General features: G+C 43.0%; 99 protein-coding genes and 4 pseudogenes. 63 read left to right on the plus strand and 40 right to left on the minus strand.

What is annotated here, in order from left to right; all coding sequences use genetic code 11:
• Positions 1-114: 114 nt before the first annotated feature.
• Positions 115-1,851 carry a BCCT family transporter gene (locus IQP38_RS02625; RefSeq protein ID WP_193837288.1) on the minus strand — a complete coding sequence of 579 codons (1,737 nt, stop codon included), beginning with the start codon at positions 1,849-1,851 and terminating at the stop codon, positions 115-117.
• A 319-nt stretch (positions 1,852-2,170) separates the two neighbouring features.
• Here IQP38_RS02625 and IQP38_RS02630 point away from each other — a divergent pair, with 319 nt between their 5' ends.
• The 6 genes and pseudogenes from IQP38_RS02630 (at position 2,171) to IQP38_RS02650 (ending at position 8,048) form a co-directional block, all read left to right on the plus strand.
• The gene (locus tag IQP38_RS02630; protein ID WP_054577059.1) at positions 2,171-3,358 is read left to right on the plus strand and encodes an aromatic ring-hydroxylating oxygenase subunit alpha; all 1,188 of its coding nucleotides are present in this window, start codon (positions 2,171-2,173) and stop codon (positions 3,356-3,358) included.
• A gap of 1 nt (position 3,359) precedes the next feature.
• Positions 3,360-4,781, plus strand: coding sequence for an aldehyde dehydrogenase family protein (locus IQP38_RS02635; RefSeq protein ID WP_169628845.1), 1,422 nt, complete (start codon positions 3,360-3,362; stop codon positions 4,779-4,781).
• Positions 4,782-4,938: 157 nt separating this feature from the next.
• A pseudogene (locus IQP38_RS26160) lies at positions 4,939-5,100 on the plus strand (rubredoxin); the annotation flags it as partial.
• Positions 5,089-6,372 carry an NAD(P)/FAD-dependent oxidoreductase gene (locus tag IQP38_RS02640; RefSeq protein WP_225491648.1) on the plus strand — a complete coding sequence of 428 codons (1,284 nt, stop codon included), beginning with the start codon at positions 5,089-5,091 and terminating at the stop codon, positions 6,370-6,372. The pseudogene IQP38_RS26160 and the gene IQP38_RS02640, both read left to right, overlap by 12 nt.
• A 12-nt stretch (positions 6,373-6,384) precedes the next feature.
• Positions 6,385-7,701, plus strand: a complete 1,317-nt coding sequence (locus IQP38_RS02645) for an NAD(P)/FAD-dependent oxidoreductase (RefSeq protein ID WP_193837289.1) — start codon at positions 6,385-6,387, stop codon at positions 7,699-7,701.
• A complete protein-coding gene (locus IQP38_RS02650) occupies positions 7,698-8,048 on the plus strand; it encodes an ethanolamine utilization protein EutQ (RefSeq protein ID WP_149191620.1) in 351 nt (116 codons plus the stop codon). Before IQP38_RS02645 ends, IQP38_RS02650 begins: the two co-directional genes overlap by 4 nt.
• Before the next feature lie 226 nt (positions 8,049-8,274).
• Here the strand turns inward: IQP38_RS02650 and azu are convergent, their stop codons facing one another.
• From azu to norR, 4 genes are all read right to left on the minus strand, one after another.
• On the minus strand, positions 8,275-8,727 hold the full coding sequence (gene azu, locus IQP38_RS02655) for an azurin (protein ID WP_005375211.1): 453 nt from the start codon (positions 8,725-8,727) through the stop codon (positions 8,275-8,277).
• Between the two features lie 335 nt (positions 8,728-9,062).
• Positions 9,063-9,713: an HAD family hydrolase gene (locus IQP38_RS02660; protein WP_064369655.1), complete on the minus strand. Its 651-nt coding sequence runs from the start codon at positions 9,711-9,713 to the stop codon at positions 9,063-9,065.
• Between the two features lie 268 nt (positions 9,714-9,981).
• Positions 9,982-10,500: a hypothetical protein gene (locus tag IQP38_RS02665; protein WP_005375218.1), complete on the minus strand. Its 519-nt coding sequence runs from the start codon at positions 10,498-10,500 to the stop codon at positions 9,982-9,984.
• Between the two features lie 399 nt (positions 10,501-10,899).
• Entirely contained in the window at positions 10,900-12,432 is a 1,533-nt protein-coding gene (norR, locus tag IQP38_RS02670) for a nitric oxide reductase transcriptional regulator NorR (RefSeq protein WP_025768529.1), read from the minus strand.
• Between the two features lie 190 nt (positions 12,433-12,622).
• Here norR and norV point away from each other — a divergent pair, with 190 nt between their 5' ends.
• From norV to IQP38_RS02690, 4 genes are all read left to right on the plus strand, one after another.
• Positions 12,623-14,125 carry an anaerobic nitric oxide reductase flavorubredoxin gene (gene norV / locus IQP38_RS02675; protein ID WP_193837290.1) on the plus strand — a complete coding sequence of 501 codons (1,503 nt, stop codon included), beginning with the start codon at positions 12,623-12,625 and terminating at the stop codon, positions 14,123-14,125.
• 10 nt (positions 14,126-14,135) lie between these two features.
• A complete protein-coding gene (gene norW, locus IQP38_RS02680) occupies positions 14,136-15,284 on the plus strand; it encodes an NADH:flavorubredoxin reductase NorW (protein WP_161441255.1) in 1,149 nt (382 codons plus the stop codon).
• A gap of 42 nt (positions 15,285-15,326) precedes the next feature.
• Complete coding sequence (locus tag IQP38_RS02685) at positions 15,327-15,662, plus strand: DUF1971 domain-containing protein (protein WP_193837291.1); 336 nt, start codon at positions 15,327-15,329, stop codon at positions 15,660-15,662.
• A gap of 184 nt (positions 15,663-15,846) precedes the next feature.
• The gene (locus IQP38_RS02690; protein ID WP_017821261.1) at positions 15,847-16,725 is read left to right on the plus strand and encodes an NAD(P)-dependent oxidoreductase; all 879 of its coding nucleotides are present in this window, start codon (positions 15,847-15,849) and stop codon (positions 16,723-16,725) included.
• Between the two features lie 193 nt (positions 16,726-16,918).
• Here the strand turns inward: IQP38_RS02690 and IQP38_RS02695 are convergent, their stop codons facing one another.
• The 17 genes from IQP38_RS02695 to malK all read right to left on the minus strand — a co-directional run bounded on the left by IQP38_RS02695 (position 16,919) and on the right by malK (position 35,056).
• Positions 16,919-18,358 (minus strand): catalase, encoded by a 1,440-nt coding sequence (locus tag IQP38_RS02695; RefSeq protein WP_017635295.1) that lies wholly within the window; start codon positions 18,356-18,358, stop codon positions 16,919-16,921.
• A 290-nt stretch (positions 18,359-18,648) separates the two neighbouring features.
• The gene (locus IQP38_RS02700) at positions 18,649-19,266 is read right to left on the minus strand and encodes a glutathione S-transferase family protein (RefSeq protein ID WP_005375238.1); all 618 of its coding nucleotides are present in this window, start codon (positions 19,264-19,266) and stop codon (positions 18,649-18,651) included.
• Positions 19,267-19,280: 14 nt separating this feature from the next.
• Positions 19,281-20,315 (minus strand): NADP-dependent oxidoreductase, encoded by a 1,035-nt coding sequence (locus IQP38_RS02705; protein ID WP_017635294.1) that lies wholly within the window; start codon positions 20,313-20,315, stop codon positions 19,281-19,283.
• A 151-nt stretch (positions 20,316-20,466) separates the two neighbouring features.
• Positions 20,467-21,066, minus strand: a complete 600-nt coding sequence (locus tag IQP38_RS02710; RefSeq protein ID WP_017635293.1) for a TetR/AcrR family transcriptional regulator — start codon at positions 21,064-21,066, stop codon at positions 20,467-20,469.
• A gap of 50 nt (positions 21,067-21,116) precedes the next feature.
• The gene (gene yqfB / locus IQP38_RS02715; protein WP_005385855.1) at positions 21,117-21,437 is read right to left on the minus strand and encodes a N(4)-acetylcytidine aminohydrolase; all 321 of its coding nucleotides are present in this window, start codon (positions 21,435-21,437) and stop codon (positions 21,117-21,119) included.
• A gap of 67 nt (positions 21,438-21,504) precedes the next feature.
• The gene (locus IQP38_RS02720; protein WP_017635292.1) at positions 21,505-21,900 is read right to left on the minus strand and encodes a VanZ family protein; all 396 of its coding nucleotides are present in this window, start codon (positions 21,898-21,900) and stop codon (positions 21,505-21,507) included.
• 2 nt (positions 21,901-21,902) lie between these two features.
• Complete coding sequence (locus tag IQP38_RS02725; RefSeq protein ID WP_017635291.1) at positions 21,903-23,210, minus strand: oligosaccharide flippase family protein; 1,308 nt, start codon at positions 23,208-23,210, stop codon at positions 21,903-21,905.
• A gap of 8 nt (positions 23,211-23,218) precedes the next feature.
• A complete protein-coding gene (locus IQP38_RS02730; protein ID WP_017635290.1) occupies positions 23,219-24,250 on the minus strand; it encodes a glycosyltransferase family 4 protein in 1,032 nt (343 codons plus the stop codon).
• Entirely contained in the window at positions 24,247-25,080 is an 834-nt protein-coding gene (locus IQP38_RS02735; RefSeq protein ID WP_005375258.1) for a putative capsular polysaccharide synthesis family protein, read from the minus strand. The genes IQP38_RS02730 and IQP38_RS02735 overlap by 4 nt, the downstream gene beginning before the upstream one ends.
• Before the next feature lie 20 nt (positions 25,081-25,100).
• Entirely contained in the window at positions 25,101-26,348 is a 1,248-nt protein-coding gene (locus tag IQP38_RS02740; RefSeq protein WP_017635288.1) for an O-antigen ligase family protein, read from the minus strand.
• Positions 26,314-27,366: a glycosyltransferase gene (locus tag IQP38_RS02745; RefSeq protein WP_005375260.1), complete on the minus strand. Its 1,053-nt coding sequence runs from the start codon at positions 27,364-27,366 to the stop codon at positions 26,314-26,316. Before IQP38_RS02745 ends, IQP38_RS02740 begins: the two co-directional genes overlap by 35 nt.
• Before the next feature lie 2 nt (positions 27,367-27,368).
• Complete coding sequence (locus IQP38_RS02750) at positions 27,369-28,178, minus strand: putative capsular polysaccharide synthesis family protein (protein WP_017635287.1); 810 nt, start codon at positions 28,176-28,178, stop codon at positions 27,369-27,371.
• Positions 28,156-30,336: a GumC family protein gene (locus IQP38_RS02755; RefSeq protein ID WP_193837292.1), complete on the minus strand. Its 2,181-nt coding sequence runs from the start codon at positions 30,334-30,336 to the stop codon at positions 28,156-28,158. The genes IQP38_RS02750 and IQP38_RS02755 overlap by 23 nt, the downstream gene beginning before the upstream one ends.
• A gap of 15 nt (positions 30,337-30,351) precedes the next feature.
• On the minus strand, positions 30,352-30,885 hold the full coding sequence (locus tag IQP38_RS02760; RefSeq protein WP_017635285.1) for a polysaccharide biosynthesis/export family protein: 534 nt from the start codon (positions 30,883-30,885) through the stop codon (positions 30,352-30,354).
• Between the two features lie 12 nt (positions 30,886-30,897).
• A complete protein-coding gene (locus tag IQP38_RS02765; protein ID WP_017635284.1) occupies positions 30,898-32,103 on the minus strand; it encodes an outer membrane beta-barrel protein in 1,206 nt (401 codons plus the stop codon).
• Positions 32,104-32,113: 10 nt separating this feature from the next.
• The gene (locus IQP38_RS02770; protein WP_042521578.1) at positions 32,114-33,514 is read right to left on the minus strand and encodes an undecaprenyl-phosphate glucose phosphotransferase; all 1,401 of its coding nucleotides are present in this window, start codon (positions 33,512-33,514) and stop codon (positions 32,114-32,116) included.
• Between the two features lie 423 nt (positions 33,515-33,937).
• Positions 33,938-35,056, minus strand: coding sequence for a maltose/maltodextrin ABC transporter ATP-binding protein MalK (gene malK, locus IQP38_RS02775; RefSeq protein ID WP_005375271.1), 1,119 nt, complete (start codon positions 35,054-35,056; stop codon positions 33,938-33,940).
• Between the two features lie 672 nt (positions 35,057-35,728).
• Here malK and malE point away from each other — a divergent pair.
• The 3 genes from malE (at position 35,729) to malG (ending at position 39,464) form a co-directional block, all read left to right on the plus strand.
• Positions 35,729-36,907, plus strand: coding sequence for a maltose/maltodextrin ABC transporter substrate-binding protein MalE (gene malE, locus IQP38_RS02780; RefSeq protein ID WP_005375272.1), 1,179 nt, complete (start codon positions 35,729-35,731; stop codon positions 36,905-36,907).
• A 79-nt stretch (positions 36,908-36,986) separates the two neighbouring features.
• Complete coding sequence (gene malF, locus IQP38_RS02785; protein ID WP_005375273.1) at positions 36,987-38,561, plus strand: maltose ABC transporter permease MalF; 1,575 nt, start codon at positions 36,987-36,989, stop codon at positions 38,559-38,561.
• 12 nt (positions 38,562-38,573) lie between these two features.
• On the plus strand, positions 38,574-39,464 hold the full coding sequence (gene malG, locus IQP38_RS02790; RefSeq protein ID WP_005375275.1) for a maltose ABC transporter permease MalG: 891 nt from the start codon (positions 38,574-38,576) through the stop codon (positions 39,462-39,464).
• Positions 39,465-39,831: 367 nt separating this feature from the next.
• On the opposite strand, the gene IQP38_RS02795 is transcribed toward malG, so the two are convergent.
• Positions 39,832-40,077 carry a hypothetical protein gene (locus IQP38_RS02795; RefSeq protein WP_005375277.1) on the minus strand — a complete coding sequence of 82 codons (246 nt, stop codon included), beginning with the start codon at positions 40,075-40,077 and terminating at the stop codon, positions 39,832-39,834.
• 171 nt (positions 40,078-40,248) lie between these two features.
• Positions 40,249-40,734 carry an acyl-CoA thioesterase gene (locus IQP38_RS02800; RefSeq protein WP_005375279.1) on the minus strand — a complete coding sequence of 162 codons (486 nt, stop codon included), beginning with the start codon at positions 40,732-40,734 and terminating at the stop codon, positions 40,249-40,251.
• A 147-nt stretch (positions 40,735-40,881) separates the two neighbouring features.
• Here IQP38_RS02800 and IQP38_RS02805 point away from each other — a divergent pair, with 147 nt between their 5' ends.
• The 4 genes and pseudogenes from IQP38_RS02805 (at position 40,882) to IQP38_RS02820 (ending at position 45,467) form a co-directional block, all read left to right on the plus strand.
• Positions 40,882-41,571, plus strand: coding sequence for a TnsA endonuclease N-terminal domain-containing protein (locus IQP38_RS02805; protein ID WP_005499663.1), 690 nt, complete (start codon positions 40,882-40,884; stop codon positions 41,569-41,571).
• Positions 41,564-43,390 carry an integrase catalytic domain-containing protein gene (locus tag IQP38_RS02810; RefSeq protein WP_064490426.1) on the plus strand — a complete coding sequence of 609 codons (1,827 nt, stop codon included), beginning with the start codon at positions 41,564-41,566 and terminating at the stop codon, positions 43,388-43,390. The genes IQP38_RS02805 and IQP38_RS02810 overlap by 8 nt, the downstream gene beginning before the upstream one ends.
• Positions 43,391-43,401: 11 nt before the next feature.
• Positions 43,402-44,397 carry a TniB family NTP-binding protein gene (locus IQP38_RS02815; protein WP_020841386.1) on the plus strand — a complete coding sequence of 332 codons (996 nt, stop codon included), beginning with the start codon at positions 43,402-43,404 and terminating at the stop codon, positions 44,395-44,397.
• Between the two features lie 131 nt (positions 44,398-44,528).
• A pseudogene (locus IQP38_RS02820) lies at positions 44,529-45,467 on the plus strand (IS481 family transposase).
• 9 nt (positions 45,468-45,476) lie between these two features.
• Here the strand turns inward: IQP38_RS02820 and IQP38_RS02825 are convergent.
• Complete coding sequence (locus tag IQP38_RS02825) at positions 45,477-46,850, minus strand: DEAD/DEAH box helicase (protein ID WP_047102589.1); 1,374 nt, start codon at positions 46,848-46,850, stop codon at positions 45,477-45,479.
• On the minus strand, positions 46,850-47,245 hold the full coding sequence (locus tag IQP38_RS02830) for a hypothetical protein (protein WP_047102590.1): 396 nt from the start codon (positions 47,243-47,245) through the stop codon (positions 46,850-46,852). Before IQP38_RS02830 ends, IQP38_RS02825 begins: the two co-directional genes overlap by 1 nt.
• A gap of 248 nt (positions 47,246-47,493) precedes the next feature.
• Here IQP38_RS02830 and IQP38_RS02835 point away from each other — a divergent pair, with 248 nt between their 5' ends.
• The gene (locus IQP38_RS02835; protein WP_005499654.1) at positions 47,494-47,700 is read left to right on the plus strand and encodes a helix-turn-helix domain-containing protein; all 207 of its coding nucleotides are present in this window, start codon (positions 47,494-47,496) and stop codon (positions 47,698-47,700) included.
• A 423-nt stretch (positions 47,701-48,123) separates the two neighbouring features.
• Here the strand turns inward: IQP38_RS02835 and cas6f are convergent, their stop codons facing one another.
• From cas6f to IQP38_RS02855, 4 genes are read right to left on the minus strand one after another with little or no spacing between them, the layout of a single operon-like run.
• Positions 48,124-48,720 carry a type I-F CRISPR-associated endoribonuclease Cas6/Csy4 gene (cas6f, locus tag IQP38_RS02840; protein WP_047102591.1) on the minus strand — a complete coding sequence of 199 codons (597 nt, stop codon included), beginning with the start codon at positions 48,718-48,720 and terminating at the stop codon, positions 48,124-48,126.
• A 3-nt stretch (positions 48,721-48,723) separates the two neighbouring features.
• Positions 48,724-49,767, minus strand: a complete 1,044-nt coding sequence (gene csy3, locus IQP38_RS02845) for a type I-F CRISPR-associated protein Csy3 (protein WP_047102592.1) — start codon at positions 49,765-49,767, stop codon at positions 48,724-48,726.
• Entirely contained in the window at positions 49,754-51,676 is a 1,923-nt protein-coding gene (locus IQP38_RS02850) for a type I-F CRISPR-associated protein Csy2 (RefSeq protein WP_193837293.1), read from the minus strand. The genes csy3 and IQP38_RS02850 overlap by 14 nt, the downstream gene beginning before the upstream one ends.
• Positions 51,677-52,864, minus strand: coding sequence for a TniQ family protein (locus IQP38_RS02855; RefSeq protein ID WP_047102594.1), 1,188 nt, complete (start codon positions 52,862-52,864; stop codon positions 51,677-51,679).
• Between the two features lie 285 nt (positions 52,865-53,149).
• Here IQP38_RS02855 and IQP38_RS02860 point away from each other — a divergent pair, with 285 nt between their 5' ends.
• The 5 genes and pseudogenes from IQP38_RS02860 to IQP38_RS02875 all read left to right on the plus strand — a co-directional run bounded on the left by IQP38_RS02860 (position 53,150) and on the right by IQP38_RS02875 (position 55,758).
• Positions 53,150-53,482: a membrane protein gene (locus IQP38_RS02860; protein WP_047102595.1), complete on the plus strand. Its 333-nt coding sequence runs from the start codon at positions 53,150-53,152 to the stop codon at positions 53,480-53,482.
• An 8-nt stretch (positions 53,483-53,490) separates the two neighbouring features.
• A complete protein-coding gene (locus IQP38_RS02865) occupies positions 53,491-53,814 on the plus strand; it encodes a hypothetical protein (RefSeq protein ID WP_228009966.1) in 324 nt (107 codons plus the stop codon).
• A 30-nt stretch (positions 53,815-53,844) separates the two neighbouring features.
• Positions 53,845-54,129, plus strand: coding sequence for a hypothetical protein (locus IQP38_RS26165; RefSeq protein WP_047102597.1), 285 nt, complete (start codon positions 53,845-53,847; stop codon positions 54,127-54,129).
• Between the two features lie 35 nt (positions 54,130-54,164).
• A complete protein-coding gene (locus IQP38_RS02870; RefSeq protein WP_301572421.1) occupies positions 54,165-54,599 on the plus strand; it encodes a potassium channel family protein in 435 nt (144 codons plus the stop codon).
• Positions 54,600-54,742: 143 nt separating this feature from the next.
• A pseudogene (locus IQP38_RS02875) lies at positions 54,743-55,758 on the plus strand (IS110 family transposase).
• 646 nt (positions 55,759-56,404) lie between these two features.
• Here IQP38_RS02875 and ushA read toward each other — a convergent pair.
• The 3 genes from ushA to IQP38_RS02890 are packed head-to-tail and all read right to left on the minus strand — an operon-like array spanning position 56,405 to position 59,888.
• Complete coding sequence (ushA, locus tag IQP38_RS02880) at positions 56,405-57,976, minus strand: bifunctional UDP-sugar hydrolase/5'-nucleotidase UshA (RefSeq protein WP_140184410.1); 1,572 nt, start codon at positions 57,974-57,976, stop codon at positions 56,405-56,407.
• A gap of 2 nt (positions 57,977-57,978) precedes the next feature.
• On the minus strand, positions 57,979-59,115 hold the full coding sequence (locus tag IQP38_RS02885) for an esterase-like activity of phytase family protein (protein WP_193837294.1): 1,137 nt from the start codon (positions 59,113-59,115) through the stop codon (positions 57,979-57,981).
• Positions 59,116-59,159: 44 nt separating this feature from the next.
• The gene (locus IQP38_RS02890; protein ID WP_140184408.1) at positions 59,160-59,888 is read right to left on the minus strand and encodes an oligogalacturonate-specific porin KdgM family protein; all 729 of its coding nucleotides are present in this window, start codon (positions 59,886-59,888) and stop codon (positions 59,160-59,162) included.
• A 283-nt stretch (positions 59,889-60,171) separates the two neighbouring features.
• On the opposite strand from IQP38_RS02890, the gene IQP38_RS02895 reads away from it, so the two are divergent.
• From IQP38_RS02895 to IQP38_RS02940, 10 genes are all read left to right on the plus strand, one after another.
• The gene (locus tag IQP38_RS02895; RefSeq protein ID WP_140184384.1) at positions 60,172-60,978 is read left to right on the plus strand and encodes an outer membrane protein OmpK; all 807 of its coding nucleotides are present in this window, start codon (positions 60,172-60,174) and stop codon (positions 60,976-60,978) included.
• A 135-nt stretch (positions 60,979-61,113) separates the two neighbouring features.
• Positions 61,114-62,127, plus strand: coding sequence for an IS110 family transposase (locus IQP38_RS02900; protein WP_193837295.1), 1,014 nt, complete (start codon positions 61,114-61,116; stop codon positions 62,125-62,127).
• Between the two features lie 411 nt (positions 62,128-62,538).
• A complete protein-coding gene (locus IQP38_RS02905; protein WP_140184386.1) occupies positions 62,539-63,282 on the plus strand; it encodes a GntR family transcriptional regulator in 744 nt (247 codons plus the stop codon).
• Positions 63,283-63,382: 100 nt separating this feature from the next.
• On the plus strand, positions 63,383-64,369 hold the full coding sequence (locus tag IQP38_RS02910) for a BMP family lipoprotein (RefSeq protein WP_193837296.1): 987 nt from the start codon (positions 63,383-63,385) through the stop codon (positions 64,367-64,369).
• Positions 64,370-64,437: 68 nt separating this feature from the next.
• A complete protein-coding gene (locus tag IQP38_RS02915; protein ID WP_193837297.1) occupies positions 64,438-65,970 on the plus strand; it encodes an ABC transporter ATP-binding protein in 1,533 nt (510 codons plus the stop codon).
• Positions 65,960-67,093, plus strand: coding sequence for an ABC transporter permease (locus tag IQP38_RS02920; protein ID WP_193837298.1), 1,134 nt, complete (start codon positions 65,960-65,962; stop codon positions 67,091-67,093). The genes IQP38_RS02915 and IQP38_RS02920 overlap by 11 nt, the downstream gene beginning before the upstream one ends.
• 1 nt (position 67,094) lies before the next feature.
• Entirely contained in the window at positions 67,095-68,090 is a 996-nt protein-coding gene (locus tag IQP38_RS02925; protein WP_140184390.1) for an ABC transporter permease, read from the plus strand.
• Positions 68,090-69,151: an ADP-ribosylglycohydrolase family protein gene (locus tag IQP38_RS02930; protein ID WP_193837299.1), complete on the plus strand. Its 1,062-nt coding sequence runs from the start codon at positions 68,090-68,092 to the stop codon at positions 69,149-69,151. Before IQP38_RS02925 ends, IQP38_RS02930 begins: the two co-directional genes overlap by 1 nt.
• A gap of 1 nt (position 69,152) precedes the next feature.
• The gene (locus tag IQP38_RS02935; protein ID WP_140184392.1) at positions 69,153-70,241 is read left to right on the plus strand and encodes an SIS domain-containing protein; all 1,089 of its coding nucleotides are present in this window, start codon (positions 69,153-69,155) and stop codon (positions 70,239-70,241) included.
• Between the two features lie 9 nt (positions 70,242-70,250).
• Positions 70,251-71,162 carry a carbohydrate kinase family protein gene (locus IQP38_RS02940; RefSeq protein ID WP_140184393.1) on the plus strand — a complete coding sequence of 304 codons (912 nt, stop codon included), beginning with the start codon at positions 70,251-70,253 and terminating at the stop codon, positions 71,160-71,162.
• Between the two features lie 421 nt (positions 71,163-71,583).
• On the opposite strand, the gene IQP38_RS02945 is transcribed toward IQP38_RS02940, so the two are convergent.
• Together IQP38_RS02945 and IQP38_RS02950 are read right to left on the minus strand one after the other, a co-directional pair.
• Entirely contained in the window at positions 71,584-72,495 is a 912-nt protein-coding gene (locus IQP38_RS02945) for an alpha/beta hydrolase (protein ID WP_054577219.1), read from the minus strand.
• Positions 72,496-72,866: 371 nt separating this feature from the next.
• On the minus strand, positions 72,867-73,214 hold the full coding sequence (locus IQP38_RS02950) for a winged helix-turn-helix transcriptional regulator (RefSeq protein ID WP_086587258.1): 348 nt from the start codon (positions 73,212-73,214) through the stop codon (positions 72,867-72,869).
• A gap of 193 nt (positions 73,215-73,407) precedes the next feature.
• On the opposite strand from IQP38_RS02950, the gene IQP38_RS02955 reads away from it, so the two are divergent.
• The 3 genes and pseudogenes from IQP38_RS02955 to IQP38_RS02965 all read left to right on the plus strand — a co-directional run.
• Complete coding sequence (locus IQP38_RS02955; protein ID WP_086587259.1) at positions 73,408-73,815, plus strand: YybH family protein; 408 nt, start codon at positions 73,408-73,410, stop codon at positions 73,813-73,815.
• A gap of 45 nt (positions 73,816-73,860) precedes the next feature.
• Positions 73,861-74,121, plus strand: a complete 261-nt coding sequence (locus IQP38_RS02960) for a hypothetical protein (RefSeq protein WP_086587260.1) — start codon at positions 73,861-73,863, stop codon at positions 74,119-74,121.
• Between the two features lie 9 nt (positions 74,122-74,130).
• Positions 74,131-74,715 (plus strand): annotated as a pseudogene (locus IQP38_RS02965) (IS5 family transposase); the annotation flags it as partial.
• 89 nt (positions 74,716-74,804) lie between these two features.
• Here the strand turns inward: IQP38_RS02965 and IQP38_RS02970 are convergent.
• From IQP38_RS02970 to IQP38_RS02980, 3 genes are read right to left on the minus strand one after another with little or no spacing between them, the layout of a single operon-like run.
• Entirely contained in the window at positions 74,805-75,101 is a 297-nt protein-coding gene (locus IQP38_RS02970; protein ID WP_010446907.1) for a PAAR domain-containing protein, read from the minus strand.
• 9 nt (positions 75,102-75,110) lie between these two features.
• Positions 75,111-75,674, minus strand: coding sequence for a DUF6931 family protein (locus IQP38_RS02975; protein ID WP_077282309.1), 564 nt, complete (start codon positions 75,672-75,674; stop codon positions 75,111-75,113).
• Entirely contained in the window at positions 75,674-77,665 is a 1,992-nt protein-coding gene (locus tag IQP38_RS02980; protein ID WP_180818148.1) for a type VI secretion system Vgr family protein, read from the minus strand. Before IQP38_RS02980 ends, IQP38_RS02975 begins: the two co-directional genes overlap by 1 nt.
• 597 nt (positions 77,666-78,262) lie before the next feature.
• Between IQP38_RS02980 and IQP38_RS02985 the strand changes: the two genes are divergently transcribed.
• The 25 genes from IQP38_RS02985 to IQP38_RS03105 all read left to right on the plus strand — a co-directional run bounded on the left by IQP38_RS02985 (position 78,263) and on the right by IQP38_RS03105 (position 109,140).
• Positions 78,263-79,654 (plus strand): ImpA family type VI secretion system protein, encoded by a 1,392-nt coding sequence (locus IQP38_RS02985; protein WP_140184292.1) that lies wholly within the window; start codon positions 78,263-78,265, stop codon positions 79,652-79,654.
• Between the two features lie 26 nt (positions 79,655-79,680).
• Complete coding sequence (locus IQP38_RS02990; protein WP_008219014.1) at positions 79,681-80,211, plus strand: Hcp family type VI secretion system effector; 531 nt, start codon at positions 79,681-79,683, stop codon at positions 80,209-80,211.
• Positions 80,212-80,280: 69 nt separating this feature from the next.
• On the plus strand, positions 80,281-80,790 hold the full coding sequence (gene tssB / locus IQP38_RS02995) for a type VI secretion system contractile sheath small subunit (RefSeq protein WP_008219012.1): 510 nt from the start codon (positions 80,281-80,283) through the stop codon (positions 80,788-80,790).
• Positions 80,790-82,268, plus strand: coding sequence for a type VI secretion system contractile sheath large subunit (gene tssC, locus IQP38_RS03000; RefSeq protein WP_140184291.1), 1,479 nt, complete (start codon positions 80,790-80,792; stop codon positions 82,266-82,268). Before tssB ends, tssC begins: the two co-directional genes overlap by 1 nt.
• 47 nt (positions 82,269-82,315) lie before the next feature.
• Positions 82,316-83,671: a type VI secretion system contractile sheath domain-containing protein gene (locus tag IQP38_RS03005; protein ID WP_038886657.1), complete on the plus strand. Its 1,356-nt coding sequence runs from the start codon at positions 82,316-82,318 to the stop codon at positions 83,669-83,671.
• Complete coding sequence (gene tssE, locus IQP38_RS03010) at positions 83,668-84,084, plus strand: type VI secretion system baseplate subunit TssE (protein ID WP_010446924.1); 417 nt, start codon at positions 83,668-83,670, stop codon at positions 84,082-84,084. The genes IQP38_RS03005 and tssE overlap by 4 nt, the downstream gene beginning before the upstream one ends.
• A complete protein-coding gene (gene tssF, locus IQP38_RS03015) occupies positions 84,077-85,858 on the plus strand; it encodes a type VI secretion system baseplate subunit TssF (RefSeq protein WP_140184290.1) in 1,782 nt (593 codons plus the stop codon). The genes tssE and tssF overlap by 8 nt, the downstream gene beginning before the upstream one ends.
• On the plus strand, positions 85,840-86,823 hold the full coding sequence (locus IQP38_RS03020) for a type VI secretion system baseplate subunit TssG (RefSeq protein ID WP_140184289.1): 984 nt from the start codon (positions 85,840-85,842) through the stop codon (positions 86,821-86,823). The genes tssF and IQP38_RS03020 overlap by 19 nt, the downstream gene beginning before the upstream one ends.
• A gap of 8 nt (positions 86,824-86,831) precedes the next feature.
• Positions 86,832-89,438 carry a type VI secretion system ATPase TssH gene (gene tssH / locus IQP38_RS03025; protein ID WP_193837300.1) on the plus strand — a complete coding sequence of 869 codons (2,607 nt, stop codon included), beginning with the start codon at positions 86,832-86,834 and terminating at the stop codon, positions 89,436-89,438.
• A 144-nt stretch (positions 89,439-89,582) separates the two neighbouring features.
• Positions 89,583-90,737 carry a D-alanine--D-alanine ligase family protein gene (locus IQP38_RS03030; protein ID WP_010446932.1) on the plus strand — a complete coding sequence of 385 codons (1,155 nt, stop codon included), beginning with the start codon at positions 89,583-89,585 and terminating at the stop codon, positions 90,735-90,737.
• A 9-nt stretch (positions 90,738-90,746) separates the two neighbouring features.
• Entirely contained in the window at positions 90,747-92,942 is a 2,196-nt protein-coding gene (locus IQP38_RS03035) for an MFS transporter (protein WP_140184287.1), read from the plus strand.
• Positions 92,939-94,072, plus strand: a complete 1,134-nt coding sequence (locus IQP38_RS03040; protein WP_140184286.1) for an ABC transporter substrate binding protein — start codon at positions 92,939-92,941, stop codon at positions 94,070-94,072. The genes IQP38_RS03035 and IQP38_RS03040 overlap by 4 nt, the downstream gene beginning before the upstream one ends.
• 2 nt (positions 94,073-94,074) lie before the next feature.
• On the plus strand, positions 94,075-94,770 hold the full coding sequence (locus IQP38_RS03045; protein ID WP_029843217.1) for a transporter substrate-binding domain-containing protein: 696 nt from the start codon (positions 94,075-94,077) through the stop codon (positions 94,768-94,770).
• Between the two features lie 33 nt (positions 94,771-94,803).
• Positions 94,804-95,751 (plus strand): type VI secretion system-associated FHA domain protein, encoded by a 948-nt coding sequence (locus IQP38_RS03050; RefSeq protein ID WP_140184285.1) that lies wholly within the window; start codon positions 94,804-94,806, stop codon positions 95,749-95,751.
• Complete coding sequence (gene tssJ / locus IQP38_RS03055; RefSeq protein ID WP_140184284.1) at positions 95,751-96,218, plus strand: type VI secretion system lipoprotein TssJ; 468 nt, start codon at positions 95,751-95,753, stop codon at positions 96,216-96,218. Before IQP38_RS03050 ends, tssJ begins: the two co-directional genes overlap by 1 nt.
• A gap of 2 nt (positions 96,219-96,220) precedes the next feature.
• The gene (tssK, locus tag IQP38_RS03060) at positions 96,221-97,537 is read left to right on the plus strand and encodes a type VI secretion system baseplate subunit TssK (RefSeq protein WP_140184283.1); all 1,317 of its coding nucleotides are present in this window, start codon (positions 96,221-96,223) and stop codon (positions 97,535-97,537) included.
• A gap of 7 nt (positions 97,538-97,544) precedes the next feature.
• Positions 97,545-98,687 carry a type IVB secretion system protein IcmH/DotU gene (gene icmH / locus IQP38_RS03065; RefSeq protein WP_086714914.1) on the plus strand — a complete coding sequence of 381 codons (1,143 nt, stop codon included), beginning with the start codon at positions 97,545-97,547 and terminating at the stop codon, positions 98,685-98,687.
• 1 nt (position 98,688) lies between these two features.
• Entirely contained in the window at positions 98,689-102,141 is a 3,453-nt protein-coding gene (gene tssM, locus IQP38_RS03070; protein ID WP_193837301.1) for a type VI secretion system membrane subunit TssM, read from the plus strand.
• Between the two features lie 8 nt (positions 102,142-102,149).
• Positions 102,150-102,782, plus strand: a complete 633-nt coding sequence (locus IQP38_RS03075) for a protein kinase domain-containing protein (protein ID WP_180818131.1) — start codon at positions 102,150-102,152, stop codon at positions 102,780-102,782.
• 15 nt (positions 102,783-102,797) lie between these two features.
• A complete protein-coding gene (locus IQP38_RS03080) occupies positions 102,798-104,687 on the plus strand; it encodes a hypothetical protein (protein ID WP_140184280.1) in 1,890 nt (629 codons plus the stop codon).
• A 584-nt stretch (positions 104,688-105,271) separates the two neighbouring features.
• Positions 105,272-106,084 carry a winged helix-turn-helix domain-containing protein gene (locus tag IQP38_RS03085; RefSeq protein ID WP_228009969.1) on the plus strand — a complete coding sequence of 271 codons (813 nt, stop codon included), beginning with the start codon at positions 105,272-105,274 and terminating at the stop codon, positions 106,082-106,084.
• Positions 106,059-106,559: a hypothetical protein gene (locus IQP38_RS03090; protein WP_086587039.1), complete on the plus strand. Its 501-nt coding sequence runs from the start codon at positions 106,059-106,061 to the stop codon at positions 106,557-106,559. The genes IQP38_RS03085 and IQP38_RS03090 overlap by 26 nt, the downstream gene beginning before the upstream one ends.
• 108 nt (positions 106,560-106,667) lie before the next feature.
• Positions 106,668-107,462, plus strand: coding sequence for a winged helix-turn-helix domain-containing protein (locus IQP38_RS03095; protein ID WP_140184557.1), 795 nt, complete (start codon positions 106,668-106,670; stop codon positions 107,460-107,462).
• Complete coding sequence (locus tag IQP38_RS03100; RefSeq protein ID WP_140184556.1) at positions 107,446-107,925, plus strand: hypothetical protein; 480 nt, start codon at positions 107,446-107,448, stop codon at positions 107,923-107,925. Before IQP38_RS03095 ends, IQP38_RS03100 begins: the two co-directional genes overlap by 17 nt.
• A gap of 210 nt (positions 107,926-108,135) precedes the next feature.
• Complete coding sequence (locus tag IQP38_RS03105) at positions 108,136-109,140, plus strand: GlxA family transcriptional regulator (RefSeq protein WP_193837302.1); 1,005 nt, start codon at positions 108,136-108,138, stop codon at positions 109,138-109,140.
• 28 nt (positions 109,141-109,168) lie between these two features.
• Here IQP38_RS03105 and IQP38_RS03110 read toward each other — a convergent pair whose 3' ends face one another.
• Both IQP38_RS03110 and IQP38_RS03115 read right to left on the minus strand, forming a co-directional pair.
• Entirely contained in the window at positions 109,169-109,450 is a 282-nt protein-coding gene (locus IQP38_RS03110; RefSeq protein WP_193837303.1) for a hypothetical protein, read from the minus strand.
• Positions 109,451-109,467: 17 nt separating this feature from the next.
• A complete protein-coding gene (locus tag IQP38_RS03115; RefSeq protein WP_086587044.1) occupies positions 109,468-110,043 on the minus strand; it encodes a nucleoside 2-deoxyribosyltransferase in 576 nt (191 codons plus the stop codon).
• 404 nt (positions 110,044-110,447) lie between these two features.
• Here IQP38_RS03115 and IQP38_RS03120 point away from each other — a divergent pair, with 404 nt between their 5' ends.
• Both IQP38_RS03120 and IQP38_RS03125 read left to right on the plus strand, forming a co-directional pair.
• Positions 110,448-111,953 carry an aldehyde dehydrogenase family protein gene (locus IQP38_RS03120; RefSeq protein WP_140184029.1) on the plus strand — a complete coding sequence of 502 codons (1,506 nt, stop codon included), beginning with the start codon at positions 110,448-110,450 and terminating at the stop codon, positions 111,951-111,953.
• Between the two features lie 201 nt (positions 111,954-112,154).
• Positions 112,155-112,535 carry a hypothetical protein gene (locus IQP38_RS03125; protein ID WP_086587143.1) on the plus strand — a complete coding sequence of 127 codons (381 nt, stop codon included), beginning with the start codon at positions 112,155-112,157 and terminating at the stop codon, positions 112,533-112,535.
• Positions 112,536-113,224: the final 689 nt, after the last annotated feature.

The raw sequence follows: 113,224 nt of genomic DNA on the forward strand, positions 1-113,224 counted from the left end.
CAAATGAGGCCTCATACGGCTTTAAAATACAAAACGCCCGATGAAGTACATCGAGCGTTTTAGTTAAAAAGTGTCAACCCATATCAGGACGGGTCAGATTGATGAAACGACGCACTAACTTAGTACTGGTCCCTGATTGAGTGTGGAATCACTTTTTTGTGAGGATCTTGAAGCGATAGGCTCGGAAGCCACTGTTTTGCTTTCAACAAGCGGTTCAACAGGACCATCAAGTTTCTCTTGCTCTGGGTGAACATGCTCAGGCAGCATTGCCCATGGCTTAGGTTCGCGTCGAATACTATGAAACAGCGTTAAGCTCATCACCGCGATAAAAATGGCGATAGGGAAACCGGCAATAATGGAGGCCGTTTGCATTGCTTTTAACCCTCCTGCGTATAGAAGTACTCCCGCAATGGCTGCGATCATGATCCCCCACAATACGCGTATAGAGGTGGGAGGCTCACTGTGCCCAGCGGCATCGAGGGTACATAGAACCAAGGTACCCGAGTCTGCGGAGGTAATGAAATAAGTACCGAGTAATAGACACGCAAGCACGCTAAGTAGTTTACCAAACATACCTGTATCTAGATTGTCGAATAGCGTAAACAAAGCGCGTGTCGTATCGGCTTTAGTCGCTTCAAGAATCGGGCCGCCAGAAAAATCCGCAGGTGGTGTTTGTTTGGCTTCTTGTGCCGCAGTGACTTGCTCTTGATGAGCAACACGAGCGTCTTGCTCTACCTTCAACGCTGCACCACCAAATACTGAAATCCATAAAAACGTGATCAGCGTGGGTACGATGAGAGCACCGCCGATAAGTTCACGTATTGTGCGTCCTTTAGAGATACGAGCCACAAACATGCCAACGAAAGGTGCCCAAGTCATCCACCAAGGCCAGTAATAAGCCGTCCACCAGTTTTGCCAGCCAGAGTCATTCTGTGCATCGCTCCATAAGCTCATACCGACAATGTTTTGTGCATAAAGCCCTGTGCTTTCAAGTAGCGTATTTAAGATATAGCGAGTTGGACCAATGTAAAGTACTACTAGCACGAGTGCGAGTGAAAGCAGCATGTTCCATTCTGATAAACGGCGAATACCTTTTCCTACACCAGATAGCACCGACGCAACCGCACAAGTACAAAGGGAAACGATAATAAAGAGTTGAATCCCCAAACTAATTTCTAGACCAAAGGCTTGATTCAAACCAGAGTTTATTTGGATAACTCCCATCCCCAAGGTTTGAGAGATACCGAAAGCAGTCACCGCGACTGTTAGGATATCAACCGTGTGTCCGATAGGCCCATAAATACGATCACCAATCAAAGGGTACAAGATAGAGCGTAGGGTAAAAGGCAGATCTTTACGGTAGGAAAAGTAAGCTAATGCGAGTGCAACAATGATAAAGACAGACCAAGGATGTAGACCCCAGTGAAAGAATGTCAGTTTCATTGATGTTGTTGCGGCTTCATTGGTCAGGCCTTGAGTAAATGGGTTGTCAGCGTAATGCCACATCGGTTCGGCGACCGACCAGAAAATCAAGCCTATCCCCATGCCTCCGGAAAAAAGCATGGATACCCAAGACAAATAACTAAACTCTGGTTTTTCGTCATCTTTACTCAAACGAATATGCCCATATCGACTAACCATAAGGTAAAGAAGAAAACCGACAACGAGTGAAACAAGTCCGATGTAAAACCACTTCATATTCTGTAGCAAAATGCCGGAAATCGTTTCGAAGTATTGGCCCGCTTGATTGGCGAGAATGGCGCAGAAAAGTACAAAACCGATAACGACGATCTTTGATGCGATTGTCACAGTCGGATTGAGTCCTTTCAATATCCCAGATGTTGCTCTCATAGGCATCCCTCACAGTGCGTTTGTTTTAACGTTATTGTTTGTTGCGTTATTGTTAATTTTTGAAAGAGAGTAGAGAGAGGGCTTTTGTGTTTCAACTGATTAATACTCATCGGTTAATGAGTATTAATCATGACAAGAAGATCATTGTTAATTAAAAGGTTATTTTTTTGTTCGAGATCAATGCATGAATGACAAAAACTCATCCAAGCCCGGCGAAAAAGTCGTTTGTTTGTTGCCGGGTTGTTAATCAAAATCTTCTCCACTAACACAACACGATGTTGTACGCACTGGATGCAACTCGACTCTCGGAGATAAGAATATGAGCAATGTCAACCAAACCATTATTCCTGTTGAACTTGTTGATAATGTACTGAACCCAATCAGTGAAGCAACAGGAATGCCGAATCAGGCCTACACCAGCGAAGAGTATTTTACTTTTGAGCGTGATCAGGTGTTTGGTAACACTTGGGTATGTATTGGTTTTGCATCAGACCTGCTTAAAAATGGTTATGTGATGCCACTTGATTTCATGAATCTTCCACTACTCATGATGAGAAATCGCCAAGGTGAAGTCCAAGTTTTCCACAACGTATGTAGTCATCGTGGTATGAAGCTGGTTCATGAGGCAGGCGAAGTTCAAGGCATGATTCGCTGTCCTTACCATTCATGGACGTACGATCTTGACGGTAATCTAAAAGGCACACCACACATTGGTGGTATCGCAAAACACAAAGATGACCGATTTAAGTGTGAAAAACATGGCCTTAAGCCACTTCGTTCAGCCGTTTGGATGGACATGGTGTTCGTCAACTTATCGGGCAATGCAGAAAGCTTTGAAGAGCATATCGCGCCGCTAGAGCAACGTTGGCAGCAATTCTTAGGTGAAGAAGGATTAGGGCTTCTTCGCCGCGTGAACATGGGTGGCAACTTAGAGATAGAAGTGAAAAGTAACTGGAAGCTTGCCGTAGAAAACTACTGTGAAGCTTACCACTTACCTTGGGTGCATCCGAGTTTGAACAGTTATTCTCGCCTAGAGGATCACTACAACATCATGTTTGCAGAGCGTTTTGCTGGCCAAGGTAGTCTCGCATACAACCTCTCTGATACTGCAGGAACACACTTACCTAAATTTCCAAACTGGCCAGAAGATAAACTGCGTCATGCAGAATATGTTGCACTCTTTCCAAACGTGTTGCTTGGTATTCAAGCCGATCATGCCTTTGCGATGATGATTGAACCAATCACTGCGAATAAGAGTGTTGAGCACCTACGTGTTTTCTATGTGGGTGATGAAGCAACGAAAGATGAGTTCGCTGCGTGCCGTACTGCTACCGTTGAGTCATGGCGAGTCGTATTCGGCGAAGATATTGGAGCGGTCGAGGGCATGCAGGAAGGTCGTTACTCACCTGGCTTTGGTGGTGGTGTGTTCTCACCAGAAATGGATGTTCCGACGCATTTCTTCCAAACCTGGTTGGCAAAGCAAGTGAAAGCGGCACTGGAGCAGTAATATGATGCATTACCTTAATTATATTGATGGTGAGTGGTGCGATTCAGAGCAAGCGCTGACCGTCATGAACCCTGGCACAGCCGAAGCGTATGCGACGATTGCAGAAGCCACTATCACCGATGCCGATCGCGCAATGGCAGCGGCACGTCGAGTGGTCTATCAAGGTCTTCTTTCGGACGTTCGTCCCGCCGTCAGAACCGAGTGGATGTTAAAAGCCGCCGCAGCTATTCGTGAAATGGTTGATGAAGGTGGGTTAGTTGCCTGTCGTGAAAATGGGAAATCTTTGCAAGATGCCAAAGATGAGTTTTTAGAGTCGGCACGTTACTTCGAATACTACGCTGGCATGGCCGACAAGCTGGAAGGCACGTCAATTCCGTTGGGTAAAGACTATGTCGACTTCACTCAATATGTGCCGTTTGGCGTGTCAGTGCAGATTGTGCCGTGGAATTTCCCTGTCTCTATTTGTGCACGCTCATTGGCACCTGCATTAGCCGCAGGTAACGCAGTGGTGATCAAATCGCCAGAGATTTCTCCACTTGCCATGACGTTGTTGATTAAAGCGATTGAAAAAGCGGGCTTCCCAAAAGGCACGATTAACTTGCTATGTGGCAAAGGCTCAGTCGTTGGCAGTCATTTGGTGCAGCATCAAGACGTTGATCAAATTGTCTTTACAGGTTCTGTGCCGACCGGCCAACGCATACTGAAAGATTCAGCGCAACGCGCCACACCATCTGTGATGGAGCTGGGTGGTAAATCGGCCGCTATCGCACTGAAAGATGTGAGTCTCGAAACGCTTTTACAAAGCGTTCAAGTCGGTATTTTCTTTAACGCTGGTCAAGTTTGTTCGGCAATGTCTCGTTTGCTAATTCAAAAAGAGCGTTATGAAGAAGTAAAAGCGGCGGTAGTGGAAATGGCAAAAAGCCTAACCATTGGCCAAGGCGAAAGCCAGCCGGACATCACACCGTTGGTATCGGCTGATCAACAAGCACGCGTGCTTGAAATGATAGAACAAGCAAAAGCCGACGGCGCGAACATCCTAACGGGTGGGTACGCCCCTGATTTGTCAGGTTACTTTGTGGCACCGACGGTGATTGAAGCCTCACCAGATATGCGTATTGCTCAAGAAGAAGTGTTTGGCCCTGTACTGGTAATTACACCGTTTGAAACCGAGCAAGAGGCCGTTGAAATCGCGAATGGCACCGATTTTGGCCTGGTCGCTGGTGTCTTTGGTGAAAGCCTAAACCAAACATTGCGTGTGGCACAGCAACTGCGTGGTGGACAAGTGTTCATCAATGAATGGTTTGCTGGTGGCATCGAAACACCATTTGGTGGCGTGGGCTTGTCCGGGTTTGGGCGAGAAAAAGGACAAGAAGCGATTTATAGCTACGTCCAGACACGCAATATTGCCATTCGTTTGCAGTAAGACAGCAACGTATAGCTACCGTGTAACTGTATTTTCATCACCTCGTACCGGCTTGGATTTCAGACCACAAGCTAGGGCGAGGTTGATGGAATCACAACAAATCTGACAGCGGTTTGTAAACACGGAAATTCTGAACAAGGTAGTTGGAGTATAAGTGATGAGAAAGTGGCTCTGTATTATTTGCGGCTTAATCTATGATGAAGCACAAGGTTGGCCATCCGATGGCATTGCACCAGGAACAGCATGGGAAGATGTACCGGATGACTGGTTATGTCCTGACTGTTTAGTGGGTAAGGCCGATTTTGAAATGATCGAAATCACCGACGATGCGCCACTAGAAGAGGTTGCAGCTGTGTCTTCGGTGTCGGTAGAAGCGTCTGTTCAGCGAAATACGGCTCAGCCTCTTCCATCTGAAGTTACTCAACCTGTATTCTCAAATGACCCTATCGTTATCATCGGTAGTGGCCACAGTGGTTACCAGTTGGCGGCGGCACTTAGAGCACAATCCGAGACGGTTGCTATCACCGTCTTTACCGCTGATGATGGCGCTTTGTACAGCAAACCAGCTTTGTCTAATGCGTTGGTCATGAACAAAGACGGCGACGCGCTGCAAAGTGAAAGCGCGTTGAAGTGGGAAAGCCGTCTCAATATCCGCGTTTACCCGCATACGCGTGTTGAACAGATCGATCGTGCCAATTCAACGCTACATACCTCCATCGGTAAATACGCCTACAGCCGCTTGGTACTGGCAACAGGTGCATCACCGATTGAAATCCCAATTGAGGGCGATCGCTCTTGGGTTATGAGTGTGAACGACTTAGTTGACTACCGCCGTTTCAGATCGGAGCTGCAAGACAAAAAGCGCATCGCGATCCTAGGTGATGGCTTAATTGGCTGTGAGTTCGCGAATGACCTGATCGAAAGCGGTTATGAAGTGACAGTTATCGGGTTGGGTCAATGGCCAATGGAGCGTTTGATCCCGCAACAGTTGGGTGAATCATTACAAAGTGCACTCGCCGAACGAGGCGTGCAATGGGCTCTACAAGACAGTATCGCCAGAATCGAGCCAAGGTCCGAATCCAGTGCGGTTTTACATCTGAACAGTGGCAAGCAGATTGAAGCAGACCTAGTGCTAAGCGCGGTTGGACTCAAGCCAAATGTTTCTCTGGCTGAGCAAGCAGGGCTCGAAGTGGGCCGTGGCATTAAAGTGAATCAATTCGGCCAGACGAGTGATGAGAATATTTACTCGCTAGGTGACTGTGTTGAAACTGAGCAAGGTTGGCAGCCCTATATTGCACCGATTAATCAAATGATCCCTTCTGTAGCGAAAAGCTTGCTAGGCGATGTCGCCCCTATCTCGTTAACACCAACTCCAGTGATTGTAAAAACGCCGATTCTTCCACTCACGATTTTCCCGGTAGCCGCTGAAGAACAGGGACAATGGTACATCGAGAACCAAGCAGATGAATTGACCGCTGCGTTTTATTCACCAGAAGGAGCAATGCTCGGTTTTGCGTTGCTAGGAAGAAAAGTACAGTCATTACGCGGCCCTTGGCTAGATCAATTGTCATTGAAACTGTCAGCAGCGTAGCGGAGAAAAAAGATGATTCATTTACCCAATGATGACGTGACGTGTGGTTGGTACCATGCGTTGCCAAGTATTCCAGAAAAATCGGCGTTAAAAGGTAAACAAAGTGCTGACTATGCCGTGTTAGGTGCCGGTTTCGCAGGCCTAGCTATGGCAAGACGTTTAGCTGAACTTATGCCTAATGCACGAATTATACTGATTGATGCGCAACGTATCGGCCAAGGGGCTTCAGGAAGAAATTCGGGCTTTGTTATCGATTTGCCTCATAAGTTTTCACTTGAGCATCCCGACCCTGAGCACAAGCAAAAGTTATTATCACTCAACCGTTCTGCGATTGCTCAGCTAAACACTTTAGTGTCGAAGCACAGTATTTCTTGTCAGTGGTCAGCAAAGGGCAAATATCAAGGAGCCGTAGGGGCGCGCGGTGAAGCGTATCTCGATCACTTTGAGCACCTAATGAAAGACCTTGGCGAACCATACTTCCATGTTAATGGCAGTGAGCTGGCGAGAGTCTTGGGAACAAACTACTACAGCCGCGCAATTTACACGCCAGGTGGTTATTTAATGCAACCTGCTGCTTTGGTGCGTGGGCTAGGGGAAAGCCTTCCAGAGAATGTCGAGGTGTTAGAGAACTCGCCAATCCGCAAGCTCAGTAAAGAAAACGGTTGCTGGGTATTACATGGAGATAGAGGCTCTGTTGAAGCCCCTGAACTGCTGCTTGGGACCAGCATTTTTACTCGGGAGTTTGGTTATCTTAAAAACAGACTACTTCCAGTGATGACGTTTGCAAGCTGGACGCGTCCATTAACCGACGCAGAAATGCAGCGATACGGAGGTGAGCTGAATTGGGGGTTAACTCCAGCTGATCATGCGGGAACGACGTTACGTATGACCGCCGATCGACGTATTTTGATCCGCAATACTTACAAACACGTGCCGAAATATGGCTCAAGCATGAACGATAAAGTCAGAGAACAAATTCGCGACGATCATCGTCAGGTCTTTCTGGCGCGTTATCCCGAGCTGGCCGACGTACCATTTACTCACACATGGGGTGGGGTGTATGCCATCTCTCGTAACTTTACTAACTTTTTCGGTCAATTAGATGAAGGTGTTTATGCCAGCGCTTGTGACAATGGTGTTGGTGCTGCGTGGGGAACCATTTCTGGAACACTGTTAGCTGACTATGTCGTTGGTGCGACATCTAAATCATTGGATGACATACAGCAAGTGACAGGAATGCCTTGTTTGAATCCGCCAGAGCCTTTTTTAGGTTTGGGAGTAAAAACGCGTATCCAATTAGCAAAATGGCAAAGCCGGAGTGAATTATGAAGCCAGTCAAACTTGTTGATAGTAAAAGTCTAGATTTCAATGTTCGTGGTGATACGCCAGGAATGGCGTATGTTGCCAGGGCGTTAAGCCCAGAAATTTCACCAAACATAGGCGTAGGCTTTGCTAAATGGGAAGGCGCTCAAGTGGCTTGGACAGTGCTTTATGATGAGGTTATTTTCGTGATTGAAGGCTGTTTCGAGCTGACCGCAAATGGTGAAACACATTTTGTGCACCCAGGTCAGATGCTGTGGATACCGGAAGGGACTGAATTGGTTTATGGTGGGCATGCTCTGTTCGGCTATGTGGTTCATCCAGGAAACTGGAAAGAGTTACATGGTATTGAATGACTTTTATCATTTAGTTGTGTTTCGGAAAGGCAAAATAAAAATCTGATTTTTAACCATAACTTTTCGCAAAAGAACTTAATCTCAATGGAGCAAGGGTTTCATACTTGCTATGTTTCTTGGTCACGTTTCCAGACGTGTTAGACCTTTCTCAATTGCTATTTTATCTATCAAAAAGGGAAGCCTTGGCTTCCCTATAATGAGTCTTCTTTTGGCTTGGCTAAAGCTTTTATTTTAGCTCAAATTTACCCTGCATGATTGCCCAGTGACCCGGGAACGAACAGAAGAATGAATAGTCACCGCCGGCTTTCATTTTCTCAGTACTGAACGTAATGCTGGTGCTTTCACCGCCACCAATTACTTTTGTGTGAGCGTAGACGCGATCATCATTTGGTTTTACGTAGTTATTTTCTGCTCCAGCTGCCATGCCATCAGTACCGACTGCTTGTAGGTTGGCTGTGTCAGAGATGACCACGTTGTGACCCATCGATTGCGCTGGCATCTTACCTGTGTGATTCAGCGTTAGTTTTACCTCTTTACAAGTGGCTGGTACGCTCAATGTTTTAGTAGAAAACTGCATCATATCGTTAGCATCTAATGACACTTCACACTCGGCACTGGCTTGGGCACCAAAGCTCATTCCTACTAATGCGAAGGTTGTTGCTAATAAACGTAAAGACATATAACACTCTCCATTTTGTATTTTAGGCTGACTTGGATTGATCTTATCCAATAGTTCTCATTATCAGCCAATTTTCACTCCAAAAACGTGCTTCAATCGGTATATTGACGTTTTGTTGCAAGCTTGTACTGGTCAGTTCCGCTATTTGATCACTCAAATGCCTTATTTCATGCGATTGCGTGAGTTAAATCAAAAGTCGTGATTAGCCAGAGTTAAGGTGAAAATAATCTCTCTAAACGGGTGGCAGAATTGTTTGGTTTTACGGTATTGGAGAGGTTTCGAGAAAGAAGCTCAGCTAAATTGCTGAGCTTCTAGAGAACAGACGACAAGTAGACCTAGCGAGTTTGCTTTAACGCATGCAACACATCATGCAGTGAAGGTGCGACAGTATGGCCTAATTGCTTTATTTCGTCACAAGGCTCAACCAAATCAGGGATTTGATAAGTGATCATGTTCGCTGCTACAGCAGCACGCACGCCATTATTTGAATCTTCAAAGGCGAGACATTTGGTTGGATCTACGCTTAGACGACTTGCTGCAAGCAGGTAGATCTCTGGATCAGGTTTGCCGTGTGACACTTCACAGCCCGTCGTTAAGTTGTCGAAATACTTGCTTAGGCCCGCTAACTCCAACTTCTTCTGTGCCACTTCTTTTGCTGTAGAAGTGGCGACTGCAATTGGCAACCCTTGGCTTTTCAACCACTCAAGCAGCTCAATCACCCCTTCTTTTACAGGTATCGCTTGGTGCTTAACCACAGCGTCGTAACGGTCGCGCCACTCTTCGTGTAAGCGGTCAAGATCATCCCCATAAGCTTTACGAAAAATCACTTCAATGCCCGCTGCATTGCGACCAATGATTGAAAGGTAAACATCTTTATAGAAGGGTAGGTTCTGGGCTTCACATGCTTTTTGGAAAATATGCATACAGACGCGCTCAGTATCAAGGAGCAAACCATCCATATCAAAAATAGCAGCTTGGTAGTTCATTACATTAAGACTTTTTGGTTGGGATGGCGCATTTTGACACAAGCAGATCGGTTTTTCTTCTAAAAATTAGAACTTGATTTTGATCCTATGAGTTCACATTGCCTCTGAACACACTATACACAGAGTCTATAAATTAGGTGTGAAATATAATATTTTTAAAATTATAAAAATTCAGTTAAATAGATAAAACTCTATCTTAATATAAGCTAGAGTTTTATTAATATTCTATTGTTATTTTAACTATTGGATAATTTATTAATAGTTAAAATTAATAATAAAATAATACCAAGTCACGATTGTTTACGACTGCATGAGTGTACCAGCTCTTGACTTCAGATATTTGTTGCTCTGATAAGCCTCCGAAGTCAACGTTATCTTGGTGAATATCTTGATTTTTTATCATAAAAACAACAGGGAAATCGTCAGGGAATGGGAATTTTATAGGATAATCGGTATTAGTGAATGGAATATCGCAGAAATCGTTTACATCGCAAGGATACCAAGAGTTATTGGATAAGTAATAACCAGTTATCTTACATATAGCTTCAAGCAAGTAAGCATAGGCGTAACCCAAGTGACTGTATTTTATCTCTTCAGACAACATTTGCATAAGAAGCTCTTCAGCTCGGATGCTTTCGCCACTACTTTCCAGCATTTCATTAATCACCTTAAAGGAGTCTTGACACCTTTCCATTATGGCTTTTTCTAGCTCTGGATTACGCTCATTCTTTAGTACGTTAAAAACCTTTTCAGTATCTAATGAATATACTGTCGCCCCATATCCCATATTTTATTCTCCTCACTTTTATACAGTTAAATTCATTTAAGTGTTTTTTATCGAAGGGATTATATTTTGATGTTTTTTGAAGGTAAAGTGTATATATAGAGGTTGTATTTATTATGATGAACTTTGAAAGTTTAGATTCTTAAAATAAATACTATATATTTAATTTTATTAGATCTAGCTCATAAAAATACCTTAACTATTATTGTGTTTATTGTTAAGGGTTATTAAATCTGTGAGGTGGTTCAAGACAATAAAATTTAGAAGAAAATACCGTCAAACTTAGGTAGCTATTCTATCTGAGCACTCAGCCCACTACTTATGGTGGGCTGAGTGCACGGTTGGGCATCAGGCACATTATTTGGCGATGAATATGCCATATTAGGTGATATTCGTTAGTGTCTATTTTATCCCTAGGCGTTTTGCTAAGCGGTGTAAATTACCGTTATCTAATTCAAGCTGACGTGCAGTTGCTGCCCAGTTACCTTGGTTCTCTTCCAGAGCTCGAACAATCATCGCTTTTTGGAAGGCATCTGTGGCAGGCTTCAATCCGCCTTCTGGTAGCTCAAGCCAAGAGTTTTGTTCCGCTTCTTCAATGTTCTTGATGTTCTGATTCGGCGTTCTAATATCAAAATCTTGCTCAACCAACTCAATGTCCAAGGCGTGAGTACGCGCTTTTGCCAAAACACCGGCACGTTTAATGACATGTTCAAGCTCTCGCACGTTGCCTGGCCATGAATAGTCTTTGAGTGCCTGCACCAAAGTGGGGGACAAACGAATGCTGTTCAATCCCAATTTGCTTCTTAAGCTCTCAGCGAAAAAGCCTGCGAGTAATACCACATCGTCTTCACGTTCACGAAGAGGTGGAACATGAAGCGGGAAGACGCTTAGACGATGATACAAGTCGGCTCGGAAGCGACCAGCAGTCACTTCTTCATGCAATATACGGTTAGTAGCGGCGACAATGCGTGTGTTGACTCGAATATGGCGGTCATCACCCACACGTTGAATGTCGCCGTATTGTAGGGCTCGAAGTAACTTGGCTTGCAGCTCTAACGACAGTTCGCCGACTTCATCCAAAAACAGTGTGCCGCCATCGGCTTGTTCGAACTTACCTTTACGATTGCTGATTGCGCCTGTAAATGCGCCTTTGATATGGCCGAACAACTCGCTTTCCGCGACTGATTCCGGCAGCGCTGCACAGTTGAGGTAAACCAAAGTATTGTTCGAGCGGCTAGAGCGATGGTGAATAGCGCTGGCAACCAACTCTTTACCTACGCCCGTTTCTCCCATGACCAACACAGACAATTCCGTATCGGCGACTGCATCAATCTGCTCTTGAAGATTCTTCATGCCCTGAGAGTTGCCAATGATTTCGTTACTTAAGGTGCGCTTCTCGGCGTAAGAGTCGCGTGGCAGGCTCGCTTGTGTCTCTAGTTGTTCTAGTAGGAGTGCAGTGTGAAGGCCACCTGCTGCCAACGCGCTGACAAAACGTAACTCTTGGTTGCGTAGCCCATCAAATTGGTTGGGGTCGAAGGCGTCAATCGTAATGGCACCAATCAGTTGATCGTCGATCAGCAGAGGTAAACCAATGCAGGAATGGACATGCAGTTTGTCATCGTGGTTTGGAATCAAGCCGTCGTATGGATCAGGTAAGTCGCTGTCGGAGGGAAAGCGCACGATATCGCCTGCTCGGGCAATGGCTTCTAACCTTGGGTGCTGCTCAATGGAGAAACGGCGTCCAAGGACCTCTTTCGCCAATCCATTGATCGCTAAAGGTTTAAAGTGCTGGTCTTCATACAAAAGAAGGGCAGAAGAGTCACACTTCAATACCTCTCGAATCGTGGTTAATAACGTGTCAAAGCGAGCTTGTTGAGTGAGCGCCGAGTTAAGGTCTTGCGTGATGTGTAGCCATTGCGCGATTAAAGAAGTCATAGCCAATACCGATTGTGTCAATATGACTATTGTAGTGTCTTAATGACAATTTTCAACTGTGTCTAAATGACACTTGTTAAAGTTGATTTTTAATTAAGGTGTTGAAATATATAGTAATTAAAAGTTGGCACGCCCGGTGCAATACAAGAAGAAATTATTTTTGTTTATCCCGTCATTCAAGGTAGTAATTATGACAATTCACGTAAAAAACAACATTCACTGGGTAGGTCAACGCGATTGGGAAGTTCAAGACTTCCACGGTACAGAATACAAAATGACAAAAGGTACCAGCTACAACAGTTATCTAATTCGTGAAGAGAAAACCGTATTGATTGATACGGTCGATCATCGATTCAGTCAACAATTCATCCAAAATTTAGAAATGGAAATCGACCTTAAGTCTATCGACTTTATTGTGGTAAACCATGCAGAAGAAGATCACTCAGGCGCATTGTCGGCATTGATGGAGAAAATTCCGAACACGCCAATTTACTGTACAGAAGCGGCGATTGATTCGATTGTGGGTCATCACCACCATCCTGAGTGGAACTTCAAAACCGTAAAAACGGGCGATAGCATCGATATTGGTAACGGTAAGCAATTGGTCTTCGTGGAAGCACCGATGCTGCATTGGCCAGACAGCATGATGACTTACCTAACGGGCGATGCAGTGTTATTCAGCAATGACGCATTTGGTCAGCACTATTGCGATGAACGTCTGTTCAATGATGAAGTGGATCAAAATGAGTTGATGGAACAGTGTTTGCGTTACTACTCAAATATCTTAACGCCATTCAGCAGCTTGGTAACCGCAAAAATCAAAGAAGTGCTGAGCTTCAATTTGCCTGTCGACATGATCGCCACGTCACACGGTATTGTATGGCGCGATAATCCGGTTCAAATCATCGAGCAATACTTAGCATGGGCAGACAATTATCAAGAAGATCGCATTACGATTTTCTACGATTCTATGTCAAATAACACCCGAATGATGGCCGATGCAATCGCGCAAGGCATTCACGATGTCGACCCTGGCGTGGCGGTCAAAGTCTTTAATGTCTCTAAGCATGATAAGAATGAAATTCTCGCCAACGTATTCCGCTCAAAAGGCATCTTGGTTGGTTCGTCTACCATGAACAACGTCATGATGCCGAAGATCGCAGGCATGCTAGAAGAAATTACCGGTCTGCGCTTTAAGGCGAAGAAAGCCGCTGCATTCGGTAGCTACGGGTGGAATGGTGGCGCGGTGGATCGTATCCATGCTCGGTTGACCGACGCAGGTTTTGAAACCGCAGTGAGCTTGAAAACCAAATGGCGACCAGATGGTAAAGCGATGCGTGAATGTCGCGAACATGGTCAAAACATCGCGAAATTGTGGGCAAAGCATGATCTGACAAGTCCTGTTCTTGCTCCGGCGATTGCTGCGTCTGCGCCACAAGTTCAATCACAACCCGCTGCGCCAGCGACAACACAGGCGGTAGTAGATGCTGCTCCTAGCAACCCTAGTACTGAGGCGCATCCTGCAGATTGTCAATGCATGGTTTGTACGGTTTGTAATTGGGTATACGACCCAGCTAAAGGCGAGCCTAATCAAGGCGTTGAACCGGGCACGGCATGGTCTGAAGTGCCAGATTACTTCTTGTGCCCAGAATGCCATTTGGGTAAAGACGTCTTTGTCGAATACAACGGGTAAGGGGGCGAATATGCAAGCACCTATTGTGATTATTGGTAGCGGCTTTGCGGCTTACCAATTGGTGAAAACAGTGCGTCGAATGGACGCACATATTCCGCTGCAAGTGTTTACTGCTGATGATGGCGCGGAATACAACAAGCCCGATTTGAGTCATGTATTCAGCAACAAGCAAACCGCCCGAGACTTGGTAGTTAAAAGTGGTGAGGCGTTTGCACAGGAACACAACATCGAACTGTTCGCCCATACCAAGGTTGAGCATGTCGACGTGCAAGCTCAGCAAGTGGTCGCCAAAGGCCAAACCTATCCTTATTCCAAACTGGTGTTTGCGACAGGCGCGAAAGCCTTTGTGCCACCAATATCTGGCGATGCAGCACCTGAGGTGATAACGCTAAACTCGCTACAAGAATATCAATTAGCGGAAGAGCAAATTAGCCGTGCGAAACGAATTCTAGTAATGGGTGGTGGTTTGATCGGCGTCGAGATCGCCATGGATCTCGCAACCAGTGGTAAAGCCGTTACGGTGGTTGAGCCAAATCCCCGTTTGCTCGCTAACTTGATTCCTGAATTTGTTGCATTACCGCTGGAGAATCAACTTAAGCAGCAAGGTATTCAACTTGCTTTGGAGACTGGAGTTGTCGCGATCAATCACTCGGAAGATTCGCTGGTGGCAAGCTTGAGCAAAGGTAAGGAAATCGAAGCCGATGTAGTGATTTCAGCGGCGGGTTTACGTGCAAACACTTGGTTAGCGAAGGCTTGTGGGGTGAGTGTCAATAAAGGCATCGAGGTAGATGCCCGATTACAGACATCAGCAGCCAATGTATTTGCATTAGGCGATTGTGCTGAGATCCAAGGTCGAATGATGCCGTACCTCCAACCGATCGTGCTAAGTGCCAATGCTTTGGGCAAACAACTACTGGGGCAAGAAGCAGAGTTGAAACTACCGCCTATGATGGTAAAGGTCAAAACGCCGAGCTACCCAATTCAATTGGCAGGCGATTTTAGTTCGGTGACGAACTGGAGCGTGCAGATTTCTCAAACTGGCATTGCCGCGAAAGCAGAAGATGAAAATAGCCGACTCATGGGCTTCGTCGTGACGGGAGAACAAGTTACGCAAGCATTTCCACTACTCCGAGAGTTGTCTCAAGCCGCTCAGGCTTAACCGATTTTAACGAAAAGAATTGTAATTAGAGAGGGTATCATTATGTCGCATCTAAGAATTCCTAAAGACTGGACTGTTCAACGTTCAACGCCTTTCTTCACTAAAGACAATGTGCCACCAGCGCTACTGACTCATCATAATACCGCTGAGGGAGTGTTTGGACAGCTGTGCGTCATGGAAGGGCAAGTGACTTACTACGGCTTTGCTGATGAAAATGCCACAGAAGCAGAAGTGGTGGTGATTAATGCAGGCCAGTTTGCTACAAGCCCACCGCAGTACTGGCACCGTATTGAGATGAGCGATGATGCTCAGTTCAACATCAATTTCTGGTCGAACAAAGATAAGAGTGGGCAAGCGATGTTCCACGCTAAGCAGTAGTAAACCTTTTTAAGTGCTTTGACTGTTATGCTAATCGTCAAGTAAAGGGGTGTAGAAGGCGCAATAAACGAACTGAAATACTGGATCATCGAGACCGTGGAAAGAGAAATCACGAGTAATGATTTCAATTCTTTAGTAGCATGTTACGAAACATTTCAGTCAGGTGAACTAAGGGAAGCGTGCAATGGAAAAACAACGAGTAGCATTTATTGGTCTGGGTGTGATGGGATACCCAATGGCTGGTTACCTAAGTAAAGCGGGCTTTGAAACCAAAGTATACAACCGCACAAAAGCGAAAGCCGACAAATGGGCTGAAGAATACCAAGGCGTAGCTTGTGAAACACCACGTGAAGCGGCGGAAGGCTGTGACATCGTTTTTACCTGTGTGGGTAATGATGATGACGTTCGTAGCGTTGTTTACGGTGAAGAGGGCATTCTGGTCGGCTTGAAAGCGGACGCAGTGCTAGTCGATCACACGACAACTTCTGCAGACCTAGCGGTTGAGCTGGCTGAAGCGTGTGTTAAGTACGGTAATCACTTTATTGATGCGCCAGTTTCTGGTGGTCAAGCGGGCGCAGAAAATGGTGTTCTAACCATCATGTGTGGTGGTGAACAAAGCATTTTTGACCGTGTGTCTCCGGCGATGGATGTGTACGCGAAGCAGATGACACTACTGGGTGAAAACGGTCAGGGTCAACGCTGTAAGATGGTAAACCAAATCTGTATTGGTGGCGTTTTACAAGGGCTGAGTGAAGCTTTGTTGCTGGCACAAAAATCAGGCTTGGACATCGCTCAAGTTGTAGAAACACTTAAGCATGGCGCTGCAGGTTCTTGGCAGATGGAAAACCGCGCAAATACGATGGCTGAAGACAAGTTCGATTTTGGCTTCGCTATTGATTGGATGCGCAAAGACTTAGGTTTCTGTCTGCAAGAAGCTGAGCGAGTGGGTCTAGAACTTCCACTGACTAAGAAAGTGGATGAGCAATACGCAGACCTTCAACGTGATGGTTTAGGTCGCATGGATACATCAGTACTGATCAAAGCGGTCGCTAAAAATCAGTAGTTGATGAATCAGTAATAGATAAACAGTTCTTTGGTATCAAAGAGCTTAAAGAAATCTAAGTTAATCATAATGAATCACCTTGAGCATGTTTTGTGACTTGTGATTAAGGATTAGTGATTTGAAATCAGGAGGTGCTGTAGAGTACCTCCTTTTTCGTCTTTAAATCACGCAGTGTAATGATTGCAGCGTTCGCTTACTTGTTTAAGCCTAGTGCAATTTCAAGACCTTTGCCGTACGCTTCGTCCGCTTGGTATGCGTGTTGAACGTGGCGCTGTTGGATGAACTCTGGCACACCGTCCATTGCGCGAGCTGTGTTATCGAACAGAGTTTGACGTTGCTCTTCGCTCATCAGACGGAATAGGTCACCCGCTTGGCTGAAGTAGTCTTCGTCTACACGATGATCGTAGTGATCAGCGTTGCCATTGATGCGTAGAGGTGGCTCAGAGTAATCTGGTTGCTCTGCCCATTCTTGTTTGTAGTTTGGCTCGTAACCCAGTGTTGAACCAAAGTTGCCATCAACGCGCATTGCGCCATCACGGTGGTAGCTGTGAACAGGGCAACGAGGTGCGTTCACTGGGATTTGATGATGGTTCACACCTAGACGGTAACGCTGAGCATCGCCGTAAGCGAACAGACGACCTTGTAGCATTTTATCTGGAGAGAAGCCGATACCAGGTACGACTGCAGCTGGGTTGAACGCTGATTGCTCAACTTCTGCGTAGAAGTTTTCTGGGTTACGGTTCAGTTCGAACTCACCAACTGGGATCAGTGGGTAATCTTTTTGAGACCATACACGTGTTAGGTCGAATGGGTTGAAGTTGACTTCATCCGCTTCTAGCTCAGGCATGATCTGTACGTACATCTTCCATTTAGGGAAGTCTTGGCGCTCAATCGCTTCGTAAAGGTCACGGTGATGGCTTTCGCGGTCTTTACCTACGATCGCTTCTGCTTCTTGGTCAGTCAGGTTCTTGATGCCTTGCTGAGTTTTGAAGTGGAATTTCACCCAGTAACGCTCGTTTTCTGAGTTGATGAAGCTGAATGTGTGGCTACCAAACCCATGCATATGACGGTAAGAAGCTGGGATACCACGGTCACTCATTACGATAGTCACTTGGTGGAATGCTTCTGGTAGTGATGTCCAGAAATCCCAGTTGTTGGTAGAGCTACGCATGTTAGTGCGAGGGTCGCGTTTTACTGCGTGGTTTAGGTCTGGGAATTTTAGTGGGTCACGTAGGAAGAATACTGGTGTGTTGTTACCAACCAAGTCCCAGTTACCTTCTTCAGTATAGAATTTTAGTGCGAAACCACGGATGTCACGTTCTGCGTCTGCTGCACCGCGCTCACCAGCTACAGTAGTGAAGCGAGCGAATAGTTCTGTTTTTTTGCCGATGTCAGAGAAGATCTTAGCGCGAGTGTATTTTGTGATGTCGTGCGTTACTGTGAACGTACCGTAAGCACCAGAACCTTTTGCGTGCATACGACGCTCAGGGATCACTTCGCGGTCAAAGTGTGCCAATTTTTCAAGGAACCAAACGTCTTGTAATAGTTGAGGGCCACGAGGACCTGCAGTCATAACGTTTTGGTTATGTGCGACAGGGCAGCCTGCTGCTGTAGTCAATTTCTTGTTTGTCATTTTTCTTCCCCCTCCAGGGTTCAATACCTTAGAAACTGTAGAGGAGGTTATTACGGAAAAGCTGGGGGAGAAAACTGATATTGCTTATCAATTCAATAGATGGTGACTATGGTCGAAACTATATTAGAATCAGAAATTTACTACATTAGCTTGATTGACATAACAATCGGCGTTCTCGAAAGCGATTGACTGGGGGGAGCGCTATCCAGTTAGCGTGTCTGCGATGCTAGTAATATCGCCCCTTAAATGAAGTTTTACGTGTCATCAAAGGGGCGAAAGGGGGGAAGTAATTAAGAGTACTTCACTTCAAGTTGTTCAGCTTTTGCAAATGCTGGGTGTGTCGCGAGCTGTTTCCCATAACGTTCAATATTAGGGAAGTGATTAACTAAACCAAACTTTTGAACCAATTCGACAATGAAAGACATCATGATGTCAGCGCCAGTCAGACGCTCTTCTACTAGGTAAGTTTTGCCTTCTAAGGATTGCTCGAAGTAGCCTAGTACATTCATTGCTTCCTTGTCGGCATAGCCTGATAAAAACTGAGTTTCATTTGGCTCTTTACTTACGAAGATTTTTAGCAGCATAGGTAAAATTGCAGAGCTTTCTGCAAAGTGCATCCATTGCAAATATTCTGTGTGTGCTTTTGTACCGCGCTCAGGAGCAAAGGCTCCGTCACTGTATTTCTCAATCAAATATTCGGTCATTGCACCTGACTCAATGATAATCTCGCCGTTATCTTCAAGAACAGGTGACTTTCCTAATGGGTGAACACTTTTTAGTTCTGGCGGTGCCATGAAGGTCACGGAATCACGGACATAGGGTACAATTTCGTAATTTACATCTAGCTCTTCAAGTAACCAAATGATGCGCTTTGAACGAGACTGATTGAGGTGGTGAAGTTTAATCATTTACATATCCCTTTTTATAATGGGTCGTTAATCTGTACTACAAGTTTGCCGAAATTCTTACCTTCCAACAGACCGATGAATGCTTCTGGCGCATTATCCAGTCCTTGTACTAGATGTTCGCGGTATTGGATCTTTCCTTCTGCCAACCATTGATTAATATCTTGCGCAAATTCACCGTAACGATGTCCGTAATCATCAAAAATGATGAAGCCTTGCACCTTGATTCGTTTGGTCAGGAGCTTACCCATTAGTAATGGAAGGTGGTCGGTACCTTCAGGCAGCTCTGTCGCGTTGTACTGAGAAATCAAACCACAAAGTGGGATACGCGCGTTTGTATTCAGAAGTGGCATTACAGCCTCGAATACTTTGCCACCTACGTTTTCGAAGTAAACATCGATACCTTTGTCACAGGCATTTCTCAGTTGTTCTGCAAAGTCTTCAGCTTTGTGATCAATACACTCATCGAAGCCAAGCACCTCTTTAGCGTAACGGCATTTTTCTTCTCCGCCTGCTATACCAACAACTCGGCAACCTTTGATTTTACCAATTTGACCAACTGTTGCGCCTACAGGCCCCGTAGCAGCTGCTACCACGATGGTTTCCCCTGGTTTTGGCTGACCAATGTCGAGTAAACCCATGTACGCGGTAAAGCCAGGCATTCCTGCAACACCTAGCGCGTAAGAAGGATTTTGCGGTTCTTTACCAAGTTTAATGACCATCTCACCAGTTGAGATAGCGTAGTCTTGCCAGCCAACAGTGTAGGCAAGAACCCATTCACCTGCTTCGTAATCTGGGTGGTTTGATGCTTCTACCTGACAAACTGTACCACCGACCATTACGTCATCAATTGCAACAGGGTCAGCGTATGATTCGGCATCACTCATGCGACCACGCATGTATGGATCTAGAGATAAATAAACCGTTCTCAATAGCATTTCACCCTCTTTCGGAGTCGGTTTCGTTACCTCTTCTAAACGAAAGTTTTCTTGTGTCGGTGCACCATGGGGACGTGACGCGAGTACGATTCTGCGATTTGTTGCGTTAGTCATATCTATCTCACTTGTTGATTAGACCGGTCGTCTAGTATTTGTTTCAAAATATCCCGCTTATGTAAAGCGGGAAGGTTTACTGTGTTAACACTGACGCTTTTTCTGACAGTGAAACGTGTGTAGGGTGTTCATTCTGCTTCCACGCCGCCCGTTATGGGCAAGTGCGCGTATTCTGCAGTAAGTGTTGAGTATAGGTCAGACTTTGCGTCAATGCTGCCTGATCTTGATAAAGTTTGTTCAGCAAGCTAGCGCCATTCCAAAGGTAGTATATCTGCCTTGCTAATAACGCACTGTCACCATTGGGGATTGAGCCATCTTTAATGCCGATGTCAATGCAATCCGCTATCGCTTGAATGGTTTTGTCTGCTCCTTGGCGTAATGCCAAGCGCATTGACTCAGAGAGATCGGAGACTTCTGCACTTAACTTAACCAATAAACATTTGTTCGCATTACACACGTCGTCTTCTACTTTGACCATTTCTTCGAAATAGCTCATTAGGCGTTGGTAGCCACTCAGTTCAGTATTGGTAAAGCGTGCGTTTAAACGCTCAAAATACTTAGTAAAGTAGTCTTGAATCATCGCTTCACCAAATTGTTCTTTGGACTTGAAGTAATGATAAAACGAGCCTTTTGGCACTGCGGCCTTTTTTAATAGCTCTGAAAGACCAACACTCGTGAACCCTCGGTTTACGATCAACTCGTATCCGACGTCGAGAATATGTTGGCGTGTGTCATTCGTCTTTGCGTTCATGAAGTGTACTATAGAATGAATTAGACCAGTCGTCTAGCCTTTGTTGTGGGTTATTTAATCAGCTCATACTCAATAACAAATAGCGTGTCGGTATTTGGGTAGATTTCTCGAATTAACTGCTTGAGTTTTGGTAGTTCGATGGCTTCTTGTTCTGCATGAAACTCATTAATATCTTCAAAGTGAAGTGGTTCTACAGAACGTATCTTGATATCGCAGACTTTACGATCCGTTTCTAAGGTAAAAACTTCGACTTCTGTATTGGGAACGTAATGGCTTTCTGATTCATCTCGAATCGTTATCGTCTTTTTGCCTGACGTGATCAACGGGGTTAAGAATTCAAAAAAAGTAATCTTGGTTGGATGAGATGGCATGATGTACTCGTTAGTCTGGTTGTTTGGCGTAATTATATACCCAAATCCCCCAGAGATTCCTGTATTACTAGAACGATCGAGTGCGGATGAAGCGAATTAACTTGGCACTAAAGTAACCTGAGATAACGCCTATCCAGTTGGTGCTGAGATCATCAAAACTAAATGATCGATTTGGAATGAAAAGTTGGCTTATTTCTTCCATTGAAACGATAGCTAACAGCAGTAGCAAAAGACGAATTCCAAAAACGTCGGTTTTATTCGAGCTCACCAGAGAAGGGAACGTGAAGACCGATAAAAAGCCGATCAATAAACTGAAAGTAAAGTGAAGCGTACTCGAACCGCCTAAGTAGGTTTCCATTTGCAGGTAAGCAGTATGGTGTAAGTCAGAGCTTTTCCACAGAGAGAGTGAAGCGGTTAGCGTCAGGACTAAAACAAAACTCGTGCGTGCCAGTATTAAAGCCATAATTAACCTATTGGAAAGAAGCCTAAGTAACGTTTTACAAAATACAGTGCTGCTAAATTCTGGATAGCCATGCCAATTGCCATTGCCCACGCTGCACCAATCACCCCAAACATTTGGCAAAGCGTAACAAGTAGGCAGATAGACACCATACCTGAGGAAATTGTAATGTATTTCATGGTTCTCTCATGACCGCTCATTAATAATAAAAAACCTACTGAACCAGTCGCAACATTGACTAACTGCCCCAGAGAAAGGACGACTAATAGTGGTGCCGCGGCGAGAAACTCCCCACCAAAAAGTTGCATTACAAACTCGGGGAAGAGGGTGCAAATAATTACGGGTACAATCGCTAAACCAACATTGGCTCGGCACGCCAAGCGGCTCAGATTCTGCAGTTTGCGCATTTGGCGCTCTTTGTAGAGAGACGCAAACATCGGGGCGACCACAAAGTTAATGGTAATCAGCACGAAGCCAATCAGTAGTGATGTGCGTTGGGCTGCGGCTAACAAACCGAGTTCCGCTGTTGAGATAAAAAAGCCCGCAATAACAAGGCTTCCCCACTGAAGAACATTCGTGAAGATACTGCCAACCCAGACTTGCTTGGCAGAAGCGACCATTTTTTTGTTTGGTACGAAAGCCGATGTTTGATATTGATCTGAGCCAAGCCAATTGGCACTAGATATGACCGCGACACCTATGCTCGCTAAAAGCAGTGCGGTCATTAGATTGTTGATATTTTGCTGACCGATATAGTCTAGGGCAAAGACAAAAATGACCATCAACATGCTTACCCCAAGCTGCAACGCAAACAGAGATGATACAACTTTTCTACATGCTTGAAGCACCCGACTGTTGGTTTGCGCAAGCACCAAGAAAGGTATGCAAAGCAAGCATAAAATAATCGCATACATTGGTGATTGAGTCTGGTTTAGCTGCTCTGGAAACAGATTAAATCCTGCCAACAAAACGCCAATGGCGAGCAGGCAAAATGCCATACTTCGATAAAGTGCGGTTTTATAGTTTTGGCTTTGTTCAAGCTTCTCTTTGTTATTAAAAGCGATCGCATTGTAACGAACTAACGAAACATCAAAACCTAGCTGAGAAACGATAGCGAGTAGCGAGACTAGGTTGAATAAAAAGAAAAATTGACCGGCCGTCGAAGCGTCACTGGTCTTCGATACAATCAGAGTCAGTAAAAAAGCAAATAGCGCACTCAACACACGCGTGATTGCGGTTTTTAATCCGGTAGATAACAAGCTTTTTTTACCGCTGGGCATCAACAGTAATTTTTGTTGAACAGTGTGAAACATAGGGGCATTTAACCGTAAAGTTTATTGAGTGCGAGGCGCTGCTTTTCTTCACTGAAGGCATCGTTTAATTCTGCTGTATACTGGCGAAAATCGATCTCTTCATAATGATTGACACAATGCGCGATCTGCTTGGCCATTTTTTCAGGTGTGAGCGCTAAAAACGGGTAGTTGAGATCTTTGGTTGCGCCGATGGTCCGAATAACCATAGGAAGATGTAACTTGGATGCTTCTAGAATGGTTAACGGCATCCCTTCCCATGCTGCAGTATGTAGATAAAGGTCTGAACCCTTGAGCTTTTCAACTACCTCATCGCGAGGCAGCATACCCGTTACATCCACATTTTCAGTACGTAATTTCTGTTCGAGTACTTGGTCACCGCCACCTATCCATGTGATCTCTATCGGGCGGTTAAGCGCATACCGATTAAGGAACTGCAATGTGCTGATAAGAAACTGAGGATCTTTTTGGGGCGCGACACGACCAAGTACAACGAGCTTCAGCGCTTCTTGCTTGTTTCGCTCTATACGATCTTCACTTTGATAAGACACGTAGTTATTGAGCAGTTCGGCACGTTTCGCACCAATGCTAATGGCTAGGTCACACTCTCGTTGGCTACAGCCTGCAACCACATCAATTTTGCTCAGTTTTACTTTCTCTAGTGCTTTATAGATCTGGCGTGCAAGCTCTGAGATATCTTCACGTTCGAAGGCATAACAGTGCGGTGTGTAAACCAAGCGTGCCTTGCCAAGCTTTAGAAATCGGCCGAGAAATCCTGCTTTACTCGAGTGCAAATGCACGACGTCGGGACCAAGTGATGCAATCATGTGGTTTGCATCGCGAATAAATTGAAGCAAGCCGCCTTCTACCCACTTTGTCTGTACGAAAATGTGGTGGTTGTTCTCATTGGTCAAGTCGTTTTCTCGGGCTCTGGCTAGCAAGAAATGCTGGTAAGGCTCGTCTCTGGATGAGTGAACATAACTATAGAGGGCGGTTTGAACGCCACCTCCAAACGCTTCTGTAACATGGAGTACTTTCTTCATGATGATTTTGTCCCTGGTGTTTGCATCCATTTGTGTTTAAAAGCATCACGCTCTTGCTCTGAATAAACGTGGCGATACAAGGGAAGATCGTACATATAGAACAGTTTTGAGAAGTCGTAGTGATTCTTAAAGTGTTGGTGGATATTGGAGTACCACTTGTTTTTCGCTTCGTTACTGTTTTTCAGCACGAAGTCTTGCAACTCAAGAAACTCACCGATTTCTTTATCAAGAGAACTGAGCTGTTCGCATTTGATTAGCATGACGTTGGCCTGATCGTTCTGGAATGTGAAGAAAGGTTGAGTGTTGTCCAGCTCTTGGCGCATCACATCGATATTGAAATTACGCTTTAACTCGTTGTCGAACCAGTCCGCAAAATAGTTGAGATTGATATAGTTATCAAAACAATGCTCGAGGTGCTGATACGTGACTTCCATATCTCGGTGAATTGCATCGTTCTTTTTGCCTTCGATAAATTGCAAATGGAGATCTTGAAAGAAGCGAGAAAAGACAGTTGCGATTGGATCGCGGACCAGAGTAACGATTTTAATCTGCTCGCGTTTTTGTAAGATACGTTTTCGCTGCTTGAGCACTAAGCGATAGAGTGCGCGGTTTCGGAAGTCGAAGAATTTACTCACGTCTTTTTTATTGTGATACATGTGAAATTCTTCGTGATCATCAAAGGTGTGGATGTGATAGCTCGGGATATTTTTCTCCCCTAGCGTGTGCTCAATTGATGAGGAGCCAACTTTGCCCATTTGGTAAACTAAAACAAAATTATCAGCTTGGAGTTCTCGGTTCTTTTCAAATTGTCGAGAGATTGAATACTTCATCTATCCTATCCTATCCTTGATTATTCATATTCGTGGAGATGGTTTACCGGAAAAGTATGAGCAATGGCCCTTGAGTCGTTGCTCATGCTGATCATGACGGGTAACAAGAGTATTAAAATTATGGTGGTGTTTACCGCAACGAAAAACACCATGATGAGGGCGTATATCGCAAGTAATAGGCTTTTTCTGTTTTCATTAAGACTACGGAAGCAAAAGCGAATAAAAAGAAAATAACCACCAAACAGCAGACCAATACCAAGCAATCCGTATTCAATTGCGGTATCTAACACAAAGTTGTGGGTGTAGATCGCCAGCTCATCATAGTTAAAGTAACTGATCATAAAGTTGGGTAACATTTTCGCGCCGACACCTAACACTGGGTGTTGAAGTAAAATATCTAGCCCATTGGCAAGTAAAAGTTTTCTATGAAGATTCGATACCCAGCGGGCTTCACTTTGGTTGGCAAATAAGACGTCTTCTTGGGTTATTTCCAATGTGTCTGCTAGAGTTTCAAACCCAACGTAGAGTGTGGTTGTGACGGCAGTAAACACAATGAAGCTCAAGGCTAATAAAATCGCCCACGTGTACGTTTCGCTGAGCGATTTTTTCATTAAGTTTTTTACGAGCAGTTGGTCAAAGAAGAAAAGCAGACAAAAACCAAGTAGCGCTTTTCTTTCTTGTGACAACACCAGTAATACTAAAGCTACGAGCGTCAAAAGGTGGAAAGCGCGAATTTTATCTCGATAAAGGTACAGTAGTGAGCACAGTACACCGAACCCGTATTTACTTACCCCGAGTAACTTAAACCCGCTTTGATAGCCCTGAGCAAAGTGCCATAAGGCAACGAGCGTACAGATGAAAAACAACAGATACGTGAAATATACCATTACCCGTTCGTCATCAAACACGCCATAGGCGTACATTAGGCTCAGTAGGCACAAAATCGCTAACCATTGCACAGTTTCTATAACTAGCGGCATTAAAGGGACGCGATTTAGCAGACCATTTATGAACACATACCCAGTGAACAATACGAGGAACCCCATACAGGGATGCATGAGTTTTTCAGCTTTTCCTTCCAATACCACTAATGCAGTAAAACCAATAGACAAAAGGCTTGCGATGTCAGATGGGGCTAGCGCTATTCCTCCAGCACGAAACTTCATTGGAATAAAGAACAATGCTAATAGGCATGCTGCAAGCAATGAGGCGCGATGGCTCGATGGCGCGGAACTATTTGTTGGCGCAAAGCTGCTGGTAGATTCCATAGTAACCTTCACGAAATTTATCGATGGTGTAGAGAGAGGCCCTATTGACTGAGTATTGACTTGCAGCGTCGTACCGCTCAACACTTTCACATAGCTGGAGCACTTTTTGGCTCAGTTCAGTGGCGTTACCAACTTGAAATAAATATTCGGCACGTCCGGTGACGTCATCCAAACCAGGTACGTCCGACGATAGTACGGGTAAGCCTGCTGCCATCGCCTCAACCGCCGCCAAACCAAAGCCTTCGACGTGCGACGATTGCACGTAAATATCCATGTCGTTCAAAAAGGCTGGAACGTCTGAAACTACGCCATGAAAGTGAACACGTTGCGCGACGTTGATTTTTGTTGCCAATGCTTGCAGTGACGATTTTTTTTCTCCATCTCCCGCAAGGTGGAGTTCGTATCGTCTTGGTAAATGGATAAGTGCTTGGATAAGCGTTTCATGGTCTTTATGTTGGTGAAGTCGGCCCACCATTCCAATCTTGATAACTGGTTTGTCGATTAGGTGGCTGGCGAATCTTGGCGTCATAGAAAACCTTTTTAAATCAACGCCATTGTGCACCACGTGATATTTATGTTGATAGCGAGGCATGAACTTCACCAGTTCATCTTGTACTTTTTCACTAATACTGACTGTCAAGTCGTGGCCCCAATATAAGACGTATTCCATGAACTTAAACAGCGGATAGTCACGTCGACGGTTATAAGAACAGTGCTCAGTCTGGATTCGTTTTTTACCTACCGCCAATAGCGCTAGGTAAATGGAAGGGTAGAGGTGCCCGTGAACGACATCCGGCCAACGCAGCAAAGAGAATTTCTCACTCAATGGCAATGTGCGCCAGTTAAAACACTCTATGCCTTGGGCGGATAGCATTGGTAAGTAATCATTTTCATCACACAAGACCAAAATTTTGATTTCGTATTCAGGCTTATGTTCTAAAACAAGGTCGACTAAGAACTTCTGAGCACCGCCGTTCTGAGAAAGATCATTGATAATATGTAGAATCTTGGTTTTCATGATTAATTGGTCAGATATTGCTGTTTAAGGTCGGTGATTTCTGCATTTGAGAAAAAGTGCTTCGTCAATTTAGAATTCAGCATTTCTTCAACGTACTCGGGTGTAGGTTGAAATTGCGTTTTGAATTCTTTCATTAGTGGCGAGTACCATTTGTTGTCTGATTGATTTTCATAAACAACATCCACGGGGTAACCTAAAAAGTCTTCAACTGCGGAGTTAGCCTGCGTTAGCTTGTCACTTCGAATGACCAACAGTGAGAAGTTATTGTTATGGTATGTTTGATAGCCTACTTCGTGATTAAAAGACTCGTTAAACACATCAATCCCTGTTAGTTGTTTGATCTCGTTGTCAAACCACTGCAGCGCATATTGATGATTCATGTGCTTATCAAATGCTTCTTGGAGTAATTGCGGTCGTTCGGTACGTATTGCGCTGTCATCCTTTAGATATTTGTCCGCCATCCAAAAAGGAAGTGCTTGAAAGAACATTGAGACATTTCGTCCGATCGGTTCACGCACCAGCGAGATGATTCGAACTTTTTTCTTGCGCTTTAACATTTGGCTCATTGTTATGCGCTTTAGTCGTCGCTTTAACGCATTGATCTGAGGCTTATGCAATTGCGCTCTAACAGGGGATATTTGTTTTTGCGCATCGACAGTCATAAGGTCGTGCAAGTGAATCGAGTTAGGAATGGAATGCTCTAATGCACTCGAACCTACTTTGCCCATTTGATAGATCAATACCGGTTGTTCTTGGCTTTTCAAGGTTTGGTACCAAGATAGGTTTACGTTAGTAGGCGTATTTCTGGACATAAAGCGTCTCTCCTTCCTTGGCCTTGGCTTGTGTGATTAAGACGCCAAGAGATGGAACTGAGTGTTGTATTTGTTTAGATAACGCAAGGTTAACCAGTGATGATTTTGTTGATTCTGAGCGAATGACGGTAATCAGACCATTGGCATACTGACCAAGAATAAGTGCGTCACTCACTGACAGTAGGGGCGGTGTATCGATAATGATCCGGTCATACTTATTTTGAAAATGTTCGAGCAACTTTTTAAAGCGATCAGAAGCCAGTAATTCCTGTGGGTTTGGCGGAATTAGGCCGGCCGGTAATACATCTAAGTTGGCTTCTTTTATATGTGTAATACAATCTTTGATTGGCGTATCCATCGTCAGGATATGCGTTAAGCCAGGGCTTGATTCAGCAATACCGAATCGCTTTGCGATGGAAGGTCGACGTAAATCGCAGTCGATGATCAACACCTTTTCCATTTTTGAAAACGACACCGCCATATTGATACTGGTCGATGTTTTTCCTTCTTCTGGAATAGCAGAGGTAAAGGGCAATATCTTTTGCTTCGTGTTGGTTAATCTGAGCAGAAGCGAGGTTCTGACGGAGCGGCAAGCTTCACTAAATAGCTTTTCTTCATCATCTAAATACGCGGTATAACTGACGCCGTTTTTACGCAAATTGCGTTTTTTGACCATAGGAATCACACCTAAACACGTAACACCAAGTTTTTCCTGCACATCGGCTGTGCTTCGGATAACTTCTCGCATCGTTTCTAAGATGATGACTAGAGCGCAAGCAATGGCAAAGCCAAAAAAGGTGGCAATCAGTACCAGTTTGATTCGTTGTGGTGCCACCGGGAATAGAGGAATGATGGCTTTATCAGTAAAGCGAGCCGTGACATTCTTGTAGTCGCTGGTGGCGTTGGTCTCTTTCTCACGATTTAAGAACGCTTCATAGAGTGCCTTATTGGATTCAACCTCGCGTTTTAACTGTTCGTAACGCGCTTTTTGTGACCCTAACGATTGGAAGTCTGACTTTTTGTTATCGAGTTCTGCTCGAAGCATGTCCTCTTGCGCTTTTGCAGCAAGAAGGTCTTGTTGCTTACTGAAGGAAATGTCACGGATGAGTTGCTGGGTTCTTGATTGAATTTCAGCAAGCTGTGCTTTCGCCTGAATCATTCGATCATGCTTAGGTCCGTAGCGCTGTGCCAGTTCAGAGAGATTTTTGGCTGCCTGTGCTTCCGACAATTTTAGATCGCGGATTTGCGCTTGATTAGCGAATTCATCAATTGACAACAAGCTGTCTAAACTTTGCGAAGATTTACGTCGTAACAGTTGGATTAACGTCTGCGCTTCAATACGCTTATTAATAGCGATATTCAGCTTGCGAGTGAGTTCTTCTAGCTCATTTGCGTAAATTTCATCAATACCATTTATATCGATCAACCCTTCTTTTAACAAGAATTCTTGCAGCGCTTGCTCCGAGTTACGTAATCGCTCCTCCAATTTTTGAGAGTTATTTGTCAACCAAGTAGCCGCATTTTGTGTAACGACCAATTTGGCTTCAAAATTTGCGTCAATGTAGGCTTGGCCGACCGCGTTGGCGATTGTCGTCGCAAGCTTAGGATCGGTAGAACGAAAGCGAATTCTGACTAATTGGGTGTTACGTACTGGCTCAATATCGAGTTTACTTCTGAAAGCTTGAAGTGCCTGATAATACGACTCTGAAAACTGGGCGGTTTCTTTTGGGCTTGGTGCCACATTCAGTAGGTCTTGAACAAAAGGAATCGACTTTATTTGGTCGATTTTTTTATTTAACCCCCCTGAGCTTGTGAACTCAGGTAATTGGGTGAGGTTCAGCTCTCTAATGACCTTATCTGCAATATGATTCGATTTTAAAATGGCGATTTGCGTTTGAAAGTACTCTTTTTTTGTCGTGTCGACGCCATATACTTCCTCGATTGAAAGGGCGCTTTTTTGCTCCTCTTGGATGAGTAGCGTAGCTGTAGCTTGGTATATCGATGCTTTGGAGTAGATATACCAAGTACAAGTTAATGAGAACAGAAGCGTGAATGCTGCGATGCTTAGCCAATTCTTTTTAATCGCTTTGAAGTGATGGCCAAAACGAATCAGTTCTACTTTGTTCATCTGGAGATTATTTGGATGAGTCCCGTTCATTTGATTCCCTGTCACTTAAAAGAAGCTCTGGTCAATAAATACAATGTCACCAGGTTCAACGTTGCGGTGCATACTGACCCCTTCCATCGTTTGACCTGTTTTATGCTTGGTGAGGTTAATGCCTTTGCGTGAGGCTCTGTCGGTCAAGCCGCCTGCTAGAGCGATGGCCTTCTCTATGGTTAACCCTGGACGGTACTCAAATCCACCTGGTTTCCGGACTTCGCCATTAACGTAAAACAGACGAAAATTATTGATGGTGACCATCACTTTTGGATTGATGAGATAATCGCCTTTTAAGCCCGTTTCTATTTCGTACTTGAGTTGTTTTGGTGTTTTTTTGATTGCTTTAATTCGGCCAAGGTAGGGGTAATCAAAGTAGCCATCTGACGTTATTAGAATATTTTTAATCGTAAGATCTTCTTCACCATAGACCTGCACGGAAATGGTATCGCCAGTATCGAGTAAGTAATCTTCCTCGTTTGAGTCAGCGTTGACCAAAGTGCTAAATAGCAACAACGCTACACTTATGAATTTGATGAATGCCTTCATTAATAATCCTTTTTACAGAGAAAACTGTGCGCTTAAAGTCCAAATATTTTGTTCGAAGCTATAATCCGATCGGCTAGAGTTTTTATCTTGGTATTGCCAATCGGCTTGCAGTTGTATCCAACGTTTGATCTGATAATCGATACCAAAAGATAGAGTGTACCGATCGTCGTTTCTGGAGATTCCCGTGTAATCATCTTGTTGATAAACAGCACCTAAGCGAGTTGCAAGGTAACTATTCCAATCGTGCTTCAGGTTCAGTCGGTAACGAGTTTGTAGGTTGTAATCGCCATCTTGATCGGGGTTAACCGCCGCTTGAGTGGTTTTCACGCTGACTAGAGTTTGTTCTTGAGGCAACCATTCAAAGCCGATATCCCAACTAAAGCCTTTAAATGTCTCTCGTTGAGCGCTGTCAAAATCTTTGATTTGATAACCGAGTCGAGCGATGCCTTTGGTTTTTCCTGTGACTTCCCATTCGGCACCGGTGTAATAGAAACTGGTGTTGTTATCTTTCGATGGCTGCGCAGAATTTCGGTGCTGATACTCGGTTACGATTTGGTTTGTTCCGACTAACCAATAGGTTCTTGGCGTAGCTCTTAAATAGAACTCCAAATGTGCATTGGGAGCTCGAAAATCGTTGTATTTAGTTTTAGCGTTTGGGCGCCCAGGCAAGCCGTCACGATAGTTTTGATAGGTTTTATCACTATAGCCTAAACCGAATTCGAGTCTGCCTTTGGCACCGTTAGATCCAAAGACATAATTGGTTTTTACATCGTTACGGTTGAACTCTATTGGTGAGTCGATTGCGCTACCATTACCTTCGGTAATGTCTTCTCCTCGAACTTCATGCTGGGCGCGAAAACGGTAATCAACCACTAAACGATGACGATGATTAAATTCGAAAAAGTTGGAAAACTGAAAAGTGTGGTCGTCGAAGTCGTTGCGATCGTCAGATGAAAAGCCAGCTTTTAACTTATATAAAATATCTGCGCGATAGCGATTCCGTTCTATACGTGCTAGTAAGCTTGGTTCTATACCCCAAATATTGACCGATTCTACATTGCCGGATTTTTCCGCTTTATTGATGTTGTCATCTCCCTCGTAGAAAGTTTTTACGAGGGGAATCAACTCTATACCAGACTCGGTTTGGTAAGCCATCGGTTCTGCGAGCAAGTCAGTAGAAAACAGACTCAATGCTATTGCCATTGTCAGTTTCTTCATAATCTCAACCTTAGTAAGCGTTAGCACCAGTGAAGCCTTTGAAAACGGTCATAAAGATGATTTTGATGTCCATCCAAACCGACCAATGGTGGATGTAATCCAAATCAAACTCGACTCTCTTTTCCATTTTTTCTAAGGTGTCGGTTTCGCCGCGATAACCATTAATCTGCGCCCAGCCAGTAATGCCTGGTTTTACTTTGTGACGTAGCATGTAGCGATCCACGATCTGACGGTATTCTTCATTGTGTGCCACGGCATGAGGGCGTGGGCCGACAATAGACATGGTCCCTTGCAGTACATTGATAAATTGAGGTAGTTCGTCCAAAGAGGTGCGACGTAGAAATCCGCCAAAAGGCGTAATACGAGGATCGTTCTTTGTCGCCTGTTTCACGTTGGAACCTTGATCCATGGTTGTCATTGAACGGAACTTCCAGACTTCAATCTTGCGTCCATCAAGACCGTACCGATGTTGTTTAAAGATGACAGGGCCTTTAGACGTTGCCTTAATGCCAATCGCAATGACGAATAGAATAGGGGCGATTAAGACCAAAATAATGCTCGAAAACAAGATGTCTTCAAACCGTTTTACCCAAGAAGAAATTCCAGCAAAAGGTGTATCAAAGACACTTAGTGTTTGAACTTGGCCGATCTGCGCCCAACGAGAATGTAAAAGGTTATAAGTGAAGAAGTCGGGAATCAGATACGTATTTGCGGTGGTATCTGAGAATTGGTTAAGAAGTGACGCAATGCGCTCTTTTGCGTGCATTGGCATCGCGATATAGACGTAATCTACTTCCCCTTTTTTAGCTCGCTCAAGGGCGTGGTCAACAGCTCCTTTAATAGGATAATCAGAATTTGGCAATCTGTCGGAAGATCGTTCGTCGTAAAAGCCATCAAAAAGCACGCCGTGTTCTGTGTGGTTTTGAATTTCGTTAGCTAGGGTAATGCCGTGAGGAGTTTGGCCGATGATGATTGCAGTGCGAGTGTTGAATCCTTTTTTTCTCAAATAGGCTAATCCGGTACGGAATGTTACTCGCCATGCCAAAAGCAGAGCGGGCGTAATCGCAAACCACAGCGCTAAAATTGTGTTATCAAATAAGGTATGGACTTCAGAAAAATACAGCACAACAAAGATAAGTGCAGAAGTCACCGCCCAAGCAACACAGACAATAAACATCTGCTCTTTAAACGAACTGGTTCGCCAAGAGCGATACAGATTGCCGCTTTCTGCCATAAATAGAAAGGAGATGCCTCCAACGAAAGCCAATATGACGTAATCTTTCCCCATCGCAGTATTCATGTCTTTGAACACTAAAAGCAGCATAAAAGAGACGATGACAGCAAGATCTGAGATGCGATATAAAAAAGCGAACTCCATCTCATGAGAGCGGATAAGTCCTTTTTGTTTCATGACTCAGTTTCCCTTCTGACACGCTACCGCCCTTGGGTGTCTTCCCCAATTGCCGTGTCGTGAACGTTATTAGTAGTTGGTGCACAGAGCATTCTGTTGAATGCTACTGAGTTTTTTTGTCACGTGTAATTTCGTTGATAAGTGTAAAAATTTGCGTTGTTGAGGTAAGTGGAAATAAGAATGATATTTAGCCCTTTGGCTAAGTTTGGCGGGTTAGGAAAAAGCTGGTACTTACTTATGAGGAATGAGGAAAAGTATTAAAAATGAAGTATCAGTACAAAGACAATGGTTTATGTGAGGGTAGAAGAAACGGGTGATTTGATTCGTTCACGATTAATGATTTAGTATCGAATTGCTGATATTTATTAAGATAAAAAAATCCCTCTCACTTGAGAGGGATTTTTTTGAGTAATGACGAATGAACTATTCGACTTCTACGCCGTTTTCTTTGTATAGGCGGCGGCATGCGCGACCATCACTGTGGAACAGGTGACAACGATGAGCTGGAATACCGATCTCGATTTTATCGCCAGTGTCGACTGCAAGCGTGTCCGGCTGACGGAAAATAACGTCGGCGTCCGCGCCTTCTAGATTTAGGTATACTTGAGTTTCGTTACCTAGCTTCTCAACAATCATCACTTCACCGTGAATACTTGCATCAGCTTCAGAAGCGGATAATAGGTGCTCAGGGCGAATGCCTAAAGACATTCGGTCGCCGCGGTTAACTGTTGTACCATCCACCGGAATCCAGAAAGATACGCCGTTAGATAGTTGAACTTTGACGCGCTCTGCTTCTACTTCATCAATGAATACGCTCATGAAGTTCATTTTCGGAGAACCGATAAAGCCAGCTACAAAGCGGTTTTGTGGGTAATGGTAAAGCTCAAGCGGCTTACCAACTTGCGATACATAACCGCCGTCTAGTACAACGATTTTATCTGCCATTGTCATCGCTTCTACCTGATCGTGCGTAACGTAGATCATGGTACAACCAAGTTGGCGCTGAAGTTTCGTGATTTGTGCACGCATGTTTACACGCAGTGCCGCATCCAAGTTTGATAGTGGCTCGTCTAGAAGGAATACATTTGGCTGCGATACCAATGTTCGGCCAATCGCCACACGTTGACGCTGTCCACCAGAAAGTGCTTTTGGTTGGCGCTCAAGCAAGTGGCCTAGTTGTAGGATTTCTGCTGCTTGTTCAACACGCTTGTCGATTTCTGCTTTGTCTGCTTTTGCTAGTTTCAAGCCAAATGACATGTTGTCATATAAGTTAAGGTGCGGGTAAAGAGCGTAAGACTGGAATACCATACCAACACCACGTTTGGATGGTTCGACGTCATTCATGCGCTGGTCACCAATATACAAATCACCTGAAGTAATGTCTTCAAGACCGGCAATACAACGTAAAAGTGTAGATTTACCACAACCTGATGGACCTACGAAAACAACAAATTCACCTTCGTTGATTGTTAGGTCTACGTTCTTAGAAATCAGTACGTCGCCATACGCTTTACAAACATTTTTTAACGTGACACTCGCCATGTAGCTCGTCCTCGATCAATTTTTTATTATTCACCGCTCATCATTATATGAATTATCTAGCGAGCAGTAACAGTAGGAATCGGTAAGTTCTTGCGGTTGGTAAGAAAAGTAGGGTAGCACTTCAATAAAATGTCCTGAATAGAAGTGCTACCCATCATAGCCAAGTACGAGTTTCTCTCCCCCACATTATTCGTATTGTCTCCCCCGTGAAATAATTACCACAAACAACACTAATAATGACATTCCACTCGTCTGGCAATGCAAAACCAGCAAATCTTTTTCCTAATACGTAGGCACTGCTGGGAAAGGGTTCTTACCATCCACTCTTGGATGACTGCAGTTTCTAAGATTGTGCGTAGTGCGACATCCTCCTAATAGAAATAATTGTAGGGGGAGTAGAAAGGGAGGAGTAAAAAAGGAGGAGGAAGAAAGCAGTTGGTCGGAAATCACATTATTGCACCACCTAAAGTTGAAACCGATCACAGGAACTATCCATTTTGTGATTTGAGTCTCTTACCCTTGGCGATTTAGATCACGAAAATACGTCATAATTGTAAGGGCGTAGGGATTAGGAGGATGAGACATATTGGATTATTTCAGATGATATATGTCGAAATACGGCTGAACCTCAATGGACTAGCCCTACATCAAAAATATAAAAAGGATACGAACATGAAAAAGTTAAGCGCTGTAGCACTAGGTACTCTTGTTGCTTTGGGTTCTTTTGGTGCTAATGCTGCCATCGAAGAAGGACAACTTACTATCTGGATCAACGGTGATAAAGGCTACAACGGCCTTGCTGAAGTTGGTAAGAAATTTGAAGAAGACACAGGCATTAAAGTGACTGTGGCTCACCCAGATGGCCTTCAAGACAAATTCCCTCAAACTGCAGCGACTGGCGACGGTCCTGATATCGTATTCTGGGCTCACGACCGTTTCGGTGGTTACGCAGAAGCTGGCCTGCTAGCAGAAATTAAACCTTCTAAGAATATTCAAGAAGGTATCGTTGATTTCGCTTGGGATGCAGTACGTTACGATGGCAAATTGATCGGCTATCCAGTTGCGGTTGAGTCTCTATCTCTAATCTACAACAAAGACCTAGTTCCAAACCCACCAAAGTCTTGGGAAGAGGTTGCAGCATTAGATGCAAAACTTAAAAAAGACGGCAAGTCTGCAATCATGTGGAATCTAAAAGAACCGTACTTCACTTGGCCACTAATGGCGGCTGATGGCGGCTACGCGTTCAAATACACTTCTGAAGGTTACGATGTTAAAGACGCTGGTATCGCGAAAGAAGGCGTTAAAGACGCAATGAGCTTCGTAAAAGGCTTAGTTGATAAAGGCGTAATCTCTGCGGATATGGATTACTCAGTGTCTGAGTCTGCGTTCAACCAAGGCAAAACAGCGATGACGATCAACGGTCCATGGTCTTGGGGCAACATTGAGAAGTCTGGCGTTAACTACGGCGTGACTACGCTACCTAAGTTCCAAGGTCAATCTTCTAAGCCATTCGTTGGTGTTCTAACGGCTGGTATCAGCACTGCGTCTCCAAACAAAGACCTAGCAGTTGAGTTCATTGAGAACTACCTACTAACAAACGATGGCCTACGTATGGTTAACAACGATAAGCCTCTAGGTGCGGTAGCACTTAACTCGTTCCAACGTGAGCTTGATTCAGATACTCGTATCGCAGCAACAATGGACAATGCGATGAACGGCGAAATCATGCCAAATATCCCTCAAATGAACGCATTCTGGGGTGCGGCTAAGAACGCAATCATCAACGTAGTTGACGGTCGTCAAACTGTCGATGCAGCTCTTGCAGATGCAGAAAAACAAATGACTAAATAATTAAGTAAGACCTTTTTAAGGAGGAGGCAACTCCTCCTTACTTTTCTATATTTATTCTATATTCGCTAGCAGGTTCCCTATGCAGTCAGTTCAAGGTACAAATGCTATGACAGCACCAGAAGCCAGCCTTCCGAGCAGCAAAAAAGTGTTCATGAAATGGTCACTTTTAGGCACAGTCGGCATCATCAATGGCTACGCAACAATCCTTATGTATTCTCGCGGTGAGATTGCGTTTGCACTACTTACGCTCATTCTTACCGCTTTAGCGTTGTTCATCTTTGGTAGCAAAAAGACGTACGCACACCGTTACATCTACCCTGGTATAGCAGGGATGATCCTTTTCATTCTTTTTCCTTTGGCGTACACCATAGGTTTGGCGTTTACCAACTATAGCGCGAAGAACCAACTCTCTTTTGATCGCGCTCAGAACGTACTTTTGGACCGAACTTACCAAAGTGGTGATAGCTACCCGTTCACTTTGTATAAAACGGAGCAAGGCCATCAACTTGTGGTTGAAAAAGATGGTGAGCTACTTGCAAGCCCGACTTTTCAGCTTGATAACCTTTCAGCATCGGAGTTTGATCTTTCACCAATTGAAGAAGTGACGGGTGAAAAAGAATCAATCAAGGCGATTGTTAAGAACCGCAGTGCGTTGAGCAGTGTCGATTTACATTTGCCAAGCGGTGATGATATCCGTATGAGTGGGCTGCGCAAATTTGCTGCAGTTGTGCCTTTGTACACATTACAAGAAGATGGTGAAACGCTTTACAACAACCGGACTGAAGAAACGCTACGTCCAAATATGGAAGTAGGTTACTACCAGCCTGTCGATGAAAACGGTCAATTTGTTGGCAGCACAGTGTCACCAGGTTTCGTGGTGAACATTGGTACCCACAACTTTGAGCGTGTTTGGAAAGATGATGGTATCAAAGAGCCGTTTATCAGTATCTTTATCTGGACCATTGTTTTCTCTGCGCTAACCGTATTGTTTACGCTTGTTATTGGTCTTGTCCTTGCCAGTGTGGTTCAGTGGGAAGCACTTAAAGGTCGCTCAGTTTACCGTTTGTTGCTAATCCTGCCTTATGCAGTTCCGGCGTTTATTTCTATCTTGATCTTTAAAGGTTTGTTTAACCAAAGCTTTGGTGAGATCAACATGTTGTTGGAAGGCTTATTCGGAATTAGCCCGGCTTGGTTCTCTGACCCGTTCATGGCGAAAACCATGATCTTAATTGTGAACACTTGGCTTGGTTTCCCTTACATGATGATTTTGTGTATGGGCTTACTAAAAGCGATTCCAGACGATTTATATGAAGCATCAGCAATTGATGGTGCGAACTTTGTCACGAACTTCACACGTATCACACTACCAATGATGTTGAAGCCGTTAACACCATTGTTGATCGCGAGTTTTGCATTTAACTTCAACAACTTTGTACTTATCCAGTTGTTGACTGGCGGTGGTCCAAACATGATTGGTACATCAGAGCCTGCGGGTTACACCGACCTACTAGTAAGTTACACCTACCGAATCGCATTCGAAGGTGCTGGCGGTCAAGACTTCGGTCTAGCAAGTGCGGTAGCAACGCTTATCTTCCTATTGGTTGGCGCATTGGCACTTATCAACCTACGTGTAACTAAAGTAGCTCAGGACTAAGGAGAAATTACAATGGCAATGGTACAAGGTAAGTCATTAAAGTATCGTGTTTGGGCTACTCATATTGCAATGTGGGCATTCTTGGCACTGATTATTTTCCCTTTACTGATGATCATCGCGATTTCATTCCGTGAAGGTAACTTTGCAACGGGTAGCCTGATCCCAGACAACCCAACACTTGATCACTGGAAATTGGCATTAGGTTTCTCGGTGACTAATCCAGACGGTACAGTTACACCGCCACCATTCCCAGTAATGACATGGTTGTGGAACTCGGTAAAAGTGGGTGGTATTTCTGCAATCCTAATCGTGGCGCTATCAACCACATCGGCTTACGCGTTTGCTCGTATGAAGTTCAAAGGTAAGAACACCATTCTTAAAGCGATGATGATCTTCCAGATGTTCCCTGCGGTGTTGGCACTGGTTGCTCTGTACGCGTTGTTCGACAAACTGGGTCAGTACATTCCTTTCCTTGGTCTGAACACGCATGGCGGTCTGATCTTCGCTTACTTAGGCGGTATCGCACTGCACGTTTGGACCATTAAAGGCTACTTCGAAAGTATTGACTCGTCTCTAGAAGAAGCAGCGGCTCTTGATGGTGCTACACCATGGCAAGCATTCCGTTTGGTATTGCTGCCACTGTCTGTGCCAATCCTAGCGGTAGTCTTCATCTTGTCGTTCATCATGGTAATTGGTGAAGTTCCTGTAGCGTCACTACTGCTTTCTGATGTAGACTCGTACACACTTGCAGTGGGTATGCAGCAATACCTATATCCACAAAACTACTTGTGGGGTGACTTTGCCGCAGCTGCTGTACTTTCAGCAGTGCCAATCACTGCCGTATTCTTACTTGCGCAGCGCTGGTTGGTTGGTGGTCTAACCGCTGGTGGTGTGAAAGGATAATCTCTTGTGGTCTGAGATTGATAAGAATAACTAGAAAAGGGCGACCACATGGTCGCCCTTATACTTAGCACGGATATTACAATTTTGGTTTGGCCGCCGATCAGTAATATCTTGGCTTTTATTGGCGTTACGCATAGCTGGCTGTTAGCTTAGTTCCTTACGATTCAATCACTAACAGTTTTTGTAACCATAACCTGAGTTTAGACTCAGGTTTTTTTATGCCTGTTAAAGGCAATTGTGCAATAAGTAGATAGAGATTAGCGGCTTTGCAATGGATTACACAGGGCTTGAATAATGCCCTGCGTAGCACTTCACATAAATAACTAGAGCTTAGTAAAAAGCTAAATTGAGGTAGGGAAGGAAGAGATTAAAACTCTCGGCTGGAAGGTGCGCATCCAACGTATTGAAGCAGCGTGTACAAACTTTCTTGCTGCAGTGCGACGCGACGAAATAGATTAGCAAAGGTAACGTCACCGCCAAAGCAAGTTTGAATGTAATGATTAATTTCTGTTTCGTTATACCCCTCGACGTACATGGTTCTCACCCACTGGTACTCGACCGCTTTTAAATTGGTCAACGTCTCTTCACTTAAGGTCGTTTCTTTTAGTCTCAAGATCCAAACTCTATCCAACTCTAAAATAATGGATGGATTTAAGCAAAGCTAGGTGAAGGATTTATGACAGAGAAGGGCGAGCGTGAAACAAATGGCAAAACCATGATGTTGCTCCACACTCTGGGTCTAGGTAACGTTGAGGTACTTAATAGCGTTCTTAACGGATGCCAGTTACTTGAGATATTTAACGTGTGCTTCCATTTCTTCCCCAATCTCTTTACGCATGTTCATAAGACGGATAGCGGATTGCTCTAAGGCTTTGTCTTCATCTGACTCTGGAATCCATTTCGGTACATCGGTTGGTTTTCCGTTTTCATCTACAGCAACCATGATAACGATACAGTGAGTGGTGAGTCTGTTTTTCATTTGCTTTGGATCACTAGCTTGCACGTCAATCGCAATGTGCATTGAGCTTCGTCCGGTATAAATGACTTTCGCGCTAACTTCGACTAAGTTGCCGACATGAATCGGCGCAACAAACCGAATGCCGCCAGCATATGCGGTAATGCAATATTTACCACTCCACGCTGCAGAGCAGGCGTATGCTGCCAAGTCGATCCATTTCATTACGGCGCCGCCGTGCACTTTTCCGCCAAAATTTACGTCGCTGGGTTCTGCTAAAAAGCGAAGGGTAATGTCTCTTTGACCACTGCTCATCTGTCTTTCCTTGATGGGTTGTTGATACAACCATAAAATGATAATTACAACCATAAATTGATATTTTGTACAACCATAAATTGATATTCCCCTTTTATGGCCTAAACTTATGTAAGTTTACGACAATTTCATAAGAAGGTGATTTCTATGCTCTGTCAAGATAGTTTCTCTGAAAATGTGGTATTAGCATTAGAGCAAGCCTTTCATAATCCTGCTCGTAAGTTGACTAAGTCTAGAGGTAAGAACATACACCGCTTTGCTAGTGCCAAAATGGGTAAAAGAGTTACCGTTGAGTCTGCTTTAGAGTGTGATGCTTGTTATTGCTTCGATTTTGAAAAAGATATTATCCGATTTTGTGCTCAGCCAATTAGATATTCATATTATTACAATGGTAAGTGGCGAACGTATGTACCTGACTTCCTTGTTCAATTTGATACGGGTGAATATGTTTTGTACGAAGTAAAGCCCGATAATATAGCATCTTCATCCGATTTCCTTGATGAGTGGAATGCAAAGCAACAAGCCGCCCAGACAAGGGGGCTGGAACTGGAGCTGGTTGAAGAGAAGCAGATAAGAGTCAAGAACTTGTTGAAGAATCTCAAGTTGATGCATAGGTATGCCTCAAGAGATTGCTTATCTGATAAACACAATTTGGTATTAAATATTCTTAGGAAAAATGGTTCACAGTCGGCACAATATTTGAGCGACAAGACTGGATTATCAAGGCGAGCAATTATGCCAGTCCTTTGCAATTTGTTGTCACGAAATTTATTGGAAACTGATTTGGACACTCCAATATCCTTTCAATCTGAATTTGAACTAGTCTCTTATGGCTAAGAAATCATTTAGTAATTTTAATCGGAAGGCAAAACGAGATGACGTAAGTCATCAAGAAGAGACTCTTTATATTGATAGGGCTTTAAATGATACTTTAGACGAAGATGCCACATATACTGATTTGACAGCATTTCCAGATAAGGTTGCGATTGAAATTTCCTTTCGGCTTAAGATTCTTCGATATCTAGGTAGAGTCAATGACAAGATTGTTCCTAAGACCATTGAGCCACATCGAGTCGCATTACAACGATGCAATGACAAAAATATTCCTAGTGCTATTACAATTTATCGGTGGTGGTTGAATTTTAGTCAATCTGGCTACAATCCTACATCTCTAGCGCCAAAATTCAAAGGTAGAGGTAATAGAGCCCCCAAAGTGTCAGAAATTGTAGATGCGTTGATGGCTCAAGCTGTAGAAGCGGTTATTTCTGGTAGAAAAATCAATGTTAGCTCAGCTCATCGCCGTGTTCGTAGGAAAGTTCGACAGTATAATCTCAAACACGGAACGAAATATAAGTATCCGAGGTATGAGTCTGTGCGGAAAAGAGTCAAAAAAAAGACTCCGTTCGAAGTGTTGGTTGCAAAAAAAGGAGAGCGTGTAGCCAAAAGAGAATTTCGCAGGATGGGCAAAAAAATTCTTACCTCTTATGCTCTTGAAAGGGTTGAGGTAGATCATACAGTTGTGGATTTGTTCGCCGTACATAAAGAATATCGCCTCCCACTTGGGAGGCCCTACCTTACACAGTTGGTAGATTGTTATAGTAAAGCTGTAGTTGGTTTTTACCTAGGATTTGAGCCACCGAGTTATGTTTCAGTTGCATTGGCTTTAAAAAATGCAATACAGCGGAAAGACTCATTACTGTCATCATACCCCACAGTCAAGAACGAATGGTTGTGCTACGGGATTCCTGACTTATTGGTGACGGATAACGGCAAAGAATTTTTGTCAAAAGCGTTTGATGCTGCGTGCGAGACTCTACTAATAACCGTCCATCAAAATAAAGTGGATACCCCGGATAACAAACCAGATGTCGAACGTAAGTATGGGACAGTTAATACGACCTTATTAGATGACTTACCTGGGAAAGCGTTTAGTCAGTACTTGCACAGAGAAGGGTATGATTCAATTGATGAAGCGACATTGACCCTTGATGAAATCAAAGAGATATATCTCATTTGGTTAGTAGACATATACCATAAACATCCAAACCAAAGAGGTACCAATTGCCCAAATGTGGCATGGAAGAGAGGGTGTGAGGAATGGGAGCCTGAAGAGTTTACCGGTACGACAGCGGAGCTAGATTTCAAGTTCGCAGTTTTAGATGAAAAGAAGCTTAGTAAGTCCGGAATAACAGTCTATGTTGACTTGACGTACAGTAGTGACCGTTTAGCTGAGTATCGAGGAACACATGGAAACCATATGGTGACATTTAAATACAACCCTGAGTGTATGGGCGTTATTTGGGTGTTAGATGAAGATGTAGATGAGTATTTTACAGTTCCTGCTATCGATTATGACTATGCAAGTGGTGTTTCTTTATGGCAGCACAAATACAATATTAAATATCAAAGAAGTTTAAATTTGTCCGAATATGATGAAGATTTTGAGGTCGATGCTGAAATACGAATAGAAGACATAGCAGAAGAGTCTATTGTTAAAACCAAGAAACTCAGAAATAGACGTCGCGGTGCTAGGTATCAAGAAAATGCTGAAAGGGCAAAAGCTCAGAATCAAAATGCGATTATAAAAACGGAGCAGGAAGATCCACAAGAAGAGGAAGTTGATGACGAAAATGCCTGGGGTATAGATTACTTATAAGAGGGGAGGGTATGGATGATAGTAGGGATATTCGAGTTGCAAAAGCAAAAAAAGCATTTGTTATAACACCAAGTGTAGCTAAAGTTCTAAGGTATATGGATAGGTGTCGGGACCTTTCAGATATGGATTCAGAGCCTACCTGTATGATGGTATATGGATCTCACGGGGTAGGTAAAACAGCGATAATTAAAAAATATTTGAAACAAAATGAGGGGGATTCTGATACGGAGGGAGATACCATTCCAGTCATTCATATTGAAATGCCGGATAATGCAAAACCCGTCGATGCTGCGAGAGAGCTATTGTTGCAAATGGAGGACCCACTTGCCCTTTACGATACTGATCTAGCTAGGTTAACAAAACGAATCGTCGAACTTATTCCGTTACTAGGTGTTAAGCTGATTATTATCGATGAGTTTCAGCATTTAGTTGATGAATCTTCAAATAAAATTCTTACGCAAGTTGGAAATTGGCTGAAAGGAATACTAAACAAGTCGAAGTGCCCCATCGTACTTTTTGGAATGCCATACTCTAAACTTGTATTGCAAGCAAACTCCCAGCTTCATAGCCGGTTCTCAATTCAATTCAATTTGCGCCCCTTCAATTATCAAGAAGGTGAAGGAACATTCAAGACATTTTTACAACACCTTGATGAAGCATTACCATTTGAAAAACAAACTGGTTTGGCTAAAGAGGGACTACAGGAAAAACTATATGCGTTTTCACAAGGCAATATGCGCTCTCTTAGGGACCTTATTTATCAAGCATCGATTGAAGCTATCGATAACCATCATGAGTCAATAACTAAGGATGATTTTCTTTTCGCGTCTCAGCTAACTTCCGGGAACAAGCCAACCTTTTGGAAGAATCCATTCATAGAAGGCGTCAAAGTCACCAAAGAGATGTTACGGTCGCCACCAAGGAGTATTGGGTGGGAAGACTACTATCAGCAAAATAACAGTCGTAAAAAGAAAGGTAAAGGTCGACCGGATTTTTTTGATAAATAATCGTTATCTATCTGCTCTTCTATGAACGGGTTTCCGACAGCTACGCTAAATTGTGTGATTCATAGACATCCTTTCAACTATACTGGGTGTCTATGGACAGAGAAATCCAACAACGACTACAGTGAGTAAAAATGTATGAGGAATGTGGTGATGCAGGCTTCGTATGTCGACGCTGTGGTATTTCCAGACCAACATTACGCAAGTGGGCTAAGCGATATAAGCAGTGTGGAAATCGCTGGTCTAGAAAGCCAGAGCCCACGCCCTCATTCATCTCCAGATACCAAACTCACTGATTAGCTAAGAGCATTGATCCTTACGATGCGTGAGAAACGTAATTTAGGGGCGCGACGTTTACAAACGGAATTAATCCGACTTCACCAAATACACCTAAGCACAGCGACACTCCATAAAGTTTTATCCGAAGCATCAGTCAAACCCATCGTAACTTACCGACGCAGAAAAGATTTCCAAAGATATGAGCGCCCAATTCCTGGTGATAGAGTCCAGATGGACACGTGTAAAATAGCGCTTGGAATTTACCAGTATACAGCTATTGATGATTGCTCTCGCTATCGGGTTCTCAGGTGCTACTCTCGGCTCACAGCAGCAAACACAGTCGACTTTATCTATTGTGTCGTGGAAGAGATGCCATTTCCTATCCAGCGTATTCAGACGGACAGAGGGCGTGAATTCTTTGCCGAGAAAGTCCAGAAACAACTCATGATTTATGGGATCAAGTTTCGTCCAAATAAGCCTGGCTCACCTCACTTGAATGGCAAAGTGGAACGCTCGCAGAAAACAGGTAAAAGTGAGTTCTATCCGACCACAAATGTCTTTGTGGGGCTGGAAGAACTGGATCTGCTATTCGCGGAATGGCAACACTACTACAACTGGGAACGGCCCCACAGATCGTTAAATGGGCCAACCCCGATAGACAGGATTACTGGGGTATCTTATCAAACTCCTTTATCTGAAGAGGTATCTCAGAACTACCAGATCAAGAAAGAGCGGTTTCAAGAGCAAAATTACAGGCTCGATCTTCGGCTAAAAAATTGAAACCATCTCTATGAATCACACATCTAAATCCCAACAAACGCCTCAATCACCCGTTCTCTAAAACGCCCCAGAGTGAACGACCCATAAGGAACAGAATTTTCGTTACCAACTTGCACACTTGTATCACTGTTATTCCATTTGAAATCCCCTAGTTTCGAAAAGGTTCGAACAGTATGTGATGAGCTTGTTTCAAGTGAATGTGCGTCTTCTTCCTCTTTGTCCTCAGGCTGTTTTATATAAAGACAAAAATCAGGAATATCTTGCTCGATTTCTTCAGCAAATTTAACAAGATTTTCTTCAGCAAGCGTGTACAGCCAAGCTTCTTGGTTGTTGCTATCTGTGATCCTGAGAATGCGCCCTAATACCTGACGGAAATACAACTCCGTGCGAACATTACTCAAATGGCAACAGACTTGAAGTCTTGGAATGTCAGTTCCCTCACTGATCATTCCAATGCTGATAATCCAAGGGGAGTGATCATTTTTGAATTGTTCAATTATCTTTTGAGCATCTGGGTCATGATAAGAAACCATCACGCTGGGTTGCTTTAGCTGTTCATTCAGGATTGTTTGAATTTGTCTCGCATGTGCAACGGACGAGGCGACGATAAGTCCGCCCGCATCTTGGTTGGATGCTCTAATGGAAAGTAGCTTACTCGCAGATAGTTTGAGAATATGAACTAAAGCATCTGTATCCTGTAAGATACTAGAATAACTTATTTTTTGTTCTTTAAATAATGCTTGAATCGATGAATAATATTTACTTTCTTCTGGGCTGACATATTGCAACTGCTCGTTATCAACTAACACGAGTTTCGGCTTTCGACATACTCTGTCGGTGATAGCCTGCTTTAAAGTGTACTGATAATCGCAGATGATTTTTCCTTCCGGATTGCTATAAGAGCTCAGTGATATTGGTAAGCTATCTGAGCGCCAAGGAGTTCCCGTCAGTGCCAAAGTATACTTGGATGCTTTCTGCACTTTTAAAATAATCTGCTCGCCCCAAGCATTCGCGTCAGAAAGAGTTTCACCTGAACAATGATGGATTTCATCGAATATAGCCAAGACTCGGTGCTTTGAAATTGTTTCCCAAAATTGATCATCGAGATATTGGATAGCTTGGTAGGTTAGTGATGTTCCTAATGAACCTAGAGAGCCATTGAACGAGCACTGCAATACACGAGAAAAAGTGCGTGTAAACCCATTAGCAACATTAATTGACGGAGAGAAGCAAATAATCAAATCAATCATATTTGAATCTAAGAGTTGCTTACTTAAATACGCAGCCATTATAGTTTTTCCTGCGCCGGGAGTTGCTTGAGTAAGAAAGTGCTTATTGCCAGATTTGTATTTTCCTAAGGCTTCTTTAATGCAGTTTCGTTGCCAATCTCTAAGCATCAAACAGCCTCCGACGTGAGTAGGTCTATTGTTTTTGAGATGGCGGTTATTTGCCCAGTTAAAGTGGCCGAAAGTTGTGTCGATTCTTGATGCAGCTTTTTTACTTTCTCTTGAGTCTGAGGGTATTGCGCCATAATCGAACGATACTCGTCCATTTCAGCAATTAGCATTGCAAGCTCTCCATTGAGCTTGCCTCTCATTTTGTTCAATTCAGCGATATATGGGACTGAACTTACCAAATCAACAGCTTTGCCCAGATTAATTTCTGATTCTACGCTTGAGGCATTAACTTGTTGAAACAAAGTGGTTTTATGAAACAGCTTATTGCGATTATTTCCTGATGTTGTCAGTAGTCCTTGCTTTACCATTGTATTGAGTTGTTTAGAAACAAACATTCGTACATAACCTACACTTTTGTCTTGCATCGTGCTGGTTAACAACAGATCCCGTATATCAGATATTCTAAACGTGGGTTTGTTATTTATGATTATTGAATCAATGATATATGGTTGAATGGTAAGGTCTTGTGACACGTAGCAACTCTCGACAGTAGATTTGAACATAGAAAAATAAATGCGGATTATAGTCCGTGGAAAAGTTCTCTTCAAGAATAGATAGTCTTTCTTTTTAATGTACTTTTGAAATGAGAGACTTAGCAAAAAAGTTTGGCTACAACGTTCGTTCTATGCGAAAAGACAAAGGAATATCACAGGATAAGTTGGCTTTGGCTGCAGATATAGATCGTAGCTACGTAGGCAGGATAGAACGAGGTGAAGTGAATATCACACTAGAAAAAGCCTACCAGATAGCAAGTGTCCTTCAGTGCGATATTCGAGTGCTTCTACCATAAATAGATTGGAAGAGTTCATTTACTCTAGTTGACGGAGCCTCCTACCTGTTCGGCAGTATTCGCTTTTTGGCTGAGCCTGGAGATGTAAATTTGTTATCAGCTACTTTTCAGTAGTGATGAGGATTATAGTCCTCATCTAATGCCAAAGCAAACAGCTAAGAGTTTAGCTGTTTGGAGATGGTAATAGTATTGATTTTTTAAACTACTCCTCTCTACCTATGCGGCAGTTCACTACTTTCCCAGGTGACTATAAATTTGCGCAAAATTATCAGCTACCTATTCGGTAGTTCACTATTACCAATGTAATAATAGTCCATAAATATCAGTTAGTTAATGGTTTTTCTACGAATTTACCCTTTTAAACTTAATGCTACATTCTAGGCTGTAAAATCAATAGGTTATGAAGATGGTGTAGATGTAAGGTTAAATCAATGGAACAACCTGCAATGAATTATCGGTATTGCCTAGCCCATAGCTGCTAAATGTTCCGGTACCTACAGTTCCTGACCTTTCCTTCATTTGTATGTTCAGTCGGAACTTATTGCCACTGCTGCTATCTTCTTCCAGTGAGTGGTAGCTTTGGAATGCATGACTAGTGGTTTTGGAATAAGCTATAGGGTCAAATATTTCGCCTCGTTCTAAAGCTCTTCGCTCAAGTCGTTTTAACTCCCTCGCTCGGCCCGCAGATGTTCCTTTATCTATAGAGTGTGCACGTTTAAATAGAACATAAGAACAATCGTCTGGGACAGTTTGTGTTGTGGAAATGCTAAAGTAACCAAGTTTTGTCATTTGTACGAAATACCTTCGTGATATCAGAAAATCCAACTCCATTTTATTGGTACTAACAAAGGTGATTTTACGTCCCACCGTTTCTTGGCCCCAGAGTGGGAACGAGACGCCAATGGATCTCGTTTCATACTTGTAATTAAAACGATGTAATTCCTTGATACATTTAGCTGCGATTGCTTCATTGTTTCGATATTCAGGTAAAAATGTGATGGTTCTATAGTACCAATCCATGGTTTAGGTTCCTTTCCGTTGAAGTAACCCGCCTTTTATCAAGTTTGCAACGATAAAATGCAGGTCATTAATCATTTCATCTGGCAATACTTCTGTCGCCTGAAGTTGTTCGAGGTATTGATCGGCTTTTTCCAAAAGTGTGAATAAATCTTTCCCAGTGTTTGGGTGACGATAACAATAAACGTCTTCTTTATGTGCACCATAGTGGCTGATACGTATTGGTTTGTCCGCATCCGGATACCAGTCGTCAATCGTGGCTATTGCCGCTCCAGTTTTATAACAACCGAGTATAGGACTACTCTCTCCATCTACGTCAGTGGATTGATAGATGCGGTTTTTTTCACCTTTGACAGAGTCTTTGAATACTTGACTAGGATAAATTGGAGCGTTTGTTCCTAAACGAAATGTAGCGCTGACTTCGAAAATACAGAGCCCATTCGGTTGGGAAAAAGCGTCAGTGATTAACTTGATTAGCTGATCCCAGTCTTTATGATCTCTGAAGTGGTTAGTGCCAGCATAATTTTTTCGGATGTCATGGAATGGGCTAATGGCTTTTTCGTCTTCCCATGGCCATGGTTTTATACCGATTGATGTTGAATATGTACATTCGTTATTTCTCCAAAGCCATCTACCATTACAAATATTCTCGAGGAACCTATTGGCGAGTTCTTCCCAACCCACTTTTTCCTCGTATAGCTTAATCAATTGAACTAGGGTTCGTTTTACTTCTGGATCGGAACACTTAAATGGTTTACGAAGACTCGAAGCAAATGAAACAGAAAATTCGCATTCGATACTCTCGGCTCCGTAAGGTACACAGCAAAAGTCGATTTCGTGCGCGTTGCCATGGGCTAGGGAGTGTGCCGTTGCGTCCATGTCAATTTGGCCATCATCTTTGTATGCAGACTTGGAGCCTTCTTTCATACCTAACGCTACACGGCTAGTGTATGGGAGTGGTGTCTTTCTTCCATCTGGCCAGTTAACAAGGAAAATGACATCAGAAGGTTCAATAGATTTTATATAGGACAAGTTATTAGGAAGTTTCATCGGATATGCTCCTGGGAAGTAAAATCGGACCTTGCTTCGAATAGTGATATTGCCAAAAGTATTGGTTGGGATTTGTATTTTTACTTATTGCTAAAAGTTTTATGATACCAAGTATGGTTTCGACGAAAGCATGTTTGTACCCGTGTAGTGAGCCACGTTTTTCACATGGGGTTTCTAATAGTTGATAACCAATGCAGCTGACGGTTTGTAATCTGTTATTTTTTAACTCGTCAATCACATCTTGAATACTGTTTAAGGTCACTTCGTTATTTAGGCTAAGCCATCTACCTGTTTCAACAGGTATCGCTTTGATTGCATCAGCCAAACTCAAACATCGGCCTAAGTGTTTTATATCGGATATGGAAACTGTCACTTTCCCTCTTGCTATTCTTCCCGGTAATAAGCGTATGAAATCGCGAGGTATTAGCTGAGAATAATGACTGCAACGAAGAATCAGGCTTACTGCAACGTCACACTGCCAATCGTCTCGTGTTGCAGGTGCTGTAATTTGTCCTTTTGTGTTTGGTACCCATTCTCTTGTTAATCCGCGGTTTTCCACATGAATGTTGTGAATGCATACGGCGAAACTTTCAATTTTAAAGTTAGGATTAGCTGTTTGTACATTTCTCTGGAAAGCGTGTACGAATCCATAAAACGCCATCATAGAAGGTATTCCAATACTCACAGACGTATTCATGGCTGATGCACCAGAGATTCTAAGATTTGGTAGCAGCAAGTATTTGTCGTCATTTCCCTCGCATTTTGGAGCATCTTGAGGCGGTGAATGAATGATTGAACCTATACAGTTGTAGATCAGCTGAGTTAGCAGGGGATCATAAGCATAGCGATTTGCAAACTTGGTTTTGGCTAAATCGACATTGAAGCGTTCTGTTAATTTCCTTATATCTAACTTTTCTTCGTGCGTGGGAGTGGTACGCAGCCATTGGGAAAGCATTATTTTAATGTCTTCAATGATTGATTTTTTTCTAAGTGCCAGTTTATTTGGTGATATTACCCATACGGAAGACTCTGTGTAGTCTCGTATAGCTCTGACTGAGCGCTTTGTAAGCCAATTTACGGAGTCTAAGTGGTGATGTTGGTACTTTTCTATCGGAGGCAAAGAGCGGATCATTTTGAATTTCCCTCCGCAACTCATTGCCAGAGTTCCCATGTTTGTCGCTCGGCTAAATAGAGTAATAGCAGAAAATCGATAGTGCTCACTCAATACTTGATAGCAATCTTCTTGCATTGATTGAGAAACCACAGGTGATAAAGAAATATATGAGTCTTCGTCGTTCGGAAGAGAAATCTGTGCCAAATAATTTCTAACTAGCGAAGTATTAATTTCCAACGGAGGAATAAGTGCTAGCTCCTTTGATATGTATTTGGCTGTTTTAACGTAACATCCGAGTTTTCTTAGAACATTCCAGAGCGGATGTTCAAGCTCTGTGAGCAACTGACCTAAGCAATGAACGTCACCATTCCATATAAATTCACTCGTTAAAAAACAGGATTTATTCACTTGGCTAGAGTCATTGGCATAAGCCCAGCTATTTTGGGGTAATTTACTAGAAGAAAGCATAAAAGGTGGCAAATGCCCGACTGGTGCGGCACGAATTACGCCATTTGCTCTAATGTCAGGAAACTTTGGGTTATGACTTTGGCGATATTTAACGGTTCTCAAGCAGTTGGCCCACCATTTTTCGTCTCTAAGCTTGTCTTTACATTTCTTTCTATCAAGTAGGTCTTTTTGTTCGATGACTCTATCTGTTAGGTTCACTAGTATGGTTAGCGCTTCAATGGAAGTATCTGATATGTCAACGGGTGCGGAGAGTGGTCTAAAGGCTCTGCGCAAATCTTTATTAAGGTCGTCTGTTTTGTTATCTAATATTTCTGCCAGTGTTGTCATTCACCACCTCGACAGGTAAAAAGAGCGATTGAACTCATCAGATTGAAATTCTGAAAGCCAAAGACAATAAACATCACCCAAGTAAAAAGCGTATTCAGTAACGATGAGTATCTCTCGTTTTCCAAGTTGACGATTTGGGGTGAGTAGGCCTTGCTCAATCATTGATGTCACTTGCTCTCGAGAACAGTTCAGCAATACACATATCTCGAGCATATTCATTCGAAGGTTCGCCAGTTTACCGTTGTCGTCCCATAAGTGTGTTTCTATATACTGAAACATCTCTCTTAATATGATATTCGAACGAAAGTTACGGTCAGGAAGCTGAATTGAGCTAAACAGAATCTTCCCTAGAATGTCTTTCATTCTTAAATCGTTTTTACTAAGAACGCAGTATTCGAAATTGAAATCTATTTCTTTTCCAATCAACTTGTGAAAGGAGTTTGGCCAATGTTCCCAAAAGGCTAAGAATTCACCATTGTTTCGAGTTTTACATGAGCTTGATATTTGAGACCACCAATGCATGAACCCCCATCTATAACTAAGAGGGACATCTGGCAATGGTTTTACATCATCTCCTGCTAACCAAGATGCTATCCTGGTCGCTTTAGGCTCGTGGTTTTCTTGAGATGCGGATATATTTTCCCCACATTCAGTACATACACCTGATAATCCCGCATACCGGTAATCATAAATTGCCCCGCAACTACAGCGTTCTATTAACTTAACGTCATGTTCATGACAATATTCATACCCTGAAAAATGCCAGCGGTAACTCGCATATCCGTGTTCACCTAGACAACAGGGACAACATGGAATCGCCCCCTTACGTAGAAGAGAGCGTGGAATGACTTCTGCACCACGGATTAACGCGGTTGTTGACGGAGAAAACTGCATTTGGTTTCTGTTTAACGCGATACCGAGTAAATCTACAGGTTCGTTAAATGTTAACTGACTGAGGTGATGTAATGCGTGTGTTCGCGAGATTGAATGTTTCTTGGAGGAGTACGGGTTGATGCGACAGATATCGGTGGGAAATGTCTGGAACTTTCTTGGATCTATATCTAAAAGATAACGCTTAACGGCTACTAAAAACCGATTAACATCACTATAACCATTTTTGTTTGCAACACGAATAAAAAAGCTTTCAAGGCTTTCGTCTGGATAAGGTTTTGGACGTTGTAAAAGCATCACTTGAACCAATAAAGTTATTCAATTTTACTATAGCTCAAAAATAGGATTATGAGATATTTTTATCATATTTTATTAGGTTAGTTGAATAACCACCAACTTGATAGGCACCTCTTGTTTAAAGAGTTTAGTGGGACGGAGAGGTGTACCGTCTGCTGAGTAGTGACGTTGAGTTTGAGCCTGGGCCTTTATTCTATTTAGACGTTATCGGAGCCGTTTCTCTGCAAAACAGCCTCTAGTGATGCGAATATTTGCGATAATCTAATCATATTTTGATTTGAATAGGTGTTGTATTCGAATCAAGCAGTCAAAGGTGCACTAAACAATGAGCGCTTCTTACCACGCTTTGGACATATGGCTGAGTGCTTTGCGCTGCTTTTATTGATTGTTGCAGGTGAAGGCTTCTTTAAGCCTGTTATCACCCTTGCGGAAAAAGGTATTGATGATGTGGTTGGCGACGTACTTGTTAACTACGCGTTTGGCGGCCTATCAATTTTCGTTTTGTGCTGGATATATTTTGACTTTGTAGGCAATAGTAAGCCACTCGGCAACGCGCCTAACACATTCATCAAGTGGACGATCTCTCATCTGCTGTTGATGCTGTCGCTGTCACGATAGGCGTCGCATTGTCAGCAGAGGTCAAAATAGGTTTTATGGAACAATACCCGTTCAAATATGCATTGATAGGCTGTTTGGGCTTAGCAACTTACCTGTATTGTTTACTTAAGATTCAACATGTTATCGAGATTCATACCGCCCACCGATTTGCCACTGCGAACGTTAGCTATTTCGGTATCACGCTTTGCTTCTTGACTCTGATTATCGTGCCATTTGTTCCTTCAATTGTAGTTAACGTTGTATGGGGAGCGGCGTTGTTCTCTCAGATCTTGCTCCTTGTGAGAACTGCATTTAAGGTTCTGAATCGTGAGGCGAAGCAAGCACTCGATTAAGCGTTTTCGTCTTCAAGGTAGTTCTGCTAAATGTTTCAATGGATTGCTACTATGTATCGACCCAAAGTGCCGGAACACATTACCAACTTTCAACTGGCAGTATTAGTTTTATCTGTATTTGTTGTTTCCCTAGCAATTGTACTTGTCTTTAACTTGCCATCTGACGTCCTGCAGATTCTGATCTATGTAGATACATTTATTTGCGCGATCTTCATTATTGACTTTGTTCAGCAATATAGAGCTGCGCCGTCCAAGCTTGAGTATATGAAATGGGGCTGGCTTGACCTTATTTCTTGTATCCCATTGATGGAGTGAATCAATTTGCACGTTTAATTAGAGTTTTTCATTTGGTGCGTGCGATCAAGTCTATCTCAATGATTTCTCATGCAATCAATGAAAACAAGACTTCGACGTCACTGCACTTTATGGTGGTGACCTCCCTAATGATGATGCTGTTTGGTTCGATTTACATCCTTTATCTCGAGAAGGATATGCCGGGTACCAATATTCATAACGCCGGTGATGCGCTTTGGTGGACATTCGTCACTATTACAACGGTTGGTTACGGTGACTTTTTCCCGGTGACATTGGAAGGGCGTATTGTTGCCATTATCTTAATCACCACCGGTGTTGGTATGTTTGGTAGCTTTACTGCTGTTCTGGCCTCGTGGACCTCTAACGAGCGCAAGATGGAGGTCCAGATCTTAGAAGAGGTGCATGATCTCAGGGTAGAGGTTCATGAGTTGAAATCAATATTAAAACTGCAAGCTGAAAGAAATGGGTAGTCTGCTATCTTGCGATTAGACTTGCCATACTTGTAATTATTCATGAGTTTTTAATATTCAATTTTTCGTAACTCATTAATAAGATGGTACGCCCCACACCTGCACTACACTCAGCTATGTCGCTGAATATGGGAGGTGCCATTATGTCGGCAATCAAAGTTATTGGAATCGATTTAGGTAAGTCTGCTTTTCATCTAGTTGGCCACGATTATAGTGGTCGTGAACAATATCGGCATAAATTATCTAGACGTAAATTACTACAGTTTATCTCTGTGCATGAACCAACATTGATTGCAATGGAGGCTTGCTGTGGTGCTCACTGGCTTGCAAGAAAATGCCAAGAATATGGGCATCAAGTTAAGCTGATTCCCCCTCAATATGTTAAGCCATATGTGAAGAGTCATAAGAATGATTTTATTGATGCAGATGCTATAGCCGAAGCTGCGACCAGACCAAGAATGCGCTTTGTTTCACCGAAAACTGAACAAGCACAATTAGGAGTAGTTATTCGTAGGATTAGAACAGGCTATATTCGAGAGCTAACAGCAACGATGAACCGTATTGGTTCTATCCTTACTGAATTTGGCTTCAGCTGTCCACGCGGGCATGCGAATATGAAGCGTCTTTTTCAATGGTTGGCAGATACAGGGCAGCCAGTTCCTTCTTTACTTGTCTTTGAGTTACGAGATCAGCTTAATCATAACATGATCTTAATGACAAAATTAAAGAGCAAGATAAGAAGCTGGAAACTCTTAATCGTGACAATGAGTTATTTACCATATTACAAACCGTACCAGGCATTGGACCTCTGACAGCTTCTTGCTGCCTGTCTTCCGTCTCCGACCCTAAAGACTCTTCCAATGGCCGTAACTTTGCAGCTTGGCTAGGGTTAGTACCATTTCAATATTCGATAGGTGGAAAGCCAAGAATGCTAGGGATATCCAAGCGAGGTAACAAAGAACTTCGTGAGCTTTTTATCCATGCAGCTAGGGCTGTTTTATGGCGAGATGAAACTGCTCAGAGATACTTTGGCTCGTGGCTTACAGACTTAAAACTTCGAAAGCCTTTTAATGTTGCTTTAGTAGCTTTAGCCAATAAGTTAGCGAGGATAGCTTGGTCTGTTATGGCTACGAAGAAACCATTTGAAATAAGAGTATAAATCAAGTTTGCATATGAAAATGAAAGATGACAAAACGGTTAGACCATCAGATTGAAGACCTTGTGGACAGAACAGCGACATAGAACGCTTTCTCATTTTTGAGGACAATTTGGCGCGGATCTCATCGTAGAGCTGGGGCTATGTAGCATGTAGGTGTCCCCAATTAGACTCTGAATACATTAGCGCAAACCAACTCCGTTATTTGAATTTTTCAATTGCAAAACGGGACGTACCATACATTTGTCCAAAGGTGTGCCGGCGGGGCATAAAACACGAAAATGCCCCAAAGTGTGCCAGCATATTCGAAACTCTCACCAGTCAAAGTGAACATTTGACTAAAATTTTCTAATGCTTTATTTCGTAAAAAGTATGTCATTAGATCTCGTGTTTTAATTCGGCTACGTTCCTCTGTTAACTACTGCTAAAGGTGGATAACACGCTGATGCATATTATAATAAGTGTTTAAATAGAAACGCTTGTATGATTAGTAAGACAATGATTTTTAAGAGTTAAGTATCTTAGCAAGAGATAAAGGGAATGCAGTCTTTAAATCAACTTTTGTAAGAATAACGATAGGAGATATAAATACGCGATCACTGATCAAGTGTAGTGACCTTACGCTTGTGGACCGCGTATTAGCAGGTGGTTATTTCTGAATCAAAAACTCTTTCAATACATCAGCATCAACATATCCGGTATCGATGAAGCTTGGGTGGGAATCCAACTTAGGATAGTTGTCTCCCCCTCGTGATGCATAGCTTGGGAGAGATAGCTTATAGGTTTTTGAATTGACGATATCTTTGCCGTTAATTTGGATAGTGCCATCAGCTATTGTTAGGTTGCTACTGTGTTGTACATAGCCGCCTGAACCTGGTGTCTTAGCTAATACATCAGCTAAATAGGCTTGTAGCTCTTGCCCAGTTAGCTCTACTGTTACAACCGTGTTTCCCCAAGGCAGTACTTTAAGCACATCACGATAGGTGACTTCGCCTGCTTCAATGCTGTCTCGCACGCCTCCAGAGTTCATTATCGCCAGAGATGCATTAGTTTTCACCATCATGGAATCAGAAATCGCTTGACCTAAATTTGTTTGGTGATAACGAACTTGATCTCTATCACCAATAAGTCTGGCGGTTGAATCAGCCACTTTATAGTTGATCAGGCTATTGCCTTTATCAAAGTACGGCTTTAGTAGTTCCTCTGTTTCTACATCTTGTGGGATTTCTTCTTCATAAAGGACATATTCACTCTTTCCATCAACCTTTACTTTGTGCTTTAAGTTAATAGGAATTAAACGATAACTTGTTAAATTAACGCTATCTCCTTTAATCACGAAATCAGCACGTCCTACGAATCGTCCCCATTCTTGAGCTTGCATGATCCAAACATCGTTCTTTTTATCTGGCCAACATTCATCTCCAGGTTTAAAGCTATCTTTCTTCATGAGATCAATTGAATAGCACACAACATTTTGGGAGTGCCCCCCAATGATTGCGTCTACGGTGCCTGGTGGCAAACTTTGTGCTAACTTAACATCACCGTAAGCATTAGACCCATGGTTACCGTTCTCATAATGACCCATATGGGTTAAGCCAATGACGACATCTGGCGATGACTTGTCTAATTCACTTTTAATATTCAGAAATTCATCTGCTGGATCCGTCATGCTATACATATTTTGTAATGATGACGAACCAACTCTGAGTGTATCGGTTGTCGTTAGCCCTACAACAGCTACTTTTAAATGATCAAAGTTAAAAAGTTTATAGGGAGCAAAAAGGCGAGCGTTTGTTTTCTTATCGTAAATGTTTGCAGAAAGGAATGGCACTTGAGACCAGATCTGCTGCATTCTCATGACGCCATATGGCACATCAAATTCATGATTGCCTACTGCCATGGCGTCATAACCTAATTGCTTCATTCCTAGAAAATCTGGTTTTGCATGTTGCATATCAGATTCAGGTACGCCAGTGTTGATATCCCCACCAGATAGCAGGAGAACTTCTCCACCATTGGACTTTACTTCTGCTCTGATCGAGTCTATTAAAGATTTTCGTGCAGCCATGCCTAATTGGCTATTATTATCTTTCCAAAAACGTCCATGATGGTCATTTGTATGAAGGATAGTCAGGTGCTTTTCTTGAATCTGTTCTGCGAAAGAAATCCCGGAATATAACAGTCCAAAGCAACTTAAAGCAGCGAGTAATTTAGGTGTCATAATTAGTCCTCCAACCCAGTCAGTGACATCAGCACTAATTGAGTTTTTTGGTGAGGTTGAAAGTTATTATCTGCGGCAAACAATAGAGTGTCTTTGCCGTTAACTTTTGGTCCGAACGCTAACCCTTCATAATTCTGTTGGCTTTCAACAAAATCACCAAAGTTGAAAACAAGCTCTTTGCTAGCTGGAGTGATTGGATTTGGCGCATCTTTAGCACTAATGTTTTGAGTACCTAAGATATTCGTTGCTTTTGACAAGTCAGCTTTAAAAACATTAACGTCGAAATTGAAGCAGCAGAATCCTTCTTTAACGGCATAACCGTTACGTTCAACAACGAGTAACTTATTATTGTTGATCGCTAAAATTTCTGAGATACCATTGTCATGGATGCCGAAGTCGCTTTGAACATTAATGCGGTCAACGATATAGGTATATTCAGAAACTAGCTTCAAGTTGGAATTTTTATCAACAGCGAATTTTAAAATTCGGGCTGCTGATGGTATTTCTGTTGTGGAAACCGAGCCGTCTTGTGCGAGAGCCGACTCTGTAGCGACAAATAGTGTACTACCATCTGGCGATAGGCTCATTCCTTCAAATGATTGGTTTTTGCGGAGACCTGAAGTTTTACCATCACCTAGAAAATAACTAGGAAGTAGTGAACTGAAGTCTTTAATAAATTTTCCATTGGTATCGGTGTTGATCAAAGTATGGCTACCTTCAGAACCCCACACTAGGCTACCATTTGGTAGTAATACTATGGATTCTGGGTCTTTCTCATTCGCGCCATAAGGAGTATTTTTGTCGTTCTTTAAGATGACTGTCTCGTTGATACGAATAGAAGAATAATCCTTTGAGAAAGAGCCTTTGTAGAAACGACTTAATCCTTCATCGGGTCTAGAGCGAGAGTCGGTCAAGGCGATAAAATCAGTAGGAGATGTCATGACAATATCTGAAACCCCGCCAATCTCTTTGGTTTTTATATCTGCCTCTGAAGTACCTTTTACTGTGTGGTTGTCTAAAAGTGTACCTGTGGGTAAGTCATAAGTATGTAGCAAAGAGACTTCAGTAGTAGCTAAGGCATTAACAGAATAAAAACTTGAGCCGATGGCGAGAGGGTAGAGTATGTGAGAAAATTTCATAAAATCTTCCTTTTAGAATACGATTTATTAGACTTAAAGTTAAATTACCAAGAATAAGTTAGGCCTACACGGTAGCGGAGTTGGCGCTCATCTGTTGTTTTGCTTGCTCGTTTATCGGCTAAACGGAAGTACGGCTCCCAAGAACCAAGTTTGTAGCCAACTTTGAGATCAAGTGCATAGTCTTTTTTACCATTGTTCCAAGTGATGTAATCGTTGTCGTAGTAAACACCATTAAAAGTAAAACGTAGATCTGTACCTTCAGGGTTATATTTTAACCACACATCGTATCGTTCGTTGTTACGATCCGTATTGCCGTATGCTTTTGAATCACTTGTTGCTTTATCCATGTCATAGCGGTATCGGCCAGACAAACGCCACTCTCTAGAAAAATCGTAACCTACAGTCATACCGAATTCGTAAGTTGACCACCATTTGCTGCTGTCTAACCAAAACATTGGCTCTAGCCAAAATTTCTTATCATCTAGAGGCTTGAATTTGTAGACGATACTGAGGCCCATACCGTTATTGGTAAAGCTAGAAGGGTCCCAAGCGTTCTCTTCACCTTCATTCGTTGCGTATCGAAGTTCACCCAAAACGCCGATGCCATTACTAAAAAAATTTCCCATCATAACTCGGTCGTAATGTTTGGCATCTTTATCTAAATATTCGTGACGATAGTCGATGAAACCATGAGGCCAACCATCAGCAGTTGCAAAAGAACTCACTGCGGTTGCACTCAGGGCTAAGAAAGACACTGCTAAATTGCGATTCATAGAACACTCCTTGATTGTATTTTTTGTTTCTTGGTATTGGTTCGGACCAATTTTCATTATAGATTGTTATCTTTTATTAGAGATAAAATCAATATTGTTTATGAAACCTGTACGAAAAGTGTGATTTTGCTCATTAAGTGAGCATTTTTCATTTTAAACTAATTAAAGTTTGTCTTGTTTGGGGGTTGAATACGATCGTTGTCAAAAATTTGTATCTTCAAAGTTGTCATTAAAATTTTTTGTGAAATTATTAAAGGTACGTACCAATATAGTGAGACGAAAAATGAAAAAAAATCTACTTTTAGCTACTTCTATTGCTTTGGGTTGCGCTATGCCCGCTATGGCTGCTGATTATTCTGATGGCATCTATAAAAATGATCACCGCTGGTTCAAGTTCAACTACATGTATGCGAACAATGAACTGCCTGGCGAATCAAATCATGATTACATTGAACTTGAGTTTGGAGGTAAGTCAGGGATCTTTGATGTTTATGGTTACTTAGACTTGTTTAATCCGTTTGATAAGAAGAGTAGCGATAAGTACAACGAAGAAAAAATGTTTGTAAAAATCGCACCTCGTATGTCAATCGATGGGTTAATTGGTAAAGATTTGTCAGTTGGTCCAATTAAAGAGTTTTTTGTTGCAACAGAGCTATCATCTGGTGGTGGCGGTCATGCCGTTGGCTATTCACCGTATGGTGGATTAGTTGGTTTAGGTGCTGATATTGAAGTGCCATTCATGGGCGTCATGGGGTGGGCGCTACAAGCCAAGTATGATATCAACACACGTGATTTTAATGGTTATCAAATTGGTACTGCATGGTTTAATCCACTAGTGCATTTTGATAATGGTTCTTTCATCGCTTACCAAGGTTATGGTGATTTTTCGTTTGGTATGGATGACAGCGATTCTGCAAATAACTCAGCGACCAGTGCTTCTATGTTCAACGGTATTTACTGGCATAATAACAAATTGTCAGTTGGTTATGGTCTGAAGTTGTTTAAAGATATGTATGGATTAAAAGATGGTGGCTTCGCTGGTAAAACTACAGGATTCGGTCACTACTTTAGCGTGGGTTACAACTTCTAATTTTTAAACCGTTTACTCTCAAAGCAATGCAGCCCTTTAAGTTAAATCTTAAGGGGCTTAATTATATGGTCCGCCTCACTCTCAAGCTCTTAAGCTCTTAAGCTTAGAGTAGGCTCTCAGAATGAGGTGAACCATATGTCTTCTATTCATATTTTAGGTATCGACCTAGGTAAACATTGCTTCCATGCTATCGCACATAACCGTTGTGGCGTGGAGGTGTTTCGTCGTAAATTTAATCGCAACCAACTCTTAATCTTTCTTAGTAAAATAGAACCAACAACTATTGCTTTCGAAGCTTGTGGCGGTGCTTATTGGCTTGCTCGAAAGTGTGGTGAACTTGGTCATCAGCCCCGACTTATTCCTCCTCAGTATGTTAAGCCTTATGTCAAAGGCAATAAAAACGATTTCATCGATGCTTCAGCGATCGCAGAGGCTGCGAGTCGACCGACCATGAGGTTTGTAGCTGTAAAAAGTGAAGAGGCTCAAGTCATCGCAGCGATTCATCGAGTCAGAGATAGTTATATCAAGGAGAGAACTGCCACTATGTCGCGGATCGGAGCGATCTTACTTGAGTTCGGCCTTAGCTTTCCCAAAGGGCATGCAAAGATGAAGTCTCTGTTTCAATGGTTAGCAGAACAAACAGTATCACTACCAAAAAGCTTGCTATGTGAATTGACATCTATCCACGAACATTACAAGTACCTTAATGAACAAATCAAAACTCAAGATAACAAGCTTCAAACTATTGTTAATAACAATGAAAGTGCTCAATTATTAAAAACTATCCCTGGGATTGGCGATCTTACCTCCACATTATGTATTGCCGATGTAAGCTCTCCGAGTAACTTTACCAATGGCCGTGAGATGGCGGCTTGGTTGGGGCTTGTGCCAAGGCAATTCTCAACGGGAGGAAAGACCAAGCTACTTGGTATGAGTAAACGAGGAAATAAACACCTCAGAACTCTGTTTGTCCACGGGACAAGAGCTGTACTCTCTAGACTAGAGACAACAGGGAAAGTGTTTGGAGAGTGGCTTGTGAACCTACGAGCCACCAAACCATTTAATGTAGTGGTAGTCGCATTAGCCAACAAGCTAGTGAGGATAGCTTGGGCGGTGTTATACCACCGCCAAGCTTTTAAGGCTGTTTAGCTATAACCAAGTTTGCAACGCCAATGAACGTGATGACAAAAACGGTCAATCGGCCAGATTAAGAACCTGACACAAAAAATAGCAATCAATGCTTTGGGCTTTTTAAGGATAATCTGGCGCGGATATCATCGTGGAGCTGGGAAGCTAGTGCTCCCAACAAGGACTCCGAATACATTAGCGCAAACCAACTCCGTTACTACTTAATTGTAGTTGCAATTACGGGGCGGACCATACATTTTTTGTGTGCTTTATCTGCTGTGTTCTTCGCTTCCACCATTTGTGTGATCTAGTTAAAGAAATAAGCTATCCGACAATAAAGCGTTTGATTGGTACGTACCATTTGATGTATTTTGGTTTTATCAACTGACCTTAGTTACAATATGCTCCTAATTTATGGAGGAGACCAAAGACATGTCAGAAAGTGGAAAAGTGGCGAAGTATGTTTTATTAGCCCAAACGCTCAAGCGTAAGATAGATGAGGAAGAGTGGGTTGAAGGAAGCGCTATTCCTACTGAGCGTGATATTAGCGAAAATTTTGACGTGAGCCGTTCCACCGTGCGTAAAGCGATTTTGCTGATGACGGAGGAAGGTTACTTAAGAAGTGAGCATGGAAGTGGCACCTTTGTGATGCCTCGAATGACAAGAGAGCACCTATATTCGCTGCATAGCTTTAGTGATGACATATCTTCGAAAGGAGAGATCCCAAATCAACAAATTTTGGAAATGGTTGTAGTAAGCCCGACTGACTTCTTAAGAGAAAAATTGGGTTTGCAGGCTGGCAGTTCAAAAGTGCAAAAAATTAAGAGATTGCGTTTTTCCGGTACTACTCCAATCGGTATCCATACTGCGTTTTTGCCTTTAGGAGATATGAAAGCTTTAACCCAAGAAGAACTGCTAGATTCAAAAAGTCTATACCGACTAATTAAGTCAAAATGGAACTTAAAACCGGTTGAAGCCGTGGAATCAATTAGTGCTCGGCTACCATCACCTACTGAATGCAGTTTATTAGAAATACCAGCAAACGAAGCATTGATAACTTGTTGCCGCATAACATTTTCGTCGAAATATAAACCGATGGAATATGTTGAAATGGTTTATCCATCAAGTAGATATAACTACAAAATTAGAATAAACCGAAGTTCATTCCAATCGTAACAAAAACTTCTGAATGGAGAATATTATTATGTTCAAACTCAACGCTTATACCAAGTTCATCGGTGGTGCCGTACTTGCGTGTGGTCTTTCATCTGGCGCAATGGCTAAGGATTTTAGTGCTGTTTACTTTGTTCATGGAACGCTAGGTGACAAGTCTTTCATGGATTCAGCCCAGCGTGGTATGGATATTGTGAAGAAAGAACTGGGTGTCAAAACGAAAACGGTTGAAGCTGGCTTAGACAGCACACAGTGGGAAAGCTCCTTCCGCGACATCGTTGAGTTTGAAGATTATGACGTTTATATCGCTGTAACCTATCCAATGGCTTCGATCGTTCAAGAGCTTGCACAAGAATATCCAGAGAAAAAATTCGTTCTCGTTGATGCGACTGTTAACTACGATGCATGTTCTAACAAATGTGACAACGTATATTCATTACTGTTCAAACAAAATGAAGCATCATACTTAGCAGGTGCTTATGCGGCAGAAATGACAAAATCAGATGTAAGTCTGATGAACAAAAAGTCTAAAGTTGTAGGTATTGTCGGTGGACAAGAAGTTCCTGTAATTAAAGATTTTGTCGTCGGTTTTGAACAAGGCGCGAAAGAGATAGATCCAGAAACGAAAATTTTAGTGCAATACGCAAACAGTTGGACAGACCCAGCTAAAGGAAAAGAAATTGCTAAGGCACTATATGGTCAAGGAGCGGATATTGTGTTCTCTGTTGCAGGTGGTACTGGTCAAGGTGTGTTTGAAGCTGCGGCAGAAAGTAATAAATATGCGATTGGCGTTGATGCCGACCAGTCTCAGCTACTTCAAGAATCAAACCTTAAACAAGCAAGTTTAATTTTGACGTCTGTATTGAAAAATGTAGATGCTGGTCTGTCTTTTGCCTTAAACAAAGCATATGAAGGTAAACTTCAATACGGTATCGCAGAATATGTTGGTGTGAAAGAAGGCTCTGTTGGATTGGCTAAAAATAACGTTTATAAGCAAGCAACTCCAAAAGATATTCAAGTCAAAATTGATGCAATAGAAAATGATATTATCAACGGGAAAATAAAAATCAATTCTGCATTTAAACACTAAATTTTAAATACATATTAATAATAAAACCTAATAGCCACAGTACTGTGGCTATTGAATCGGTACGCCTTATGAATGATTTTTTAATAGTAGATAATATATCTAAAACGTATGAAAACGGTGTGGTTGCGAACTTAGATATTAGTTTTACCGTAGCACAGGGTGAAATGCATGCTATCTGTGGAGAAAACGGCGCTGGTAAAAGTACACTAATGAAAATGCTGTACGGCATGATTAAGCCAAGTAGCGGTTCTATATACTACAGAGGCAATAAACTAGATTTAAATGGTCCTAAAGAAGCAATTGAATTTGGTATTGGAATGGTTCACCAAGAGTTCATGCTTATTCCATCATTCACTGTTGCTGAAAATATTACGCTAGGTAACGATATTTTAAATGGCAACTTACTAGATAAAGAAGCTGCTATTGAAGTAACCAAGCGTCTTTCTGAAAAATATAATTTCCAAGTTGACGCTGAAGCTACGGTGGAATCTATCCCTGTAGGGATGAGACAGCGTGTGGAAATATTAAAAGCACTCTATCGCGGTGCTGACTTACTTATCCTCGATGAACCTACTGCTGTACTTACACCTCAAGAGAGTGAAGAACTATTTGCTTCGTTAAAGCAGCTTACTAGAGAGCAAGGAAAGTCGATTATCTTTATTACTCATAAACTTAAAGAAGTGACCTTCGCGTCTGACAGAATTACAGTTATCCAACATGGGCGAGTTACTGGTGGTTACGACACGAAAGACGTTAACGAAGAACAAATCGCGGCTAAAATGGTCGGTCGAGAGATCGTAACGCAATATGATAGACCTGCTGTTAAACGAGGTGCTAAAGCACTTGAAATTAAAAAACTAAATTATACCGACTCCGCAGGAATCCCAAGACTAAAAGGCTTAAATCTAGACCTTTATGAGGGCGAGATTTTAGGTATCGCAGGTGTTGAGGGTAATGGTCAAACTGAACTAGCTCAAACCATTGTAGGTTTAAGCCGAGCAAACTCAGGTTCTATCAAGTTTTATAACCAAGAAGTTTTAGGACTTACACCAAGACAAGTTCGAGACTTAGGTATCGCACATGTTTCAGAAGACCGCAAAGGTGATGGCACTGCGGGTGACGCTTCTATCCGAGACAACATTATCATTGATAGATTTCATCACAGAGCATTTGGCAAATTAGGTTTAATTAACATGAAATTTGCCAGAACTCACATAGATGAATTAATAAAAAGATTTGATATCAGATGCCACAGTCAAGAAACAGCAATCGGCTCTCTTTCTGGCGGTAACATGCAGAAAGTTGTTATTGCACGTGAAATATCTTCTGATCCAAAAGTACTCATTGCTGCTCAACCAACACGTGGCGTAGATATTGGTGCTTCGGAATTAATTCGAACTGAATTGTTGAAACTAAGATCAGAAAAAAAAGCCGTTCTTTTATTTTCTGCCGACCTTGATGAAATACTCTCTATTTCAGACAGAATAGCTGTTGTTTACAAAGGTGAAATTGTGGCTGTTCTTGATAATAAAAATATAGATGAAAAAGATTTAGGTCTTTATATGCTTGGTTTAAAAAAGGATACATCTAATGAATATTAAGTGTGTATTTGAAAACAAAGTGATTAGAGAACTATCCAGAATATTTACCGTAGTATTCGCAGCAATATTAATCGGTTTTATTATTACTCTATTTATTAGCGAAGATGCCTTCGGTGCGTTCAAAATTTTATTGACTGGTCCTTTCCCTAAAATTTCATTTGCTGATGGTGCGTTGCACTTAAAAGGAATGAGTCGTACGGGATCTTGGTTGATTGACTTCACGACATTAACACTACTTGGGCTTTCTGTTTGCTTAGCTTTTAGAGCACAGCAGTTCAGTATGGGGGCGGAAGGTCAATTATTCCTTGGTGCTTTGGTGTCGGCTTGTGTGGCTATTTATATTGATGGTCCAAGTTTTTTTGTTATTCCATTAGCTTTGGTCGCAGCAGCAACAGTTGGGTTTCTTTGGGGACTAATACCTGGATACCTAAAAGCGTACTTGAATGCTAACGAAATCGTAAGTACGTTGATGTTAAATGCCATTGCTGTGCAGCTATATAGATATGTCCTCGTGTATTACATGAACGACCCAAGTGCAGGTTATATCGCTTCTCAGACTATACCAGAAGCTGCGAGATTATCTTATATCTTGGATGGTACTCGCCTAACGTCGATGTTTTATATCATGGTTGCTGCTGTAGCATTTGTGATTTTGCTTGTATATCGCTCTAAGTTTGGATACCAGCTAAACATCATCGGTATTAATGAGCGTTTCGCTAAATATGGTGGTATTGCTACTAAGCGTATCGTCATGCTTACGTTTGCTGTTAGTGGTGTATTTGCTGGATTAGCTGGCGCTCACATGGCATTGGGTGTTACGAGTCGATTGAATTTGTATCTTGCTCCTGGCATTGGTTTTGAAGGTATTGTTGTGGCTTTACTTGCTCGTAATGACCCTCGTCTTATTCCACTTTGCGCACTGCTTTATAGTTATCTACGTGTTGGCTCTCAAATCATGGAGCGAAGCACAGACGTGCCACGTGAAATTGTTTTGATTATTCAGGCATTAATTATTCTTTTTGTCATGGTTGAACATATTAAGCCGTTTGCAATTCGTCTATTAAATAAAGTTAAGAGTAATAAATTAAAAGTAATTGCTCAATTTGAAAATAAAGGGGTTTAATATGTTTGAATTAGCATTTGAAGCCATATTCTCGTTTGCATTTTTAGCTGCAACATTAAGAGCAGCAACACCACTTATTTTAGCTACCATGGGTGGGTTAATCACTGAACTTTGTGGCGTAATTAATATTGCTTTAGAAGGACTGATGCTTATCGCCGCGTTTTTCGGGGTTTTGTTTGGCGCATACTTCATGGTGTGGTTTCCAGAACTTACATGGTTTGCTCCTTGGTTTGGTATGCTTTGTGGTTTGCTTTCGTCAATAGTTTTAGCTTGGGTATTAGCATTCTTTCACCTTGAGTTGGGAGGCAACTTAATCCTATCTGGTATTGGTATTAATGTTTTGGCAGGTGGTGTGACTGTATTCCTTATGTTTATTTTAACTGGGGATAAAGGTTCTACAAGTACATTAATTAGCCCAGTACTTCCGTTATTGGAAATCCCGGTTATTAACCATATCCCACTATTAGGTGATTTACTGAATTCTGATACAGGTGAAGGCTATAACGTAATTACTTATTTGGCATTCGCTAGCGTAATTGGTGTGAACATTCTTTTATACAAAACCCGCTTAGGTAAAAACTTACGTGCAGTGGGTGAGAATGAAGAAGCTGCTCGTTCAGTGGGTATTGATGTAAAACGAGTAAAGTATAAGTCCATTCTATTAAGCGGTTTGTTCGCTGGACTTGGTGGTATTTATCTCAGCATGGGTTACTTATCGTTCTTCCAAGCCAATATGACCAATGGTCGTGGGTTTATCGCTCTTGCAGCTATCTATTTAGGCGCTAAACATCCGATAGGAGCTATGTTAGCAGCATTACTGTTTGGTGCGAGCGCAGCATTAGAACCTCGACTCGCTCTATTTGAAATTCCAAGTGAAATTGTCGCGATGATCCCTGCGATCGTTACGATTAGCGCCTTAATTATCCACAGTCTTCATAACAAAAGAAAACAACAAAAACTTGCACAAAAAATCCATAATTTAGAAGGAACAGTTTGATGTCTAAAGAGAAAATTATTTTTAACAAAATTAAAGGTTCATTAGCTGCTGCGGGTATGGGTGACGCTCTGGGTGCGCCAACAGAGCTATATTCAATTGATGAAATCTTAACTAAATATGATGGATTGCTAGAGAAATTCGTAGAGCCACCAAAAGATACATTTGCTGGTGATTTAAATGGCGTTAAAGGACTTATTACGGATGATGCTAGCCAAATGTATGTTTTAGCGGAAGGTATCATCAAAGCAGGCAGAGATAATTTCACGAATAAAGATTGGGTAGACTGCTTACTACGTTGGGCTGACATGCAACCTTATGCGAACTACAAAGGTCCAACGACAGAACTTATCGTTAAGGCGCTAAAAGAAGGTACTCCAACCAATATGATTGGTCGAATTGGTACTTCAGAACGTCAAGCACCACAAGTTGGCGTTACTAATGGTGCGGGCATGAGAGTTGCACCTGCTGGTTTAGTTTATCCTGGCAACATTGAGGCTGCATGTGAACTGGCGCTTAAAACCTGTCTTCCTTCACATGATACAAATATTGCAATTGCATCAGCATGTGCGATTGCCGCTGCTGTGTCTGAAGCGATGACTGAGAATGCGACAATTGCATCTATTCTGGACGCTTCGCTAAAAGGCGCTCGTATCGGCGAAGAATTGGCTAAAAAACATGCTCGTGTCGTTGCAGGTCCAAGTATTGAAATGAAGATTCAGCTTGCAATCGATATCGCAAGACAATGTACCGATACAGTTGAATTCTTGCGAAAAATCGAGGGTTATGTAGGTAACTCGGTTACTGCCCATGAATCTATTCCTTGTGCTATGGGGATCTTTGCCTTTACTAAAGGCGATGTAATGAAGGGGGTTATTGCATCAGCTAACGTTGGTAACGATACAGATAGTATCGCAACGATGGTGGGTTCAATTGCTGGTGCTTTACATGGCTTTGATGCTTTACCTGTAGATATGTATCAGGAGTGGTTAGAGGTAAATAATAAAGATTTCGACATCGAAGGTATTGCTACAGGCTTAACTGAAATCGTAGTCGGAGCATAGAGTGAAAGACTTATGGTTAAATGAGAAAGAGGCAATTATGCCTCTTTCTGCTACGAAACATGAGATTGACGGTATACCTGTCGCGATTCGAGATACTGTTTCGAATTTAACGCAAATACGCACAGTTAGTTTTGCCCTAGAGGGTATAAAGAAAATCATACTTATTGGAAGCGGCGAATCATACATTGTTGCTAAAATGGCTCAAGCTTCAGCGAACTTGCATAGTGGGATCACTGTAGAAGCAGTACAGTCTTATGATTTTGTTGCGTATGAAGAATATCAAGCGGCGAACTCCGAAACACTTGTCATCGCTATCACTTCTAGTGGTAGATATTCACAAGTAATCATTGCTCTAGAAAAGGCGATTATCAACGGATTTAAAACAATTGCATTAGTTAACGATGCGGCTAAATGGTCTCGCCCTATCCGCCCTACATATATCATCTCAACGTTAGCTAGTAAGCGTGGTATGCCTACCCAAAGTACGGTCTGCTCTTTCATTGCATTATTAAATCTAATTTCGTTTCTAGATAACAGAAATGGTCTTACAAAAGAGTTTGTATTGGAGTTAGTGGATACGCCGAAAATTATCGAAAGGGTTCTTTCTAGGACAGAAGCTTTCTTCAATGAAGAACTCATTGATTTAATGATTCACGCGGCTGGGTGGACATGCTTAGGTACTGGCTATAGCTCGTATATAGCAGAAACTATGGCTAATTTATTGGCATGTGGTCCAATGATTGAGGCGAATGCAATGCCAACTGAAGAGTATCACCACTCTTTGCGTATGTTTTTACCTCAGCGCGGAAAGTTATTCTTTATCTTTGATGAGGATTCACAAGCTACTGAGCTTACACGCTCAACAATAACAGACTTACTTAATGTTGGCGCAAAGGTATTGCTTATCCATCAATATGAAATTGATGAAGCTTTCTTAGACTCTAATAATTTCATCAGCTTTAACTACCGTACAGAAGAGTCTTTCAGTAAAGAACATACAAGCATTGAATTAATGTCTATTGCACAGATGATAGCTTTTCTTATGGCGAAAAAAGCCGTTGCGAATGGCTTGGTTCGCGCACAAATTTGAGGGAAACCTATGAAACGATATGATGTATTAGCGGTAGGCGATGCAAATGTTGATATGACATTGAAAGTTGATCGTTTACCTAAACAAGATGACAAAGTTTTAGGTATTAAAATTGCGGAGCAAGTTGGGGGGACTGTCGCAAATAGCGCATGCGTCTGCGGTTCTCTTGGCCTAAAAACAGCAACCTTAGCGCGAGTAGCGGACGATAAACATGGCATCAAAGTCTTAGATGAATATGTTAAGTACAATGTTGACTTGAAGTTTGTGCTTCAACCGAAGGGCTATGAACAGAGCACTGCAATTATCATGCTTGATGACTCTGGTGAGAAATCATTGATATTTGTACCTTCAAGCAGCTATGAATTTATTGAAGAACTAGTGGTAGTCGCAGTTGCTAGCAGTCGATACCTTTACACTATGCCTGGAAATTTAGAAAAGTTTAAAGAGCTGGCGAAAATTGCAAAAAATAGCTCTACAAAGGTAGTTGTTGATATTGAACCTACCATAGTCAATGATGATGGCGATTTAAACATAATTTTAACGGGTGCCGACTTAGTTTACTTCAATCAAGATGGTTTTAAGAAAGCGACGGGGCAAGACGCTTCTAAAGATGCCTTGATGTCGATGGTGGAAAGCTATCAACTTGATGGTGTAGTTGTCACGCTAGGTAAGGATGGTGCTATTGCTTTTGTAAATGGTGAGTATGATTCCTACCCAGGTTTTAATGTGCCAGTAGTAGATACAACTGGTGCAGGGGATACATTTAACGCTTCCTTTTTATATACCCAAATAAATAAGATGCCACTGCGTTCAGGACTTGAGTTTGCGTGTGCTGCTGCTGCAATCAGCGTTGGCTCTGTCGGTCCGAAAGGAAACGTTCCTACTTTAGAAAAAGTGGCTGAGTTCCTTACGTCAAATTGATAATTCAAAATATTTGTAGTAGGTGCTGTCTATTATACCTAAATTGGCATTTGCCAAGGTCATTCGGGGGAGTGACCTTTTTTGTTGAGGTACGTTTTAAGATGTATTTGCACCAGTCAGTTTTCTTTAAAGGGGCAAATTTGCACATAAACGGTACTCACTTAAAAGCTCTACTTTTTACTGACAGATTCATCGTTCCATAGTTTTTCTAATCTGAATGTCACAACTTCAGATGCTGAATCTAAAACACTTTTGTCCAGCTTCGAGCTAGCTACCTCTGGCTAGTTCAACTCGCACCAAAGCTTGTTGCACTTCGATTACGTTTCCGATAGTCAGCTAGTTTTGATATGCAAAAGTAATGTGTGGCAAAACGCAAGACCTTACCCCATTTCTTTTCCATTTCTTTTTCTTCCTGTGCTAACTAAGTTCGTTCTAACCATGCTCGAATCTGTTTGATAACGGCTGGTATCTCACTTTCTCCTCGCTGGTTTTGAAAAGCGTGATCCAAACCAGCGAGTAACACAAACGACACGTTCGAACGCGACTGCATCAGTTGCTCTGCTTGTCGTTTCGCCTGATCAGGTGAAACGTTAATGTCTCGCTCCGACTGCAAAATGAGAATGTCGGCACTGACCCGTTCAAGTATCGTCCTTTGGTCTAACGTCAGCATCTCTTTCCACCAAGCAAAACCATGGGAGCTCATATTGATGTCCATTGTTTCAGCGCTTACCACGGCTTGCTGAAAACCCAAGAAACCATTTTTTGCTTCTATCAAGGCTTCCGATGGCATAGTTTGCTCCATATTATAGAGAACATCATCAACGAAGAAGCGCCCACCAGCGTTCAAAGACACTAAGCTATCAACCGATGGAACTTGTGACGCGACCATGGCGGCAACTACGGCCCCTTCACTCCCGCCAAGTACAATAATGTGCTCATAATTACTCTCGAGTCTTTCGATCACTTGTCGGTAGTCTGCCGTGCGCTGTGTCGGTGAATCCTTTTGAATGTACGCTGTCGGGCAATCAGGGCTATCGCCATCGGGATTCCACCTGATCGCTTGGTTTAGCCCGTATTTCTCTACCGTGAGTAAATCAGCCTCTGGCGCCGTTTGAGAAAATAGGTCATTAATCGTCGTGCTGTGGGAGACGCTATTGCAATCAGAGCCTTGCATGATAACCAACAAGGTATTACTCGGATTTTCCGCCGTTTTGGTGAGGTAATAAATTAACGATGAGCCATCTTGCCGCTCGATACTATGGATAGTAGAAGACGCTTTGGCGACGCCAACAATAAGTAGCGGTATTACTAGAATTATCCGAATCAGGCCCATTTCAATCCCTTAAAATTAATATATAAGTTAAAATTTTCACCTTTTGAGCACCGCGAATCGGTAAAGTTCATTGTGCCTTTAAGATTCTGAATGGAGTGGTGACCTAAAGCTTAACCAGCGTTGTTGTCCAAGGACGTTCTGAAGCCAATCTCGGCAAACACGACTCTGCCCCAAAACTATTTATCTTTTGTTCACTTACATTCTATTAGTGTGTACTAGTCTTACTAAAAGTTATCCGAATGGCAAAAAGGAGCAAGTCTGAACTCCTTTATTTAAAATCCAACTCTTAGTTGAGGGTAACGCTGAATGAGAAAAGAATCGTTCAAGTAGTAATAGCGCCAAAAGATAGAGGATGGGTATTCAACACCTAATTACCTCGAATCCCAGTCGTCCGCTTTTTGCACAATAAAATTAACTATTTGTGCAAACTCTTTTCCTTTATGTGTTAAGCCATAGTTTACAGTCACTGGTATAGTATCTTCTTGCCTACGCCATACAAAGCCATACTGTTGAAGCAGCTTCAAACGTTCTGTGAGCACTTTACTTGAAACCAACGCTAACTGTTTGCGAATTTGTCCAAAACGCATTTCATCACTTTGACCCAAAAGCCAGACGATATGAGCTGTCCACTTCGTGGATATCAAAGTTAAATACTTATCCACGCTACAGTAGTCATTGGGCTGTACTTGATGACCCACTACCTTTTTCGTCACTTTCATAAATAATCCATACTGCTCTTATGCATTAGTGATCAGTCTAATGTTCAAGCTTACCACAAACCATTAGTTACCTTTGTGTAACTAGTTACTTTTTAGTAGCTAATTTTAATTAGTAACCAAGTTCATTATTGTTATCAAACCAGCAACGCACCAGTTGGGTTTACATTGGCACAGTAATAATCAAGGACTAATTATGCGATTTATTTTACTTTTTCTCCCTATTTTCTCATTTGGCCTACAAGCTACGGAATATGTCAAGCCTCAAACACCTGGAGAGCTTCACGCTCTTTTTGGACAGTATTTTGCCCAGCACGATTTAGAAGGTTTGAGCACTCTCTTTGATAAAGATGCAGTACTCGTCCTCGATAAAGAGGGTAATCAAGCCAAAGGTCATGACGAAATAAAAGAGGTATTAAAAACATTCATGCAAGGTGATGTGGAAATAGTGACAAAAAGTGTATCTATCCACATTAATAATGACGTTGCCATGATTCGCACGGAGTGGGAGATATCAAATGCTATGACAGGAACAGCTCTTGAAGTTATGCGCTATGTAGATGGTGGCTGGGTTTACATTATAGATAACCCCAACGGATTTTAGTTTAGAAATTAGGCGAATTTAAACAAATAAAATAGGTAACAACTTATGAAAGCAGTGCAATTAAAAGCATTTGGTGGCATCGAAAACCTAGTTACTAGTGAAGTAGAAAAACCAACCATTACTTCAACACAAATTCTAATTAATACACTTTTTTACGACACTCATACAAAGAGCATTATCGGCTTCTACTTAGGATTCGAGCCACCAAGCTACCTCTTGGTCTCATTAGCACTTGAAAAAGCTTTGTTGCTGAAATTGAATGAGCTAAATCAGAATCTTACGATCAGATCAGGGACATTCACTTAATTTAATTTCATGCAAATCCCTCGCTATAAAACCACTAACTGGCGCAAGTACAATAACTCACTCATCACCCGAGGTTTACTCACGTTTTGGATTGATGAAGAAGCGATAACTGAGTGGAAACAACCTTAGCAGGATGGGCGTGGTAGACCACGATTGTTTAGTGACCTAGCTATCACAACTGCTTTCATGATAAGCGCATTTTTTCCTTACATTTAAGGGGGTTGCAAGGCTTTATCGACTCCGTTTTTAGATCGGCGAATGTTCCATTGGTTGGTCCCCACTATACTTGCATAAGTCGCCGATCTAACGATGTTGAGGCTTGCTTTAAAACCTCTACACGAGACACTATTCAGCACCTAGCCATTGATGCAACTGGACTCAAGGTATATGGTGAGGGCGAATGGAAAGTGAAAAAGCAGAAACCGATGGTAAGCGTAGAGTCTGGCGTAAACTCCATCTTGCTGTTGATTCCTATACTCATGAAATTATCGCAGCGGAGCTGACATTATAAGGTGTGACAGATGCGGAAGTACTCCCCAATCTACTCAAACACGCAGAGTCATCAAGGCGATCTCGGGAGATGGTGCATGCGATTTAGCTAGCGTACGCTCATAAACTAAATTCAGCAACAAAGCCTGTAAATTGTGCGGTTCATCTGCCTATTTAACTTGAGTGAAATGTGATTACCCACCAATCAATACGGTTGGCATCCCCATCACTATAGTTCCGCCATGGGCAGTTAGATCGCCCATGCGCGCCGCGGGCTTATTGTTAATCAGTACGGTTGCACTTCCTTTAACAACACTATCTGGTGGGCCGACACAAACACATATTTGCCCTAGAGTGGCGGCTGGTAGGTTGCCGATCAATACTGTTGTTGGAAGTGGGAGTAATGGCCCGCCTACGTGAGGTATTGGCACCACTGCTGGTGTTTGCATCGGGCACATGTGCATGTCTGTTGCTCTGGCTGCTGGTAGCATGTTCTTTCCCTATTGTTGACCGTTCCCGCCAGAGGCGATGTTTAGACCCATTTCTACAAACTGTTGATAGCGTTCTTTTGCTTCTTCACCGTCAGGTAAGACTGCTGAAAGGTTAATGCTTCCTGCGACCGCTTGCGCGTACAAGTATGGGGGAGGGGGAACAGCAGGATCCTCTGGCTTAATCATACTGCCACCACTCCAAAAAGCCGCTTGAGCTGCCCATCCTGCACCGGTTTCTAATCCCGCTTTTTCTGCCATTTGTTCTGCAAAACGGCGGCTTGTTTCATCAGGTGTATAAACCCAAGCCTTTGCTGCGCGAATGGCATTGGCTTCGTCTTCTATCCAGTGATGCAGAGAGGCGGCGCAGGTTACGCTCCACCAAATGGATTCACGAACTGGGAGAGCATGTGCAAGAAAAGTTACAGCATCGGCAAACAGCTCTTGTTCCATCGCCACAGAAATCAAATCGATAGGCGTAGTGTTTGCATCTGCTAACTCTGCGAATGCAGCATTTGGCTCGTAGACATTTAAGATGTCTTGCGCGGATTGGTGGGGAACCTTTATCAACATCATCAATTTACCTTTGTAATTGCGCCTTGAATTTGCACCATGGCCCCGGCTTTTATCTGTGTCATGGCGCTGCCATTAACCGATACCAACGCTGCTTTTACATCGGCCTTACCTTGGCCTTCAATATTGATCATTGCGGCTTTCATTTCTGCTTTTGCTTTACCTGAAACAGAGACTTGAGGAGCGTCGATCTTAATACCACTAGCGCTGATCTCGATTTTACTCGCGCCCACTTTGAGTTCGATCTTTGATTTACCGCAGATCGACACTTGGTTGCCATCAACGCTGACTGTCGATTTAGCCGCAATATTGATGTTGGAAGCAGCACTGAGGTTTAGATCTTTATCACTGTCACCCGTCCAGTTGTCTTTACTTTTGGCGGTAAGCGTTTTTTCACTTTCGACTTGTATATCTTCTTTAACGTTTAAGGTGGCACTCTTCTCAACTTGGGTCTTTTTCATGCCTTTAATTGTTGACTGGCTGTCGTTATTTACGTCCAGTAGCCAATCTTTTTCAGCATGTAAGTACACTTGTTCTTTGTCTTTTTGATCTTCAAAACGCAGTTCGTTTCCTTGCTTGCTGCTGCCCTTAGGCGTTGAACGAGTTTTGATGCCATTTTGAGTATCCGAGCTGAAAGGGGCTGAGCTGTTTTTGTTGTATAAAGAGCCGGTCACGATAGGGTGATTGGGATCACCATCAATGTATTGCACAATCACTTCATCACCAATGCGTGGTGTGAACTGAGAACCGAACCCCTTACTGGCGAACCCTTGTGATACTGGCAGCCAACATGAACTGTTTTCGTCATTTTTGCCGCTTCTATCCCAGTGAAATTGCACTTTTACTCGACCCAATTTATCTCGGTAAATCTCTTCTCCCTTTGGCCCGGTGACGGTTGCTGTATGTAAACTATGGACACGCGGTTTATCTAATATCTCTGGACGAAAGACTAGTGATGAAGGGATGCAAGAAAACTGATTCTGATAAGCGACGTCGTTTTTCGATTCTTCTTTGGATATGCGATGTGATAGATGAGTGACGATGTACTCTTGGTTCATTGAACCGAGAGGATGGTTCGTTAGAACAAATTTATAGCCACAAGCTAGCGTTGCTAAACTAGATGATGAGTGAGAGGCTGACTTCTTAAGATCTAACGCTTCCATATGCATTTTTGCTGCGTCACGGACTTCATTTTTATTCTCGTGACCAAGTGCAAAGAGTTCTTGTGTCAATGAAGTTGGTGCATAACTTTCGGTGCTTCTTCGGGTGCCGCTATCAAAAAATTCAGCCATATCTTGAGTATGATCGGCGACAGATACCTTTCCACTGCCAACATGGTGGGCTTGACTCCACGTTGTTAGTACGTGCTGCTGATTGTTGCCACCTATTTGATAGCTTAAATTTGGACCAGACATTTTCTCAAATCGTTGATTTGAATCGCCAATGCTGACTGTCGACTTATTGGATTGATGGCGTACGTAGTAGTGCCAACCTTCGCTTGCTAACAAGCGCCGTATAAAAGCTTGGTCGGTTTCATCAAGTTGAACACAATACTCATGTTTTTTCCCATTTGTGGAAAGGGAAAAGTGAAAATAGCTTTTGAGATCAGCTTTTTCTAACAGATTTTCAATGATCTGTTTCGTTGTCATGTTTTGAAAAATCTGACGACTTCGCTTGTATTTCAGTAAGCTAAGCGGATCCAATATCTCTATTTGATAATAAAACTGGTGCTTGTCTTTGCTATATCCTGTGAATTGCAGAGTGCTACATATGCCTGAAAAAAAGCGCTTTCCGACATCAAACTCGTAAGATACACAAACTGCTTTGCCTAGGTTTTTGGTATCGATCTCCATGTTTGCCGCGATGGAAACGGAAAACTTGCAACCTCCAGATATGCTTTCCTCTCCAATTAATTGGGTGACAATACAACTTTTGCCATCTGAAAGCTTGATGGTGAGGGAGCGGGTTTGGTGCTTTAGTTCATTACTGCTCATATTCACTTAATTCACTATTAAATAACAATTGATATCATTATTACTTGATGTAATGACATCAACGTTCAGGACTTACGCATTTAATCTATTTCGAGTTAGATCTTAATTCAAGGTGATTTGTTTAACATATTACTATTTAAAATTGATAAAACCGATTGCTTTGAGGTCATTCTCAAAGATGATTAACTTTAAATGATAAATTTTCTCGCTAATTATTTATTGGTGCATATCTATTTTCTGAGTGTTTAAGATGTCGTTAATATATTTATTTATAGCGTTATCTTGCATTTTAAATCACTTAAATCATGGGTTTATGTTTTTTTTCTTATTTTTCTCTCGGCAAGAGGTCGGATGACCTAAATGTCAACTAAATATGGCTTAAATTGCTATCTCTATACCTCAACTAAAAAATATATCATTAGCAATTAATATGTTTATCACTTAGTGTGAGGTGATTTCAGTAAGATGTTGTTTTTCGAAAAAATAAGAGTCTTTCAGGCTAAGCTAATTTAATAACTATAGCTTTTTTCTTTCAGGAGGAATAGCGATTGAACTTAATTGGAACTTGAACGGATAGTTGAAATAGAGTGGAAACCTATGCCTTTTTCAAAGCATCAAATTGAGCAACTTTCTACACCTCTGAGTGATGATTCTATCTGTGGCGTTTACCTTAAACTGGATAAAGGTGCTTTTCGCCCATTACGTAATGAATTTAATGTCGCGCAAACAGCTCTGCGTAAGCTAAGTCAAAACCCCAGTGCCGACGAGAAAGACGCGTTACAAGAGGCATGTCTAAATAGCTGGAAGACTCTTTCAGACAGCTTGTTCGAACAGTTTTCAAATACAACCAGAGATATCGAGCTCATATCATGGTTTATTGCCGCTCAATTCCTTCTCGATACCACGTTAGAAAGTGCTGCGAATAGCCTTGAGTGGTTAGCCGATTTAAGTGAGAAGTACTGGGAGCACCTCAACCCTGTACTGCCAGTTGAAAAGCTCAAATCTGATGATGATAAGGGCAAAGAGAGAGAGCAAGCTGATGCGAAAGTTAAAGCATTTTTCCAATTAGTTGGTGATAGCGAGGAAAGCTCGATTCTCTATGCACCGATGCTGCAACTGCCCTTAGTTGGGGACGTAACGTTTTTTGATTTTCAAAGTGCAGAGAGAAAAGGCGAAATTAGCCAACTGAAATCTACGCTTACCACCACGGTGGCGCAAGAGCGTTCCGCGATTCAATTCAAGATGGAAAATGCCAAACGTTGTATCTCCCAGTTGGAGCGTTTGTCTTCGTTAGTGAGCACTCATTGTCAGTCTGTAGGCATTCAAACTACCAACTTTGGATTTGCGAAGTCACTGCTTACCCGCGTTGAAAACGCTTTGGTTCATTTAAGCGGAATTAAGTTGGCCCCGAAAGCGGAGGCTAAGGCAGTAGAGCAAGAGGTTGCCGAAAGTTCAGTTTCTGAAGGTCATCAGCCAAGCGATATGGATGCAAAACAGATAGAGCCAATACCTATGGCATCGGAGCAGGCTCAGACCGTAAGTCAACACTTACACGCAGGAAACCTCTCTGAACTGGGTAACTTAAACAACATGAACCGAGACTTAGCTTTCCATTTGCTGAGAGAAGTCTCTGATTATTTTCGCCAGAGCGAACCGCATAGCCCAATTTCATTCTTGTTAGAAAAAGCGATTCGATGGGGATATTTATCCTTACCTGAGTTGCTGCAAGAAATGATGTCGGAACAAAACGGTGACGCTCTTAGTACGATTTTTAATGCCGCCGGATTGAATCATCTCGATCAGGTTTTGCTGCCGGAGGTGAGTACTCCAACGGTGGACATTAAAAGCCCCCAGACACCTCAAGCGACGCCTCCCGTTTCGGAGCCGCCAAGTGTCGAAGAGCATGTATCTCAGACTTCCCCTGTAGATACCCAATCTAAGCAAGATGAAAAACCACAATCATCCGCTACGTCGGCTCTGAGTTGGTAATTGTGTTTAAAAAATAAGGAAAAATCATGGCAAGTATTTACATGCGTGTAAGCGGTCTTCAAGTTGAGGGCGCAGCGACTATCGGTCAGCTAGAAACGGCTGAAGGTAAAAATGACGGTTGGTTTGCAATCAACTCTTACTCTTGGGGTGGCGTTCGTAACGTTGCTATGGACATCGGTAACGGCACCAATGCGGATTCAGGCATGGTTGGCGTAAGCGAAGTTAGCGTAACTAAAGAAGTTGATGGTGCTTCTGAAGATCTACTGTCTTACCTCTTCAACCCAGGTAAAGAAGGTAAAACAGTTGAGATTGCATTTACTAAGCCTTCTAACGATGGCCAGGGTGCAGACGTTTACTTCCAAGTTAAGCTAGAAAAAGCGCGTCTAGTTTCTTACAACGTGAGCGGCACTGACGGTTCTCAACCGTACGAAAGCCTATCTCTTTCTTACACTTCTATTTCTCAGAAACATCACTACGAGAAAGAAGGCGGTGAACTACAAAGCGGTGGTGTTGTGACTTACGACCTACCGACCGGAAAAATGACTTCTGGTAAGTAATTCTTTCATTAGACATGCCACGTTCAGTGGCATGTCTATTTCATGAATATCTCATTTTAGGACACCGTTATGGCATTGAACTCACAACATAAGCGCGTTAGTAAGAACCGTGTCAGCATCACTTATGACGTTGAAACGAACGGCGCTGTAGAGACGAAAGAGCTGCCGTTTGTTGTTGGCGTAATTGGCGACTTTTCAGGCCACAAACCAGAATCAGAAAAAGTTGATTTAGAAGAACGAGAGTTCACGGGTATCGATAAAGACAACTTCGATACAGTGATGGGTCAAATTCACCCGCGTCTTTCGTACAAGGTTGATAACAAGCTAGCTAATGATGATAGCCAGTTTGAAGTGAACTTAAGCTTCCGTTCGATGAAAGATTTCCACCCAGAGAACTTAGTTGATCAAATTGAGCCGCTTAAGCAGTTGGTTGAAACACGTAACCAACTAAAAGTACTGCTAAGCAAAGCCGATCGTTCGAGAGATCTTGAGCGTCTACTGAAAGAAGTTCTGCAAAGCGCAGATGCCATCAATGGTTTAGCTCAAGAACTAGGTTTGAGCAAAGAGGGAGCGGAATAATGTCTGTAGAACAACAAGCAGTACAAGGTGCTACTGAAGCAGAAGCAACGCAGAGCTTTCTTGACCGAGCGATCAACGCAACAGCACAAACACCAGTAGATACGACAAAAGAGCTATTGAGCATCATGGCTTCTCAAGCGCTGGAAGGTACAGTGACTTGGGATAAGAACCTAACGTTGACGATTGAAAAAGCAATCAGCGCGCTAGACAGCAAAATCTCTGAGCAGCTGTCAACGGTGATGCAAAACGGTGAGTTCCAAAAAATGGAAGGCTCATGGCTAGGTTTGCAAAAGCTTGTGAAAAACAGCGAGCTAGGCCCAGATCTGAAAATCAAACTGGCGGATTACACCAAAGACGAATTGCTAGAGCAGTTTGAAGATGCACCAGCGATCGATCGCAGCCGTTTCTTCAATATGGTTTATCAAGAAGAATTTGGTACAGCGGGTGGTCAGCCATACGGTGCACTGCTAGGTGACTACGAGTTTGGTTACGGTGATGAAGACGTTGCTCTGCTACGTTACATGGGTGAAGTTGCTTCTGCATCTCACGCACCTTTCGTTGCTGCCGCGAATGCAAGTATGTTCGACTTTAACGCATTCAGTAGCTTTTCTGAAGGCAAGCCAGTTGCAGCAGGCTTTGATTCTCCAGCATACGCAAGCTGGAATGCATTCCGTGAAAGCGATGACTCACGCTACGTTGCTCTGACTCTACCGAAAACGATGGCTCGCCTTCCTTACGGTGCAGAAACTGTTCCAGTTAAATCATTTGCATTTGAAGAGCTTCAAACTCGCGACAACGGTCAGCAAGTTGTGTCTTCAGACGGCGATTTTGTATGGAGCAATGCGGCGTATGAGTTTGGTCTTCTGATGACTCAAGCTTACACCAAGTACGGTTGGTGCACGGCGATCCGTGGTACTGAGAACGGCGGTAAAGTCGAGAACCTGCCAAACTTCACTCACTACTCTGATGCTGGTGATTTGCTACAGCAATGTCCGACAGAAGTTAACCTAACGGATGAGCGTGAGAAGGAGCTGAGTGATCTTGGCTTCTTGCCACTGGTTCACTACAAAAACACCAACTACGCGGTGTTTATGGGTGCTCAGACTGCGCATAAACCAAAAACGTACACAGACCCAGATGCAACGGCAAACGCGGCAATTTCAGCACGTCTTCCATACACAATGGCAAGCAGCCGAATCGCACAGTACCTAAAAGTAATGGGCCGTGATCGTATTGGTTCAAACATAGATCCAAACGACGTTGAGAAAGAGTTGAACTCTTGGATCAACCAATACGTTAACCCAAATGCGATTGGTAACGATGCGAAAGCAACACATCCATTGGTTGAAGCAAAAGTGACAGTAGAAGAGCAAGCTGGACGCCCAGGTGCTTACTCTGCAGTGGCTTACTTACGCCCTTGGCTGCAAATGGAAGAGCTAACCACTTCACTACGAATGGTTGCGAACATTCCTGGCTAATTCTATTCGGGGGCGCCGTCCCCCGAATGTTTTGAACTGAGTCGCTGATGTATACAGATTCCGAATTTGACCGCATTTTAGCTGAGAATCCTGCCTGGCAGGAGCTGTTACTGTGCGCGAAAAGTCAGTCGGTGGCTCAATTCAAAGCATTGTTGGTTCGTTTGATCTCCGAGATTGATACGTCAATAAGTGAACAGTTGTCGGACGTTATCCAACACCCTAACTATAAGCAGTTAGAAGCCTCTTGGACGGGGCTTAAATCGTTAGCGCAGCTGCAAGTATCCCAGCGTCGAGTCAAAATCAAAATGCTCGACTTGAGTTGGAGTATGGTTTCGGCAGATCTCAATTACTCTTTCGATCTAAAGCAGTCATCCCTATACCGAAAGCTGTATTCAAATGAGCTGGATACCGCCGGTGGTAGCCCATTTGGCATGGTGATGGTCGACCACAAGGTCTCGGCTGATTACGCCGATGATCAGGAGTATGACGATCTCTACACCCTTCAACTGCTCTCTGAGCTGGGGGAGCTATCTTTTTGTCCAATGGTGCTCGGAACCGACGAGTTTTTCTTTGGTGATGAACCAAGAAGGCTGCTTCACGACAGTGCGAGAATTGATCGCATTCTTACTAGTCGAGATTTTGTTTCATGGCAGCTGCTACGAGAAAAAAGCTCATCACGATTTTTGCATTTGGTGATGCCAGAGCATTTGATTCGTCAACCATATCGTCAATATCAGGCTGGGTTTGTTTTTAACGAACGCCAGCAAGAGAAATATGCCTTATGGGGCAGCAGCGCTTACCTCTTGCTCGGTAATGTAATGCGAGAGTTTGACCGAATCAGTTGGTTTGGATTCCTGCGTTCTTACGATGAGACAGGTTCGTATGGGGCGATCGTTCAGGACTCAAAAGAGCTTAAGACCAAGGTAGACATCTACAGTGAAGAAGATGGCTTTTGGTCGTCTCAAGGGTTCATGCCTTTAACCAGTATTTACTTAAGTGGCCATAAAGGTTTCTTTAGCAATCAATCTGTTTGGCAAGCGCCTGATGAAGCTCAACGTCAGCTCGGTATGCTCCAAACCAATCTAATGGCTTGCCGATTTGCCCATTACATCAAGGTTCAAATTCGTGACCAAGTTGGTCGATATGACAGCGCAGAAAGTTGTCGACGCAGTCTAGAGCGATGGCTAGAGCAGTTCATTAGCAACGTCAATTATGGCGAGGATGCCGTACTTGCCCGATATCCGTTGCGGTCTTGCTATGTACGCATTGAAGAGGCTCCTCATGATAAAACCCGCTACCTATGCGAGATCATGCTTCAGCCTCAATATCAATACGAAATGATGGATGCGAAAGTGGTGTTAACTACCTCGGTATCTGGCAGTGAGGTTGGAGAGACATCGTGAGCTTAATGGCTAAGTTAACCCAAAGCTGGAATGACGATATCGACAGTGTTCGAGATGCGATTGTTGATAACGTCTGTGATCTTATTTCCAGCCGAGCACCTCTGTGCTCAGAGATGTTTTTATCGGAAAAAGGAACGATTGCCGAGTTCGGTATGCGCAACATGGCTCGTGCTCAAAGTAAAAACAACACCAGTGACATTGTCGCAGAAATTGAAGTGCTGATTCGAAACTTCGAACCTCGCCTGAGCCAGGTAGAGATTGATGTTCAAGAAGGGGAATTGGGTAGCAACCAATTGAGCTTTCGCCTTTCCGCCGTAGTGCATTCAGAGCTCGGTGATGAGGCGATCGTATTGGATTCTTTTTTGGATTTGAGCAGCAACAAACTAGATGTAAGGAAGTCGAATTTTGTCTGATTCATTGCTTTCCTATTTTGAACAGGAACTGCGCTTTATTCGCAATGAAGCCTCTCAGTTCGCGGAACGTCATCCGGGGACGGCTCGTACGTTGGGAATGCGTAAAGACAGTATTGATGATCCTCAGATCGCGCGTTTAATTGAAAGTGTTGCCTTGATGAACGGCAAACTGCAGCAGCGCTTGGATGAGTCTTACCCAGAGCTGACAGAAAGCTTGGTGAACTTGTTGTTCCCGCATTATCTAAGGCCAGTGCCGTCATACAGCATGTTGGACTTCGCTATTTTTGAAGAAGCGAATGCAAAGCACAGTATACCTAAAGGCACAGAATTTGATGTCGCGAGTGAATCTGGTGAGCCAGTGGTGTTTCGCACTTCCGAAGATATAGCGCTGCTTCCAATTCAAGTTGCTTCGGCTGAAGTGCTGTTTGCGCCATTTGAACTGGCTAAGCCTACGGGTGCAGAAAACGCAAAAGCGATGTTGGAGCTGACGATTAAGGCAACCGACAGCGGTATCGAGTTGCGTGATCTGGATATTGACCAGTTGAAACTGCATCTCAAAGGTGAAAGCCACTTCGCGTTGCGTTTGTATGATGTACTCGCCCATGGGGGCTGTCAGGTGTGTATCCAGAATAATGGCAAGAGCTACTCATTAGGTAAGTCTGCAATACAGCCAATTGGCTTCGATGTGAATGACACTATTTTACCGTATCAAGCAGCAAGCTTTGGCGGCTTTAAGTTGCTGACCGAGTTCTTCATGTTCCCTGAAAGATTTCAAGGATTCAAATTAGACCTTGGCAATGTCATGCAACAAGCAATCGGCTCAGAGTTTCGTATTCAGATTTTCTTGAATGAGATGAGTGTGGTGCAAGCGCGTAGCATTCAAGCACAACATTTTTCTCTGTTTTGTACGCCATTGGTGAACCTACAAACCAAAGTGTCAGAACCTCTGCAAATCGACTTCACTCAAAAGCAGTACCTAATTTATCTTGATGCAAGTCAGGGTAATGATTTGGAAGTGTTTTCTGTTGATGAAGTGCTAGACGTGACGGAGGGCGAACCGTTTAAGGTTTGTCAGATCTACGGAGACAAGTACAACAGTACAGAGACTGCACTTCGTTGGCAGCTCGTACAGGATACCCACGAAAGAGGCGTGCTTCGCAGTGGCTTAAAAGTGGCTGATATTGGGCATGTTAGTGCCACAACGTCGTCGAGAGTTTGGTCGGTGACGACAACCGCGACTGACGGCATTCGAGCAGGCTCATTGCCTGTAAACAGCCAAGTGACATGTCGAGAATCTCTTACGATTCCTGCGGCTATGAACTTACTGCGTCGCCCAACCTTGCCAGTGCGTAGTCGTGACGCAAATAAGAATGTATGGGCACTGCTTTGTCATTTGCACTTTAACTATCACGCGATTCTAGGGACGGATGACCCAACCGCTACGCTGAAAAATGTGTTTGATTTGTATAACCACAACCAAGCGGTGCAAAACCACATCTATATCGAGTCCCTGCAAAATATCGAGCAGGAGCAAGTGGTGGCTCCGATCCGAGTGTCAGGAAAAACATGTTTTGCTTACGGCACAAAAATTACGGTGACGTTAGACGCAAGTAATGTCAACGGAGGTGTATCGCTCTTTGGTCATTTGCTTGACCACTTCTTTGCTTATTTCGCAGGCTTCAACAGCTTTACTCAAGTGGATATTTATTTGGAAGGCCAAGACGGTGTTTACCTGTCCTTCCCGAGGAGAACTGGGTGCAAGAGTTTGTTGTAAGCCGTTTCGCTTATGGTGCGTTTGAGGGGCAGCTAGAAAAAGCGTGGCAGATCTTCAAGCATCAGGCTCATTTAAAAGGTCAGCGACCTGAAGTGAGGTTTAGTGCGGAAATTCTCCCAGCTTACTATCAAGCAGAAGTTTCTACGGTTACTTCGGAGCGAGAGGGTGAATTTACGGTAAAGACATCATTGGCGGCTTTGTCTGGCAACTCTGGTTCGATGCCTAGAGCGATGTATGGCGATGCACTAAAAGCGCGTTTTGAACTTGGTGATGAAGCACCACTCGACTTTTTCGACATGTTTAATAACCGTTACTACCGCTTGTACTGCGAAACAAAGCAAAAGCATGAGCTGACGTATCAGATTGAGGAAGAGGCGTTTCATTGGAATCGTGACCGTCAATCTATTACTAAAATGCTTTCCAGTTTGGCTGGACAGACTGGAGATAAGGCACCAATGCCGGAATCTCATTTGGTGCAATACACCGGCTTATTAGGGTTGAAATTAACCTGCCCATTGGCGCTTAAGTCGATGCTAGAAGATTACTTCGAGTCGGAGTTTGAGGTTGAACGCAGTGGCCTAGAGTATTTGCCTCTAACAGAGTGTTCGTTAACTCAAATTGGCCAAGCCGGAAACAATCATCAATTGGGTATGGGCGCGTTGGTCGGGATGTCGACGCCAATGACGGGGCAGAAACTCAACATAAAAATTTGCCCTCAAGACTATCAGCATTACTTAAAAATACGCACTGACAAAGAGATGGTTCTTGCGCTGGACCATATGGTTAGAAGTTATATGGGAGTGAATACCAAGTATGCACTCTATATGAAGGTAAATAGCCAGTATCTGCCGAGAGTGAAGCTATCAGGCAGTCACCAAAAAGCGTTAAGAATTGGCCAATCCGCGTGGATGAGTCATCAATCAGATCGTCAACAGTTTGTTGAAATGCCACTGACGAAAAGTTAGGAAACAGAATGATAAATATTGAACTACAAAGCTTGGTCAAAAGGCTTACTCCGTTACTAAAAAGTGCCCTAGAAACGGCTGCTGGAGATTGTGTAAGTAAAGGACACTTTGCGATAGAAGCTGAGCATTGGTTTGTTCAGTTGTTACAGCAGTCTAAAGGCTGGGAGGCCGCACTGCTGCAAGCATCAATGGCCAAAGAGTCGATGTTGGAGCGTTGCAATGACCGTCTGATGCACTTGGCTCGTGGTAATGACTCTTCACCTTCTTTGTCCCCTGAGTTGGTTGAGTTACTCAAAGATGCATGGATGCTTGCTTCATTAAACAATCAGCAATCGGTGGTAAATGAATTTCATCTGCTTATGGTGCTAAAGCAGCGTCTGGACCAAAGTGCTTACAACGGCGTGTTGAGCTCGTGGGTGTCAGTATTGTCTTCTGAATGGTTACGCAGTCAGTCGATGGTGATCAGCGGACCCAGTGAAGTCTCATCGTCTACCGAGAGCATGGTCCCAACCGGTGGTGACTCAGCGACGCCAGCTTTGGACAAGTTCTCGCAAAACCTGACAGAGGCAGCGCGTAATGGCGAGTTGGATCCTATTACAGGGCGCGGAGATGAAATTCGCAAGTCCATTGATATTTTGTGCCGCCGCCGTCAAAACAGCCCGATCCTCGTTGGTGACCCAGGTGTAGGTAAAACGGCCATTGTTGAAGGTCTTGCCCAAGAAATCGTGAATGGCAATGTCCCACCTGCGCTTGCGAACGTTGAGCTGCGCAGCCTTGATTTGTCCCTTTTGCAAGCAGGTGCGAGCATCAAAGGTGAGTTTGAAAACCGCCTTAAAGATGTGATCAATGAGATCAAGCAGTCAACGACGCCGATCATCATGTTTATCGATGAAGCACATACGCTGATTGGGGCGGGTGGCACAGCGGGCCAGAATGATGCTGCGAATATTCTGAAACCAGCGCTCGCGCGTGGCGAGTTTCGTTCACTGGCGGCGACCACATGGGCGGAATACAAACAGTACTTTGAATCGGATGCCGCGTTGACTCGTCGCTTTCAAGTTGTTGCGGTTAATGAACCTAATGAAGAAGACGCTATTCACATGCTTCGCGGCGTGAAGCGCAGCCTTGAAAAGCACCATGGCGTTAAAGTCATGCAAGAAGCCATTGATGCCGCAGTCGCTCTCTCTATTCGTTACCTTCCTGAGCGTAAGTTACCTGATAAAGCAATTAGTCTGTTGGATACGTCATGTTCACGCATTGGATTGAGCCAAAGTGCGGCACCTCGACAGTTGGAAGCCATTGCAGAAAAAATCCGCTACACCAACAACGAGATCGAAACGTTACATCATGAGTCGGCATTGTGGTCGATTGAAAGCGTACGCTTGGAAGAAGCAAAACAGCTATTGGCGGCTTTAGAACAAGAGCATCAGTCACTTGAACGCTCTTGGAACTCAGAGCGCCTCTTGGTGGAAGAGATCATTGAGTTGCAGTCTGGCTTAGACGCTGAGCTAAAAGAAAATGGCTCGGTGACATCGCATGAAGCGAAAAGCATGTTAGCAGACAAAATGGCAGCCCTGCGTGAGATCCAAGGTGAGCAGCCATTAGTCCTGCCACAGGTAACAGAGCAAACCATCGCTGAAGTGGTGGCGCTATGGACGGGTATTCCAGTGGGCAACATGCTTAGCCAAGAAGTTGAGAAGTTGATGCACCTAGAGACTCGTATCGGTGAGCGAGTGATTGGTCAGACAACGCCGATAGCAGAGCTTTCACAAGCAATTCGCTTGTCGCGTGCAGGTTTAACCGACCCACGCAAACCTGTTGGGGTATTCCTGATGTGTGGTCCAAGTGGTGTGGGTAAAACCGAAACTGCATTGGCGCTTACCGACTTGCTATACGGTGGCGAGCGAAATATCACCACCATCAACATGACGGAATTTAAAGAAGAGCACAAAGTGTCGATGCTTTTAGGCTCTCCTGCGGGTTATGTTGGCTACGGTAAAGGCGGTGTCTTAACAGAAGCGGTACGTAAGAACCCATATTCTGTACTGCTGCTGGATGAAATGGAAAAAGCCCACCCTGGTGTGCACGACATCTTCTATCAAATCTTTGATAAAGGCTCGATCTCGGACAGTGAAGGTCGACACATCGATTTTCGTAATACGATCATCATCATGACATCAAACGCGGCCGACAGTGCTGTTGTTAATGCGTGTGAAAATGGTCGACCGGATGTTCCGACGCTGACTCAGTCTATTTTCCCTGAGCTGCAAAAACACTTTAAACCCGCATTTCTTGGCCGTGCGACCATCGTGCCTTATTTCCCTTTGAACGATGAAGAAATGGCGCAAATCGCAACCTTGTCTCTGAACCGCATTCGCAAGCGTGTTCAATCCCACTACAAAGCAAGTTTCGAATTTCACCCTGATGTGATTGATCTGCTGGTCAATATGAATGATTCGCCAGAAACAGGCGCCCGTGCCGTTGAGCAACTGATCAATCGTCAACTTATGCCGGATTTAGCGAATCAGTGCATTGTCCGCATGAGCGAGAACAAGCCAGTAGAAGCGGTCACTGTTCACGTTGAAGAAGGCAAATTTAAGATTCAGATTCAATAGCATTAAGAGGCGATAGACCTCAAAAAAAAACAATGGGTTGTATATAAACCCAACTAAAACAATAACGTAATTTTATTAACGCTTTTTGTTGCAGGCCGTGTTTAACGCGCCCTTTTAGCAGCACAACATTATGAGTACTAACAGATGATGCATTCAGTCTTTTCTACGCAACAATTGGAATGGATTCGCAAGAACTTAAAAATCGCAGTGATTCACGGTGGGGATAAAGAGCAGGACGGCAGCTTTATCTTTGAAAACTTGAGCCCTCGCTCAACTAAAACGTATGCACCTGTTGCACACGATATTGCTAATGCACTGCGTGAATCTAATTTCCAGTTCGTTGAGGTGTTAGCTGAAGACATCAACTTAGCGCAGTGCCTGAAAGATAAAGGTATTGACTTGGTGATCACGAACAGTGGTGGTTTACAAGGTTTTGACTCCATGTGTCATTTGCCTTCTACATTGGAAATGCTGGGCGTGCCTTATGTAGGACACTCGCCAATGACAGCAGGGATCTTGGATAACAAGCACCTGTTTAAGCATGAAATTAAAGCCGCGGGACTGCCGACTGCACCATTTATCACCATTGGTATTGATGAGCATTTTGAAGATGTAGCAAAGCAAGATGCGATCGATCAAATTGAAGCGCAGTTCAAAGACGGCTTCATTGTTAAGCCAGTGTCTGGCCGTGCTTCAATCCATGTTTATCCTGTTTTTAATCGTAATGATCTCGCGGGTGTTGTAGAGCATGTACGTCAAGCGACGGGGAATACAGTAATGATTGAACCTTTCCTTGGTGGCCGAGAGTTTGTTGTTGCTGTTGCGGGAGAGTACGTCTTTAAAGAAGGCAAACTGACGCAGTCTGAAATGCCGATGGCTTTCTCAATTACTGAACGTGTACTGGATGCTGACGAGCCTATTTTTACTTCCATGGATGTAAAGCCGATCACTCAAGACCGTTTGGTTGCTGTTAATGAAGAGGGGCTACGCAATCAGTTAGCACTGATCGGTCAGAAGATTTATCGCCAGCTTGGCCTTCAAACCTTAGTGAGAGTGGACTTACGCATGGACAAAGAAGGCAACCTGTATGTGCTGGAAACCAATCCAAAACCGGATTTAAAACGTCCGGAGGGAGAGAAGGTAAGTTTGGTTTGCCATGATCTGGCTCGTGAAGGTATGGATTACACAGATCTAGTTCAGTCGTTGGTGTTTAACCGATTATCTTTCCTCAAGCAAAAACGACCAATGTCGGTTGCGCATTGCCTCAATGAGCAATTCGACGCTCTAAGCGTGTGTTAGGAGTGAACTTTGAACTCTTTTAAGCAATATAGCCGCTTGTTGCTCGGAGCATTACTGGTTCTGTTATCACTAATGCTGATCTTTGTTGTTGGGTATGCACAAGCATTGAAAAGCTATCAACAACAGAGCCGTGATGCGATTTTAGCCCAAACCGAAGCCGCCCGAATCGGTATAGAACAAGTTCTCAGTTCCGGTGTGCCGCTTCAGGACTTTGCTGGTCTTGAGAAAGTGCTATCGCCAATCGCGAAAGCGGATTCTTCTGTGGTTGATATCCGAGTGATTTCTGGGCAGCAAGAGCTATATCGCTACACCGATGACAACTTTGTTGGCAGCTTAGTCACCATCCCTTTGAACAATAAATTCGCTCAAGTTGGTGCTTTGGAGATTTGGCTGAGTGATGAAGAAATCGAAAGGAGCATCGATAGGCACTTCCAGCCGATGGTGCTGCTGGTGGTTTTACTGACCGCTGCGTTTATCTTCTTTGTGTTGCGTAGCCAAAACCCCAAGATTTACTTCACTGCATTTGGTGGGGTGTTCTTAGCCATGTCGGCGAGCGTGCTGTTGATGGTCGGTGCATTGTACAAATCCGGCTTGGAGCACAAGGCGGATTCCATGGCGAACATTGTTACTCAACGTTTGGCCCCAGTACTGAATGCAGGGATCAGCTATCGTCAAGTGAGTGGCATCGATGAGATGCTAGACAGTTTTCGTCAGTCAAACCCAGAAGTCTCTTCCATTTCTGTTGCTCAGGGATCTGAGTTGATCGCCAAAAGTAAAGCGCAGAACAGTATGTCAGTCGATGAGATGGCCGAATTTCTGGTCAGCGATGCGAAAGGGAACGAGGTGACGGTCGCTTTTTTCCCTAAAGTACTGTTTGCGCAGTTGGTTCGTACACTAAAGAACTTTGCCATTCTATTTGCTGGCTGTGCGTTCATTTGCTTTGCTTTTATTCGCTTGCTGAGCCACTCAGAGCAACAGCCAAAAAACGATATCGTACTGGCACAGGTTAAGCCGTTGCTTTTGGTTACGGTGCTGATGGAATCGTTAATGGCGCCGGTTTTACCTCAGTACTTAACGCAAATCGCGGTAGAGAATGGCGCGGGTGAAAGTTGGTCGTCTTACTTCTTTACACTTTACTTTGTCGGCTTTGCTGCAACGCTATTGCCTGTTTCGCGTCTAGTTGAAGTGTTTGATATTCGCAAAGTACTTGGCGTGGGTATTCTGTTATCTGCGGCTGGCTGTCTGTTGCTAGCGTACGAGTCCCAGTTAGCGATGGTGCTTATTGCTCGATTCACCTCTGGCGTTGGGCAAGCGACGATCTTTATTGCCGTTCAAGGTTATATTCTGCGTTGCAGTAATCAATCTAACAAGACACAAGCCGCAGGCATCATTGTATTTTGCTTCAATGCTGGATTCATCTCTGGTGCGGCAATCGGTGCCCTGTTGGCTGATACGGTAGGCGTGCAAGGTATTTTCATGTTGTCGGCTTTAGTTGGTGGCCTGATGTATTTGTTCGCGTTGTCGCTGCCGTCTATGATTCCTCAGGGGAATGCTCAAGGTTCACTCAAAGAGAACCTGACGATGATGTTAAAAGATTCCGCTGTTTTGATGCGTGTACCGTCATTCATACGCACCATGTTGCTTGTTGGTATCCCAACCAAAATGATGCTAACTGGTGTTGTATTCTTTGCTGTGCCAATCCTTCTTTCTGATGTAGGCGTTGAGCGCGAGAGTATCGGTCAGGTGCTGATGGCTTATGCATTCTCTGTGCTTTTCATTAGTGGCAAGGTCTCGCCAATGATTGACCGTATTGGCTCTGCAAAATGGGCGCTTTGCTTAGGAAGCATCGTTGGTGCTGTTGCTTTGGCCATTCTTTCTGCTGCCTTCTTACTTGAAGACATAACCTATCTTGTCCTCGTCGCAACGTTCGCAATGCTAGTAATGGGCGTTTCACACGGCTTTATTAATGCCCCTGTTGTGACTCACGTGGTAACCACGACTCAAAGTACGAATGCCAACTCAGTTGCTTCTACTTATCGCTTTTTGGAAAGGCTAGGTCATGTGTTGGGTTCGGTTGTTGTCGGTGCTTTGCTTACTCACCTCGGAACGGACTACGCATTCTTCGCGCTTTCAGCATTCTTTACCTTAGCTGGTTTGTTGATGTGGTTGTTTGACCGTGGTGCACAAGAGGAGGCGAAAGCATGATTCGATTGATTTTACTTTTGGTTCTGGCTGTATTTTCATCGGTGAGTTTGGCTGATTGGCCTGAGTGGTTGGGCGAACACTTACAAGCTGAGAAGGCGGTACAGTGGGAAATCAATGCTAATGACAGCGATGTGTTGTTCGCCCCGCGTGGTGAACATCCGATGGTTTGGGTTTTAGTTTCTAGAAAAGCGGACTCGTATGATGTTGCGTTGTCGACCATCTTAAAAGTGTTTCGCAGAGAAATGCCTAACGTTTCATTTCGCGCTTTCCTTTTACCTAAAAGCCAAGAGGAACTGGTCGCTTGGACGAAAGCTGCCGATATAAAGGCGAATATGATCTACACGGTTGGATCTCATGCGACCGTCTCACTACATAAGGTTTACGCTGGAGGTAAGCTGCCGGTTGTATCGGTAAACGCAAAAGATCCGGTGTTACTGGGCCTGACGGATAACTATCACTCAAGCGGCAACAACTTTGCTTACACCTCCTTGAATTTGCCCGCTGATATTACGCTGAGCTTTTTACGTCGCTTTAAACCAAGTCTGATTCAAATTGGTGTGCTGTACGCCAAGTCGAACACCAGTGCTTATCTCACACAGTTTTTGCCACTTCAAAAAGAGGCTGAGAAGCAAGGATTGACAGTCTTTCCTATCGAAGTTGACGAGAATAATCCTGAGCTTGCTCTTCAACACGTGATGCAAACCACCGTTGAATCGATGAAGGTTAACGATGGCAATTTACGTCAATCCTTGCTTTGGCTAACTGGTAGCTCAAGTCTTCTTAACCGACTTGATGAGGTCAACCTGTATTCAGAGCAGCTTCCTCTGTTAACCGCAGTGCCTGATGCTGTTAATGGCACGCAACAAAGTGCGCTGATGTCTGTTGGCGTAGGGTTTGAGAACAATGCCCACCAAGCGGCACTTTACGGCATTGAAGTACTTAAAAAGGGCGCCGCTCCTGCCTCTCTGCCTGTGGGAGTGCTGTCGCCACCAGACATCTCGATTAGCTTTAAACAAGCAGGCCGTGTTGATACGCAGCTTCCGTTTGTATTGATTGAAATGGCCAGCGATATCTATTCGCAAGATGGCAAGCTAGTGCGTTCTGCTGGTATGAGCATGGAGAGCCATTAACCATGATACGTGTCGTTTTCATTGCCGTTATGTTGACCGTGCTGAGCCAATCTGCTTTGGCCTATCAGCGCCCTGAGCGATTACTACTTGCAACCCAAGAATGGTTTCCTTATCAGTACCAAGAAAACGGGGAAATGAAAGGGCCGGGGATAGAACGAGTGAAGTGTGTCATGAGAGTGATGGACCAGCCGTATCAGCTCACGATGACTAAGTGGGATAGAGCCCAGCTCATGACGGAGGTTGGATCACAACATGGTTTCTTCCTTGCGTCTCGTAACAGCAAGCGTGATGAGTATGCCGATTATTCTGTGCCACTTGATCAACAGAATTGGAGTTGGTTCTCGCTCTCTGATTCAACAGAGTTAGACAACGCAATGTTCAAATCTCAGGTCGAAGTCGCGGCACTATTTGGCTCAAATAAATGGTTTTGGCTACAGAAAAACGGTTACCGCGTGAGTAAAAAGCCAAGGACGCCAAAAGCCCTAATTGAGTTAATGCTGAACGGGGAAGTCGGAGCGGTATTGGGCAATGACGCTGTCATTGACGAGACGATAAAAAAAATGGGTATCAGTTATCGAGCGATTTCTCGAACACGGGTCAAATCGAATCCATTGTGGGTGTATTTCTCCAAAGCATTTACTAAGAAATACCCCAACTTTCTTAATGAGTTTAACGAGGCGGTTTCTCAGTGTCGTTAACTCTAAATATTGAATTTATTGAAGGTCAGTCAAATGCCTCTATCGATTAGAATTATTAGCTCTCCAGATGGTGAAAGCATCGCCCAATGGAATCAAGCATTTCCAGAAGATGGTGGAGATATCGGGCGTGCGTTTGGCGCGACGCTACAACTTAATGACGCAAGTCGTGAGATTTCAAGTACCCATGCGATGATTCGTAAGACCTCGCGTGGATACCAAATCATGGACAACAGCACTAATGGCCTTTACATCAACGGCTCCGATGCGCCTTTGGGCAATGGTAACCAATCGACATTAAGTGATGGTGATGTTCTTGATATTGGCCGCTACCGATTGCTGGTTTCTTGTTTCTTCCCTGAATCAGCGAAAGCGCAAACCCAGCCGCATCACTCTGATAACTCTCGACTAGGTGATGATCCGTTTAGTACTGAATCAACACCTTTTATTCAAAGTATTCCTGAAGTAGATGAAGCGCCAGAGTTCACCATCTCGACGACAGATGTGGTGGGGGATGACCCATTTGCGAATGATGCCTCAGCTAAGCAAGAGCAAGCGACTCACTTTAATCTTGATTTTCAGACGGATGAGGATGACCCGCTGAAAGACAGCGATTTTCGTGCGTCATTTCCAAACCATGAAGTGATGGCATCTCCCTCTTTCGCTCAAGAAGAGTCACCACTTAACCAATCTCAGTTTGCGATCACTGAGTTTAAGAAGCATGAGCAGCGCATACAGGAATGCACGGACAAAGCATTAGAAATGGCATTGGCAAGGTTGTTGTCTGACATTTCTCCGAATGCGATGGAGTCGATGTTTGATGATTTGTCGGGCAACGGCTTTTGGTCTCGTAAACCAAAGTACTGGGATATGTACAAACGCTATTTCAACCGACAAGTGGAGAATCGCGATTGGCAAATTAAGTTTCAAGCGTACTTCAGAGATGCAATGCGTATGCAAAAAAACTTCGAAGGGGATCAGTAATGATACGTCGTTTATGCCTAATGTGTATCGCCCTTATGATGTCAGGGTGCAGTTTATGGAGCGATGAGCTGGTTGAGCCAAAACTGGTCGTTGATATTAAAGCTGCGACCAATATTAACCCTAATGTTGAAGGTAAGCCTTCTCCGGTAGAGCTCCGAATCTATCAATTGACAAATAATAATGCGTTTGAACTCTCTGATTTTATTCAAATTTATAATGATGACCAAGGCGTGTTGAAGGCCGAGTTGGCCGTTTCTCGGCAGTTACCAAGCATTTTGCCGGGTGAAACTCGTCAGGAAATTATCCCACTTGGTAGTGGCGTTAAGTACATCGGTGTGATTGCGGGTTTTGCTGATTACAGAGAGGCGAAGAACAAGGTGATTTATAAGCCGCTAATTGTGAATTCAGCGGTTATCAGTATTGAAATTGATGGCATTAATCTGTCTGTGTCAGGGGAAGAAGAATAATAATGGATAATAATAAAGTCGTGTGGAGTGAGGGGATGTTCCTTTCCCCTCAGCACTTTCAACAGCAAGAGCGCTATGTTGAACATTTTACTCGCGAGTTCGCCGGACAAATTAGCCCTAATGTTTATGGATTGACCTCGCTAGAGCTTGACCGCTCGATGTTGAACATTGGTAAGGTTTCGGTGCGTCGTGCTAAAGGTATTTTCCCTGATGGAACGCCATTTGAAATTGAGCAAGCACTCGTGCTCGATGTGCCGAAAAATACCAGTCATAAGAAAGTGTATCTGGCCCTTCCGGTTTCAAGACCGGGCACTATTGATGTTGGAGAAGATGCGCGTCTTAGACACTCTTCACAAGAACACCCCGTTTACGATACCAGCCGAGAGCACAGTGACCCAGTTCAGTTAGAGCTAGCAACATTGAACATTCAGCTGCGTTTAGAAGGTGACGAGCTAAAAGATTTTGTGTTGATATCCGTTGCTGAAATCAGTGAACACAAATCTGAAGGTGTTGTTGTGTTGAACCAAGCATTCGTTCCCCAATGCTTGCAGTTTGCCGTATCTAGCTACCTAACCGATAACGTTGCTGATCTATTTGCACAAGTACAATACCGTTCCCGAGCGATTCATACTCGTTTACAAGCGGAGTCCAGCAGTAAAAGCTATCAGTCGTTGATGCGTGACTACTTGTGGCTGCAAGTACTGGGTGCTTGGATGCCAAAGCTTGAACAATGGAGCCTAGATGGCTCGTTGCTGACACGTCACCTCTATTTAGAGTGCGTTTCGATGGCGGGGCAGATGCAGGGTTTAGAAGGGAAGATGCCAAAGTCTTTCCCTGCATGGAACCAAGATGCGTTATACAGCATTTTCTCGACCGTGTTTTCTGAGTTATTGGTGTTACTGCGTGAGGTTCAGATAGACAACGTATCAACATTGAACTGGGACAAACAGCTGTTCGTGAGCCGTCGCTTGCTACGCACACTGGTCGATGATCGCAGCCTATACAATCAAGGGCGCTTTGTGTTGGCCGTTTCCTCGTCTATCGGTGCTACTCGACTTAGTGAAGAGTTTCCTCGTGCTGCGAAGCTAGCAGGGAACAGTGATATTGCCGGTTTAGTACGTAATGCACTTTCAGGTGTTACTTTGCGCCATCTTCCTTATGCACCTTCTGAGCTGAAGTCTTTGAATGACGCCGCTTACTTCGAAATCGATACTAAGTCTGAATTGTGGCAAGCGCTGATCAAACGTGATGAGGCGATCGCTCTTCATATTGATGAAAGAATTGATGATATCCACGTTGATTTTCATGTGATCAGGTAGGTAACGGATGGGCGGATTATTTAACGAAGAACCGACGGTTCAAATTCGACGAGTGACATCGACCGAATCACCTCAAAAGCAGCATCAGTTGCCACCCAAAGCGGACACTTCGGGTACTGAGCGATTGATTGAGAATCTTGCCATTTATGGTAGTCCTTTAATGAATGCGGCAACGGAGCTGTTGGGTATTTTAGTGACGATTAAGCGTCAAGGTGCGCCGAGAGACATCAACCGTTTTCGTCAAAAACTTTTGTACGCCATTGATGCGTTTCGTTTGCGTGGTTTGCACTTGGATTACCACCCAAGCGTGATTGAAAAAAGCTGCTTTGTGTTGTGCGCGGCATTTGATGAAGCTGTGCTGTACACCGCTTGGGGAGAGCGTGCCCGTTGGGAAAATCATTCGTTGTTGAGCAAGGTGTTTTCACAGCGCGATGGCGGAGAGGCCTTTTTTGTGTTGCTAGATAAGGCCAGCCAGCAGCCGAATAAACTTGTTGATTTTATTGAGCTTCAGTACGTGCTTTTAGCTTTGGGTTTCAAAGGGCGCTTTCGCCATGAAGACGAGAGCCAATTGCATGATATTACCGCTCGTGCGTACGGCCTCATTCGCCACTATCGCAGTGAAAGTCCTTTTCCGGTACCGAAAACACCAACGTTAATCGAAGGTAAACGCCCGTGGCTAATGATCAGTATGGGCAAAACGTTAGGCTTGGCTTGTTTGGTTCTGGCATCCGGGTATGGCTTTACTGAATATTGGTACAACAGCCGCGTGCAGCCGTTGTTGGCACAGTTTAGCGCGATCGATATGTCAGACGTCAACCTGAAGAAAAACAGCAGTGACTTAGTGTACTTAAGTTCCGATGCGGACTTGGGGCGACAGAGTGAAAGCCTAGAGGAAGAAACGGGAATGAAAGGAAAAGTGGTCACTCAGCAATGGGAGATCATTCTCGCGGTATTTTCTCGGGCGAGCGACGCACTTCGTTTATCGACAGAACTCAAACAAGCAGGCTATGAATCTTTTACTCGTGAAACGGAACATGGTGTTGAGCTTTATCTTCACGCAGGTGACGACTTAAACACCATTCGTAAGTTGAAAAATGAACTCAATGTTCGCTTTGGTTTGAACGCCACGATTAAAAGAGCGCTGAAATAAGATGTTTAAAAAGATATTTTCTATTTTCTTGGTGATTACTGCCATTTTAGGGACGCTCGCATTTTGGATAACGGCATCAGAAGAGCAACCAGTCTGGATAAAGTGGGGAATGCTCGCTGTCACCGTCGTTATTGTCTTCTTTACATGTGTTTGGTGGTGGAAACAGCGCAAGCTTAATCAAACAGAGAAAGAAGAGCATGATCAACACGTACTGCTTAAACAAGACACACGCGTGATCCAGCAGCTGTTTCGTATCGCAACGAAAAAGATACAAGGACAAGCTCGTAACAAGCTAGAAAGTCTTTACAGTCTGCCTTGGTACTTAGTTCTAGGTGGTGAAAAAGACGCGAAAAGTGCCATATTGCTACAGAATGGTTTTGAGCCAGTTAACGAGCGCTACTTGGATGAAAGTGATACGGAACAGTACCTACGCTTTTGGAGCAACGATAACGCAGTCGTTGTGGAAGTCGGCCATCGTATATTTGATAACGACGGTATTGACGAGTCGCTTTGGCAAGTACTGGCGAAGCAACTACTTAAATACCGTCCGAGGCAAGGGTTGAACGGCATTGTGACGGTTATTGGGTGTGATCGCCTAATGACAGGAGACAAAAAAGAACGCACTAGGCTCTCAGGCATCTATCAGGAGGCTGTGTTGTCGATGGGCGCAGAGCTTAGCTTAAACTTGCCTGTTTACGCCGCTTTCTCTAAAGCTGACTCGATTGCAGACTTCATTGGTTTCTTTGAGAGCTTCACTACATGTGACTCAGAAAATCCTTTTGGTATTACCTTTGAGTGCGATGTTTCGCGCCGTTATGACAAACAGCAGTTTGAGGCAGAAAGCCATGCGTTGATTCAATCCATTGCGGGGCAGCAGTTTGAGTTACTGAGAAACGTCGGCAGTGACAAGTCGGGCTCTATAATCGCTTGGCCTTATCAGCTAAGAATTTTCCTAGAGCGCGTCAACGAGTTTTTGAGCGACATTGGTCGCGAGAACCGTGTCCGAGAAGCCGTATGGATCCGCGGTGCTTATTTAATGTCATCCGGGCAAAAAGGCATTGAGCATGATCTACTAACGCAGGTTGTGGCCGAACGTGCTGAGTTCAACACCAATAACCAAGTTGAACAGCAGCCAAATCGTCGTGGTTTCTTTACGCAACGTTTGTTCAATAAGGTCATCTTGCCGGAGAAGAATATCGTCGGTGTCAATGAATGGCGTCATGCGGGTTATCTTGTATTTCGAACCGCTGTTTTAGTATCCGTAGTTGGGCTGATTTCTGTTGCAGGTCTGAAGTTACAGGAAAACTGGAATGTTGATGAAGATTGGCGCACAACGGCTCTATCTCAAATTCGTTTTTATCAAAACGATGTTCAAAAGCTGAGCAATGACAATTCTATGTCGGAGGTTGTAGCGGTATTAAGAGAACTCGGCGATGTGGTTGCTGATGGCGTTCAACCTAAACCGTGGCATGAGAAAGTCAGTATTAAGCAAACGGATACGGCCGAGAGTGTTTACTCTGCTTATGAAAAACAGTTGCACCAGATAATGCTGCCAAAGCTCGAAGAGCTGATCAGCAGCGAGCTGTATGTTTATGTGAACCTTGGTAATCCAAGCCGAATCTTTGAGATTTTGCGTTACTACCAGATGTTGTTTGACCGAGAGCAACTGAATTTTGCGGAACTACAAACTTACTTGCTTGATAACTTGAAAGACCAAGGTGAGCTTTCTCCGGACGAACTTTACTCTTTTTCTCTTTTAATCGAAGACTTGTTTAAAAGTCATTACGACAAGCAGCTACAACCGAACCTAGACCTGATAGCTGTTGCAACGAACAACCTTGAAGGCTTGTCACCAGAGCGACTGATTTATGCGCGTATTAAAGAGATGCCAGAGTACCGTACTCAAGTGGATCTCCGAAGCCAGCTCGGTGAGAAGTTCAATAGCTTGTTTGAGTTTACTAATGATTTCCATGGCTATCTGATCCCAGAAATCTTTACTAAGCAGGGCTATAGCCAAATTGATTTGACGGCAAAGTCGCCTCTGCTTAGAAGCTTGATGAGCGAGTTTAAAGCGATTCAAGGTGATATGTCTGGCGCATCAGTCATTGAGCTTAGAGAACTGAGCAAACAGGTTCAACGTCTGTATTTTGCCGATTACATCTACTACTGGAAAGACTTGGTCAACAACATTCAAATCAAGCAGTTTGGCGATGCTTCAGGACTCAGCTATGCACTAAGGAACACACGTTCTCCGGCTACGAGTCCACTACTTGATGTATTGGATGCAGTTGTGGTGAACACAACATTGGCTGTCGCAGATCAACCAGATACGAAAGGACAAAAGCGTGCAGCCGGTCAACTAGGATTGAAGAAAGCGAAAAAGGTGTTGAACAAAGCCGACAAGGTGAACCGAGCAGTTGGCGATAACCTGTTGAGGCTGCAACCTTCATTCGTCGTAAATGAAGCATTTTTGCCTTTCTCTCGGTTTGTGAATGGGAATGGTAAAGACAAGGATACACCACTGGAGCAGTTGATCGTTCAAGTTGATGAAGTTAACTCGTTTTTCGATGCCGCATTGTCTAGTTCAAACCCCGGAAAATCATTCCATGCTTATGCCATCGCCCATGCGCAAGGTAGTAGCGACCCTATCGTGAACTTCCGTCAAGCTGGCAGCAAGGCTCCAAACATCGTCGCGTCCTGGGCGAAGAGTCTCAGTGAACAAGTTTGGAAGCAAGTGGTGAATGGCAGCGTAGTGTATCTAAATACACAGTGGGATGAGCAAGTTTACCAGTTTTATGTGTCTGCCATTGAAGGGCGATTCCCATTTGATCAACATGGCCGTGGAGAAGTGAGCTTAGATGACTTTTCTCAATTCTTTAAACCAAGTGGCCGTGTGGCTCGCTACATAGAAGAAACCTTGAAGCCGTTTGTTTACTGGGATAACGGCAGGCTCAAGCTAAACGAAGTTGACGGCCTAGCGCTACCAATAAACTCAAACACTCGTAAGCAACTTGAATTAGTTCAAAAACTGAGTGGCATTTTCTTCGGTTCTTCAGGAGATGATCTTGGGTTAAGGCTTGAAGTAAAAGCGAGCTCAATGAGTACTGACGTGACGGAATTCCGCCTACGAGAGGCTGAAACGATTTACGACTACAAACATGGTCCAAGAGTGTGGCGCGAGATAACTTGGCCAACCGCAGGAGTGGATGGCTATTTGAGTGCAGAATTCTACAGCGGTCAGAATCGAGTCGCACAACAATCATTTACCGGTCAGTGGGCGTTGTTGCGCGCTATTTTTGCGAATAAGAGCAGTGCGACATCGAGCCGCTTGATTCGTAAGCTCAACTACAAAATTAACCAAAACAACATCGTATTGGATTACACGTTGCGTGATTCCAAACAACCATTGGATAAATCTTTATTTGTTCAATTCTCGTTGCCTAAGCAGCTTTAAGGTTGTCGATGTTGAAAGCAGTGATTGAACCGCAGGAACGAGTGTGTTGCCAAGTTTTGGCTACTCATTCCCGTGTGCACGAAATCAGTAACGACTTGACCTACTACACTAAGCATTTTGATTCGGCAGAGAGCCTGCAAAGAGAATGGGTTGCTTTGCAAGAGTGTCAGGGTGCTCAAATACAAAAAGTAGTGGATGTCGACTGGAGCAAATTGCAGCTAACGCTGGAGTTTGATCAAAGTGCGATACCGCTGATTGAGTTTGAGCCTAAGGATCTAGCGTTATTTGCTTCGCTTTTGCCTAGTGTGGTTCAGGCGATCAAACACTGTCATAGCAAGGGGTGGGTACATGGCGATATCAAGCCATCTAACCTGCTTTATGTACCTCAATTACAACATATTCGATTGATCGATTTCGGTGCCAGTTGTCGGACTGGATCTTCTCGGGAAGCACTCTCCGATTGGCAAGCAACGCCTATGTTTGCTTCGCCAAATCAAAAGAGTGGGGAAGGTCTGGTAGAAACGGGGGACGACTGGTTTTCACTGATTCAAATCATCGATCAGGTCATGTCATATGCGCATGACTACTCAATAAACTCAACGCTTATCCAGTGGCGAAAAGCCCTGAGCCTTGAGATTTAGATAGAAGGAAAGCTAATGAATAAAAAACAGCTTGCTGCAGCCAATCTCGACTTCGATGTGTCATCAATCAAAGGGACGGATGGAAAATTAATCCCTAACTTAGGATGCGCGATAGAAATTGAGCAATGGTTGAAAAAACTGTCTCTCGCATGCGGGAGAAGGCACTCTAACAGAGCCTTACCTTATTTAGAAAAAGCGATAGATGTTATCTATTCTGAGGTTGAGGCGGAATTGTATCGCCAGTCAGGAAACAATAGTAGCGCCTACGAAGCTAGCGCAGTTACTAAGCATCCTGTATGGCAGTTTTTTGTAGAACGAGTGACGAAAAAGTTTGGTAGTGTCGTTAAGGTGATTCAACCACACCGTTCACCAACGGAATCTGTCCGTTCGAAATTGATTAACCGTACTTTCTTCCAAATGCTGCATAACAAGCATGAAATTTTGAAGCGTTCTCATAGCAGTATCTTAGCATCCGGTGAGCTTGGCCAAGCCAAGGTAGAAATTCTTGATGCACAAGTTAATGCTTTACGAGATGCCTACTTTAATCATGCCAAATGTAATGCTGAACTTTGGCCTGCTATCAATGATCTGTTCCAAAAAGGAAATACCCGCTCTGCTGAGGGCAAAGTAAACCTTGAGGACGGTTCACTGACATTTGAAGCCTCACAAGCACTGTTTGCCGAAGCAAAAGTCGAGTTTGAAAAAACTTGGGACTTCGGAAAAATGAAAAACCAAATCAAAGCATCCGCTGAAATTGGTGCCCGTGAGAGCAGCAAGTTTAGTGCGAGCGCTAAAATCAATAAAGGCGCATTGGGTGGCATTGGGCATAGCCGAGAGCTTTTTAGTGGAAACAAAGAGAAAAGTACTAAATCTGAATTTGAGGTTAATAAGAAAACAGGAAATGCTACTGTTAGTATTGATGATTCGGTAGTAACAACTCAAATTATACCGGGTATCGATTTAGAAATTGATGCGATGCTCGCTGCCGAAATGGGAATGAAGTTAACAGTCTCTCATGAACTTTCTGTGGCTGATTTTATGTCACTAAAGAACGAGGGGGAGCTGTTTGTCGGTGCGACAGCAAAAGTTCAATTCACCGGTGCAATAAACAGTGCCAACGTGGGTACTGAAAATGAAGTTATCAAAACAAAGCTTGGTGCAAGTGCCTTTGTTGGTGCTAAGGCTAGTGGAACAAGTACCTTTACCCTGAAAGCTCGTGGTATGGATATGTTGTCTGGTAGTGTGACTGGTTCTGCATCAGTTGGCTTGGGCGCATCTGCTGCTTTGGAAGCCATTGTTAAAGGTTCTGGAGACTTCACATTTAAAGCGGGTGCAAGTGCAACAGTTGGGGCAGGTACTGGCCTAGAGTTTGGAACTATGGTTAACCCGATGCTACTTAAGGTACTCCTGTGGGATTCGTTTGGTAAGCACCTCCGTTCGAAGCAGACTAAACGCAGAACGGGCATTAAATACAACAGAAACGTTAACCAGGTGGCAGTGAGCCGTTGTGAAGAGAGCATCATGTCTTCGTTGAACATGATAGAAGCGGACTACCGAGTCTTAGCAGAAGAGATCTGGCGTATTCCAACCTTCACAAACATGTCTACTAAGGATGAAGTGACCACGATGCATGATCGTATCGCTAGTCCTGATAGAAATGTTATGGATAAGTATCTAGAAACGCTTGGTGTAAATGATGCTATCAATATGAGCCCTGAGGACATTACTCAAGCCGCTGTTGATATTGATAATCAAGCGCGCTTCAATCAATCGCAAAACATGCTTATGAAGCAGGCGAAGAAAGCAGCTTCGAAGAGGGGAACTAAGTCACTCTCTGGCGGGCTGGCTTTAGCAGGAATGAATGTTATGAATCCAACAATGGGGTTATTGGCGGTCAAACCTTAATCAATAAAAATGGCGAGACATCTCGCCATTTTTTGATGTTTCTATGAAGAATAGTTAAATTTTATGTTGATACTTCTTTCGGTTTCTCAACGAGATACTGGGTAACTCTTTACATAGTAAATTTGGGCTCATGCTATTGAGGTGTCAAGATAGAACTCATGCCATTATGGGTGAAACCAAAAAATGCATGGTCAAAAGGTTAATATCGTAAGCACGCATTCTGTTTGGGTGATAAGTGTAATGGCAATATATTTTTTTTGTAACTTTATGAAATTGTTGTGTTTTGTAAGCCAGTGAAGCGCTGGAGATCTGTTGTAAGAAATAATTACAAGATCACGTAGAAGTCCTGAAATATCTGTTTCGATAATTGATCGCTACTGCTTCCAAGCATATCTGGATAGGTGAGATAATTACCTCCCGATAAAATTAACATGAAGGAACTTTCTAAGGTGTTTGAGTCTTCGAAGCAAACGAAGAGCTAGATATGGTTAAAAAAGCCACCACCTACTTCGCTAAAAATCTAAAGTAGATTAAGGAAACCTAGCTCATTTTGACTCATCATTTAAAAAATACGTAGGTTTTAAATGAATCTATTGAAGATGGAGAATTCAATAGATAGAATTATCACTAATGACTATGTAACCATAGGCAGTAACTGGAAGCAAATTAGCGGCAAGAGCAATAATATGTGGATATTTGATTATCGAGCAGATAAGCAGTTACACAACCTACAGACAAATGAATGCAGAAAACTTGACAACATAGAGAGTAACCTACTTAAGTTATTGCTTTCCAATCAAGGAAAAACGGTGACAAAGGTGGAAATATTTGCGTATGTATGGCCCCAAAAAGTCGTGTCTGAGTCTAGCATTACACAAGCAATAGCTAAATTAAGGCAGTCTTTAAGTGACGACGCTAACGAACAAAATGTTATTAGAACAATACCCAAACTAGGCTATTGTCTTATGCCAAATACTGTTAAGTTGCTAGCAGAGGAAAAAACAGAAGCAGATACTGAGATAAAAAAACACTCAGTAAGTTGGGTATTCATAACTGCATTCACATTCTTGTTGTTTATCAATATTTTATTATTCCATTTCTTATTTGTCGCTCCTGATAGTACTAAACCCATGAGTTTCTATTCATTTAAGGTAGGAAGTAACAACTTTTACGTTGAAAAGAACGATAGAGTAAGTAGTCAGTTGGCAGAGACTATTATTCATAAAAAGGATCTCACTAATGTCAACTTCTATATAACTTCTAATCAAAGTCGACTTTACATTGCATGTTACAAGTTGATGCCAAAGAATGGTCAACAAAGAAGCTATAATTTTTCAGTTGATATAAATCGCGCACTAAAGGATGTTGGTGATGAAGTGTTGGAAACATGTCAATAAAGTGATAGGAATCTTGAGTCTACTACTCATTATTATTTTTTTGATACAAATCTACTTTGCCACATCTTACATACCTAGTTTTGTTAATAAGACGGACACAGTTATTAACAAAGTTATTCTTACTTATGGTGAAGATAAACAAGATTATCGGTATAGAGAGATAAGCTATACACTGGTTCCTTTTTTTCTTAACAGGTATGAACTACTTGCAAATATTCAATTTGATAGTGGTGAGGCTGTAAAAACGCAATTTTTAATGACATTTTGGCCTTTTAGTGAATATTCGATAAAATTTATTAATAAGCTTGTCGATGATGAACAGGTAAAGTTTTTTGATAGGCCTGAACAGCATGTTCTATTTGATGGGGGGGAAGAAGAATTTCAAGTACTACCAAGCGATGCTAGACAATACTGCTATGTTCAATTGTCTAACCAAGCAATTCAGTGTGTAGACATAAATAGTATAAATAAATAATAACGTAGTGTGTTGCCGATATTGCTCAGGAGAGATTTACACTCAGCAACCTCGTAATGATAATACCATAGCTGGCAAACATCGTGTGGAAATATTAAAGGATCAATCATGTGGGTATTTGACCCAACAGCTCGGAGACAACTTTCACATCCAAGCCAAGAAAAGAGTAAGAAGCTCAAGTCTACTGAAAGCAAAATTTTAGAGCTTTTGCTCCTTAACCAAGGAAATGTGGTTACTAAAGAATGTATTTTACAAGAGGTATGGGGAGAGCGGATTGTCTCTGCATCTAGTATTACCCAGTCTATCGCACAAATACGTTTAGCTCTTGGTGACAATGGTAAAGAGCAGCACTATATCAAAACCGTCCCAAAACAAGGTTACATGCTTGTAGTTGATAGGATTACATTTTTACAGCATAACTTAAGTGCGGGAGAGGGAGAAAGCAACGTTACCATAGCTTTCAGTGAAAATAGCAAAAAAAACAAACAGCACCCCAAGAGATCCTCGTTCAAAGCAGTAAACCTACTATCACTAAATGTGCTTACCCAGTGCGTACTTACCGCTTGCCTATCCATAGGCATTTTCTTAATTTCGTATTGGCTTATCACTTTCTACTTTCACTCTCAAAGTATCACTACAAAACAATGGGTAAGTTCCGAGGTTGCAGGTATTAGCTATTATTACGAATCTAGTCCAAGTGGTACTAAGCTATTTGAATCCATTTCAGGCGCCTATCAAAGCAATATAAGCAAAATTTTCCTTTCTAAAAACCCTGAACAGATATATATATCTTGTATCTATAAAACAGAAAATTTTAGTGAAATTCGTTCGGCTAACTTGAGTTTTTCTCACCGATACACAACTCAAAACATCAAAGAGGCTATTCGTGAACAGTGCCATTAAGTTAAACACCTTATTAGCAGTATTGCTTGCTAGCTTAATACTATTACTTGTGTATCTGAACAACATTTTTCATCCTTTTTTTCTAGAAGGAAAAAACAACACTTTGCTGTTCGGTCATGGTGTCACCTACAGTGAGTCGGGAGTCGAGAAGTATCGAGAATTTCATACTCTTGATCACAAATGGACTGGTATGCATCAGCTTCATACGACGTATGGGGCTGAAGGTGCTTCCATAAGTTTGAACGTTTCGTCTTCCTTATATTTTTGGACCTCTAGTTTATTCTCAACCAGTAATACAGTATATAGTGAAGGCTATAAAGCTAGTGTTGAACCGGATGCTACGCAAGCGCACCTTCTTCTGGATACATCCGAGGAATATTTCCAGACCGTCTATCAAGATAGTGATATCTTTTGTTATTCAAGTTTACTCACAGGCAGCATGCAATGCGTTACGGCCGATTGATGATAAAGTAATTACTCTAAATTCATCAATATATTTGGTTATTATGTGGGCGTGTGAGTGAAAAATTAAATAAAATCATACTCTTAATCTGTGTTTCTTTTTCTGTGTTAATTTCAACATAAAAAGTAATTATCATATAAGTTCACTGGTTCAGAGCCTGAAGTTGAGACATAGTAAAGAAAATTATTGTTATACAAGGAAATACGTACAATGCATTTTACGTGTACGGCTCCTAAACCACTTCAAATTACGGCCCTACTTTTCGATGGAATGTCAACAACATCTATTTCTGGTCCAATTGAGATGTTAACTGTTGCAAGTACATTAGCGGGAATTCCAGAACCTAAAATAAACTTAGTCTCAACATCAGGTAAGAACGTTAAAGCACTAGGTGGCATTGGATTGTCACCAAACCTAGACTGGAGTGAAATCTCTGACACTGACATACTTTTAATTGGCTCTTGTGGTGAACCTGAGAAGCTACCACTCTTGATTAGTGATGAAATGGTTAGTTGGCTTAAGAAGTTAATTAAAGATACTTCGTATGTTGTTTCAATTTGTACAGGGGCTTTTCTCCTTGCTCATTTGAACGTACTTAACCGCAAAACTGCTACTACGCATTGGGTTCACAGCCATTTATTCCGCGATCTGTATCCCAAGGTAAAATTGCAGCCGCATATCAAAATTACTCGCGAAGATAACTTGATCTGCACTTCCAGCGTTGGTGAGTACTATCAAGCAATAATGCTCGTTATTGGTGGGCTTTTTGGTTCAAACCACAAAGAAAAATGTGATCATTTTTTAAAAGGGGAGGTGACAGAGGAGCAGCAAGTGTCTCATTCCGATTTTGTAGAGTTTAGGCAGCACAATGATCAACTGATTCATGCCCTACAAGACTGGATGCACGAACAAGACTCGACTCAACTGAATGTTGTCAAATGTGCAAGCCACTGTTTTTTAAGTGAGCGGCAAATGAAACGTCGCTTTAAAATGGCAACAGGAGAAACTCCTATAAACTACATACAGAGGATTCGGATTGCTTTAGCACGAGAGAAATTGAATAGAACCGAATACTCTATAGAGCGGATTTGCAACGAAATTGGATACAATGATACCAACCACTTTCGCGTACTTTTTAAAAAGTATCAAAATATGACGCCAACTGAGTATCGTAAGAGCATACAATATTACAGTAATAGTAATTCTAATATATAAGCCAACAGACGTTAGGTGTACTAGTTATTTAAAATGAGTTAGTTAAAAGTTCTGATTTTGCTAACTCTGTTAAAATTGCTGTACCATTTTTTATAACATACTCTAATGAAGCGCCATTTTCTAAAAGTAATTTCCCGCCAACTTCGACACTAACTAGTACTCCATTAGATTCAAAGTCCATGAACGAACTGTTTACTGCCACAACTCGGTACTCTACAAACTCCGTTGCTACTGCAATTGGAATTTGCATGTGATATTTTTTAACTATTGGTAGCATTATGTTGAGCATATCTTCGGTGAATGAAATCATGTGCATTCCTCTTTAATTTAAACATTTTTGGCTAGTGGATAATAATGCCGATGAAGTTGTAATAAACACTCTTCAAATAGCTTTAGTGACCGATATTTATCGTCTTCATTCAATGTCTCATTCTTCAATATTGAATAGGTCATACCGCCATCAATCATTAAGTTGTCAACTAGGTCGAAATCTTCAATAACCATGTTATTCTTATCTTTATATTCACCATCGGAGAAGCTTACTTTGTTTATCTCATCAATGTTTCTTTGTAGAAATTTACGTTCGTCATGAGTGTAGCCAAGTATTACTTTGCGCAACCCTTTTGCCATCCCTACTTCATATACGGTTCCAACATCAGCACTTGCTCCTCTAAATGGAGTTAAATTCGCGATAACAGCATCTGCCGATAAAATGAGAGCTTCATTAGCACGTGATATTTCAAGGCCGATAGCTTCTTTCGACATCCCATTTATATCAATCTCGTTATCTAATGGATACAAACCGATAAATCCGTATTTGTCGCAAAGCTCCTTTTTTTTAGCACCGATTTCAATTGAATCTTTTAAAAAAACCTCTGGGCCTGCTAGATATACCTTTTTCATGCATAAGATCTCCTTAAATAAAGTGGAGTAATTATGTTTTATTTGTGATGTTTATCAATATTCAACTTATTAGATAGAGAAAAGGTAAATTTATATATATCAATGGGATGGATAAAAATACGACTGATTTTGTCACATTTGCTTAGTGCAACTGTCTTAATTGCTATGGTCAGTTTTCCTTATAATTTTTTAGATTTATAACTCTAAATTATTAGCTATCTAAAATAGGACTAAATAACATGGCAAATCAGACGGAAATGTTGATAATCTTGTTTAAGTTGTTGTTTGTTAGTGTTTTTTAGTGATTGAGTTTTGATTATTAAACTGAGTTTATATTTGAGTTTTAGATAATTAAAGCATAATTTCCGGCATGCTAATTAAATATAAAATCGGAGGGTATATACATGCTGTATTCAAAACCAAATACAGAAAATGCTGTGGTTAACTTTAAAGAAAAATACGCTAACTTCATCGGTGGGCAATGGATCGCTCCTGTTCTTGGGAATTACTTTACTAATACTTCACCTGTAAATAACGAAGTTATTTGTCAGATCCCTGCATCCACAAAGGAAGATATCGATCTAGCTGTAAACGCAGCACATGCTGCAAAATCGACTTGGGCAGCGACATCTGTTACCGAGCGTTCTAACCTACTACTTAAAATTGCAGATCGTATTGAAGCAAACTCAGAAATGTTAGCTGTCGCAGAAACATGGGACAACGGTAAACCAGTTCGAGAAACACTAGCTGCGGATATTCCATTAACTGTTGACCACTTTCGCTACTTCGCGGGTTGCATTAGAGCTCAGGAGGGTACTGCAGCTGAATTAGATAACCATACTGCTACTTACCATTTTCCAGAACCTGTTGGCGTTGTTGGTCAAATTATTCCTTGGAACTTCCCACTGTTAATGGCAGCATGGAAATTGGCCCCGGCGCTTGCTGCTGGTTGCTGTGTGGTATTGAAACCTGCGGAACAAACACCAGCGTCGATTCTAGTTCTGATGGAATTACTAGAAGATCTTTTACCTGCTGGTGTTGTTAATGTCGTAAACGGTATGGGCGCAGAAGCTGGTCAGGCTCTTGCAACTCACGACCGAATTGCAAAAATCGCATTTACAGGTTCAACAGAAGTGGGGCAACACATCTTAAAATGTGCAGCAGACAGTCTTATTCCTTCAACCGTCGAGTTAGGTGGTAAGTCACCAAATATATTTATGGAAGATATTTTCGACCATGAAGATAGTTATGTTGATAAGTGTGTTGAAGGCGTACTTCTTGCTTTCTTTAACCAAGGTGAAGTATGTACTTGTCCATCGCGTTTGTTAATTCAAGAGTCTATCTATGACCGATTCATGGCTAAATTGCTTGACCGAATGAAAACGATTAAGCAAGGGAATCCATTAGATACTGACACACAAGTTGGTTCTCAAGTTTCAGAAGAGCAGTTTAATAAGATTCGTGGCTACATTGGTCTTGGTCTTGAAGAAGGCGCTGAACTTCTTGCGGGTGGGGAGAGCTCGGCAGAAAATGGTTATTTTGTAGAGCCAACATTGTTGAAAGGCACTAACGATATGCGCATCTTCCAAGAAGAAATTTTTGGTCCTGTTGTTGCTGTCACTACTTTCAAAACTATGGAAGAAGCCCTTCAAATAGCAAATGACAGCGAGTACGGCCTGGGTGCAGGTGTCTGGACCCGAGATAGTAACAAAGCATATCGCATGGCTCGTGATATTGAGGCTGGACGAATTTGGGTAAACTGTTACCACGCTTATCCGGCACATGCTGCATTTGGTGGCTATAAAAAATCTGGTATTGGCCGTGAGACACACAAAATGATGCTAGATCACTACCAAAATACCAAAAATATGGTGGTAAGCTATAGTGTTAATCCACTTGGTTTCTTCTAAGCATCCATTCTTATAAACTAAAAATGAGCTCAGTTTGTCCTGAGCTCATTTTTGTCGAATAATTAATTCCTCACTCTAGCAATAACTTGTAGTCTCGTGGAAAGCAATATCGCTGGAAATTATGTTCAGTCCCGTTGAGTGAGGAAGTATGTAGTTATGTGCTGTCTACTTTTTGGAGCTACAATGGTTTGGGAGGTGTACATGTATGTACGATTTGTCGTTGATCAGATCGATGAAGATTCAAATCAGAGAAAGGGCATATTTCAGGCAATTAGTTGTATGAAGAAACAAGAAGTATTTTATGACTATGAACTTGAACATATTGCTGAGGTGATGGCGTGGTTCGACGAAAACCTTGAATCTCCTTTAGACTACTTAAACACACAAAAGTCTAAGAAATCAGAGGTGTATATCAGTTGGTTTCTTGAGTCTTCCTCTAAACATATATCTAAAATACGTGAGTTCGTTTTTTTAGTTGAAAGTAAGGGCGTCGCAGTTGAGCAATTAAGAACAGAAAGCCCTGGTAAAATAGTTTACGCCGATAAATTTCAAGTGTTTGCTAAACCATTCAGACGCTTCTGAACAAGCAAACATAAAAACTATTAAAGAGGGACTCGTACGCTTGGTGTTTTTGGCTCAAGTATTAGTCTTAGTTTATGGCACAATGATTTAATTTAGGTGGTATAGCACTGTTATTCCCTTTACACGGATATAGATGAATCCTCTCATAGTTCGCTGAACGCATACAAGTGTGTTAGGTGTCGATGCTTCAACATCGCCCAGTGATATTGTGACTCTTTTCTTCGATGGCAACGTGCTTCTTAGCTGAGTTTGAGATGGATAGTGCATGCCGATGCTGAATGGTGTTGACTTGAGAGTCATATTGTCATCTTGCCAGTATTGCAGTTAAGCCATCTCACCACACGATGATTTCGGTTATCAGTGATACGAGTCACAAGGTATCAATTCTCCTGCTGCTGCGAGTTCGGTTATTGAGGGGCATTATTAGGGAGCTTTTTTGACCAGAAGCCAACGTTCTGTCGCTCCTTTGTGAAACACTTTTCCCGCCAAGTGCTTCTGGCAAGAGCACTGTGCTCTTGTGTTTTTCTGCCTTTTGGATGACTTTATATAGATAAAAAAGCATTTGAGTAGTGAGCGCCGAGCGAGTTAGCTTTGTGCCGTCCTAAATAAGGTTGACACTTTCCACCCCCAAAATTGGAGAGTGTTATGAAATCAACAACTAAAAGAACTCAGCGCGATTACTCCCTCGC

It is taken from the genome of Vibrio sp. OPT41 (genome assembly GCF_015163595.1).
GTDB classification, from domain to species: Bacteria; Pseudomonadota; Gammaproteobacteria; order Enterobacterales; family Vibrionaceae; genus Vibrio; species Vibrio alginolyticus.

Excerpts from the sequence above, each read along its gene's own strand:
- IQP38_RS02685 (WP_193837291.1), top strand. The coding sequence starts at position 15,327 with ATGTCGCATCTAAGAATTCCTAAAGACTGGACTGTTCAACGTTCAACG.
- tssC (WP_140184291.1), top strand. The coding sequence starts at position 80,790 with ATGTCTGTAGAACAACAAGCAGTACAAGGTGCTACTGAAGCAGAAGCA.
- IQP38_RS02895 (WP_140184384.1), top strand. The coding sequence starts at position 60,172 with ATGAAAAAAAATCTACTTTTAGCTACTTCTATTGCTTTGGGTTGCGCT.
- IQP38_RS02760 (WP_017635285.1), bottom strand. The coding sequence starts at position 30,885 with ATGAAGGCATTCATCAAATTCATAAGTGTAGCGTTGTTGCTATTTAGC.
- IQP38_RS03005 (WP_038886657.1), top strand. The coding sequence starts at position 82,316 with ATGTATACAGATTCCGAATTTGACCGCATTTTAGCTGAGAATCCTGCC.
- IQP38_RS02920 (WP_193837298.1), top strand. The coding sequence starts at position 65,960 with ATGAATATTAAGTGTGTATTTGAAAACAAAGTGATTAGAGAACTATCC.
- malF (WP_005375273.1), top strand. The coding sequence starts at position 36,987 with ATGCAGTCAGTTCAAGGTACAAATGCTATGACAGCACCAGAAGCCAGC.
- IQP38_RS03085 (WP_228009969.1), top strand. The coding sequence starts at position 105,272 with ATGAATCTATTGAAGATGGAGAATTCAATAGATAGAATTATCACTAAT.
- IQP38_RS02980 (WP_180818148.1), bottom strand. The coding sequence starts at position 77,665 with ATGAGCAGTAATGAACTAAAGCACCAAACCCGCTCCCTCACCATCAAG.
- IQP38_RS02815 (WP_020841386.1), top strand. The coding sequence starts at position 43,402 with ATGGATGATAGTAGGGATATTCGAGTTGCAAAAGCAAAAAAAGCATTT.
- IQP38_RS02765 (WP_017635284.1), bottom strand. The coding sequence starts at position 32,103 with ATGAAGAAACTGACAATGGCAATAGCATTGAGTCTGTTTTCTACTGAC.
- tssJ (WP_140184284.1), top strand. The coding sequence starts at position 95,751 with ATGATACGTCGTTTATGCCTAATGTGTATCGCCCTTATGATGTCAGGG.
- IQP38_RS02710 (WP_017635293.1), bottom strand. The coding sequence starts at position 21,066 with ATGAACGCAAAGACGAATGACACACGCCAACATATTCTCGACGTCGGA.
- malG (WP_005375275.1), top strand. The coding sequence starts at position 38,574 with ATGGCAATGGTACAAGGTAAGTCATTAAAGTATCGTGTTTGGGCTACT.
- IQP38_RS02800 (WP_005375279.1), bottom strand. The coding sequence starts at position 40,734 with ATGAGCAGTGGTCAAAGAGACATTACCCTTCGCTTTTTAGCAGAACCC.
- IQP38_RS02905 (WP_140184386.1), top strand. The coding sequence starts at position 62,539 with ATGTCAGAAAGTGGAAAAGTGGCGAAGTATGTTTTATTAGCCCAAACG.
- IQP38_RS02650 (WP_149191620.1), top strand. The coding sequence starts at position 7,698 with ATGAAGCCAGTCAAACTTGTTGATAGTAAAAGTCTAGATTTCAATGTT.
- icmH (WP_086714914.1), top strand. The coding sequence starts at position 97,545 with ATGGGCGGATTATTTAACGAAGAACCGACGGTTCAAATTCGACGAGTG.
- IQP38_RS03120 (WP_140184029.1), top strand. The coding sequence starts at position 110,448 with ATGCTGTATTCAAAACCAAATACAGAAAATGCTGTGGTTAACTTTAAA.
- IQP38_RS02960 (WP_086587260.1), top strand. The coding sequence starts at position 73,861 with ATGAAAGCAGTGCAATTAAAAGCATTTGGTGGCATCGAAAACCTAGTT.
- IQP38_RS02855 (WP_047102594.1), bottom strand. The coding sequence starts at position 52,864 with ATGCTTTTACAACGTCCAAAACCTTATCCAGACGAAAGCCTTGAAAGC.
- IQP38_RS02705 (WP_017635294.1), bottom strand. The coding sequence starts at position 20,315 with ATGACTAACGCAACAAATCGCAGAATCGTACTCGCGTCACGTCCCCAT.
- IQP38_RS02625 (WP_193837288.1), bottom strand. The coding sequence starts at position 1,851 with ATGAGAGCAACATCTGGGATATTGAAAGGACTCAATCCGACTGTGACA.
- tssB (WP_008219012.1), top strand. The coding sequence starts at position 80,281 with ATGGCATTGAACTCACAACATAAGCGCGTTAGTAAGAACCGTGTCAGC.
- IQP38_RS02635 (WP_169628845.1), top strand. The coding sequence starts at position 3,360 with ATGATGCATTACCTTAATTATATTGATGGTGAGTGGTGCGATTCAGAG.
- yqfB (WP_005385855.1), bottom strand. The coding sequence starts at position 21,437 with ATGCCATCTCATCCAACCAAGATTACTTTTTTTGAATTCTTAACCCCG.
- IQP38_RS02660 (WP_064369655.1), bottom strand. The coding sequence starts at position 9,713 with ATGAACTACCAAGCTGCTATTTTTGATATGGATGGTTTGCTCCTTGAT.
- IQP38_RS03105 (WP_193837302.1), top strand. The coding sequence starts at position 108,136 with ATGCATTTTACGTGTACGGCTCCTAAACCACTTCAAATTACGGCCCTA.
- malE (WP_005375272.1), top strand. The coding sequence starts at position 35,729 with ATGAAAAAGTTAAGCGCTGTAGCACTAGGTACTCTTGTTGCTTTGGGT.
- IQP38_RS02975 (WP_077282309.1), bottom strand. The coding sequence starts at position 75,674 with ATGATGTTGATAAAGGTTCCCCACCAATCCGCGCAAGACATCTTAAAT.
- IQP38_RS02700 (WP_005375238.1), bottom strand. The coding sequence starts at position 19,266 with ATGATTAAACTTCACCACCTCAATCAGTCTCGTTCAAAGCGCATCATT.
- IQP38_RS02950 (WP_086587258.1), bottom strand. The coding sequence starts at position 73,214 with ATGAAAGTGACGAAAAAGGTAGTGGGTCATCAAGTACAGCCCAATGAC.
- IQP38_RS02915 (WP_193837297.1), top strand. The coding sequence starts at position 64,438 with ATGAATGATTTTTTAATAGTAGATAATATATCTAAAACGTATGAAAAC.
- IQP38_RS03125 (WP_086587143.1), top strand. The coding sequence starts at position 112,155 with ATGTATGTACGATTTGTCGTTGATCAGATCGATGAAGATTCAAATCAG.
- IQP38_RS02885 (WP_193837294.1), bottom strand. The coding sequence starts at position 59,115 with ATGAAATTTTCTCACATACTCTACCCTCTCGCCATCGGCTCAAGTTTT.
- IQP38_RS02750 (WP_017635287.1), bottom strand. The coding sequence starts at position 28,178 with ATGTCCAGAAATACGCCTACTAACGTAAACCTATCTTGGTACCAAACC.
- IQP38_RS03110 (WP_193837303.1), bottom strand. The coding sequence starts at position 109,450 with ATGATTTCATTCACCGAAGATATGCTCAACATAATGCTACCAATAGTT.
- IQP38_RS02720 (WP_017635292.1), bottom strand. The coding sequence starts at position 21,900 with ATGGCTTTAATACTGGCACGCACGAGTTTTGTTTTAGTCCTGACGCTA.
- IQP38_RS02730 (WP_017635290.1), bottom strand. The coding sequence starts at position 24,250 with ATGAAGAAAGTACTCCATGTTACAGAAGCGTTTGGAGGTGGCGTTCAA.
- IQP38_RS03030 (WP_010446932.1), top strand. The coding sequence starts at position 89,583 with ATGATGCATTCAGTCTTTTCTACGCAACAATTGGAATGGATTCGCAAG.
- IQP38_RS02735 (WP_005375258.1), bottom strand. The coding sequence starts at position 25,080 with ATGAAGTATTCAATCTCTCGACAATTTGAAAAGAACCGAGAACTCCAA.
- IQP38_RS02665 (WP_005375218.1), bottom strand. The coding sequence starts at position 10,500 with ATGGGATATGGGGCGACAGTATATTCATTAGATACTGAAAAGGTTTTT.
- IQP38_RS26165 (WP_047102597.1), top strand. The coding sequence starts at position 53,845 with ATGTTTCAATGGATTGCTACTATGTATCGACCCAAAGTGCCGGAACAC.
- azu (WP_005375211.1), bottom strand. The coding sequence starts at position 8,727 with ATGTCTTTACGTTTATTAGCAACAACCTTCGCATTAGTAGGAATGAGC.
- norV (WP_193837290.1), top strand. The coding sequence starts at position 12,623 with ATGACAATTCACGTAAAAAACAACATTCACTGGGTAGGTCAACGCGAT.
- norR (WP_025768529.1), bottom strand. The coding sequence starts at position 12,432 with ATGACTTCTTTAATCGCGCAATGGCTACACATCACGCAAGACCTTAAC.
- IQP38_RS03115 (WP_086587044.1), bottom strand. The coding sequence starts at position 110,043 with ATGAAAAAGGTATATCTAGCAGGCCCAGAGGTTTTTTTAAAAGATTCA.
- IQP38_RS02985 (WP_140184292.1), top strand. The coding sequence starts at position 78,263 with ATGCCTTTTTCAAAGCATCAAATTGAGCAACTTTCTACACCTCTGAGT.
- IQP38_RS02830 (WP_047102590.1), bottom strand. The coding sequence starts at position 47,245 with ATGTTTGTTTCTAAACAACTCAATACAATGGTAAAGCAAGGACTACTG.
- IQP38_RS03075 (WP_180818131.1), top strand. The coding sequence starts at position 102,150 with ATGTTGAAAGCAGTGATTGAACCGCAGGAACGAGTGTGTTGCCAAGTT.
- IQP38_RS02630 (WP_054577059.1), top strand. The coding sequence starts at position 2,171 with ATGAGCAATGTCAACCAAACCATTATTCCTGTTGAACTTGTTGATAAT.
- IQP38_RS02640 (WP_225491648.1), top strand. The coding sequence starts at position 5,089 with ATGATCGAAATCACCGACGATGCGCCACTAGAAGAGGTTGCAGCTGTG.
- IQP38_RS02825 (WP_047102589.1), bottom strand. The coding sequence starts at position 46,850 with ATGCTTAGAGATTGGCAACGAAACTGCATTAAAGAAGCCTTAGGAAAA.
- tssK (WP_140184283.1), top strand. The coding sequence starts at position 96,221 with ATGGATAATAATAAAGTCGTGTGGAGTGAGGGGATGTTCCTTTCCCCT.
- csy3 (WP_047102592.1), bottom strand. The coding sequence starts at position 49,767 with ATGAAACTTCCTAATAACTTGTCCTATATAAAATCTATTGAACCTTCT.
- IQP38_RS02695 (WP_017635295.1), bottom strand. The coding sequence starts at position 18,358 with ATGACAAACAAGAAATTGACTACAGCAGCAGGCTGCCCTGTCGCACAT.
- malK (WP_005375271.1), bottom strand. The coding sequence starts at position 35,056 with ATGGCGAGTGTCACGTTAAAAAATGTTTGTAAAGCGTATGGCGACGTA.
- IQP38_RS02725 (WP_017635291.1), bottom strand. The coding sequence starts at position 23,210 with ATGTTTCACACTGTTCAACAAAAATTACTGTTGATGCCCAGCGGTAAA.
- IQP38_RS02770 (WP_042521578.1), bottom strand. The coding sequence starts at position 33,514 with ATGAAACAAAAAGGACTTATCCGCTCTCATGAGATGGAGTTCGCTTTT.
- tssM (WP_193837301.1), top strand. The coding sequence starts at position 98,689 with ATGTTTAAAAAGATATTTTCTATTTTCTTGGTGATTACTGCCATTTTA.
- IQP38_RS02970 (WP_010446907.1), bottom strand. The coding sequence starts at position 75,101 with ATGCTACCAGCAGCCAGAGCAACAGACATGCACATGTGCCCGATGCAA.
- IQP38_RS02945 (WP_054577219.1), bottom strand. The coding sequence starts at position 72,495 with ATGGGCCTGATTCGGATAATTCTAGTAATACCGCTACTTATTGTTGGC.
- IQP38_RS03040 (WP_140184286.1), top strand. The coding sequence starts at position 92,939 with ATGATTCGATTGATTTTACTTTTGGTTCTGGCTGTATTTTCATCGGTG.
- IQP38_RS02955 (WP_086587259.1), top strand. The coding sequence starts at position 73,408 with ATGCGATTTATTTTACTTTTTCTCCCTATTTTCTCATTTGGCCTACAA.
- IQP38_RS02645 (WP_193837289.1), top strand. The coding sequence starts at position 6,385 with ATGATTCATTTACCCAATGATGACGTGACGTGTGGTTGGTACCATGCG.
- IQP38_RS02805 (WP_005499663.1), top strand. The coding sequence starts at position 40,882 with ATGCTCTGTCAAGATAGTTTCTCTGAAAATGTGGTATTAGCATTAGAG.
- IQP38_RS03095 (WP_140184557.1), top strand. The coding sequence starts at position 106,668 with ATGTGGGTATTTGACCCAACAGCTCGGAGACAACTTTCACATCCAAGC.
- IQP38_RS02925 (WP_140184390.1), top strand. The coding sequence starts at position 67,095 with ATGTTTGAATTAGCATTTGAAGCCATATTCTCGTTTGCATTTTTAGCT.
- IQP38_RS03080 (WP_140184280.1), top strand. The coding sequence starts at position 102,798 with ATGAATAAAAAACAGCTTGCTGCAGCCAATCTCGACTTCGATGTGTCA.
- IQP38_RS02940 (WP_140184393.1), top strand. The coding sequence starts at position 70,251 with ATGAAACGATATGATGTATTAGCGGTAGGCGATGCAAATGTTGATATG.
- IQP38_RS02850 (WP_193837293.1), bottom strand. The coding sequence starts at position 51,676 with ATGACAACACTGGCAGAAATATTAGATAACAAAACAGACGACCTTAAT.
- IQP38_RS03090 (WP_086587039.1), top strand. The coding sequence starts at position 106,059 with ATGAAGTGTTGGAAACATGTCAATAAAGTGATAGGAATCTTGAGTCTA.
- cas6f (WP_047102591.1), bottom strand. The coding sequence starts at position 48,720 with ATGGATTGGTACTATAGAACCATCACATTTTTACCTGAATATCGAAAC.
- IQP38_RS02835 (WP_005499654.1), top strand. The coding sequence starts at position 47,494 with ATGAGAGACTTAGCAAAAAAGTTTGGCTACAACGTTCGTTCTATGCGA.
- IQP38_RS02890 (WP_140184408.1), bottom strand. The coding sequence starts at position 59,888 with ATGAATCGCAATTTAGCAGTGTCTTTCTTAGCCCTGAGTGCAACCGCA.
- IQP38_RS03050 (WP_140184285.1), top strand. The coding sequence starts at position 94,804 with ATGCCTCTATCGATTAGAATTATTAGCTCTCCAGATGGTGAAAGCATC.
- IQP38_RS02910 (WP_193837296.1), top strand. The coding sequence starts at position 63,383 with ATGGCTAAGGATTTTAGTGCTGTTTACTTTGTTCATGGAACGCTAGGT.
- IQP38_RS02930 (WP_193837299.1), top strand. The coding sequence starts at position 68,090 with ATGTCTAAAGAGAAAATTATTTTTAACAAAATTAAAGGTTCATTAGCT.
- tssH (WP_193837300.1), top strand. The coding sequence starts at position 86,832 with ATGATAAATATTGAACTACAAAGCTTGGTCAAAAGGCTTACTCCGTTA.
- IQP38_RS02745 (WP_005375260.1), bottom strand. The coding sequence starts at position 27,366 with ATGAAAACCAAGATTCTACATATTATCAATGATCTTTCTCAGAACGGC.
- IQP38_RS02810 (WP_064490426.1), top strand. The coding sequence starts at position 41,564 with ATGGCTAAGAAATCATTTAGTAATTTTAATCGGAAGGCAAAACGAGAT.
- IQP38_RS02900 (WP_193837295.1), top strand. The coding sequence starts at position 61,114 with ATGTCTTCTATTCATATTTTAGGTATCGACCTAGGTAAACATTGCTTC.
- ushA (WP_140184410.1), bottom strand. The coding sequence starts at position 57,976 with ATGACACCTAAATTACTCGCTGCTTTAAGTTGCTTTGGACTGTTATAT.
- IQP38_RS02755 (WP_193837292.1), bottom strand. The coding sequence starts at position 30,336 with ATGAACGGGACTCATCCAAATAATCTCCAGATGAACAAAGTAGAACTG.
- norW (WP_161441255.1), top strand. The coding sequence starts at position 14,136 with ATGCAAGCACCTATTGTGATTATTGGTAGCGGCTTTGCGGCTTACCAA.
- IQP38_RS03045 (WP_029843217.1), top strand. The coding sequence starts at position 94,075 with ATGATACGTGTCGTTTTCATTGCCGTTATGTTGACCGTGCTGAGCCAA.
- IQP38_RS02740 (WP_017635288.1), bottom strand. The coding sequence starts at position 26,348 with ATGGAATCTACCAGCAGCTTTGCGCCAACAAATAGTTCCGCGCCATCG.
- IQP38_RS02990 (WP_008219014.1), top strand. The coding sequence starts at position 79,681 with ATGGCAAGTATTTACATGCGTGTAAGCGGTCTTCAAGTTGAGGGCGCA.
- IQP38_RS02690 (WP_017821261.1), top strand. The coding sequence starts at position 15,847 with ATGGAAAAACAACGAGTAGCATTTATTGGTCTGGGTGTGATGGGATAC.